Below are 115,343 nucleotides of genomic sequence, written 5' to 3' on the forward strand. Positions count from 1 at the left end.
CGAAGAAAATTGATGTCCGTGGTCTGGGCTTTAACCGTACTCTGGTGCTGATTAATGGTAAGCGTACAATTGGTGATGTGAATGGTGATGGCGCAGTTGACCTTAACCAGATCCCACTTGCCATGGTTAAGCGAATTGACGTTTTGCGTGATGGTGCATCAACCATTTATGGTACAGATGCTATCGCTGGCGTAATCAACATTGTGCTGCAGAATGATTTTGAAGGTATCCGTGTAAATGCTTCATATGGCGCGGGTATGAAAGAATGGGATTCTGAACAGAAAGTTCTTTCTATTCTTATGGGGGCTTCCAGTGAGCGTGGACGTATCAACGTCGCTATGGAATACAACTCTCAGGAAGAGCTGAAGCAAGGTGAGCGTGATTGGGCGCACGATGCTCTGTTTCCAAATGCAACTTATGATGACGACGGTAACGTAACAGGCTTCGTACCTGTTGCCAGTGGTAGCTCTAACTCTCGTACTATTCGTCTGAATCGTGCTCAGCGAGATGCTATTGTCGCTGCGGGTGGACCGGATACCGGTAACTGGATTGTTGACGCTCAATCAGGTCAAGTAAGACCATTTACCCCTGCAGATGTATATAACTACGCACCGGTAAACGCCTTGATCACGCCTAACGACAGATATCAATTTGCGCTCAATGGTTCGTACGATCTGTCCGACACCGTTACTGCATACATGGACGCTCTGTACACTCACCGTGAATCTCACCAGCGTTTGGCGCCAGATGCTTCATTTGGTCGTGACCCTGCCATCCAGTTAGTATTTGATAACGCTAACAACCCGTTTAATGATCCATCTTCCAACCCATACGGCGTAGATTTTTCTGCAGACAGCTATGAAGATGCGCAGGCTAATGACTTGCAGGGTATTTTCATTAACCGTCGTTTCACCGAATCAGGTGGCCGTCTGTTCAGCCAACGTGCCAACACTTTCCGTATGGTTTCCGGGTTGAAGGGTGATATTGGCGATAGCATGAGCTGGGATGTTTCTTACACTTATGCCTACAACGAACAGCTTGATAACACCAAGAATTATCACCGTCTGGATCGCTGGCAGACAATCGTTAATGACTCCCTGTGCCAGGCTGACAGCGCATGTTCTGCTGTAGGTACTTTGGATCCATTTTCTGATTTCGGTTCAATCACGCCAGAGCAAATGCAGTATCTGAGTGCTAACTCTCTGAAAGATTTCTACTACGGAGATCTTAAGCACTGGATCGCTACGCTCTCCGGTGATACTTACGAGTACTTTGAACTGCCAGGTGGTTCAGTAGGTTGGGCTTTGGGTTACGAATACCGTAAAGAGACCGGTGAATTTATTCCTGATGAGTTCTCTTCCGAAGGTCTGACTACGGGGGGCGCAAGCGATCCTCAGCAAGGTGGATTCTCTGTAGATGAGATCTATCTGGAAACCTATCTGCCAGTACTGGAAAGCCTGAGTATTGAAGCCGCTATTCGTTATTCTGACTATGATACGACTGCTGGCGTACAGTTTGATTCTACCAACTACAAGGTTGGTTTCGACTGGCGTCCATTGGAGTTCATGCGCTTCCGTGGCGGTTACTCAACCGGTTTCCGTGCTCCTAACATCTCCGAGTTGAATCAGGCTCAGTCTACTGGTTTCCCATTGGTTGATAACATTTGTGAGTTTGCTGATATTCGTGGTGATTTGACTGCAACTCAGCTGGCTAACTGTAATGCAGACGGTTACACCGGCGAGCTTGGTTTTGCGTGGCAGGCTGGTTATACCACTCTGGCCCCTGAGACTCCACTGAAGCCTGAAGAGTCCAAGTCTTACACTGTGGGTACAGTTATCAATGTCCCTGGTTTCGAAAACTTTAACGTAAGTATCGATTACTGGAATATTGAGGTTGATGACCTAATCGGTTCAACTGACTATCAGTTGCTGTTTAACTCCTGTATGGATTCTGTTGGTTACAGCGCACCAGCATGTTCTGCGTTTGATGGAAATAACCCACTGGACGGCGGTTTGCCAGCTGACGCAACATTCTCCTTTGGTAACGTTGGTAAGTTGGAAACTGACGGTATAGACCTTGAGGTTGATTACCTGACCGAAGTTGAATGGGGTGTGATTCAGAACTTTGGTGTGCGATTCAGTGGTACTTACAACATGTCTCGTAAAGAGACTTGGGCAGAGCTGGGTCTGACTCGTGAGATGGTGGGCAACGCTTATCCGTTTGAAGTCTATCCAGAGTATAAAGCGACTACGTCGTTTAATATCAGTGGTGCAGACTGGAACCTGTTCTGGGATGTTCGTTACATCAGCGAAACTGTTGATGCCCTGCGTCCAGCATCTATCACCGATGACAATATCGCAGATTCTGTCTTCTATAACGATATTAACGTTAGCTACAACTGGAACAACGTTGGCTTCAATGTAGGTGTTTACAACATCTTTGATGAAGATGCACCGCGTTACCACAGTGGCTTTAACGCAAACACTGCACCTGGTACTTACGATACTATCGGTCGCAGATTGTTCGCAGGTATTACTGTAGATTTTTAAGACAGCGTTCCTGAAAAAAGACCCGCATTTGCGGGTCTTTTTTTGTCTTTAAGTCCTGCATTTTAGTGAGTAATTATTCTTAAATGCTGCTGTTTCAGTCAGGTTTGGCTGGTGGTTTTAAAAGCGCTGGCGGCTTAATTTCAATAGAATCATATAGTAATAATATTTATAAAATGCCTTTTAAGGTAGTTAAATATTCCAATTTTGGGTGATTTTGGGGTTTCCCGAGTTGTTTGGTTTTTATTTGGCTGTATGTCTTGTTATTGCTGATTTTGCAGGGTAAAAATTCTGTTCAAATGTTGATCTATAGCTGATTGTGTGTTCTATTTTTGTTGTTGTGTTGGTGCTAAATGATGATTTTGCACCTCTAAGGAAAATAACACACTAATAAATATTATATAAACGGGAGATCAAGATGTTTGAACGTGATTATGCAGCTACAGCTGTAAGGGTTGCTCTGCTTGGTGCTGCAGCCAGCGCTGCGATGACAAGTTCTGCGGTGATTGCCGAGGAAGAAGGTGTTGAGCGAATTGAAGTGACAGGGTCTCGCATTTTGAGAGCAGAATTTGAGTCATCCAGCCCAATTTCCAGTTTTGACGCATCAGATATTGAAAAAACAGGTGTTACAAGTGTAGATGAATTTTTGAAGTTCATTCCGTCGACGTCCGGTTTCCAACTTGGTGCTACAACCAACAACGGAAATGATGGTGCGAAAAAAATTGATGTTCGTGGCTTAGGATTTAATCGTACTTTGGTTTTGATTAATGGTAAGCGAACAATTGGCGATGTTAATGGTGATGGTGCAGTTGACCTTAACCAAATTCCTTTGGCAATGGTTAAGCGAATTGACGTTTTGCGTGACGGTGCTTCGACTATTTACGGTACTGATGCGATTGCGGGTGTGGTTAACATCGTGCTACAGGATGATTTTGAAGGTATCCGCGTAAATGCTTCTTATGGGGCAGGTATGAAAGAGTGGGATGCCGAGCAGAAAGTGCTTTCTATTCTGATGGGGGCAGCCAGTGAGCGCGGTCGCATTACTGTAGCGATGGAATACAATTCTCAAGAGGAATTGAAGCAGGGTGAGCGTGATTGGGCGCATGATGCATTATATCCAAACGCAATCTATGATGACGATGGTAATGTTACTGGATTTAAAGCTGTTGCCAGTGGTAGTTCTAACTCACGTACTATCCGATTGAATCGAGCTCAGCGGGACGCTATTGTTGCAGCAGGTGGTCCTGATACCGGTAACTGGATAGTTGATGCACAGACGGGGCAGGTTAGACCTTTCACACCGTCCGATGTCTACAACTACGCACCAGTAAATGCTCTTATTACCCCAAACGACAGATACCAGTTCGCTCTTAATGGTAGTTATGATATCTCTGATTCAGTAACTGCATACATGGATGCTCTTTACACTCACCGTGAATCTCATCAGCGTTTGGCTCCAGATGCATCTTTTGGACGTGATCCTGCGTACCAGCTAGTGTTTGATAATGCTAAGAACCCATTTAACAATGCTGCATCGAACCCTTATGGTGTGGACTTTTCAGCTGATAGCTATGCTGATGCGCAAGCCAGTGGCTCTGACTTGCAGGGAATTTTTATTAACCGTCGATTTACAGAGTCAGGTGGGCGGTTGTTTAGTCAGCGCGCTAACACTTTCCGAATGGTATCAGGGTTGAAAGGCGATATCGGTGACAGCATGAGTTGGGATGTTTCCTATACCTATGCATACAACGAACAGCTTGACAACACCAAGAATTATCACCGAAAAGATCGTTGGCAGACTATCGTGAACGAATCTTTGTGTCAGGCTGATAGCGCCTGTGCTGCAGTGGGTACATTGGATCCATTCTCTGATTTTGGCGCAATTACTCCAGAACAGATGGCGTATCTCAGTGCTAATTCGCTGAAAGATTTTTCTTATGGTGATTTGCGTCATTGGATCGCAACATTGTCTGGTGACACATTTGAGTACTTTGAGTTGCCTGGTGGTAGTGTCGGGTGGGCCTTGGGTTATGAGTATCGTAAAGAAGAAGGTGAGTTTATACCTGATGAGTTTTCTTCAGAGGGATTGACTACTGGTGGTGCAAGCGACCCTCAGCAAGGTGGGTTCTCAGTTGATGAGATCTACTTTGAAACCTACTTACCTGTGCTAGATAGCTTGAGCTTTGAAGCTGCTGTTAGGTATTCAGATTACGATACCTCGGCCGGTGTTAAATTCGATTCTACAAACTATGAGATAGGCTTTGATTGGCGCCCACTCGACTTCATGCGCTTCCGCGGTGGTTACTCAACCGGTTTCAGGGCTCCCAATATTTCTGAGTTGAACCAAGCCCAATCAACAGGGTTCCCTCAGGTGGATAACATTTGTGAATTTGCAAGCATACGTGGTGATTTGACTGCAACTCAATTGGCTAACTGTAATGCTGATGGTTACACTGGAGAACTGGGCTTTGCTTGGCAGGCCGGTTACACCACTCTTGCTCCTGAGGTTCCTCTGAAGCCTGAAGAATCTAAGTCTTACACAGTTGGTACAGTGATTAATATTCCAGGCTTTGATAACTTGAATGTGAGTGTCGACTACTGGAACATCGAGATTGATGAATTGATAGGTTCGACTGATTATCAGTTGCTGTTTAATTCCTGTATGGATTCGGTTGGATACAGTGCTCCTTCTTGTGCTGCATTTGATGGTAATAATCCGCTCGATGGTGGTTTGCCGGCAGATGCTACTTTCTCCTTTGGTAATGTAGGTAAATTGGAGACAGACGGTATTGACCTTGATATTGACTATAAGACAGATGTTGAGTGGGGCATTATTGATACCTTCGGTGTGAGGTTTGCCGGTACTTACAATATGTCACGGAAAGAAACTTGGGTTGAGTTGGGCCTGACACGAGAGATGGTCGGTAATGCTTATTCCTTTAGTGTATTCCCTGAGTACAAGGCAACCACTTCATTTAATGTAGGTGGTGAGGATTGGAACGTATTCTGGGATGTACGTTATATCAGTGAAACTACAGATGCTCTGCGTCCAGCTTCAATCACTGACGATAATATTGCAGACTCTATCTTCTACAATGATATCAACGTTAGCTACAACTGGAAAAATGTTGGATTTAACGTAGGTGTGTATAACATCTTTGATGAAGATGCTCCTCGTTATCACAGCGGTTTCAATGCTAACACTGCTCCGGGAACATATGACACCATCGGTCGCAGATTGTTTGCTGGTATCACAGTTGACTTCTAAAGTTACGGCTGAGAAGGGGATATAGTGAGCGTGTTTCACTAAATTTTCTATCGTAAACCCTTGAACCCAATGGAAATTCCATTGGGTTCTTTTTTGGGTAACACAGTGCAGCTGTATCTTGATTTACCTAAATTTTCACTTAACTCAATAGTGAATGTGAGAAGATGTGATGAAACAGATTACAGTTATCAGCATGAATAACAGGCATTTTTCATTACTTGCTGGAACTGTTTAATGAGCTGGCTTTTAGACTCAAGCCTGCTCTGTCATTACTTCTCTTGAGAACACCTTCTCGCAGTATTTGCACTTGAGCTGGATATCCCCGTCTTTAACGAATACGCCGAAGTGGCTTTCAACTGCAGGCTCTACATGGGTGATGCAGTTGGTGTTGGCGCAGCCAAAAACGCCTTTGATGTACTCGGGTAGAACAACAGGTAGTTTGGCGACGACCTGGTAGTTTTCGATTTTGTTGACCGTGGCATTTGGAGCCAGCAGTGCCAGACGTTTTGCCCGCTGCTCGTCAAACAGCACGTTTTCAATCTTAATCAGATCTTTCTTGCCCAAAGCAGAAGAGGGTAGGTTCAGACCTATGGTGACACGTTCTGCAGTGTCATCCAGCTTGAATAGCTTCAAAACCTTAAAGCCCACGTTGGCTGGGATATGATCGATAACAGTACCATTTTTAATGGCTTCTACTTTCAGGTGGTTATCTTTGGTCATGTTATCGCTTCCTTAAATCTCTTCGTTCAGTACCAGTGCCAGCAGTGCCTGACGGGCATAGACCCCGTTCTCTGCCTGCTCAAAGTAGTAGGCATAGGGCGTGCTGTCGACGTCTACTGTGATCTCGTCAACCCGTGGCAGCGGGTGCAGGACTTTCAGGTTGTCTTTGGCACCTTCCAGAGTTTGACCGCTCAGGATGAAGGCTGACTTGATATGAGCGTACTCAGATTCGTCGAAGCGCTCTTTCTGAACCCGGGTCATATACAGAATATCCAATTCAGACATTACCTCTTCCATGGTGCTGTGGATGCTGTATTCCATACCGGCTTCTTTAACCTGATCCAGAATGTAGTCTGGCATGGCCAGTACGTCCGGAGCGATAAAGTAGAAGCGGTTGTTTTTGAACTTGGTCAGCGCCTGTGTCAATGAATGCACTGTGCGGCCATATTTCAGGTCACCCACCATGGCGATATGCAGGTTGTCCAGACGCCCCTGAGTTTCATAGATGGTGAACAGATCAAGCAGTGTCTGGGTAGGATGCTGGTTAGCACCGTCGCCACCGTTAATTACAGGCACGCTGCCAGAGAATTCTGAGGCCAGACGAGCAGCGCCTTCACGTGGGTGGCGCATGACAAAGGCATCTACATAGGAGGAGATAACACGTACAGAGTCCGCCAGTGTTTCTCCCTTTTTGCCTGCAGAAGTGTTGCCTGCATCGGGGAAACCAATGACCCGGCCACCCAGGCGCTGGATGGAAGTCTCAAAAGACAGGCGGGTACGGGTTGATGCTTCAAAGAAGCAACTGGCAATCACTTTATGTTGCAGCAGAGTGGGTCTCGGCTCGGCTTTGATTTGACCGGCAGTTTCAACCACCAATTCTAGTTCCTCGCGGGACAGTTCCGGAATGGACAATATGTGCTTTTTGTAGAGCGGATTAGGCATGTTTCTTATCCTTTGGCTTTTGACCCAAAAAAAAGCCCCCAATAAAGGAGGCTTAATTATGTATAGACTGGAGCAAATACCCGGTCGCACCGAAGTTACGGTGGCAAGTACGAAACTTGAAAGAGATGGCAAATACCATAGGGTTACTGTGCTCCAGACAAAATTCCCGTGACTATACGCTGTTTGTTGTATATTTCAAGCCCTGATGCATGAGCATAGGGGCTAACTCTCAGTTTAACATAGGCTTTGTTCGACTTTGTCGTGTGAGATTTGTGGCGTGAAATAAGGCCATCGTCCAAACCCGGATAACTAAAAGCAAAAGATAGCAGGGCTAACCCGCCGTTGCTGCTTGTGATGTCCAGGGGGCTGGCCAGTGTGGAATACTTTGATCACCTCTGAGTACAAAATTGAGTTTGCCACCCAGCAGGGTTCTGCGTCCCATCGCCATACCTGACAGATAGTCGTAACGCAGTGACTTATCTTCGCTGCCAATCAACCTACTGGACAGGGGAGTTGGAGGACACAGCTGAAGTATCTGCAGATCCTCCGGAGGATTATCCAGAAATGCCAAAGAGCGCTGGTATACCGCTTCATGATGAGCCAGATACTCCACCATAGGTACCTGTCTATGGTGTTGCTCCAGCCAGTCACTGAGTCTGTGTACCCAGGGTGTGGCGAATTCAGTATCAGACGGAGCGGTACGTATCACCACAATCCGGCGTGCGCCTCTATGATAGGCCTCTTCTATGGGTAGTGGTGCAGCCAGTCCCCCATCCAGATAGTGCTCACCATCAATCTCAACGCCATTACGGTAAAGAAATGGCAGGGCGCTTGAGGCTTTAAGAAGCTGCAACCAGTTATCTTGATTGGGACTGAAAAAGCTGGGTTGAATATCACTGATTCGGGTTGAGGTTATCAGGAACTCTCTGTCTGCCAATGCTTGCACGCCTTTATCGACATCCAGGCGGTATTCATTCTGGGTGGTTTTATGAAAATACCAATCCAGGTCCACAGTATTCCCACCCAGAAAAGCGCGACCGGGATTGAAGAACTGTTTATCTCTGGTCAGCTGCATAATCGAGCGCTGAGCGAAACCCTGTTGACCAGACAGAAAGCTGGAAAGATTCTGGGCGCCTGCTGAAGTGCCTATCATTAGCGAGAATGGATTGAAGCCCAGCTCCAGCCAACTATCGAGAACGCCTGCGGTGAATATGCCTTTCTGGCCACCTCCTTCGGCGATGAGTGCGGTTCCTTGTCTTACCCGGTTGAGACTGGCACTGTGCTGATACTTGAGGAATGAGCTCATGAGTCAGTTGTGCAGTTGGGGAATTCCCCCATGCTACTTGGGATGGTTAACGGGATAAAATTAAAGATTGTTCAAATAGTGGTGACCGATTGGCTGACTGTTCGCCAGAGTGAATTGATAATTACCGTAATTTCTTGATCCAGAGGTGAGAAGAGGGCCAGATCCTGCTAGAATCCCGCCCGTCTAAAACTACTCTTTCGGATGCCATTCTTTCATGGTTTGGATTGATTACGCCATTATCGGAATTGTCGGACTGTCAGCGCTTATCAGCCTGGTCCGGGGCTTTGCCAAGGAAGCCATGTCTCTTGTTGTCTGGTTTGTTGCTTTCTTTATTGCCAGTCAGTTCTATCAGGATCTCGCCGTCCACCTAACCCAGATTGGGGATGAAATGGTGCGAAATGGCGTGGCCATAGCCATACTCTTTGTAACGACTCTTATACTCGGTGCCCTGGTGAATTACTTGCTGGGGCAGCTGGTTGCCAAGACAGGATTGTCGGGAACCGATCGTGTGTTGGGCCTGGTGTTTGGAGGCATTAGAGGTGCCCTAATCGTCAGTGCTCTGCTGTTCTTTTTGGATGCCTTTACCGGTGCACCCAACACCCAATGGTGGAAGGATTCTGTGCTGGTGCCCGAGTTCGGTGTGGTTATCCAGTGGTTTTTCCATTATTTGGAAGATACCTCAAGCTTTGTACCCCAAATATAAGGGAAGGGCAGTTTTGCACCTTCCCACCAAGGAAGGGCAACAGACCCTTCCTGATAATGACATAGAACATCTTACAATGAGGAAGTTTTCCCATGTGTGGTATCGTCGGAATTGTTGGCCGCTCGTCGGTTAATCAGACCATCTATGATGCACTGACAGTGCTTCAGCACCGCGGCCAGGACGCTGCGGGCATAGTGACCATTGACGAAGGCGCCTTCCGCCTGCGCAAAGCCAATGGCATGGTGAAGGATGTGTTCGAAGTGAAGCATATGCAACGGCTTCAGGGTAATTCGGGCATAGGTCATGTTCGTTACCCCACCGCCGGCAGCTCCAGTTCTTCGGAAGCCCAACCTTTCTACGTCAACTCTCCCTTCGGTATCTCCCTCGCCCACAATGGCAACCTCACCAACACTGTCGATTTGATGGAGCGTCTGGCTGAGCAACGTCGTCATGTAAACACCACCTCTGATTCAGAAGTGCTGCTGAACCTGCTGGCTGACGAACTGCAACACACCAGTTGCCGTAACCTGACCGAAGAGCATGTGTTCGATGCTGTTGCGGCAGTACACAAGATGACCCGTGGCGCTTACGCTGTGGTGGCCATGATTATTGGGCAGGGCTTGGTGGCTTTTCGCGATCCTCACGGTATTCGCCCTCTGGTGTTGGGTAAGCATGAAACCGAACAGGGTACCGAATACATGGTGGCCTCTGAGAGCGTGGCGCTGGATGCAGTCGGCTTCGAGGTGATGCGCGATGTGGCGCCGGGCGAGGCTGTCTACATTACGCTGGATGGTCAGCTGTACACACGTCAGTGTGCTCAGGATCCAAGCCATGTGCCATGTATCTTTGAGTACGTTTACTTTGCTCGCCCTGACTCCACCATAGACAAGGCCTCTGTTTACGCGTCCCGCGTGAATATGGGAACCCGTCTGGGAGACAAGATTAAACGGGAATGGTATGACCTGGATATTGATGTAGTGATTCCAATTCCGGAAACCTCCTGCGATATCGCGCTGGAAATAGCCCGTTGTATGGACCTGCCATACCGCCAGGGTTTTGTGAAAAACCGCTATATCGGCCGTACCTTTATTATGCCGGGTCAGCAGGAGCGTAAGAAGTCAGTACGTCGTAAGCTCAATGCCATTGGTGCTGAATTCAAAGGTAAAAATGTGCTGCTGGTGGATGACTCTATCGTGCGCGGTACCACCTCAGAGCAGATCATCGAGATGGCCCGTGAAGCCGGTGCCAAGAAGGTGTACTTCGCCTCTGCTGCCCCTGAAATCCGCTTCCCCAATGTGTACGGTATCGATATGCCGACCTCCAATGAGTTGATTGCCCATGGCCGTGACTCGGAAGAGATCGCCCGTATCATTGGCGCCGATGGGATTATCTTCCAGGATTTGGCTGATCTGGTGGAAGCTGTACGTCAGGAAAATCCGGATATTCAGCGCTTTGAAACTTCAGTATTCGACGGCGAGTATATTACCAAGGATGTGGATCAGGCCTATTTGGATTACCTGACCGCACTGCGTAACGACGATGCCAAGGCGAACCGTAATATGGAGCTGGGGACCAACCTGGAGCTACATAACGTTTGCCACCCATAAGCGGATAAGCTGCTGAAATAAAGCCGGGGCCAAGCTGAACTTACCGCTCGGTTAACCGGTCAATCGGTGAAGAATTAAAAAGCCCTGCGCATTAATGCAGGGCTTTTTATCTTTAAAAGCTGCGACCACGAAGCGTTCGCTTCTCTCACTACACTGAGGACACGAAGAAGAGGAAAAAGAATGCTGCTTTTCTTCGTGCCCTTCGTATTCTTCGTGGTTCAAGGTTTTAGTGTGCGTCCTTGGAGGAGCGCTTAAACGAACTGCGTTGGGGTCATGCCCTGGCTTTTTGCAGCGCGGCGTTTAACAGACTGTTAGATAGGTAGTATTTACAGCAATCAGTGGCTGTTTTCTTGCTTTGGGTTTACAGCGCCTGTTTGCTTGGTTAAATTGTACTGTAAACTTATCCAGTGGTTACTTGTCCCGTCATATGATCCTTTATATCGCCGAAAAGCCCAGTTTGGGGCGCGCCATTGCCGATGTACTGCCCAAGCCACATAAAAAGCATGATGGCTACATTGAGGTGGGGAATGGCGATATGGTGTCCTGGTGTATTGGCCATCTGCTTGAGCAGGCACCACCGGATGCCTATGACGAGAAGTATAAATCCTGGAAAATGGAAGACCTGCCTGTTGTACCCGAGCAGTGGCAACTGATGCCGAAATCCTCCAGTCGCAGTCAGCTGTCTGTACTGCGCAAATTGGTGAAGCAGGCCGACAGTCTTGTACATGCCGGCGATCCCGACAGGGAAGGGCAACTCTTGGTGGATGAGGTACTCTCTTACCTTAAAGTGAGTCAGACCAAATTGGGTCAGACTCAACGTCTTCTGATCAGTGACCTTAACCCACAGGCGGTAAAGCGGGCACTGAATCAATTACGCTCCAACCGCGAATTTGTGCCCTTATCCACCTCTGCCCTGGCCCGCAGTCGTGCCGACTGGCTTTATGGTATGAATATGACCCGCGCTTTTACCCTGCAGGGGCGCAAAGTTGGCTACCAGGGAGTGCTTTCAGTGGGTCGGGTGCAAACTCCACTGCTGGGGCTGGTGGTGCGCCGGGATGAAACCATTGAAGCCTTTGAGCCCAAACCTTTTTATCAGGTGGATGCCCACCTGCTGACACAGGCCGGAGAGCGTTTTACCGCCCGTTGGCAACCCAGTGAAGCCTGCCAGAAATTTATGGATGAAGAGGGGCGGGTGCTGTCGCCAAGGTTGGCTGACAATGTGGTCGAGCGGATCACGGGTCAGCCCGGGCATATCACAACACTTGAGCAGAAGGATAAGCGCCAGGCGCCACCTTTGCTTTACTCTCTCTCATCACTGCAAATTGATGCCGCAAAGCGTTTTGGCTTATCGGCCAAAGCAGTGCTGGATACCTGTCAGAGCCTGTATGAAAGACACAAGCTGATCACTTACCCCAGATCAGACTCCCGCCATTTGCCCAAAGAGCAGTTAAAGCTTGCTCCCGGGGTGGTGGATGCTGTGCTGAATAATGCCCCTGGACTGGTTCAGGGGGCGGATAAACCTGACTTGTCGATTAAGTCAGCCGCCTGGAATGACAGTAAGGTGGATGCTCACCATGCGATTGTGCCCACAGATCGCAACGCGGATCTGTCTAAGCTCAGCCGGGATGAAGCCCGTTTGTATGAGCATATTGCCCGTCAGTATCTGGCCCAGTTCTATCCTCACCACTTATATCAGGACACTAAAGTGGAGATCACCATAGCCGGTGGCCTGTTCAGTGCCAAAGCCAAGGTGACCCGCTCGCCGGGCTGGAAGCAGCTGTTTGCCAGTAACAAGGCATCAGCGAATGAGAGTAATGCTGTTGCATCTCAGGGGGACGATAAAGAGGAGGAGCCGCTGCAAAGCCATCTGCCCGTGCTGAAAAAGGGTGAGGAGCTGTTTTGCGAGCGCGGTCAGCGGCTGGATAAAATGACCCAGCCGCCAAAGCACTTTACCGATGCTACCCTGCTCAGTGCCATGACTGGGATTGGTCGCTACGTTAAAGATGATGCGATTCGTAAGACCCTGAAAGACACCGACGGTCTGGGTACCGAAGCCACCCGGGCCGGTATTATTGAGCTTTTGTTTAAGCGCGGATTTTTAGTGCGTCAGGGCAAGAGTATTCAGGCTACGCCAGCTGGCAGAGGTTTGATTAACAGCTTGCCTGAGGCAGCGACCACACCGGATATGACAGCATTATGGGAGCAAAGTCTGGAGGCTATCAGCCAAAAGAGCATGCGCTATCAAAGTTTTATGGATCCACTGCTGGCCAATATTCATCATCTGCTGGAGGTCGCGGCGCAAACCACGCCCAATGCTCTGGCCGGTGTGCAGGCCAAGCCAGCCTGGAAAGGTAAAGGCAAAGGACGTGGCGGCTGGAAGAAGAAAAGTACCGGCAGCTCTGCTGGCACCAAGTCTTCAGCTGCCAAAAGTGCAGCAGGCAGCAAAAGCGGTGCGCGCAAACCCAGAGCCAAAGCTGGCTGATGACTCTTCCCCTGTCTGTAGCGTGCTTGCCAAACAAGGAGCCTGCAGGCACAGGTACTGACGAGTGCAGTCAGTGCCAGATTCAGTGCCGATGAGCCTCAATTGCCAGACAAATCAGTGCATAAGGCCCATCGATGTTGGTGACCTCATCATTGCCCGGATTACATTGGGCGGCGATGGCGACGCCGTGAAGGTAGTCTGCCAGCAAGGCAATAACCTGCATGAGTTGGGTGTCAGTCAGCGCTAATGGCTTAAGTGCAATGCCGACTTTGTCACTGAATACCTGTGCCGGTCCGTAGCTGGTCATGGACAGCATGGTTTCCAGCAGGCCTTGCTGACGACTCAGCAGGGCCAGATAGCTTTGGCACAACTGCTTTAACTCGGCTTGCCAATCTCCTGTGCCTGACGGGGTATAAATTTCCTCAATCAATGAAACCGTCAGAGCCTCAAGCAGGGCAGCCTTGTTGGCGTAATAGTGATAGATGGCCATAGCATCGATATCAAGCTCATTAGCTAACTGGCGAATACTGGGCACTTTGCCGTTTTCTCTCATCAGCTGACGCGCCATGTTCAGGATGAGCTCAGCACTGAGCTGACTTTTGTCTGCCCCCGGACGTCCCCGTTTTTTGAGCTTGACTGACATCAACAAGGTCTCTTAAACTTCAAATTCTACAGTGTAGAATTGTATTGGGTTACAGGTCCCTGTTCAAGGTTTTACCTGCTCCTTTGTTCATCCAAAGCAGGGATGAAAAGACTCGGTGAGTTTATTGAGGTTGTTATGACAAATATCGTGTACATCGCCACCAGTCTGGATGGTTACATTGCTGATAGTCAGGGCGGGCTGGACTGGCTGCATGCTATCCCAAATCCGGACCATGATGATTTGGGCTGGGCTGGGCTGAGTTTATCTCCGGTATAGATGCGCTGGTGATGGGACGAACTACCTTTGAAACGGTTTGTAGTTTCGATGTGCCCTGGCCTTATCCCAAGCCGGTTTTTGTATTAAGTAACAGCCTGAAGGAAATACCTGAAGCGTACAGGGATAAAGCGCAGTTGGTGACAGCACAACAAGCGGCGTCGTTGGAATCATTGGTGAAATCACTGAATGATAAAGGCTATCAGCGTCTGTACATAGATGGCGGCAAGACCATACAGAGCTTTATGGCCGAGGATTTGGTGTATGAACTTATCATCACCCAAATCCCGGTATTGCTGGGTGGCGGCAGTTCGCTGTTTGGCGCCGTGCCGCAAATGCAGAACTTCAGTTTGGTATCGTCAAAAGTGCTGCTGGGCGCTATGGTGAAAAATCACTGGCGTCGCCAAAGGTAACCATAATCGCAGCGAACAGCAAAAAGGGCCTGACAAGGCCCTTTTGTGTTTTGCATCGATCTTCTGTGTTTTGTATAGCTCGGTATTGGAAGTGAGTCGGGGTTACACAGGCTTATATTGGTTACTGGCAGCATCATAATGGTAACCAAGTGCATCCAGCTTGCTGTCCAGTTGGTCGACTGGCATATCCATCTCATAGTAGAGAGCCTGCCTGTCCGGGCACTTCAGTCTCAGCTTTTCATTGACTATGCCCAGTAATATGGCCGCTTCCAGTCTTTCCGGATGATTGATTTCCATAAATCCCCCTCATATACAAAAAGCGTTTTGATTGGCTTTAAACAAGTTACACCTGTCGACCCTTGGTCGCCAGGTGTATAGAAGTTTTTAGAACGCTGACATGGGTTATGCCTGGATACCCAGCTTCTTCATTTTGCTTCGCAGGGTATTGGGGTTGATAGCCAGCATTTCGGCTGCGCCGCCGCTGCCGTAAACTTTGCCGCCGCATACCTTGAGGGCATGGCTGATATATTTCTGCATCATCATCTCTAATGGCACCAGTTTATCGCCGGCGCGGCTGGGGTCGATAATGACCTGCTGGTTATCACAGGTGACGACTTCCGGCTCTGATGGCATCAAGAAGCTGAAATCCAAAGGGCCTTCAGGGTGCTGGATCACCGCTCGTTCAATGACGTTCATCATCTCCCGCACATTACCCGGCCAGGGGTAGCGACTGAGCAGGCTCAATTGCTCTGAAGGGATGCGGGGTAGCCTGGGCAGATTAAACTTGGCGGTCATTTTCTCCACGGCAAACTGTGCCAGCAGCGGAATGTCGGAAGTGCGCTGCCTAAGTGGCGGTATTTGGATGGGGAAGATAGCCAGGCGATACCAAAGATCCTGACGAAACTCGCCATCCTGTACCATATGCTGCAGTTCCCTGTGGGTGGCGGCAATCACCCGGATATTCAGCTCAATGGATTCATAGCCGCCCACACGGGTAATAGTGGAGTTCTGCAATACCCGCAACAATCGCACCTGAGCACTTAATGGCAATTCACCTATTTCATCCAGAAAGATGGTGCCACCATCGGCCTGCTCAAAATAACCCTGCTTACGTTGCTCGGCGCCGGTAAAGGCACCTTTCTCATAACCGAACAGCTCAGAGTCCAGCAATGAGTCGGGGATGGCGCCGCAGTTCACCTTAATAAAAGGTTTGTCCGCACGGGTAGAGTACTCATGCACGGCATTGGCTATCACCTCTTTACCTACCCCTGTTTCCCCCAAAATCAGTACGCTGGTGTCCAGATGAGCAATGGCCTGGACCTGCTCCATTACCCGCTTAAGGCCGGCATCAGCGCCGATAACGCCGTTTTTCACTTCCAGTGAACGCTTAAGCGTGTCGTTTTGCTCTGCCAATTGTTGATTCTGCGCCAGCAGGTTGCGGCCCTGCAGGTTAAAAGCTGTAATCAGCGCCAAAGGATGCATATGACTCTCAATCAGATCTGCATGAATGGCGCGGAAACTGTTGGGTGTCCTGCTGTAGTAGCCAACCACGCCCAGATGAGTGTCGTCGCAGATCATTCGCATCAATATAAGAGACTGGATATCGGGAAATACCCGCGGTGCCACATGGAAGGTCACCCCGTCCGTCTCAATATGGTTGATGATGCGAATAACCGGTCTGTCGGGTTGACTCAGCACCCGACACATCTCTTCGGTGAGTGGTACGCACTGATCCAGTGCCTCGGCAGAGTCATTGTTGGCATGAGCAATAAACTGGATTTGCTGCTGCTCCGGCTGGAACAGATTCATAAAGATGCCATCAATGGGAAGCTTCTGCTTCATATAGTGAAAATAGTGCTCCAGCGATTTTTCCAGCTGCAGGCTGGCACAAAGTCGCTGAGTCGCTTCGAAATAGCAGGTTTTTTCCATTGATATATCACGCTGACCACGAAATATCGTGATTGTAATTCGTTGTATTTCGCGCTTGTGTGCCCGTCATCAAAAAATTCCTTTTCTTTACCTCTTTTTAGGTGGTTGGCACGCCAAATGCTCTATCTGGGCATAGATTATCTCCTCTGGAACCAACTTGAAGGAATGTTCCAAATGTCAGAAAAACAAGAACTTAATCACAGTCGTCGCGCAATTTTGAAGGGTGGTATGGCGATGGCCGCCACAGGTTTGGGTGTGGCTGTGACAGGGTCCGCAATTGCTGCACCTAATACGCCGGAATCTTTTGACGAAGTGGTTGACGTTATCGTAGTGGGCAGTGGTTTTGCCGGTATGTCTGCTGCGTTGCAGGCTCGTGAAGGCGGTGCCAGGGTAATGGTTATCGACAAGATGCCGGTATTTGGTGGTAACTCCACCATCAATGGTGGCGCCATGGCGGTAGCCGGCAGTTCACTGCAAAAAGAAGCCGGTATTCAGGACGATGTTAACGTCATGGTTGACGACATGCTGAAAGCTGGTCGTGGTATGAACGACGTTGAGATGCTCAAGCTGGTCTGTGATGGCACCGCCGAATCCTGTGAGTGGCTAATTGGTCACGGCGTTAAGTGGAAGCCATTTGTTCAGCACTTTGGTGGTCACTCTATTCAGCGTGTTCTGCAGACTGTAGAAAGTTCCGGTGCTGGCATTATTCGTCCAATGATTAAAGTTGCCCGCGAGCAGGGTGTAGACATGCGTAACCAGGTTCGCATGGAGAGCTTTATCCAGGATGACAAGGGTCGTGTGATCGGCCTCGAAGTTCGCGAAGGTTATTATTTCCCGAAAGAAAAAACCGGTAAAATCCGCCGCTTCGGTGCACGCAAGGGTGTAATCATGGCGACCGGTGGCTTCGGTAACGATGTGAAATACCGCATGATGCAGATGCCGGAACTGAACAGCGAGCTGGATTCTACCAACCATGCCGGTGCTACCTCTGAAGCCCTGAAGCAGATGATGCTGATCGGTGCCAACCCAATTCACCTTGACCAGATCCAGTTGGGTCCCTGGTCTTCCCCTGACGAAAAAGGTTTCGGTACTGCCTCTCAGTTCGCCACTATCGCCACCTACCCACACGGCATCGTAGTCGATGTGCGTACCGGCGAGCGTTTCTTCAACGAACTGGCAGACCGTAAGGCTCGCGCAGATGCCATCATGACCCGTCGTGATGACAAGCATCAGCCTGTGTATCCGGTTGGCTTTACCAACGCGGCAGGCGCAGCCAAGGCTCAGACGCTGGCCTGGGGTATGAAGTACAACGTGATCAAGAAAGCTGACACGCTGGAAGAGCTGGCTGAGATCTACGGTATGCCTGCTGACAAGCTGAAAGCTCAGGTTGCGCGCTGGAACGAAGCGGTGAAAAACCGTGACGACAAAGAGTTCGGCCGTCCAATGCAGGAAGCGATTCTGCTGGAAGAGGGCCCATGGTATGCCGCTCGTATGTGGCCGAAAGTTCATTACTGCATGGGTGGCGTGCGCGTAAACACCCGCAGTGAAGTGCTGCACCTGATCACTGATAAGCCAATTCCTGGTCTGTTTGCTGCCGGTGAAGCGACTGGTGGTATTCACGGTGCCAGCCGTCTGGGTGCGTGCGCTGTGGCAGAAGGAGTGGTGACAGGTCGCAACGCCGGTCGCATCTGTGCTGCCGAGAAAGGTATCAACCTGCAATTATCCTGATAAATCCGTCCCCCAACTAAAAATGGGAAGTGAGGAGTGGAGAGAATGATGAACAAGAATACAAAAGCAATGTTGGCAACTCTGGCACTGGCGATGATCTCCGGCAGTGCAATGGCAAAAGACGCGGTAATGCTGACCGGTAAAGATATGACTCAGGCGCAGGCCTGGGCTATCGCCGATGGCGCCGAAGTGGAAATTGCCCCTGATGCTCTGGTGCGTCTGGAAAAGGCCTATGACCTGCTGATGGAATCTGCCCGTCAGGGTAAACCGGTATACGGTCTGACCGTGGGTGTGGGTCTGAACAAGGACCACAAACTGTTCGACGCTAATGGTCAGCTGAGCAAGGCGGTTATGGAAGCATCCAGCCAGTTCAACATCAGCACCCTGCGTGCTCACAGCGCCGGTGTCGGTGAGCCTATGCCGGTTCGCCTGACCCGTCTGGCGCTGGCTGTTCGCTTGAACACCATTCTCTCCGGTCAAACCGGTGTACAGCCAGTAGTGGCTGAGATCTATCAGGCATACCTGAACGAAGGCCTGACCCCAATCATTCCTTCTCAGGGCACTGTGGGCGAAGCAGACATTCTGCTGTCTTCTCACGTAGGTCTGGCAATGATCGGTGAGTGGGACGTGATGTACAAGGGCAAGCGCATGAGCGCTGCCAGGGCGATGGACAAGGCGGATATCGAGCCGCTGAGGCCTATCGGTAAAGATGCCCTGTCTATCCTGTCCAACAACTCAGTGGCTGTGGCTTACGCCATGGAAGGTTACCGCGCTGCCAAACAGCTGGTAGAGGTATCGCCAACTGTGTTTGGTTTGAGTCTGGAAGGTCTGAACGGTAACGTGGCGCCATTCCTGCCACAAACCAACGATATCCGTCCTTTCCCATACATTGGTGAAGTGGCTGGTGATATCCGTAACGTACTGACCGGCAGCTATCTGTGGGATGCCAACAAGGACCGTCCATTGCAGGATCCGCTGAGCTATCGCACTACTGGCTATACCCTGGCTGGTGCCGAGAAAGCCCTGGTTGATCTGGGTCAGATGATCGACATTCAGATCAACCACTCAGATGACAACCCAGCTGTAGTACTGGATGCGTCTGACGATTACAGCCAGTTCACTCAGGTGTCTCAGTACCTGGTAGAAGGCAAGGGCGGTGTATTCCCGACCACCAACTTTGAACCTCTGCCGGTTGCACTGGCAGTGCAGGGTCTGAACATTGCTCTGACTCAGGTTTCTCACAATGCGGTGCAGCGTACCATTCACCTGTCTGACAGCCACTTTACCAAGCTGTCCCGCTTCCTGGCGGCCCCTGGTAACAATGGTCACGCGTTCGGTGCAATTCAGAAAGCCTTTGTGGATATGCAAGTACGCAACAAGATGTTGGCCAGCCCGGTATCTTTCGACGGTATTGCCATCGCGGGTAACATCGAAGACACCTTCACCAACCTGAAGCTGGCGTCTGAGAACCTGATCCAGATCGTTGATAACACCAACACCATCTATGGTCTGGAGCTGATGCACTCGACTCAGGCTATCGACCTGCGTAAGCAAGCCAATGCCTCACTTAAGCTGGGTGATGACACCAAAGCTATGTATGAAGCTTTCCGAAAGCAGGTGCCATTTGTTGAGCAGGACCGTCCATACACGCCTGATATCAAAGCCGCCGGCGAATTTATCAAGAACTACTGATTATAAGAAAGGCGGGGCCGGTAAGCCCCGCAGCAGGAAACAACATGTTTAAGAAATTATCTGCTCTGATGTTAATGCTGGCTCTGGCGCCGGCAGCTGCCAACGCCTTCGGTGTGAAGGATTATCACAAAGAAGTGATGACAGGCGATGACGGCAAAGTTGAGTGTGCCGCCTGTCATGGCGATGCCAAGCGCAAAACCATTCCGGATGCGACTGCCTGTGAGGCCTGCCATGGCACCCCGGCTGACGTTGCAGAGATGACCAAGCGTGCCGATCCGCACGACATCAAAGTTGAGCCTAATCCACACGACAGCCTGCACTATGGCACTGACCTGCCATGTACTTACTGTCACATGGAGCACAAAGAGAGCAAAGTGTACTGTAACCAGTGCCACGAGTTCACTTACCCGGATATGAAGCGCTAATTCCCCGCTTCGGGAAAGACAATTAAGCCGCAGACACCTGCGGCTTTTTTTTCATTCGAAAATACCCACAACAATGGAATGAAAGCATGGAAAAACACAGCTTGTGGCTGGCACTGCTGGCCGCCTCCTGTTCCCTCAATGCGCAGGCCAGGCCCAATGCCGAACAGGGTTTGACCGGGCAGGAGCGCTTCTTTGGTGAGTTACGTCTGTTTGATTTCACCCGTGAGTTCAATGATGGTAAGCCTCATTGGCACGATACCAGTCTAGGTGGCCTGTTTGGTTATCGCAGTGGTCAGTGGCAGGGACTCTCCTTCGGTGGCACCTTTGCTTCCGCCAATCCACTCAACTGGCATGGTGGCGAGATTTACGGGCTTGTTGGTAATGATAGTGACAATAAAAATGGCGAGCGCAAAGCCGTCAACCGTGCTCAGGAATACTTTGTGCGCGCGGAGCGCTGGGATACTGCACTGACGGTAGGAGCGCACCAGCTTAGTTCGCCCATGATGAATACCCATGAAATTCGCGCCTTGCCCCGCAGTTTCCGTGGCGCCTTTGTCGAAAACCAGAGCTTAGATGGTATTAAGCTGCAGGCTCATTATGTGACTGATTCTATCGATTTTACCCGTAATACGTTTATTCCTGTCTCCCAGGCTGTCGAGGAGGAACTGGCAAAACGGGGCGTGGAGATTACAGTCGCGGATAATCCTGTGTACGCTTTCGGGGCCAGCTATGAGTCAGGCCCATCAATGAGCCGCGCTATTCAGGCCAAAGTTGACGCCTGGGTTTATCATATGCCGGACGTGCTGAGTCAGTACTATGGCAAACTCACCCTGACCAAATCGTTCGGTGACACGAAAGGCTATTTTTCGCCGTCCTGGCTACGTCAGCAGTCATCCCATACCCTGGGCGAGGAGGTGCTGGATACCTATCAGTACGGCGCCCACCTGGGGTTTGAACGTCAGGGGCTTAATACCGCACTTATTTATGCCCATACCGGTGAAGATGCCATGTTTACTCCCTGGGGGGATAGCAATGTGATTCAGCAGCAGGTATATGGCACAGGAAGGGGCAATGATAATGCCTATGGGGTTAAGCTGGCTTATGATTTGACCCGGTTTGGGCTGCAGGGGTTGAGTGCCAGTGCTCTGTACGCCAGCTATCGGTCTATCGATGAGCAAACCGAGGATTTTTACGAGCTGGATATGATGCTGGGTTATGAACTAAGCCATTGGCTGCAAGGGGCATCAGCCAAGGTGCGTTACGCCATCGCCGAGTTTGACCAGGGCTTTCGCGTAGATGATCTCAGGGTGCAGCTTTACTACAAGTTCACCCTGTAAGCCTTTTCAGGAAAAGGTATTAGCTGATGGCGCTGGCAAAGAAACAGGCCTTTCCACCTGACTTCTTAGCCTTATACATGGCGTCGTCAGCATTCAGGATCAGCTCTTGCGCAGTCACTCCATCATGGGGGTATACACTGATGCCGACACTGACCCCCAACTCCAGTGTTACCCCCTGATAGTGAATCGGATGACTCAAGCTTGTCTGTAGTTTATTCGCCAGATTCATCAGTTCATCATGATGTCTTACCGGCTCGACCAAAATGACAAACTCATCGCCGCCGAATCTGGCAATAACGTCTGACTTGCGTAGCAACTCCTTCATTCTATCGCTAATCTCAACTAAAGCCGTATCGCCGGCGGCGTGTCCATAGGTGTCGTTGACGGGCTTGAACTTATCCAAATCCACAAACAGCAGGCCAGCTTTATCGCCATACCTTTGGCACCTGAGTAAACATACTTCAAGCAGGTTGTTGAATGCACTGCGACTGAAAAGGCCTGTCAAATCGTCGTGGTCTGCGAGGTATCTGAGCTTTTCCTGTTGTCTTTGCAGCTGTTGAGTTTGCTTGGCGACCTCGTTTGACAATTCATCCTTTTGTATCGTTGTTTGCTCAAGGCTTGCCTTCATCTGGTTGAACTCTCTCCCGAGCCTGGCCAGTTCATCATTATGGGGAAGGTGTATCTGGCTTTTCATATCACCTTTGGCGAGCGCTGCTATTCCTTTATTGAGCTGGGTGAGGTTTTGGCTGAACTGGCTGTATGTGCGTGTTGCTACCGCAACCAAGGTCAGAGTGAACAGCAACATGGCAGCACCATTTATATATAAGTAGGTTTGCTGTTGAGCTGCGGAAAAGATAATGACAGATCTCTGATACTGAAAAATCGCTTCTGTCATCGACTGGAACGCCAACCCGTATCGTGCCATCAACATTCCATCCGGCGACAGCTGTAGCAACTGAGTAGAGGAGAGGGCTTGTTCCGAAAGATTAAGCAGGCTGCCAATCCCCTCATTGATTGAAATCATGGTGTTAACCAACAGCTCTTGCTCTGGTACGTCTATCTGGGTGTTGCTCAGCAGTGAAGTAAGGGTTTGTTGTTCGATGCGGATGGCAGCAATCGACTTCTGGTCTGCATGTATACTCATTTGCCACAGACGACTGCGGACCAACTCAAGTTGTTGTTCAATTTTGGCTACGTGTTCAAACTGAGTTTGGCTGTGGACCTGAATCTCCTTTTGCCGCGTCAGGGAATAGAGCAGCAACTGAGTCATTACCAGACTGAGCACGACCAAAATCAGGAGTCTGTGGGAGATTTTCATGATTGGAACATCCCATCAGAGCCTTGGGGAGAGACCTGGATAGGCGGTGTCTGCCGTGTCTGTGAACGGCTATGGCGTTGGCAGTTCATGCCAACACCAGCAAAGTTTGCGCTGTCCCTAATCATAAAGTGTCCGAAATTCACAATTCCTTGTTATGCTTTAAGAGTAGATAAGCATATGGGATTAAGCGAATTTCCTTTGACTTTAGGTGCTTAACCCCAAAAAACTGCCTAAAAGCCGGAATGGACTCGTTAATCATCAGGATTGTGATATTTGATATGGCGAAACAGGCGCGATCTGACGTAGTCTGATGACCATAGCCGTTCAAGAGTGATGAGTTGATGAAATACCTGATTATTCCAGTCACCCCTTTCCAGCAGAACTGCACCCTTATATGGTGCGAAAAAACCAATAAAGCCGCAGTGGTCGATCCGGGCGGCAACCCGGAACGAATCAAAGCTGAAATTGAAAAGCAGGGAGTGACGCTCGATAAGATCCTGCTGACCCATGGCCATATAGATCATGTTGGCGCAGCCGGGTTAATGGCTGAAGAGTTTGATGTGAAGGTGTATGGCCCTCATATTGGTGACAAGTTTCTGTTTGAACAGTTACCCCACCAAAGCCAAACATTCGGCTTTCCTCCCTGTGGCAGCTTTGAGCCAGATACCTACCTTGAAGATGGTGACAGGATTGAGCTGGGTGAGCTAACGCTCAACACACTGCATTGTCCGGGGCACACACCTGGACATGTGGTTTTTCATCATGCTGACTCGTCAATGGCAATGGTGGGGGATGTTCTTTTCCGTGGTTCTATTGGCCGTACTGACTTTCCGGGCTCCAATCACGGGCAATTGCTGCAGTCAATCACCGGGAAGTTGTGGCCATTGGGTGAGCAGGTCGCATTTATTCCCGGCCATGGCCCCAACTCTACTTTTGGAGAGGAGCGTCGCTCTAATCCGTTTGTTGCCGATCAGCTGTTTGCCTAGTTTGGTCCTTGTTCACCATGGCGGGTGATGTCTGGTTCTTTGAAAAGGGTGCCTCAAGAGTAGGCACCCTTTTTGTGTCATTTAGCCTGGTTAAAGGTGCCTCTATCTAAAGTGCATCACCAACAAGGGCTGGTATTGGCTTCACTTGCCCCGGCCAGTCATCCCTGTTGTGCTTCTTTCCAATTTGCCGCATTACAACGCAGCCCCCGGGTAATCGGACTTGATAGCCAGTTGTAAAGCAGCAAATATGCGAGCGTCTGAGCTTACTCCTGCATTACACCTTTCCGCCGATGGCCGAGTTCTACCCTCATCTCTTGTTCTAATCGAACAAGCACTTTTCTTCGTTATGAACAAGAGCTTGAGCTGTGCGCCTTATCACTGATTCGGAAATGATAATGATTTACAATAACTCTGGTTAATTTGATTGTTTGCAGGATTAATAAACTCAATTGCATATCCAAAAATTAACAACCCCTGATTTTGCTGATTTAACAAAACCCAGGGAGAAAAATCAGCGGGCACTGGATGTTCTTTTCAAATACGCAACCTGGTATATCAGTGTAATCACAGCAACTGATGTAAAAGTGATTGGTTTTTGATGTTTTGATGTTCGTAAATTAGAACGATTGTTAGAGTGGTAAAAGTAATTTTCGCTCAGTTTAAGTGTTGCGGTGAAAATATTAATTGCTTATAAAACAATGTCTTTTTGATTTTAAATTAAGTATTCCGACTTTCGAAATTATTTGCTTTGAAAACCGTTAAGTTCAAAAAAACATCGTTTTGTGAAGATCCCGCTTCAAAGGCATTTTTACCGCAGTTTTACTGCTGCCGCATTGTTGACACAGGTCAACATTTTGTGAAATGATGCCACCGGGTCTATGCCCGGCAGGGCATGGGATAGGAAACAAAAAACAAACAATCACAATATAAAGACATACTCACTGGCGTGGTTAGCAGTGGCATTGTTTGCCAAATTGCACATGACCTATGAGTTTAACCTTTTTAATTCACATCAAATTGGTTGGGAACTATGTCCAAGGTAAGTAATAGAACAAAAATCGCTACTGCACTGGTTGGTGCTCTGGCGCTTGCCAGCAGCAACTTAGTCGTTGCAGACCCTCTTACCGACGTGCAAAAGGCCGACAGCAAAATTCATGCTGCAGCTGCGTCATCTCAAAAGAAGGTCGATAAGTATTTTGACCAGGCTCAGGACATGCTGTTCGAATACAGTTCAGTTGCTGATGAGCGTGAGTCCCTGAAAGCCTATAACGATTATCTGGCAGGCCTGGTTGCTGACCAGGAAGCCACAATGAAGTCTATTCAAGACGACATCAACGGTGTTGATCGTCTGCGTCAGGGCGTTGTGCCTCTGATGTTTAAAATGGTAGATGCACTGGATCAATTCGTGGCTCTGGATCTGCCTTTCAACACTGAGACTCGTCAAGAGCGTGTTGAGAACCTGAAAAGCCTGCTGAACACTGCTGAAGTTACTCTGGCCGAGAAGTATCGTCTTATTCTGGACGCATACAACATCGAGCGTGAGTATGGTCGCTTCCTGGGCATTGAGACAGGTAAGCTGAACATCGATGGTAAAGAAGTACTGGTTGATTTCCTGAACCTGGGTCGTGTTGCTGTATACGCACAGAGCCTGGATCAAAGGTCTGCGTGGATGTACGACGCTGAAACCAAATCCTGGGAGCCACTGGATCAGGCGTACCTGCGTGAACTGACTAAAGGTATCCGCATTGCCCGTAAACAGGCTGCACCAGATCTCTTCTCCTTACCAATCCCAGCTGCGGAGGCTGCACAATAATGAAGAAGTTTATTTCTACTGCCATCGTAGCAGCGACTTTCGCACTGACCTCTGGTAGCGCAATCGCTGCTGACGCACCACAGTCTATTGAACAGCTGCTGCAGCAGGTTCAATCTGACCGTGCTTCTCAGTCTAAAGACAATGCCAAGCGTGAAGCTGAGTTCCGTGCTGAGCGCGGTGACAAGGCTGCTCTGCTGAAGCGTGAAAAAGACGCTCTGGCTGCAGAACGCCAGCGCGGTGTTGACCTGAACCAGGCCTTCCTGGACAACGAGCGTAAGATTGCTCAGTTGGAAGAAGACCTGAAAACTGCACAGGGTGACCTGGGTGAAATGTTCGGTGTTGTTAAAGGTGAAGCCGGTGATTTCGCTGGTAAGCTGGTTGGCTCCAACATCTCTGCTCAGTATCCAGACCGTGATACCTTCATCGCTGAACTGGGTGCCCGTAAGCAACTGCCTAAGATCGAAGAGCTGGAAAAGTTCTGGGAAGAGCAGCTGCTGGAAATGGTTGAAAGCGGTAAAGTTGTGAAGTTCCAGGGCCAGGTAACTGGTATCGATGGTAACGTTCGCGACACCACCATTACCCGTGTGGGTGCGTTTAACCTGCTGGCTGACGGCGAATATGTTGTATTTAACTCTGACCTGGGCCTGATTCAGGAACTGTCTCAGCAGCCTGACGGCTACGTAGTCAGCACTGTTGCTCCATTTGAATCTGCTTCTACCGGTGCAGAAAACCTGTACATCGATACCACTGGTGGTGTTCTGCTGAACATCTTCACCCAGAAAGCGTCTATCGAAGACCGTATCGAAGCGGGTGGTCCAATTGGTTACATCATTATTGGTCTGTTGGCTCTGGGTGCACTGATTGCGCTTGAGCGTCTGATCACTCTGTCTATCATCTCTGGCAAAGTTAAAGCACAGCGTAAGAATCTGGACAACCCAGGTAACAACCCACTGGGTCGTATCCTGAAAGTTTACCAGGACAACAAAGACGTTGATGTTGAAACTCTGGAACTGAAACTGGATGAAGCCATCCTGAAAGAAACTCCAGCGCTGGAAACTCGTATCTCTATCATCAAAGTGTTTGCGGCTATCGCTCCTATGATGGGTCTGCTGGGTACCGTAACCGGTATGATTGCAACCTTCCAGAGCATCCAGCTGTTCGGTACCGGTGATCCTAAGCTGATGGCTGGCGGTATCTCCATGGCTCTGGTAACTACCGTACAGGGTCTGATTGCTGCACTGCCTCTGATGTTGCTGCACGCTATCGTAGTGGCACGCTCCAAGTCTGTTGTACAGATTCTGGAAGAGCAGAGCGCAGGTATTGTTGCTGAGCACGCTGAGAAGAGGGCTGACTAATGATGCTATTCCTGATGGACATTTGGGATTCCGTCAGGGGCTTCATGGCCTCCGGAGGCGACGTCCTCTGGCTGGTTGCGGCAGTGCTGTTCTTAATGTGGGTGTTAATGCTGGAGCGTTTTTGGTATCTGACCTTTGTCACGCCAAAACAGCACAAGGCAATTATCGCTGCATGGGAATCCAGAGAGGATAGCACCTCCTGGTATGCACACCGCATCCGTGAAGCTTGGGTATCCCAAGCGAAGCAAGACTTAACTGCACGCATGCTGCTCATTAAAACTCTGGTTGCCATCTGTCCTATGATAGGTCTGCTGGGAACAGTAACCGGTATGATTAGCGTGTTCGATGTAATGGCGGTTCATGGTACGAGTAACGCTCGTATGATGGCGGCTGGTATTTCGATGGCCACTATGCCTACTATGGCTGGGATGGTCGCGGCGCTCTCAGGGGTATTTTTCAGTGCCCGTCTGGACGCCAAGATGAAGATCAGTCTTGAGAAGCTGAAAGACAGCATGCCGCATCATTAGAGAGAGAATAAATATGGCACGTAAAAAGCACTCAACGATGGATGAAGAAGCGCAAATCGATATGACGCCGATGCTCGACATCGTGTTCATCATGTTGATCTTCTTCATCGTAACGACATCTTTTGTGAAGCCATCAGGTTTGGATTACAACAAGCCTGAAGCCAACACTGCAACCAAGAAGCCATCAGCGAACATCTTTATCGGTGTGAGCAAGACCGGCATCATCATGATGGAAAACCGTCAGGTTGATGTTGAGCGTGTAACTGCTAACGTAGAGCGTATGTTGGCCGAAGCACCTGAAGCTGCGGTTCTTATCCAGGCGGATAAAGAAGCTCAGCACGGTCTGGTGATTAAGATCATGGATCAGGTGAAAGCTGCCGGCATTAGCAAGATATCGGTATCAGCGGGGAACGAATAATATGATTAGAGCAATAGTATCAATACTCATTGGTGCTGCTATCACATTTGCTCTGTTTGTATTTATGGCATTCTTGATCGGCGGAGGCGCCAAGCGCGCCGAAGTCGGAGAAGAAAGCCCTGTTATTCAGATAACCATGGATAAACAGGATGCAACGGCGCAGAAGAAACCGAGGGTAGCACCTAAGCCACCACCACCACCGGAGCAACCGCCAAAGCCTGATACGACTCCACCGGATGCTTCATCCGACATTGACACCTCTATGTCGTTTAATATGGGTGCAGTGGATGCAGGGTCAGCAAACACCGGGTTTAAGCTGGGTAACATGATGACCCGTGATGGTGATGCAACACCTATCGTACGTATCGAGCCTCAATACCCTGTGGCTGCGGCACGTGATGGCAAGGAAGGCTGGGTACAGCTGAGCTTTACCATTAACGAAATTGGTGGTGTGGAAGATATTAAGGTCATCAAGGCTGAGCCAAAGCGTATCTTCGACCGTGAGGCGAAGCGCGCACTGAAAAAGTGGAAGTACAAGCCAAAGATTGTTGATGGTAAAGCTATCAAACAGCCTGGCATGACTGTCCAGTTGGACTTTAAACTCAATAAAGACTAAGGAGATTGTGAATGCGTAAAGTAAACAAACTTGCCGCTGCGATGTTGCTCTCCTTGTCAGGTGGCGCTCTTGTAGCGTCACCGGCTGCCCTGGCAGCTAAAGGTGACTGTCCAATCGACAAGCGTAAATCTCAGGCAGTGGGTCAGTCCAGTGCCAAGAAGGTACAAAGATCTTTCCAGGCTTATCAGGAAGGTAATCTGGACGAAGCGATTGCGATTCTTCTGGAAGCTAACCCAAAGGATAAGTTTGACAAGGCTTATATCGCTCGTATGCTGGGTAACTTCTACGCCGAGAAAGGCCAGATGGATACCTCGCTGAAATATCTGAAACAGGCTGTTGACGCCAACGTACTGGGTGGCGGCGACCATGGCCAAACCATGCGCCTGTATGCAGATATTTTGGTTGGTGAGAAGCAGTTCAAGGAAGCCGTTGGCTACTATTACAAGTGGATGGAATTCACCTGTAAAACTGAAGATGCCCAGGTTTACCGCAGAATTTCTGTATCTCACAGCCAGCTGAAAGAGTGGGATGACTCGCTGAAAACAGCCGACAAAGCGATTGAGTACTCTGACAAGCCTGATAAAGGCCTGTATCAGTTGAAGTTGACTGCATACTTCAACAAGAAGCAGTACAAGAACGCTATTGGCGTGCTGGAAACCATGGTGAAACTGTTCCCTGCGGACAAGACACTTTGGGTACAGCTGGCTCAGTTCTATCTGCTGGTGGAAGATTATAAGAACGCTATGGTGACTTATGATCTGGCGTACAAGATGCAAGCTTTGACTACTGAAGCAAACCTCAAGCGTTTGCCTCAGTTGATGGCTCAGCAGGGTACTCCATACCAGGCGGCTAAGATCTTTGAGAAGCACATGAAGTCTGGTCAGATTGAGAAGAATAAAGCCAACGTTGAACAGCTGGCTCGTTTCTTCCATCAGGCTAAAGAGATGAAGACTGCCGCCAACCTGTATGGCGAAGCGGCTGACTTTGACAACGATGGCGATATGTATCTCAAGCAAGGCCGTTTGTTGGCGCTGGAGCAGGATTTCAGACCAGCGATTGCTGCACTGAAGAAGGCATTGGATGCGGGCGTGAAGAACAAGGGCGAAGTCGACTTCGAACTTGGTCTGGCTTACATCGGCCTGAAGCAGTACAAGTCTGCGCACACCTACATGAAGCGTGCAGCCAACGACAGCAAGACAGCGCGTAATGCCAAGAGTTACATTAGCTATCTCAAAGAGAAAGCACGTATCAACAACATTACGCTGTGATAGCAAAGCATGAAAAAAGGCCACCCCAGGTGGCCTTTTTTGTTTCTGCCGTAAGCCCGGTTTACATTGAACTCAGCAGGTGCTGATTGGCGTTATGTTCAAGCTCATCACTGAGTTGGTCAACCTTCTCAAACAGGGCTTCAAGGGACTTTTCCCGGGTGGGTCGACAGCCGATTGCTGCTATCTTGTATCCCAGGCTAAAGCTGTGATCTCTCTCATATTCCTGGACAAATGTGTCCATACATTGTTCTATACGTTCTACGACAATTTCGATACCGTGATCGCTGATATTGAACAGGCCAATGGCAAACAGATCGTCATCCAGCCTGGCTATCATATCAGTCGCCCTGAGGAGGCACTTTTCAATATTGTTGGTGAGCGATTCGAGCAATCCCGGGTGGTGATAGGTCTCATGGAGGTGCGGACGCAGAAACACCAGTGTTAACTGCTCTTTCTCTCTCAGGTGTCTGTGCCATTCACGGTTGAACACCTCAAGGAAATAGGTTTGATTGTAGACACCGGTTTCCGGGTCTCTGAATCCAGAATTACGAAACGAAAATATCATCGGGCGCCTCCCTCTGACCTGATACAGAAAGTATAGATAGATATCCGGCAAAAAAGGAAAAATAACAATGAATAAAACAATCGTGGGGATGAAGTCGGTATTATCCGTTGCTGTGGCATTGGCGCTGACTGCCTGTGGTCAACCAGAGTCACAAACACCATCACAGCCATCTCAGGAGACGGCTTCCAGTCAGGCTGAGCAGTCCGTTCAAACTGCTGAGCAGGTTTATCAAGCATTGGTTGATCAGTATTTTAAAGATTACCTGGCGCTTAACCCCATTATGGCTACTTATGTGGGAGTGTCAGATTACAACGACCAGTTTGGTGATTACCTGACTGATGAGTATCTGAAACAGCGTCATGATTTTAACAAGGGCTATCTGGAGAAGCTTAAGCAGATAGACAGAGAGGCATTGCCAGCTTCGCTACAGCTCAGCTATGACCTGTTTGAATATGACCGCAATCTGGAACTGGTGGCAGAAACCTTCCCAGAGCGCTTTATTCCCATGAATCAGTTTTACAGTGTGGTCATCACCATGATCCAACTGGGAACCGGTGAGAGTGCACAGCCATTCAATACTGTTGAGGATTATCGCAACTGGGAAAGCCGGGTGAACGGCTTTATCAGCTGGATTGATATGGCTAAGTCCCGTATGAACGATGGTATTGAAAGCAATGTGGTGCTGCCACGTGTGCTGGTCGAGCGTATTTTGCCTCAGTTGGATGCGCAACAGGGTAAGGCACCGGAAGACAGTATCTTTTATAGCCCTATCGCCAAGATGCCAGATAGTTTCAGTGACGAACAAAAAGCTCAGCTGACGGCTGAGTACAAGGCCATGATAGGTGAGCGCTTGCTGCCGGCGCTCAGCGGCTTGCGACAGTACTTTGCTGAGGTTTATCTACCCAAGTCCCGTGGCACTGATGGCTGGTGGGATCTTCCCAACGGCAAGCTGTGGTATCAACATCTTGCTAATCGTCATACCACGACTTCCATGCCGGTCGATGATATTCATCAGGTTGGTTTGAACGAGGTTGGCAGGATTCTCGATGAGATGGACAAGGTGCGCCAGAAGGTGGGTTTCCAGGGCGACCTGAGCGAATTTTTCGCTTCACTTTCCAGTGAGGATAAGTACTTCTTTACTGAACGTCAGGATCTGGTTGATGGCTATATGGCATTGAAAGATAAAATCAATGTGGTACTGCCTGAATATTTTAATGTGATGCCGAAAGCCGATTATGTGGTTAAGCCGGTAGAAGCATTCCGTGAGCGCAGCGCGGCAGGCGCTTCATACCAGTCTCCGGCGGTAGATGGCAGCCGCCCCGGTATCTTCTATATCAACACCTTTAACCTTAAGGCTCAGCCCAAGTGGGGTATGACCACATTGTCCTTGCATGAGGCGGCTCCTGGTCACCATTTCCAGATTGCCATTAAGCAAGAACTGACCGGTGTGCCTGAATTCCAGCGTTTCAGCGGCTACACCGCGTTCGAAGAGGGATGGGGTCTGTATGCGGAATATCTGGGCATGGAAATGGGTTTGTTTGAAGACCCTTACCAGTACTTTGGCAAGTTGTCAGATGAGATGTTGCGTGCCATGCGCCTGGTGGTGGATACCGGCCTGCACGCCAAAGGCTGGACCCGTGAACAGGCGATACAGTATATGAAGGACAATTCGCCAATGGCAGAGTCCGACATAGTTGCCGAAGTAGAGCGTTATATGGCTATTCCAGGCCAGGCGCTGTCTTATAAGGTCGGCCAGCTGAAGATTCTTGAGCTGAGAGCTCATGCAGAAGCTGAGTTGGGCGATAAGTTCGACATTAAGGCATTCCACGACCAAATCCTCACTTCCGGCTCATTGCCTATGGCTGTGATGGAGCAAAAAATTAATCGTTGGATTGCGTCACAGAAGGCATGATGTCGGTTTAATCGACAAATCATGAAAGGCTCTGCATTGCAGAGCCTTTTTTCTGTGCAAATGTTCATGTTAGCGTTATTAAGTGATTGAATTCTGAGCTTTGCTTGTCTATTGTTGCCAGCCTTTATGTGCCTGCCAACCCAGAGGCAGGTCTCTGATGTTAAAGCCGGAACCTTGCAATAACGACTATGGAATTCGCCCATCTTTGTCGCAACCTGCGACCAGTAGTAACCCTTCCTTTGATTGCTTCAGTACTTCTACTTGCTGGTTGTAAATCGACACCGGAACAACCGGAAGTGACATGGAAAACTTCCCCTGCGCTATCCGCCTTACCGGCAAATGCCATGAAGTATGCCAGCACGCCAGAGCGTTTGGCGGAACTGGAAGCAGAACAGGTGGCGTTATCTAAACGGAATCTGTTTATGACAGGTGCCGGCACTCTGAGCCTGATCAGTGTTCCCTCGTCTTTCCCGGACGTCGTGGCCCACCGGGGGCATTTCAACTGGCCGGAAAACACCCCCTATGCAGTGCAAATGTCTGTTCCCGCTGACTTTGACGGCGCAGAGATTGACGTCATGCTGACCGATGATGGTTACTGGGTCGCCCACCATGATGCTAAAACCGGTCGCTCTGTAGGCCGACATGACGGCAAACGTTTTGATATGGATGATATCAGTGGCAAAGAGTGGAACAGCCTGAGGATCCGGGATAAGAGTGGACAGTTAACCAATTATCCAGCGCCCTATGCCGTTGACCTGTTTCAACATTGGGCCATGCATCTGGGATCTGGCAAACCCCTGAATATCGAAATCAAATCCGAGGCGGATGCGCCTGATCTGTATAACCTTGATCGTATGGCCAGGCAGTATATGGGGCAGGGGAATTTCTTCTATTCAGCGATGAAGATGGAGACACTGGAGACCTTGCGGGAAATCAACCCTCAGGTGTATCTGGGTTATGTATGGGAAGCTGACGGCGAGTCAATTGAGATAGCCAAGCGTGACTATCGCAAGGCGGTGAAATCTGACGCAGCTTATGCAGCCTACTCAAACTGGATTGAATCCGCCGGACGCTATGAAACCCGCCGTCGCCATCGCAACGGCAGTAACAAGCTATCGGCAATCGAAGTGCGGAATAAACTGGGTCGTAATGCCGGTCTGCACGTGGATATTCGCAACATAGTCCGGGCCCCAACCATTGCCAGTCGGGTTAAGTCTGCAGGACTAAGCCGTCTTGCAAGTTACAGCATCAATGGAACCGAGTATCACCAGAGTCAGTTGGCCTGGCTTGAGCGTAACGGTCGTACACTGCCGGATGAAGTGATTGCTGATACTGACAAATACCATATGTACACCCGTATGCAGCCCTCGCTGATTAAACCCGCATTTCTTAAACTGTCCCGTGAACAGGTAATAGGTCAGCAACTTACACAGGCTCAAATTATAGGTTTATTACCTGCGGATGCGGATTTCTCCCGCCTGGATGAGCAGGGTGATTATGTGACCAATGGTTTTTATCTGACGCTGGCGGGCAAAGTGCGAGCACTGTTTCAGGCTCAGGCTGCGGTCAGCACTAAAGCCAAAGTCGTTAATGATGGTCCCAAACGTATCCGTGATGATGAGTCACTGGAAGTGATGGGCGCTGCCATTGAGATCTCCCTGCCGGTTAAGGGAGGTCAATAATGTCCAGTTCTGCTTTTGAGCAAGTTGCTGCCGATGGTCAGCCCGGTTCTATGCCTGAAATTTCTGAGCCAGCTGCCAACGGGGTTAAGCCTAAAAAGAGTAAACAACAGGATAAACCCAGATGGCTGATGATCCTGCTGTTTATCCTGTCAGCCCTTTATCTGTTACCTGAGGCGATCTTTAACGCCCGCCTGGTTCAGGTTGCAGGTGGTGGCAGTATGGACAGTAACGAACTGCATCTGGTGGAACTCTTTGGGCGAACCATATCCGGGATAGGTGTCAGTCTGCTGTTAGCCGACTGGTTGCTGAAAGGTTGGTTGGTACGCACTGTTCCCAGAGTGATCATGGGTTTTGTGGTGATAACCGCTTTGGCATGGCCGACAGTGTTTTTCGGTCAGAAGTTGCTGATTGATAAGTTGCTGGTTGACCCAAGTACCTCGCAGCAGCGGCAAGAGGCATTTTTTGCTTCAATTCTGCGCTCGGGATTGGCCACCAATGCTGTCAATATTAGCGGACTGCCATACGACCCAGAGCACGCCACCAAGCCGGAGGAGATGACCTTTCTGGCGCTGATGGGCGGCCTGGTATATGCCAACTCTGAGTTTCTCGGCCATGTCGACCAGCAGAAACATGCCATTGTGGAGCGTTATATCACCAACAGAGCCGGGACTGACTTCGATAACTATTACGCCAGATACAAAGGGATGCGTGAGCGTCTGATTGGTGGCTGGGAGGAGTACCAGTCCGGAGTTAAACGCTATAACGCAGCGATTGCTTCCTCACCGGCCAGAGCTGATAAAGCCTGGGAACAGGTAGAGTCAGAAGTGGCGACAGGCTGGAACAAATATCAAAAAGCGCAGCAGGCTTACTGGGGGCGGGCAGAGGTTCGTGCGCAGGAGATGGCGCCCAAAATCGCCAGGCTGTTTGATGAGCGCAACGATTGTATCGAGCGCTATCAGACGAAACGCAAAAACCCGGAACGTTTGAACTCCTGCATTCGCAGCATCGACAAAGATCACGAACGCTTACTGGATAAATATCACCTTAGCTATCAACCGTTGGATTATTGGTTAATCCGTAAAGAGGGGCGCATTAAAGGTGAAACCACCATAGGTCAGTCTGTGATGACTTTAGGGCTGTCTGCACTGGTGGCAGGGCTTGAACACCTTACCGGTGATGCCGGTGAGCAAGTGATTCACTGGGTCTACAGCCGCGACGTTTCAGACTATACGCCCAAAATTATGGGACTGTGGCAGGAAAAGTTTGAGAAAGAGACAGGCTATCCTATGGGAATCGCCGATCTGCAAACCTTCAGGCAACACGCAGTGACAGCCCGCAAAGTTCGTGCCCGACTGGCTAAAGAAGGTATTCAGCTGGCGTCAACCTGGCAGATTAACCAGATTGGCAGTTTCCAGAATGCGGTTGCCAAAAGGGTAAAACAGGAAGCTGATGGCAAATGGAACCGGGAAATGCGGAAGCAGGGCTGGCAACTTACGCCGAACCTGAGTTGGGGCCAGTTCCAGCGCAGTGAGACGATTCAGGCGCGTATTAAGCGGGAAATGGGTGAGCGCTATTATGTTTCCCCTATGCTGGCAGACTGGAATAACAAAGAGTTTTATCGCTTTGCCATAGTGCCAAACATCAAACGCGAGACCGAGCACTGGATTGGGTATCTGGATGCTTCATTAAGCCAGTTTGCAGATGGTGGACCGCTCGCAGAAGAGGGCAAGAATGCACTGCGCTCTGTGCTGGTGCCACCGATTTCCATGGGACTGTCGTTGCTGCTGGTTATTCTGACCGCGCTTAAACTGCCGCTGAAGTTCTGGCAACTTGTGCGTCCTGGACAGGTGCCAAACACCTTGCGTGATACAGCTATCAGCATGGGACTTATTCTGGCTGTTGTTATCGTGCCACTTGCTATGCTTGAGTCCAAGTTTACGGCGGGAGAGTCAACCGCGGGTTATTTCTTCGATCAGGTTGAACAGCAAAGCTCCCCGGTAACCGCCATGGCGCTGCGTTGGGTGGTGCATACCCAGCCTGTGGTGCAGCCACTGGGATACGGACTTGATGAGGTGTTTGGGGTTACGGATTGGTTCAGCGACAACCTGGAGCACAGTATTGGCCTGTTGGATGCCAGTGTGATGCCGGTTTTGGCAGCGGGCACAGGCGCTAAAACTCAGGTAAGCGAAGTGATTGATGATAAAGGCATGCTGAGATTAATCCCGTTGACGGTCAAGAGTAACGCCCCTGGCGCAAGGATTCGGATTATGAATATCAAACCTAAATACAAGGCGGGTATGCAGCTGCCGGTGAGCAACTATGATATTCAGGTATCTGCCCCGGGTTACCAGACTGAACGCCGTTGGGTGCAACATAACCAGCACCAGGATGTGCACGAATTTAACCTGAAGTCAGAATAATTGGCTTTGGGACGTGTCAGTCATATACTGACGAACTGCGGCGGAAAGGTGACTTATTCCCAACGCCGTGGATACTATGCCTGCGGGCGATTCACAGGAGTTAATTTATGGTACAGGCAACAGCAAGACACCTGCTGGTAGACACAGAAGAGCAGTGTCTGGAGCTGAAACAACAGATCGAAAACGGTGCAGACTTTGCTGATTTGGCAAAAGCCCACTCCAGCTGTCCATCCGGTGCTCAGGGTGGTGAACTGGGCTCTTTCGGTCCTGGCATGATGGTGCCTGAATTTGACCGAGTGGTGTTTTCTGCGCCACTGAACGAAGTACAGGGTCCGGTAAAAACAGCATTTGGTTACCACTTGCTGGAAGTAACCAGCCGCGGCTGATACTCTGACACTATTGAGAAAAACGGCGAATATTCGCCGTTTTTTTATGCCTCTTTACTAAGGGAATTTATGGATCAGGTTTTGCTGTACAGCGACAGGTTAATCATTCGAACGCTGGAAGAGAGAGACTGGCCTGAGTTTCGGGCGCTGCATCAGGATGCTGAAGTCAGCCGCTTCATTCGCGAGGTCGAAAGTGATAGTGAGATTAAAGCCAGATTCGATGACAGATTGGCATCCTGGTCGTTTGAAAGCGAGCGTTGGCTGACCCTGGTGATAGAGACTCTGGATGGCGAATTTGTTGGTTTGACTGGCTTTTGTTGTGTGGATGCTTTCAGCCGCCGGGCAGAGGTTGGCTATATAATCAAGCCATCTATGCAGAAGCAGGGTTATGGTACCGAGAGTTTACAGGCTGTAATTGACTGGGGTTGCCTGCAGCATCAGGTTCATAAATACATAGGACACTGCGCCGTAGCTAATATAGGTTCAATCAGAACTATGCAGAAGTGTGGCTTTCAGCAAGAGGGGCTACTGCGTCGCAACTATCGTATCGGCGACACCTGGGTTGATGAGTACCTGATGGGGTTGCTTGCCGACGAGCGCTAGCCTCAGCCTGCGTGCGGATGAAAGCAGATTCTCCCTGCGACATCCGCCATTTGCCCTGGGAACACTTACTCTCTCCGGGCCAGTTAAAGAGAATCACAATCATGGGGAGAGTGTAAATTCCTATGTGGACTGATATAGGTTTCGGTTATACTGCGCCGATTGAAATCGAGTAAGGCAAAATTCTGTGAGCAATCAAGTCCTGTTCCCCCTGCGCGCCGGGGATGAATTTATTGAACTGTACAAGCTGCTGAAGGCTGAAGGCCTGGTTGAAGGTGGCGGTGAAGCCAAGCATGTTATTGGTGAAGGTATGGTGCAGGTTAACGGTGAAGTTGAGACCCGTAAGCGTAAAAAGCTGGTGATTGGCGACAAAGTCGAATTTCAGGGCACAGTTCTGGAAGTTGTGGCTGAATAGAACCCTTTGGTTCTCCTAAATTGATAGTGGAGCAAAACATGCAATATCCTGATGATGACAATGGCAAAATGCTGCAGGCAATGGCCGAGTCAGGTATCGATCTGACCAAGTCTCTGGATGTGGATTTTTTCCTGGTATTTGAAGATAAGCGTGATGCTGAATCTGCGCTGGAAGATCTGGTTGCCCGTGAAGAAGAGGGTGAACTGGAGATCAACTTCAACGAAGAACTGGAAAAGTGGGAACTGATAGTCACCCTCAACATGGTGCCTGAGTATGAGGCTATTGTTGCCCGTGAAGTTGAGTTGAACGAATTCGCTTCTGAATATGACGGGATGACAGATGGTTGGGGTGTAATGCAGCATCAGGAAGGTGACGCTGAGTTTGCCGATGACGATCATGAGTGCGGCGATCACTGCCACCATTGATTGATAATGATTTTCAAAAACCACCCAAGCGGGTGGTTTTTTTTTGCCCGAATACAGGTAGGCTCATTGGCTGTTTTGTGTAAGTTGTAAAGGCGGTACTGAATGGACGATGAGTCAAGGTTGAAAGGAATGGAAGCCGAGCCCCAGTTGTTACCTGAAGATCTCTTACCTGAGGCGCAAGCCGGTGATCCCCTGGCTCAGTATCAGCTTGGCAGTATGTATGAGGCGGGAGAGGATACCCGACAGGATTATGACGCCGCTATTCAGTGGTATAGCCTTGCAGCAGAGCAGGAGTTTTCGCGAGCTCAGTACGCATTGGGATTGTTGTATCACGAAGGCCGGGGAGTCGAACCGAATCCGGCGACCAGCTTGTTGTGGGTGCGCAAAGCCGCGGCTCAGGAGCTTCCCGAGGCAATGGGGCTGTTGGGATATCTTTATGTCAGCGGCCAGGGCGTTGACAGAGATGAGCAGGAAGCAGCGCGGTGGTTCAGTAAGGGTGCGCTGAAGGGTAACGCTTATGCTCAACATTCCCTGGGCGCATGCTACCAGCATGGTGTTGGGTGCGAAAGCAACATAGAGGAAGCTATCTACTGGTATCAGGCGGCGGCACAAAATGAATACTGCCCCTCACATATGAGGCTGGCCGACATCTATAGTCGGGGATTGGGTGTTGACAGCTCGCCGGAGCAAGCGTTCTTTTGGTATCAGCAAGCAGCAAAACTGGGGTTTGACGAGGGACTGCTGGCTGTTGCTGACTGTTACGCTTATGGGCAGGGCGTGGAAGAAGATGAGCCCAAGGCGCTTGCCATTGTCCGGCAAGTAGCAAAATCAGAGTTAAACGAAGCCATCATGCAGTTGGCTTTCTACCACAGGCAGGGTATTGGAACTGAAGCCGACACCCACAAAGCACTGGAACTGTTCCATAAACTTGCAGCCAGAGATGATGCCAATGCTGTCTTCCAAATTGGATACACCCATAGTCAGGGGATCGGTATTGAAGCCGATCCTGAACTGGCTGTTGAATGGTATCTGAAAGCGGCTGAAATGGACCATGACTGGGGACAATACAATCTCGGCATACAGTATGAGTTCGGTAAAGGCGTTGCTCAGGATCAACAGCAGGCGCTCCACTGGTATCGACTGTCAGCCAATCAGGGAAACAGTTGGGCGCAAAATAAACTGGGACAAGCTTATCTGAAAGGCAAGGGCCTGGAGACCAATAGCTATCTGGCAGAGCTCTGGATGCGGCGCTCGGCTGAGCAGGGTTACGACACAGGACAACACAATCTGGCTGAGTTTTATGACTCACTGCCTCAAATCGAAGGTCACTTCGAGGCTGCTCTCTACTGGTGGGAGCAGGCTGCCCGTAATGGTAATGATGACAGCCAATATGCACTGGGCTTTCGTTTAGACAAAGGCGATGGGGTCGAGCAGGACTATGAGAAAGCCGCGGCATGGTACCAGCTGGCTGCGGAGCAGGGACACGACCTGGCTCAGAACAACCTTGCAGTGCTTTATCAGGAAGGGAAAGGTGTCAGTTGTGATGAGGTCAAAGCCTTCGAGCTTTTCCAGCAGTCGGCAGAGCAGGGAAATCCCAGAGCACAGAGCAATCTCGGTTTATGTTATGAGTTTGGCCGTGGCTGTGAAAAAGATCTTCAGCAAGCCCTTAACTGGTATCTCAGCGCCTATGAAAGGGGTGACCGGGATGCGCCTGCTCGGATGGCCAAGCTGTATTTTTACGAGCTTGAAGATGAGGCTGAATCAATCTCCTGGCTGCCTTTGGCGGTTGAGTCCGGCGATCTCTGGTCCATAAATCAGCTTGGGGTCAAGCAGCTCAATGGTGAAGGCGTGGAGCAGGATATTGATGCCGCTCTTGACCTGATAGCAAAAGCAGCAGAATTGGGGCTGGCCAGCGCTCAGCGAAATCTGGGGCACTGTTACTTTAATGGTGATGTGCTGGAGCGGAATATGGGATTAGCTCTGCACTGGTATAACAAGGGGGCAGAGCTGAACGACCTCAAGAGTCAATTGATGTTGGTACAAATCTATGGCGAGGCGGGAGAGTTCTGCGATATTGAACGTGAGCTTTACTGGTCTCACCTCGCCGCAGAGCAGGGGGATCTTGATACCCAATACAATCTGGCGGTGGCATACCGACGAGGCAATGGTGTGGAGCAGGATGCCAGTCAGGCCGTTTATTGGTATGGCAAGGCCGCCAAACAGGGTGATATCGAAGCCATGTATGAAATGGGGTGTATGTATCTGGATGCTCCTGAAGTTGTCGATGCCGGGCAGGCTATGGTTTGTTTAAAGCGCGCTGCTGACGCCGGATTTACCAAAGCACTGTTCCGCCATGCTATAGAGTATCTTGATGGTGGCTGTCAGCCCCTTGATACAGGCTTCGCCTGCAACCAGTTATTGGCATTGGCCGAGCAAGGTTACTTACCCGCACAGGTGACGCTGGGGGAATTGATGCTGGAGCCTGATACAGAGGAGTTTGAACCTGAGACCGGACTGCACTGGATAACTCAGGCTGCACAGAGTGGCCATAGTCGCGCTCAGTTCCTGCTTGGCTGCTTTTACTTTCATGGAGAAGTGTGTGAGCAGGATATCTGTTTGAGTTTCCACTGGCTGTTGACCAGCGCCCACAATGGCTTTGATGATGCGCAGGTGGCTCTGATCCGCTACTACCTTGTGGGAGAAGGCACAGAGATTGATCATGCTCTGGCGTTCTCATGGGCCAGAGAGGCTGCACTGAAAGGTCATTCTGTAGCCCAGTACATGATGGGCCGCTTCTATTACGAAGGGGTGGGCATAGGTGAAGATGAAGAGCATGCCAACTATTGGTTTGAGCTGTCTGCTGGTCAGGGCAATGAAGACGCTATCAAGTGGCTGGGTAAAGAGGCTTGAATCGTCAGATAGGACGTGACGGCATCTTAATGAATATACTTGGTAAGGTGCCTGTATGCCTGCTCTATATCCTCTTTGGAAAATAGCTTTGACGGAATAAATATGGGTTCTCCACATGACGAGGATAGATATAAACCTCTTTTGTCCATAAAACATTCCTCTACACAAATATCTTCATAGTCGATCTGTTTCACCCCGCCAAACCGGGTCACTTCAAATACATGTTTTTCTGTGAAGGTTATTTTAGCAAGCCAGGGTGCTAAAAGAGCCTTCAGGAACAGTGTTGCCATAATAATGCAGAGTAAAAACATGAGTCCTGTTAATTCACCACCTGAGAGCTCTGGCTGGTAATAAATATTGAGTACGAGAAAAAATATCAGACAGGGAACTGCGGTGTAGAAAGCGACTCTATTCACCCTGGGTTTGATTATCAGCTGTTCTGAATTCATATTACTCAGTTTTCTTTTGTAGGTAGGGTTATCAGTATTTGATGTAGAGTTGCAGGGTACACTGACGGCTGCCGCTTAGAACCCTGCAGGTTCGAGTTCATGCTCGTCAGGTTGATGCGTTATTTCTCACCATTCAGCGCTTTAATCTATATGCTCAGGTCATGTAGTCGGCCTGATCACCACTCAATCTGTATTTTTGTGCCCACCTCAACCAGCGCCATAAACTCATCCATTTCAGCATTGGTTAAGGCGATGCAGCCATCTGTCCAATTGAAGTTTTGCATAATGGGAGATAACCAACCAAACCAGTTTTTCTGGCCGTGGACCATAATCATGCCACCGGGAGAAACACCCTGTTGCCGGGCATTTTCCTTGTCCGCAGCATTGGGGTAAGTGATATGCATGGAGCGATAAAATGAAGAGCTTTCGTTTTTGTAATCCAGAGTATAAGTACCTTCAGGGGTTTTCTGATCTCCCTCCTGCTGCTTGTGACCTTTAGGCTCACCACCAAAAACCACATGGTACTCACGGACCAATTCATCGCCATCGTACAGGTACATTTTGTGCTCTGATTTATCCACTTTAACCAGATCAACGCCAGCCCATGAAATATTGGTGAACAAAAGCAGCAGGGGCATGAGAAATTTCATTATTTGGTTCCTGATATCTGTTAACGCCAAGGTCAAAGAAATCGAATGATATTGCTAAGCATCAAGAATGATCCTACGGCTATGATCATATACTTAGTCTTGTTGGCCAGTTTAAATAACTCACCCTGATGCTTGCCGTAAATATTTCCGGTCAGACCTATCACCAGAGTCGCCGGGATAAACAGCAACAGGGTGACGACAAAGAACCAGCGCATTCGGTACCAGGGGATGTGATCTGCGAGAATGTCGAGGGGTTCCATAATGCCATTGCTGTTTGCTTCGCTCATTCTGTCTCCATACCTTGCTTAACAAGTTTAGTTATTGTTTTCAAAAATGATTCAATAGCCTTGTCGATAGTCACTTTAGTGTCGGTAATGGAGGGACACAATCCCTCTTATGGCTAGAGTTAGATTGCCTGATTACCACTTTGGTTTCTTGTATATCTGGCTCTATTCATCAGGGGCGAGCAAATTCTGGCTATCAGTATGGCCAGTAATATCAGCATGATATGGCCATCACTACTTCCTCCTGATGTGACATAGAGAGGCTTGATGACTTTGACCGTTAACCCGGCTTTTGCTTTCCCGCCTTTGGAGTCTACTGCTAAATAGCTGACCGATATGGTCCCGATAAAGTCCAGTTCCGGGACGATATACAGCTTGCCGTTCCTTACCCAGGTATGGCCAGAGTCAGATGTGACCTGCTCTATGCTCAGTGGCGTGTTATCCGGATCTGAATCATTGGCAAGTACATCTGCAACCCCGTAGGAGTTAACGAAGATGGTCAGTCGATCGTCCTGTGCAACAGGAAGAGTATTACCGCTGGTGACTTCAATCGTTGCAAGGGCGCTGGCAAAACCTCCCTGCTGATCGGAAATCAGATACTTAATTGTGTCCTGTCCCAGAAAATCCTCCGCAGGGAGAATGTACCTGATATCGTCTCCGACAATTTCCACTGCCCCCAACTCTGCATCAGCTTCTACAAGTATCAGTTGATCGCCGTCTTCATCTGAATCATTGACGAGCACCTGCAGCTGAGTGTCCTGAGTCGCAGTAATCTCAAAGAGGTCATTCTGTGCAACAGGTGCTTTGTTGCTTCCATCCTTGTAAGCACTGTCTGTCAGGGCTGTTGTGGCTGACACTATTGCATCTGGGGCTGAATCAGTATCGTTTGGCCCACCATCCTCAATGGTGAGGCGAACGCACCAATCTCCCGCGGTTAAGCCCGGACGCCAGTGATTGGCACCTATCTCAGGGCAGAGGCCCTCGGAGGATGGTGCGCTGAAGAGACTGTTTTCAGCGTCGGTTTGAAACTCCCGCCAATCTCCCGATTCTGTAGAGTAAATCAGGTAGGTCGCCTGTTCAGGAATTGGTTTTCGTTGGGGCAGAACCACTTGATAGGAATCACCCGCGGATTTACCAAACAGAGTGAAGTCGAACACCCCTTTATCCAACGGAAGCTCAGTCCCAAGCAGTTGCTTCTGCTCTTCAGAGAGAATTTGGATGCCACCTGAGTGGCTGTTTAATGCCGTATTTCCTCTCATGATGCAGGCTCTGGGCTCTGTTTCAGCAAGGAACCAGAAACCGTCATCAATTTGCTCGTTGATGATGGAGCAGGACTTTGATGGCTGTATGACGTCAGCCTTCTCGCTCAATGCCAGGTTTATTGAGGTAGTGGTTTGAGTGGCGTTGATGGCGTTTACAGTCAAAGTGATGTGAAGATTACCCGGGTCAAGCTCCTGAGGGGCAAATTTAAACAATCTGGGGTCGTTTGACAGGTTAACCACCTGCTGGCTGGTTTCCCATCTGAGTTGTGCGTTTTCAGTATTTCCCGAAATATTAACGGACTTAACGGTAACGACTCCCTGTGACTGGTTGATCTCCAGAGTCTCGATTCCGTCCTGATAGGATTTCAGACTGACGCCTGGGGCGCCTGGCATTTCAGAAATCGTCAGGGTATATGAAGCTTGCCGCGCAAGGTTCATGGTTTCATCAAGTTGGATGATGAGAGTTTCGTCCTCCTCTGTGACGTTATCCGGCAAAGTGCTGAAGTTGATTTGAGAGTTCCAGCCTTCGGCAACAGTAATATTTTCTTCATCCAAATCATGATCATCTTCGTCGGCTGTACCAGCAATTGAATAGGGGATCCTTACCGGATATTGGGGCGCATCACCGTTAAGATAGACTTCAACGCTTGTGCTTTCCCCTTCCTGAACCCGGGAGCCGGGCGCAATAGAAATTAAAGGATGAACAATCACCTGTTGAACAAGGCTGGTTTTACGTCCCTGTGAGTCTTCTGCTGTCCATAACACCTGATGAACTCCCGGACGGAAGACTGTACCTGATGAGCGAGTTACGCTAAGTGGGTTCCCCAGATAATCGATAGCGGTGGCATAGCCCAATGTGACCCTGGTCAGCAAGCCCGTGGCATTTACTTCGACATCGGCTGGCGGTGATATTTGGGGGGCTCCTCCCAGCGAGTCATCATGAACCACAGAAATCGAGACCTTGGCACTGGCAGTTAAGCCGCTGCTGTCTGAGATGGTATAGTCAATGATGTCCATCCCGGTGAAGTTGGTGGGGCTTTGGTACATCAGGTTATCCCCATCAAGAGTGACGCTTCCCGACAGTGCAGTCGCGTTCGTAATGGTTAAGGTGTCACCTTCGTCCGGATCCCAGTCATTGTCCAGCACAGCTACAGAGATTGTTCCGCCTATAAATGTGAGGGTATCGTCCTGAGCAACTGGAGGGCTGTTAACTGCCACCACCCTTATCTCAAATGGCTGACTGCTTGCTACACGCCCCTCTGAGTCACTGACCTGAAACACTATGCCTGCGTAGGAACCAACATCCTCCTGGACCGGACTGACTGTAAGTTGACCTGAGCCCGTGTCCTGTTGTATCCAGCCTGGCAGGTTTTCAGCCGAGAAGATAAACGGTGACTTTCCTCCGGTTAACCTTGGCTCGATGATGAGCTCTTCGTTTTGCAAAACCTCGGAGGGCAAGTTGATCTCAAGTCCCAACAGCAAAGTGTCCACGGTGAATTCGGTCACATTGAGTGGTGGTGAGACATTTCCTGAAATATCTGTCAGCCTCAATGCGCAATCTGAGTAGGTACCATTGGCCAACCCATTAAATTCCAGCGTATTCACACCAACAACTGCTGACGTTGTTGGAGAGCTGCAGCTACCGCTGTAGCTGATAGTCCCGGCTTCAGTGGTGCTGAAACTGTAGGAGGGCGTGTTGTCCGACGTGGGCGAACTGACTGCCGTGACCTCTGCCAGCGTGGCCGCAGCTGTGTCCACTTCAAAGGCGGTGATGCTGAGCTGAACTGACGTATTGCCCGCCTGATCAGTGAGCTTAAGCTGACAATCATTGTAAAGACCGTCAGCGAGAGCATTGAAGGTGACGGTATTGGTGCCCACGACCGCAGACGTAGTGGGAGAGCTGCAGCTACCGCTGTAGCTGATAGTCCCGGCTTCCGTGCTGCTGAAGCTGTAGGAGGGAGTGTTGTTCGACGTGGGCGAACTGACCGACGTGATTTCTGCCAGGGTTGCGGCAGTTGTGTCCACTTCAAAGGCGGTGATGCTTAATCGAGTTGATGTATTGCCCGCCTGATCAGTGAGCTGAAGTTGACAGTTGCTATAAAGGCCGTCAGCCAGGGCATTGAAGGTGACGGTATTGGTGCCCACGACCGCAGACGTTGTAGGTGCACTGCAGCTACCGCTGTAGCTGATAGTCCCGGCTTCAGTGCTGCTGAAACTGTAGGAGGGCGTGTTGTCCGACGTGGGCGAACTGACCGGCGTTACCTCTGCCAGCGTGGCAGCAGCTGTGTCCACTTCAAAGGCGGTGATGCTGAATTGAGTTGATGTATTGCCCGCCTGATCAGTGACCTGAAGTTGACAGTTACTATAAAGACCGTCAGCCAGGGCGTTGAAGGTGACGGTATTGGTGCCCACGACAGCAGACGTTGTGGGAGAGCTGCAGCTGCCGCTGTAGCTGATAGTCCCGGCTTCAGTGCTGCTGAAACTGTAGGAGGGCGTGTTGTCGGATGTGGGTGAGCTGACTGCAGCGACCTCAGCCAGCGTGGCGGCTGAAGTATCGACTTCCACTTGCAACGATGAGGATGCAGACGATTCATCACCGGATTTAGTGTCGGTGTAACTGATGTTGTGGACACCATCCGCCAGGGTTGAGGAGGTTATCTGTACGGTACCTGTCGCGGAGCAAACCAGAGTAGCAATACTGGTATTGGTTGCCGGTGAGTCCGAATACAGTGTGATGGTATTGCCGGATTCACTGCACTGCAGGTTAAACGTGGGAGTATTGTCGGACGTAATGTTATCCACTGCAGAGCTTCCAGAGTCAGAAGAGGCCAACATATCCGGCGCAGTGGAGGGCGTGTCCGGGGTGCAATCCTGACCTCCATCACTGATGCTCCAGCTGTATGTGGAAATGATATTGGATCTTGCTCCCCCGGATTCGCAGTAGGTTGAGTTTCCTCCGTTGAAAGACACACCACTTTGCAGGCTCTGTGCATTCCAGGCACTCAAAATAGCGTCATAAGCATCGGTCGTCAGAGTTACGCCATTAAACATATTGCTCATTTGGGTAACACTGGTGACTGTCCAGTTGCCGACCAGCGGGTTGGCAGACGTTGCACCGGAAAACATCGAAGACATATTGGTGACTGCAGAGGTATCCCAGGAGGTGACATTCGGCGCAGCAGATGAAGCATTGTAAAACATGAGCTCCATGGAGTTTACCGAGGAGGTATTCCAATTGCTGACATCCGGGTTGGCCGCAGTGGCGCCGCTGAACATGGAGCGCATGGTGGTAACGCTGGAAGTATCCCAATTAGCTGTGTTCGGGGTGGCTGAGGTCGCGTTGAAAAACATGGCATACATGCTGGTTGCAGATGAGGTATCCCAATTGCTGACATCCGGGTTGGCCGCAGTGGCGCCGCTGAACATGGAGCGCATGGTGGTAACGCTGGAAGTATCCCAGTTAGCTGTGTTCGGGGTGGCTGAGGTCGCGTTGAAAAACATGGCATACATGCTGGTTGCAGATGAGGTATCCCAATTGCTGACATCCGGGTTGGCAGAGGTGGCACCATTAAAAAGGGATCGCATATTGGTGACCGCAGACGTATCCCAGTTGCTCACATCCGGTGTTGCCGAAGTCGCATTCAGGAACAGGGATTTCATATTGGTTACAGAGGAGGTATTCCAATTACTGACATCGGGGTTCGCAGCACTGGCACCAAAGAACATATCGCTCATGGATGAAACATTGGCCACATTCCAGTTGCTGGTATTTGGTGTGGCGATGGTTGCTCCGGCAAACATAAAGCTCATGGTGGTAACGTTGGAGACGTCCCAGCTACTGACATCCGGATTGGCAGATGTTGCATCCCTGAACAGTGCACTCATTTGCTGAATATTCGTGACGTTCCAGCTGCTTACATCCGGGTTGGCAAGGCTTGCACCCGAAAACATATTACTCATATCAGTAGCGCCAGACAGATCAGGAACATCAGTTGCCGGTACAGTCATATTGGCGGCGCCATAAAAAGCATTTGCCATGCTTTGCCAGGAGCCTGAGCCCCATTGCTCGACAGAGAGAATCTTCAGCTTATCTCCGGTGTTGTTGAAATAAACTCTTGGAAACCCAGTTCCGGAACCTGAGTTATCCTTTACCCTCACAGTATAAGTTCCTGCGCCCCCCAGGCCGGTGTAATCACAGGTATAACTTCCGGTTTGAGCCGTGGCTTCATCACTGCCGTCGTTGTCGCAATCTATGTTGTAGTTATAACCTCCCCCTGTTGTGGGCAGTGTGAATTGAACATTTGATGATACCCCTGCATTATCTGTTTTTACGGTAATGACAAAGTCATCCTGAGCAGCGGCGAAACCAGCCGGATTATAGAGAAAGAGGGGAAGTGAAAAGAGTAAATAGCAAAGAGAGGGGGTAGTTGTCGTTTTCGATTTCATTACTCTCATAGTTATATTTATTCATAAGTTAGCGACCCAGTGATTAAAGTTTAGATGGGCATATTTGCTTTTGTTGAATTTTGTTCTACCTGATATTTCCCGCCAGTTCTGAATTCATTTTGCGTAACCCTGCCAGCTTTTCCCTCCAAATACCGATAGCATGTCGATTCAGACCCAAGCTTGTTCCTTTATCAATTATGCCCTAGTGCCAAAGCGGAACCTGAGAGTAGGTTGGAACCCTGACCTAAAAATTGAGTCTGAACTCAAAGGTTTGTTGGCGGAGTGAGTTCACCGTAAAAAGTGAAGGGAATCAGTGTCGATATATTGCTATGTTGAGGCTGGCTCAGAACGCAAATAATCTCTGTTTGATGACTTTTCTATTTACAGAGCCTGCCATAAACTATGTCAAACATTACAGGGAGTTAAGTTAATGGCGAAGCACATCAGTTTCGGTACACCGGTCAATGACGCCGAGCGCTGGGCGTTCAGTATGCTCAGTGAAGAACTGCCGGAACATTACCTGTTGCTGACCAATGTCGAGATCCCCACCAAAACCGGTCAGGCGATGGAAGTAGATGCTCTGGTCGTTGGCGAGTGGGGGGTATATGTGGTCGACGTCAAAGGCTATATGGGCAGGCTTAATGCCGGCTTGCACGCCTGGTCTTTGGATGGACGCGGTATCGACAACAGCTTGTCCAAAGCCAACTATGTGGCCAGAGTGCTGGCGGGCAAACTCAAGCACAGAATCCCCGTGGGTGTATATGCCCCCTGGTGTCAGGGCATGGTGTTTGTGACCGGCCGTAAGGGAGAAGAGATTGAACTGGAAAAAGATGACGGCTCTCTCAGTATTTACACTCCCAGACAAATTGTTTCTGCGCTGACCAGTGAGTGGGGGCTGACGGCGCCCCGTGCCCATCAGGTTACCGCGGAGCAACGTGAAATGGTGCTCGACACCATAGGTCAGGTTGCCGTGGTCGAGAGCCGCAACAACCGTATTCAGGACTTTATCAAGCTCAAGTGTTTGTTCCTGCATGCCGGGCTGGAAATATGGCAGGCAGAATACAGTCCGGGCGGCTGGACTGCACCCTGGCTGTTGAAGATATTACTGCCGGTGCAGTTTGATGATGATTATGACGCCGAGCGTCATGAGCAGCAGCTCAGGGAAGAGTTTCAGCGATTGCAGGCACTTTCCGGCTGTACCGGCGTTCCAGCCTGTGCGCCTCTTATTCAGGACGGAGAGCAGCTTATTCTGCCTATTCGTATGCCCCGCGGCGTCCCGATGAATGTATTTGAAGCCGAACGTAAGACCACCTATCAATTGCTGGAAATATTGCGTCGTTCAGTAACGGGCCTGCAGCAGATCCATCGCCGTGGCTTCAGTGTCAGTGGTTGGGCGGAAAACTGCGTATTTATCTCAGATGGTGGTGATGTCGAATATATCGATATCAAAGACAGTCTGGATGCTGCTGACGACATTCAGGCCTATGCAGAACGATTTGCGCAATTGGCGGAACTGACCAACCAACCCAGGGTTTATCAGTGGTATCGTCAGGCAATTAAAGGGGCGACCACAGATCTGGATGCCCTGCGCTGTGACCTCAGTGCGCTGATCGACCAGGGGGTATGTGACACTATCCCGGAGAAAGTGGAGGTGAAAGTCGGGGCTGTGCTTGAGCACCATTACCGACTGGAACGGTTTATCACTTCAACCGAGCAAAGCCAGTTCTGGCAGGGGACTCACATTCAGGGACGCTATCCAGTGGGGATCAGTTTGTATAAACAGGTGGATAAAGTCTGGCCCTGTTTGAGTGCCCTCTATCGCTCCCTGTCACGCATCTATCATCCCAATATTGAGCGGGTACTGACATTTGGTCAGCTGCCTCAAAGCCAGACCCTGTTTATTGTGCGGGCGTGGGAAGAGGGCTGCTCCCTGGATGAGCTCAGTGCTTTCGAACCCGGCGACGGTACCCGTTGGTTTGCCGAGTTACTCAGTGCGCTGCAATACCTTCACCAACTGGATATACACCACGGTGCTATTTGCCCCAAGAATATTATCATCAGCCGTGAACGGGCGTATTTGATGAACTTTGGTGTTGGACTGGATATTGCGGCAAGCCACTATGCCAGCCAGTATGCCGATCCGCTGATTTGGGAGGAGGAGAGTGACGAGCTGAAAGACATCTATGGTCTGGTCGCCAGCTTTGTTGATGCCTTTACCCCATCAACCATTACCGGCAGTAAGGATGCCAACGCCATGTTGAATGCGCTGGCGGCATTTGACCCTGGGTGGTTGGGCAGAGATTTTTACCAGGCTTGCGAGAAGGTGCTGAAGCATGAGTTTCAGCCTGAGCCGGGCCAATGTTATCTGCAATTGTTCGGCTTGGGTAACTGCAATGATTAACCGAGTCGGTATGGCGCAAACAGCTCCAGTATCCAGTCGGTAAACGCAGTAATTCGGCCCTCCGGGTCACCTGGCTGCAGGTGTCCCGGAGTCAGCAGATAGTAGCTGTACTGACTGTGATAGGGGATATCAAAGGGGATCACCAGGCTGCCATCCGCCAACTGAGGTTCTATAAAAAAGCGGGGGATAAGGGCAACTCCCATGCCGCTGGCAACAGCCTGAGCCAACATATAAAAATGCTCCACGCCGAACTTTTCTTCCACCGTTAGCTTTACCCCGGCCTGTTTAGCCCAGTCACGCCAGTTACTGGGACGGCTGGTGTGTTTCAGCAGAGTCATGCGGTTAAGGTCATCCAATGTGTGCAGCTCCTTTGCCAGAGCTGGTGCACACACGAGACACATCTCCTCGTCCATCAGCTTGATATGCCTGCAATCCTCCGGTGGATTGATGCCGGAGCGGATAGCAATGTCATAGTGCTGGCGGCGAAAATCCACCTCAAAATCACCAATGGACAGGTCTACAAACAGCCTGGGATTGCGGTTTCTGAACTCTTCAAGTCGGGGGATCAGCCACTGGATACTCAGGCTGGGAAGCACATTAATGCTCAGATTACCGCTGCGGGCATTGTGCTGCTTGAGGTCAGCAGTTGCGACATTAAGGGTTTGCAAGGCCGACTGGACATGGGGCAGGTATTGGCTCCCCTCCCGGGTGAGGGTGATTTTCCTGTGCTCCCGGGTGAACAGTTCACAACCGAGAAATGACTCCAGCGCTTTGATCTGTTTGCTGATGGCACCATGGGTCACATACAGCTCGTTGGCGGCCAGGCTGATGCTTGAAAGTCGGGCGGCAGCTTCAAAGGCAACCACAGCATTTAACGGGGGCAGAGATGCAGGCAAGTCTGTCTACCTATGTGTGAGTTATTCTCACATTTTAATGAAAATAACTCCTTTGTCATCAGGCATAAAACTCAGTTTAATACTTACCAATCCTGACCAATAACAAGATCTGCTTAAGTACCCATGGAATTCGAACTGACACTACAAATTGCCGCTTTGCTGTTTGCTACTGCTGCCCTTGCGGGCTTTATCGATGCGATTGCCGGTGGCGGGGGACTGCTGACTATTCCCGCGCTGATGTGGGCAGGCCTTACGCCCACGGCTGCCCTGGCCACCAATAAGCTGCAGGCCTGTGGCGGCAGTTTCTTTGCCAGTCTGTATTTTGTGCGCAAGGGACTGGTCAAGCTGGCGGATCTAAAGTTACCCCTTGCCTGCGCCTTTATTGGCTCCGCTCTTGGTACTCTGGCGGTGCAGCAGATAGACACCAGTATTCTGGAGGTGCTGTTACCCTTCCTGATCCTGGGGATTGGCGGCTACTTTTTGTTTTCTCCAAAGGTGACCGACGATGACAGGCACAGGGTACTGACACCTACTGTATTTTCTTTTACCGCTGCACTGGGCGTAGGCTTCTACGATGGCTTTTTCGGTCCCGGTACCGGCAGCTTCTTCGCGCTGGCGTTTGTGATGCTGGCGGGTTTTGGTCTGGCTAAAGCCACAGCACATGCCAAGCTGCTGAACTTCTCTACCAATATTTCATCTCTGATCTTTTTTGCTCTGGGCGGCAAAGTGGTTTGGCTGCTTGGGTTGTTGATGCTGGTGGGCCAGGCACTGGGTGCCACCCTGGGTTCACGCATGGTGGTGACCAAGGGCAGTAAAATCATTAAGCCTCTGGTGGTGACCATGTCATTGCTGATGAGTCTTAAGTTGCTCCATGGTCAATACTTTTAATGACGTTTTTGAATGGCTTAGCGACATCCTGACCTCTGATTGAGCAGAGTTAAGCCTTGCCTGCGAATTCCTTCAGGCAAGGCTTTGTATTAAATGGGTTTCACTTCATACTAGGGGCAGTTTTTACGCCTCAGTACTGAAACAAGCATGCGCATACTCCACACCTCCGATTGGCACCTGGGTCAGTCCTTCTACGGCAAATCCCGGGCGGCTGAACACAGAGCTTTCCTTGACTGGTTACTTGAGCAGATCCAGCTGCATCAAATTGATGCTCTGATTGTGGCCGGTGACATTTTCGATACCAGCTCGCCACCAAGCTATGCCCGAACCCTGTATAACCAGTTTGTGGTGCAGATGCAGGCCAGCGGCTGCCAGTTGTTTATTCTGGGCGGTAATCATGACTCTGTGGCCATGTTGAGTGAATCCCGGGAGCTGCTGGCTTGTCTGGGCACTCAGGTTATTCCCGGCGCTCTGGCTGAGATTGAGCAGCAGGTGTTTGTGATTAATGACAGACAGGGACATGCGGCGGGAGTACTGGGGGCAGTGCCATTTCTCAGACCCAGAGACCTTATCACCAGTGAAGCCGGTGAGGATGGCAGTCAGAAGCAACTCAAACTGGGTGAAGCGATTAAGGCTCACTATGAAGCGATTTTTGAGGCTGCCAAACAGGCAACTGACCATCCACTACCTGTGCTCCTGACCGGCCACCTGACCACAGTCGGTGCCAGCAGCAGTGAGTCGGTACGGGATATCTATATCGGTACCCTGGATGCCTTCAATGCCAATGCTTTCCCCAAGGCGGATTATATCGCTCTGGGTCATATTCACAGGCCGCAAAAGGTCGCCAGGAGTGAGCATATTCGCTACTCAGGTTCTCCCATCTGTTTGAGTTTCGACGAGCTCGGCAGCCGCAAGCTGGTGTTGATGGCGGAGTTCGATAGCGGCTTGTCCTCTGTGACAGAGCTGGAGGTTCCCTTGTTTCAACCCATGCAGGTGATCAAGGGAGACCTGGAAGAGATTGCCGGTCAGATAGAGGCAATCACACTGCCGGGCGAGGGCAGTGTATGGCTTTCGGTGGAAGTACAGACTCAGGAGTACCTGTCTGATCTACAGGCCAGAGTGCAAAAAATGGTGGAAGGTAAGCCGCTGGAAGTGTTGCAGCTCAAGCGGGTACGTCAACGTCAGGCCTCTTTAGAGGCCGGTGAGCAGGAAACCCTGAGCGAACTCAGTGTTGATGAGGTATTTGAGCGCAGGTTGACACTGGAGCACTTTGATACCCAGGCGGAACAGGCAAGATTGGAGCGTATGAAGCAGATGTATCGTCAGGTGGTAGAAGCCGTCACCCATGAGGAAGCGGGTGAGAGTAAGGAGCTGAATGCGTGAAAATCCTGAGCCTCAGATTTAAGAATATCAATTCGCTCAAAGGTGAGTGGAAGATTGATTTTACCCGGCAGCCATTTCGCGATACCGGCCTGTTTGCCATTACCGGTCCCACGGGGGCGGGCAAGACCACAATTCTGGATGCCATTTGTCTGGCGCTGTATCACCAGACCCCGCGATTATCGACTATCTCCAAAAGCTCAAATGAGCTGATGACCCGGGGAACTGCCGAGTCACTGGCTGAAGTTGAGTTTGAAGTCAAAGGTGTTGGATACCGGGCATTCTGGAGCCAGAGACGAAGCCGGGGCAAGGTGGATGGTAATCTGCAGGATGCTCAGGTCGAGCTGGCGAAGCTGACCGATGACGGTGATGAGATCCTGGCGTCTCAGGTGAAGCGCAAAAATGAGCTGGTGGATGGCATCACAGGCCTTAACTTTGCCCGCTTCACCAAATCCATGATGCTGTCCCAGGGGCAGTTTGCTGCTTTCCTGAACGCAGATGCCGGAGACAGGGCAGATCTGCTGGAAGAGCTTACCGGCACCGAGATTTACGGTCTGATTTCCGAGCAGGTCTATGAAAAGTTCAGCCTGAGCAAGCAGCATCTGACCAATCTGAAAGCCCGGGCCGAAGGAGTTGAGCTTAAGTCTGAGCAGGAGTTGCAAACACTGACTGAGCAGCAACTGGCCATAGAGCAGGAATTGACTGAGCTTGAGCACAAGGTGCAGCAGGCTCAGGATTGCCACAATTGGTTGCAGCAGCTGATCCAGCTTCATGAGCGGGCAGCCAACCTTGAGCAGGCGCTCAGCAAGGCACAGGCAGCGCGCGAGCAGAATAAACCTGAGCTGGATAAACTGGCGCGGGCAGAGCCGGCAGCCAGGCTCAATGGCTATTTCCAACCACTTTGCCAGTTAACTCAGCGGTTGGAGCAGGATAAAGCTCAACATCTTCAGCTGCAGGAACAGGGCCAGCAGTTGCAGGCTGAACTGCTGCGTCAGCAGGAAGTTATCTCAGGTGCCCAGACCAGGCAGACCGACGCTAAAGCGGTGTTACAGCAAATGCGCACCCTTGTGGATGACAAGTTGGCGCCTCTGGATGAGCAGTTCAGAAATCTGGCTGAGCGTCAGCAGGAGTTGAGCCAGAGTCAGAGTCATGAACAAGAGTTACTGCAAGCTGCCAAGACTGAGCTGACAGACAAACAGCAGGGGATTACCAATTTAAAAACGTCTGCGCAGCAGTTGCGGGCGCAGCTGGATGCCTATCCCCATGGCGACTTGATTGAAGCCAATATCAGCGGCTGGCAGCATCAGCTGCAGCAGTTGGCAGGTACAGGCAAAGAGTTGGAGCAGTTGAACCGTCAACTGGCTGACAGACAAAACGCATTGCAAACCTTGCCGGAAAGATTCAATGAATTACAGCGGCAGCAGCAACAGGCTGAGTTGACCCTGACGTCGGCCAATCAGGCAAGTGTTCCACTGACTGATGTCATGAGCCGTGCTCTCGGGGAATTTGATGAAGCTGGGCTGACCCGTGAGCTTGGCAGACTGCAGCAGCGCCAACCTTTGCTCATTAAAATGCAGGCGCCGATCAAAGATTACCGCCAGTTGCTGGCTGAGGATGACCGGCTGCAGCAAACCCTGACGGGATCTGCGGCTGAAGTCGCTCGTTGGCAGCGAGAGCGTGAACAGCTGAGGCAGGACTTTAAACAGCAATCCGCCCATCTTGAGGATGTGAACAAACTGATTGAGCAGGAACAAAAAATTGCCAACCTCAGTCAGTTGCGGGCGTCACTGGAATTGGATCAGGCCTGCCCTCTATGTGGCTCAACCCAGCATCCTTTGGTGGATGACTATCAGGCGCTGGATGTGAATGAGACTGACCTGCGCAGGCAGCAACTGCAGCAACAGGTCAACGAGATCATGGTTCAGGGCAAGGCGCTGGCCAGGATGATAGAGCAGCGTCAACTGCAGGATCAGACCTCACTGGAGCGTCGTAACGATATCCAGAAAGAGATGCAGCAAGCTGTTTCCGACTTTGAACAGTTGAAGCAGCAGCTTATTGCGCTGGGTGATAACTGTGAGTATCAGCTGGACAGGCCTGAGCTGGTGGAGGCGGCGCTCTGTGAGTCAGACACTCAGCTTGCCAGCCTTAATGAACGCCTGTCTGAATTCAGACAGGCGCAAGCTCAGTGGCAACAAAGGCAGCAGGAGCTGGTGCGCCTGCAAACGTCACTGCGCGAAGTCGAGCACAACAGGGCGCAACTGCTGAGTGAACAGGAGTTTGTGCAGCAGGGAATTGCTGAGCTGGATGCCCGGGCATCTCAGCTGTCTAATCAAAACCAGCAGCAAAGTGATGCGCTCAGCAACACATTGTCCTCAGTAGGACTCAGCTTACCGGCTGCGGCGGAAATAACCGCCTGGGCCGATAAACTCACCGCCGAACAGGCCAATTGGAAGCGGGTGACGGCAGAGCTTGTTGAAAACGAAAAGCAGCTGCTGGCTGAAGAGCGCGCATTGCCACAGCTTGAAAAGCAGGCCGCGCAGCTTGAGGAGAGTGCGGCGCAAAAGGTTGCGGCACTTGCAAAAGTCGGCGCTGAGATTCAGGCCAACCGGGATGAACGTCTTGGCCTGGCCGGAGAGCAAACTCAAAGCGAACTGATTGGCGGTAAACAGTTGCTTGTGGACACAGCCACTGCTGAGCTGGATTCTGCCAAAAACGCTGCTGATGAGTTGAGTCGCAACCTGGCCAGCACTCAGGGGCAGCAGCAAACATTGAGCGGTAATATCCAGCAACTGGAAGCCGAGCAGGCCGAGCTTAGTCACAACTGGCAGCAGAAACTGGCTGACAGTGAATTTGCCGATGAAGCTGACTTTACCGCAGCGCTGCTGGATGACATCGAAACAGACCGTTTGATTGCGCTGCGCAAGCAGATTGAAACTTCTGTTGAAACGGCGCAAACCGAAACCCGGGTGGTGCAGGAGCAGCTGCAGCAACTACTGCAGAAAGGTGAGCAGCAAGGCTATCTTGACAGCGAACAGCGAACTGAACAGGAATATCTGGCAGAGCTGAGCCAAAAGCTGACAGAGGCAAAATCCAGCAGGGATGAGGGACGTATGCGCCTTGGTGAGGTTAAAGCGATCATCGCTGAAGATGGCCGCAGACGGGAAGGGCAGCAGCAGTTGTTTACGCAAATTGAAGCCGCCACAGCCGAGTATGAAGACTGGGATGCGCTCAATGGCCTTATCGGCGCCCGGGATGGTAAGAAGTTCAGGGTATTTGCCCAGGGCCTGACGCTGGATCATCTGGTGGCGCTGGCCAACCGCCAATTGACAAGGCTTCACGGTCGTTATGAACTCAAGCGTAAGTCTGCAGGTGTTCTTGAACTTGAGGTACTGGATACCTGGCAAGGGGATGCGTCCAGAGATACCAGAACCCTGTCCGGGGGGGAGAGCTTTTTGGTGAGTCTGGCACTGGCGCTGGCACTGTCGGATCTGGTGAGCCACAAGACCAGTATCGACTCACTCTTCCTTGATGAAGGCTTTGGTACTCTTGATGCCGATACTCTGGATATGGCACTGGATGCTCTGGATAACCTTAATGCTTCCGGCAAGATGATAGGTGTGATTAGCCACGTCGAGGCGATGAAGGAACGTATTCCGGTACAGATTAAGGTGCGTAAAATGACAGGGCTGGGATACAGCCAACTGGATCCCCGTTTCAAGGTCACTGCTGTCGAGGAGAGCCTGGTCTGAGGTTACATAAATGTGACTCAGGTCGGTCGGTAGAGGGAACCCTTGGAGTTTCCTTTTGTCGAATGGAATAATTTTGCTATAAAACGGGCTGTTGCCCGTTTTTTTCAGGGATTTGATAACTCCTTTGGTTAGTGGTGAGAAACGAATTGCAAAAGCGTAAAGATATAAGCCGGATCATGTCTTCAGTCCGTTTGAACTCTGTTCAGAAAAAGTTGGTGCTGGCATCCGGTCTGCTCGTTGGGGCGGCACTCCTGTGGCCAGGCCAGCAGGATAAGGTCAATCCGCCTGTTGCTGTGCCGCTTGAGCTTAATTCGGTTGCAGGAGATACCGCCAGGCTTATTGAGGCCATCAGTGGTAAACCAGATTTTGAGTTTGTAGTGGAAAAAGGGGACACCCTGAGTTCTCTGTTTCAGCGCGCGGGTGTGGATCAGCAAACCATGTACCGGGTGTTGGAAGCGGATTTGAATATTCTGGCACTGGATACTCTCCAGCCCGGCAACAAGCTTGAGTTTTATCTGGATGATCACAAGCAGCTCACCAGAATGGAGCTTTACTTCAGTCCGGCACGCCAGGTGGAATTTATTGTTGAGTCTGACGGCAGTTACCGTCACAGAGAAATCATTCACGAGGGGTACTGGCGTAATCGTGAGATCAGTGGTGATATCCAGGGCTCTTTCTATGTTTCTGCCCAGCGAAAAGGCTTAACTGCCGCTGAAATTCAGCGGGTTGAAGAGCTGCTGCAGGACAAATTGAACTTTGCCAGGGAGTTGCGCGCCGGTGATACCTTTAATGTGCTGTTGAGTGATCAATTTGTAGACGCCGACCCGACAGGTAACACCAGGGTGCTGGCGGTGCAGATTGGCAATGGCAGCCGCCAAATCAACGCATTTATGGCAGATGATGGTCAATTTTATGATGAGCAGGGCCACAGTCTCGCCCGGGCATTCCAACGTTATCCTCTGGAGCGTAAATACCGTATCAGCTCCAGCTTCAACCCTACCCGCAAGCACCCGGTGACCGGCCGGATTTCACCCCATAACGGCACTGACTTTGCCGTCTCCACAGGCACCAAAGTGCTGTCTCCGGGCGACGGTGTGGTCAGTCTGGTAACCAACCACAGATATGCGGGCAAATATATCGTGATTGATCACGGCAGTAAGTACCGTACCCGCTATTTGCACCTGTCCAAAACACTGGTGAAGAAGGGGCAAAAGGTGAGTCGGGGTCAGTTGATCGGCTTGTCGGGCAATACCGGCAGAACAACCGGCCCACACCTGCACTATGAGTTTATGATCAATGGTCGTCCGGTGAATGCCATGACTGCCAAAATTCCTATGGCACAGAGCTTAACCAAAGCAGAAATGGATACCTTCGCTGCCAGAGTGTACAGCTACAAGATGCAGATGGGGTTGGTCTAAGAGAATGACGCCGCGAAGAACACGAAGTGAGTGAAGAAAAGCCTTATCTTCGTGTCCTCAGTGCAGAGAACGAAGTGAGCGCTTCGTGGTCGACCGCTTTTATAGTTTAAAAGAGCACTTGCAGTGCTCTTTTTTGTTTTAAATGGAATTAATTGCCTTTGGCTTAGCCGGCTTTTTGTTGTCTTAACTGACGTGCTTCCACTTTCAATGCGCATTTACACAAGCTGCCCTTAAGTGCCGGGCAACCGCTGCAGGGCTTGCGTTTAAAGGGTTTCATGGCGAAATGCATGCTGGGTTGTTGTGGAGCCGGGTGTATATGAGTGACCGGCGCCAGCACCTGATAATCATTAGCTGCATACTCATTGGCCAGCGACTTAAGCCGTGTTTTCAGTTTTTTCTTATTGCTCACCTTGCCGGTCAGCAGTTCTTTCAATACAGAGCTTTTGAGACTGGATATCAACAGCTTACGGTTGCGCTTAAGTGACTTTTTCAGTGACTTGGTTTTTGCCGGGGCTTGTTTGAGTTGCTGCTTAAACCATTTTTTAGCCTGTTTTTTACAGGCTTTCTTCAGCGATTTGCCGACAGACTTCTTGACTGATGAAGCTTTGCTTTTTGACATACCACACCACCAAAACGGAGCTACTGATGACAGCTGATTCAGAGAACTGTCTGAAACGCTAAGCTGAAGTCTAAATAAAAATTATTATCAGTCAATATATTTTGGTGGCTGCCGCTCTCATATCATGACTTAAGCCTGATTTTCGAGCAGCGTCAGATAGAGGCGGAGGTCAAACTCCAGCTGAAAGTAGTCCGGTTCCATGTGTTGGCACAGTTGATAAAAGGCTTTGTTGTGCTCTTTCTCTTTCAAATGCGCCAGTTCATGAACCAGTACCATACGCACCAGCGGCTCAGGCAGCTGCTTGAGTTTGGAGGCAATCCGGATTTCATTTTTGGCTTTGAGTTTGCTGCCCTGAATACGGCTGGCGTAGGTGTGCAGCCCCAGAGCCTGGTGTTTCAGGCTGATCTTGTCGTCAAACACTACCTTGGAAAGGGGAGAGGACTTTTTAAGATACCTTTGTTTCAGCTCCATGGCGCATTGATACAGACCCCTGTCATTTTTAAGCTGCTGATTGGCCTGAGGGTAGCGTTTATCCAGCACTGTGCCCAGTTTGCCTGCAGCCAGCAGGGCGGCGACTTTATCCTGTACTTCCTGAGGGTATCCAGCGAGGTATTGCATGTTAAAACCTAAAGCAGAGGTGAATAGGGGATAAATAAAAGCCCGCGCTCTGTGTTTAACAGAAGGGCGGGCTGTTAAATCCTGGCGGACACTCAGTCCTTGCCAAAGACTTTCTTCATCTGCAGGGCATAGGCCACTTCAAAAGCAGGCTGTTGGAACTTCTTCAGTTCAAGACCAACAAAATCTACCTGAGGAGGATTACGCTTTAACTGAGCCTTGACGTCGTGAGGCGCAATCAGGGTCACAGGCAGATCACACAGCTGGATCGCGGCTTCCAGCTTGAAGCTGACAGCACTGCCGGCAAACTTGCCTTTCTGCTCACGGGCAATCAAAGCAATCTCATCGACCTTGTAATCTTCCACCAGTTTTTTGAACGCGAAGTGAAAGTCCACCATGGATTCGGTGGTTTCAGCGTGGGATACCTGGAATGATTGCTTACGGCAATCAGGGATATTAAAGGTATCGCCATCCTGACTCAGCAAACAAATAACGGCTTCACCGCCTTTTAATTCAACACCGCAAATTCGCATGTAACACCTGTCTATCAATTTCAAGGCGGCTATTGTAACGATATTCCGGGTTGCGGTCAGTGTTTCTTTTAGCGACAGCTATAAAAAAGTCCGCTCATAGGCGGACTCTTTGATACTTAATGCTATCTGGACTGAACAGGCGGTTACTGGGCGCTGAACTGACCGCCGTTCTCTGCGCTTGAGTCGTCGCTCATCAGATACAGGTAGACTGGCAGGATCTCTTCCGGCGTTTTCAGGTCCATTGGATTTTCAGCCGGGTAGGCGTTGGCACGCATCCCGGTGCGGGTGGCGCCCGGGTTGATACTGTTAACCCTGACCTGACTGCCTTCACATTCGTGGGCCAGTACCTGCATCATGCCTTCTGTGGCGAATTTGGAAATGGCATAAGCATTCCAGTAAGCCCGACCTTTGCGGCCGACGCCAGAAGAGGTGAAAACGATAGAGGCTTTTGGTGCCTGACGCAGCACTGGCAGCAGGGCCTTGGTCATCATGGCCTGAGCGGTGACATTGACCTGCATAACATCATTGAAGCTACCAAAGTCAGTGTGCTCGAATGGGCCAAGTACGCCCAGCAGACTGGCGTTGTGCAGCAAGCCATCAAGGTGGCCAAACTGCTCGGCAATGGTCTCTGCCATATCTTTATAGTTTTGCTCGGTAGCGCCCTTCATATCCAATGGCACTATGGCTGGCTGGGGATAACCAGCTTCCACAATAGCGTCGTATACCGCTTCCAGTTTCTTGACTGTTCTGCCCAGCAGGATAACGGTTGCACCGTGCGCGGCATAAGCCATGGCTGCAGCTTTTCCAATACCATCACCGGCGCCCGTGACCAGGATGGTTTTTCCCTTCAATGCATCTGCAGCTACTTGATATTCAGACATAGATTACGACTTCCTTTTAATCGGTAAAGCACCCAAAACGGCGCTCTCCATAGGGGCTTAACACATGTTTTAAACAAATGACTGATTATCAACCCGGTTGAACCGGTTTGAATGTAACAAAAATGTGGCTAACTCTATATTTTTACGTTAACTTTGTGGTTAGCTCAGGGCTGAAAATCAGCTCTGTTGGTCATATTGGCTGCCTATTGTGACCAATTTCTTGGGGAAAACAAAATTATTACAACAAGATTTGGGGTAAAACGATGAAAAGACTCTTTCTGGGTGTAGCAATAGCTTCTGCACTGGGGCTCACAGGATGTGGCGGAGATACTTATAACGATATCAAAGCAGAGACAACGCCGCTGATCCCCGAGTCTCAGATGATATTTGATCCGGCCAATGGCGCCGTCCCAATTCCCAACGATCTTCTGTTCAACGGTACCCTGGACGGTACCTTGGCTATTCCGGGCGAAGAGTCCGGTGATTACCTTAATCCTGAAATCGCCCTGGGGGCCCTGGATGGATGGTCTACGACTTCTCCGATTTCTATCGATTTGGCGCCTGCCACAGCTCAGGATGGTACCAAGCTGACTGTAGATGCCGCGTCAGCCGCACAGCCCGGAGCCGTGCGCGTATTCGAGGCGACTGTTGGTGGAGCATTATCCAGCGACCCTGAGTGTGCCGATGCACTTTCTGTATCTGCCTGTAAAGTGGGGGATGAGCTGCAATTTGGTGTCGACTTTGTCACCCAGGCTTCCGGTAACTCAATCGTCGTGGTGCCGCTTAAGCCGCTCAAGTTCAACCAGTCTTATATCTATGCTTTAACTGATGTGGTCAAAGATTCTGAAGGACGCAGCTTTACTGCTTCACCTACCTATCGCTCTTTGGAAGAAGATATCGATACCCTGCCTTTGGAAACGCCTGATCAGTTGTTCCTGCAGGGGCTGGTGAACAGCTATGAAAAAGGGATTGCCGCTGCCCATGGTGTGGATCCTGAATCCGTTATCTATTCAGGCCTGTTTACCACTCAGTCTATCCCGAATGTCTATGAGACAGTGAAACTCCTGATGGCAGACCCAACTGATGGGAATCCTTATCAGCCTCAGCTGGTTACGCCACCAACGCCTCTGGGCTACAGCGCTGCAGTCGCTGCTGGTTTGACGCCTGAAGCAGGTGCTACCTATGCGATGGCGGATATCGCTGATATGTATGCCGCTCAGATTAAACTGCCTATTTACGGTGATTGCTCGTCCACTGCCTGTCTTTCAGACGCCGGTGAGCCGCTGATTAACGGTCGCTGGATGGCCCAGGGTGACAGCCCTGTAGGCGTGTTGCTGGCGCTTCAGGCAGGTACCCTGAGTCAGGCCAAGTTTGGTGAGCAAGCGATTGCTCAAGGTGTAGATCCTCAGGCGGCACTGGCTAATCCTGCTTTGTTGGCGGGTAAAACCTGGTTACTGGATGATGGTACTCCGGTCGATGCCACCAAGCACCTGACCAAGTTCAACCCAATTCCTAAAATCAAAGGTTATGAAACCGTTGATGTCATGATGGCGATTCCCAACGGCGCCAAGCTGGCTGGGTTCCTGCAGGCTCAGGGACTGCCATTTGAAGCCCCAACTGCTGGTTGGCCTGCTGTGATGGCCATGCATGGCCTTGGCGGCGGTAAAGAGATGGCGCTGGCTTATACCGGAGCCTATGCGGCGCAGGGTATTGCGGTAATCGCTATCGACATGCCGCTGCATGGCGGCCGTAGCTATGATGCGAATAACGACGGTGTTTATGAGGTTTCTGCAACTGATCCAGCTTTCGGCGCAGTCATTGGTCAGCCAAATGCGTTCGCTGCAGGCAATCCGCTGGTATTCGTTAATATCGCGTCGACACTGAGTGTTCGTGACAACTTCCGTCAGGCAGTCGCAGACCACCTGGGTGTTCGTCTGGTGCTGTCTGGTCTTGCTCAGCAATTGGCCGCACTGCAACAGCCACAGATATTTGATGTGAGCAAAATCAGTGTTCAGGGCCTGAGTCTGGGCGGTATTGTAGGCACCAACTTCTCTACCTATGCCAACACCGGCATGGTGAACCCGGCTACCGGTGAGGCCGTGGTTCCAAACCCGTATGGCATCAATGCCAGCTCGTTAGTTGCCCCAAGTGGCGGCCTGGCAGGCTCCTTCGCTGGCAGTGCAACCTTTGGTCCTGTTCTGTTTGACACTATTGTGGCAACAGAAGATTTCCAGGCTCTGGTAGACGAAGCCAACACCAGCGGTTTTGAGCCAGGCACGCCTGAGTACGCTGCTTTGGTACAGGCTGTATATGAAGGCTTTATTCCTGCCTTTGCGCTGGCCGTACAAACTGCAGTAGACAGTGCTGATCCGGTCAACCATGGTGGTATGCTGGCGGCAACGAATACGCCGGTTCATCTGATTGAGGTGACTGGTGATGGCGCGGGCAACCTGCCGGACCAGGTTCTGCCTAATGCAGTAGAGGGCTTCCCGGTATCAGGTACCGAGCCACTTATCCGTGCCATTGGCCTGGATTGTGTGGATAGCACGACTCAAGGCTCAGGTGCTGTTCGCTTTGCCAAAGGTCATCACAGCTCAGTTGTTGACCCAAGTGAGATTGATGGCGTAACCGATGGCAGTGCACTGGCTGCAACTGCTGAAATGCAGTTCCAGGTGAGCAGCTTTGCCAGGTCTGCAGGTCTGGGTCAGGCCACCATTTTGGTGAATGATGACTCTGTGCTTAAGTCCTGTGGTGACTAAATAAGCATTTTGAAACGAAAACCCGGCATATGCCGGGTTTTTTGTGCCTTATCACTTCTGATAGAATACTGCACCTTATGTCGGCCTGCTGCGTGATGCGACAAAGCGGGGGACGGCAAACCTGAATGGAGCTGACGTTGGAATTTCTATATGAATATGGCCTGTTTTTGGCCAAGGCCGTGACACTGGTGGCGGCAATTCTGGCTGTAGTGCTGGTGATACTGGGCACTGCGGTCAGACAGAAAAGCGAAAAAGGAGAGTTGGTGATAACCAACCTGACTGAAGAGCTGAAGGATCTGACTCACTATCTCAAGCATGAACTGCTGAATAAGAAAGAGTTCAAGGCCTATGAAAAGGCCTTGAAGGCACAGGAAAAAGCGGAAGAGAAAGCGGCAGAAAAGGGCGAGCAGGAAGAGAAGGCCCGGGTTTTCGTTATCGACTTTAAAGGCAGTATTGATGCCTCTGAAGTCGCCAGTCTGCGTGAAGAGATTAACGCTGTGCTGACCATCGCTGATAAAAGCCGTGACCAGGTATTGGTTAATGTAGAAAGTGGCGGTGGTATGGTGCACGGTTATGGTCTGGCAGCCAGTCAGCTGGATCGTCTGCGCCAATCTGAAATCCCATTGACAGTATGTGTCGATAAAGTCGCTGCCAGCGGCGGCTATATGATGGCCTGTGTAGCTAACAAAATTGTGGCGGCTCCCTTTGCTATTGTGGGCTCTATCGGTGTAATTGCTCAGCTGCCTAACTTCCACAAGCTGCTTAAGAAGCATGATATCGATTATGAACAGCACACTGCCGGTGATTTCAAACGCACGCTGACGGTTTTTGGTGAGAATACCGATGCCGGTCGCGAGAAGTTCCGGGAAGAGCTGGAAGAGACCCATACCCTGTTTAAGTCCTTTGTTGGCAAGTACCGCCCGGAGCTGGATTTAGCGAAAGTCGCCACCGGTGAACACTGGTATGGTCAGCAGGCTGTTGAGTTTGGCCTGGTGGATGAGATTGCCACCAGTGACGATATTATTCTGAAGCATTGTCAGGATGCTGAGGTCATTAAAATCAGCTATCGCCAGAAGAAGAAACTGTCTGACAAGCTGGCCCATGGAGCCAGTGCCATGGTGGGTTCTTTGATGAACAAAGTGGCTGAGAAAAACCAAAACCTGGGTTGATCTACTGCTGACAATACTGAGTTTAAAAGCCTGCTTTTGCAGGCTTTTTTGTTTTTGTAATCCCTGAGTCAGGCTTTTCATTCCGGTGCCAATAGGGTAAAACTGTTAACTGCGTCACATTCGGTGATCGGGCAACACAGCCTCAGGGGGAAAGGGATGGATTCGGCGGCTTATCAGGCCAATAGAATGATAGGGGATCAGGGATATCCCGCGTTTGAGCTGAGAAATATTCTTGGGTTCGTGGCTGAGCATTTTGGTCCTGCCAGGGCCAACACTTTGCTCAAAGAGGTTGGGTTGGATGAAAACACTGTCATTCACAGCCAGTTTGTGGCGGTCTGGCAGGTAGATTACGCTCTCAACTTTGTATTTGAGTTGGCCCATGACCCTGAAGTCGGCGCCAGAATTGGTGCCGGGTATCAATTGTCTGAGCTTGATATCCTGTTACCACACTTTGCCAGCTGCAAAACTCTGGGAGACTGCCTCGACGTGGTCATGCAGTTGCCACGTCTGGTAGGCAGCTTGTCTGACACTCTGGTGATGCAGGAGGGGAATGAGCTGGTGATGCGCTGGATGAACACGGGTAAACAGCAAGTCGAGCGCTATCACAATGTGTTCCTGCACAGTATTGGTGTGTTGTTGACTCTGGCCCGGGAGCTGACCGGAGTTCAGATAGAATATACACAGCTGGCTTTTCAGCGTGCCGGGTTTGCCGCCCATTATATTAAATCCCTGACGACAGCAGAGCTGACGTTCGCTCAGCCCTATTGTGAGTGGCGGGTGAGCGCTGAGTATCTCAGCTTGCCGGTGGTGTATGATTTCAGCGATGCCGCCGGTCAGATGCCTCCCCCGTTAGAGCCGTCACTTATTGACCTGGTTCTGGAAGAGATCCGCAGCGAGTTCCCGCAGATCCCCAAACTTGAATCCCTGGCTGCCAGTTTGAATATGAGTGACCGCAGTTTGCGCCGTAAGTTGTCATCTATGGATACCGGCTATCAGTCACTGATTGATATGGTAAGAGCCCAGGCGGCTATCGCCAGATTGCTCAAGGGTGAATTGAGTATCACTGAAATTGCTGAAACTCTGGGTTATGTGGATGTCAGCCACTTCCGCCAGAGTTTCAAACATTGGACCGGGCACGCTCCCGGTCACTTTGTCAGGCTTAATTGCAGCTCCCCAGAGAAGGGGGAAGCGAGTCTATCCACTCACTGACCAGTTCGACCCCTTCAGTATGGCTGATAGCCCGTCCCAGAGGCGGCATTCTGTCTTTGGGTTCATTCAGCTGCTGACGGTAAACCACAATGGAGTGCTCAGCATTTCCCGGCACTATGTCATAGTCCAGTCCTCTTGCGCCGCCGTCCCAACCCGGAGGCTGCTTGCAGATACCATATTTGAAGCTGGTATGGTCCACAAAAAAGCCCAACCTCAAGCCAGATACACTGGCGTAGCCGGTATCACTGTGACAATGGGCACAATTGACGGCCAGATAGCCTTTTGCCCTTTCCTGCAAAGGGGCAGAAGTATCTGCGATGGCACCACTGCTTGAGATATCTGCCAGTTCGGGCAAGCCTGTTATCAGGCCACTGGATTGCCACTGCGCCAGCTGATTTTGACCACTTTCATTGTTGGTATTCAGCAGCCAGGGTTGCACGCCAATGGGAGCGATTATGCTGGTACCTGCTTCATTGGTTTGTTGGTGACAGACCTTGCACTCGGCCCGACTGGGGATGGCATAGTCAAAGGTCAGTGACTCTCCCTGACGGTTCAGTGTATGGGATACGCTGCCACCAGCCACGGCCAGTGTCGCTTTGCCGTCCTGCCAGCGATAGGGCAGGCTGGTCCAGCCGCTTGCTCTCTTAATCAGCAGCCGGGTTTCAATCAGGGTCTCATTTTCTGGCTCCTGCACCTGAGTATCGGCAGGCAGTGCGAAGGTTTTGACCAGCACAGTACCAGTGGGGAAACTGAGCGTCTCCTGATCCCGGTAACTGATACTGCTGCCTTCCGGCAGAAAGATAAATCGGTACTTACTGGCATAGTTGCTGAAAAGCTCTGTAGCCAATTGGTAGGCAAAACCCGGGGCGTGGGCATCACTGCTGGGGTCCTGCTCGTTGCGAAACAGGCCATATTGGGACAGGTCTTCACAGTCCGCCTCTGCCAGTGCCGTCCAGTTTACCCCGCCATCACCGCTATCACAGGGTGAGCTTGAGGCCGGAGGGGGCGCGGGAGGCACTGGAGGGGGCGTTGGCGCAGGTGTTTCATTGGCTGAAGCATTATCGTCTCCACCGCCGCCACAGGCGCTGAGCAACAGCAATGCGGCTGCTGTCAGGATACTTTCCTTGTTCATATGAACTCTCCAACATGGAATCGAAATAGAAAGGGTCGGCGATAGCCGACCCTTTTGTCTCTTTGGGGAAGGGAGCCCCCTTAGTTGGAGCAGCTGGCTGCCGGCAGGCGCTTAATCCATTCGCGGATCAACGCTACACCTTCGTCGTGTGACAGGCTGCGGCCAATTTCAGGCATACGGTCACCCGGCTCAGTAGAGACCATACGGAAATGAGTGATGGACTCATCCGGGCTGCCGGGCACGACATCGAAGCCCAGGTTGCCGCCACCATAAGCGATAGGTGACTTACAGGTTCCGTGAGAGAAGCCGCCATCCTCGTGATACGGACGCCAGTACTCCAGCTTCAGGCCAGTGTTGGAGGCGTTACCTTCCGGACGGTGACAGTGGGCACAGTTGATATCCAGATAGCCCTTGGCGGCTTGCATCAACTGCTCGTCCGTCATGGAGGGAATATCCGACACATTGGCATCGTCATAGATAGGCTGTGCATCGACTTCAGACAGATCCGGCAGACCTTGCAAAATACCGTGCTCAGTCCATTTGCTCAGCTGATTCATGGCGCCATCAGAGTAGGTGTAGCTCTTGTTCAGATGACGGGCTTTTGGACCTATCGGCATAAATACCGCATTGCTGTCGTCATCGGCCTTGAACTGGTGACACTGCTTACACTGGTTGATGCTGGGCACCACATAGTCGAAGGTCAGTTCGGTTCCTTTATGATTCACTGTTTTACCCTGAATCGAACCTGCTTTCGCCAGCACTGCGTCTGACTTGTCTGCTGTCCACACATAGGGCAGTGCAGTCCAACCTGTTTCACGGCGGATAAGCAGTCGGGTTTCAATCAGATCTTCATTTTCCAGACCGCGATTGGCGGTATCTGCTGGCAGTGCGAAGGTTTTGGAGATCACAGTGCCCACTGGGAAGTCGAATGACTCTGTCGCGTGGTAGCTGGCTTTCTCGCCTTCAGGTACAAACACATAGCGATACTTGGTCGCATAGTCGGTAAACAGTGGCGTGTTCAGATCATAAGGGACACCGCCGGAGTTGGCTTCACCGGCCGGGTTGGTGGCATCAGCAAACAGATTGTAGTCAGATAAATCCGGGCAGTTGGCACCGGTCAGAGCTTCCCAGTTAACGCCCTGGGTAGAAACTTCACACAGGCTCAGATCACCGTCTCCGACCAGGCCACCTTCACCATCGCCTATGCTGCCACCGCCGCCGACAATATTGCCGCCGTCACAGCCTTCAGTGTCATCATCGACACCACAGCCGAAGATCTCGTCGCCGAAGGTGACTGTGTGAACCGGCAAGCTCAGCTGAGCACAGTTCATCAGTTCGTTTTGCTCATCCTCATACAGGAAGTCGAATGGGTTCATGGCAACGTTGCCGTTGGCAATCAGGCGTCCCAGAGTGACATCGCCATTGTTCTGAGCACAGATATTATCGCTGCCATCTTCGGCAAAGGGCACTTCTCTCAGGCCCAGTTGTTGAGCTGCGCCTGAGTTGGCCAGCATTTCACCGATACCATCATACAGAATGCCGGGCATGGCGCCCCGGGTCAGCACATAGCCCTGGATCAGATCTTCAATGAGGTAACCATTGGGCTTGGTGCCGTAGTTTGTGATGGTGTTGTTGTGCATATACACATTGCGCGGCGTGGCGCGCCAGCCATCTTCAATAGCCTGGCCCGGCATGGCGTAGTTACCCACAAAGGTGCTGACATCCGGCTCGGCAATGTGGAAGCTGGAAATCGTAATACCCAGGGTGTCGTGGTTGGTGATCTCATTGTTGAAGATCTCCACATCCCGGGTAGAGAGAATAATGACGCCTGTTCCCGGCGGTACAATATGAACCCCGGCAGGGTTGGCAGAGGCATTAGCGAAGTTATGGGTGTTATTGTCGTACACCTTGTTGTTGAACACCCGCACGCTGGAGCCGTATCTGTCGTTATTGATGGGCAGGTCGAATACCAGAATACCACCCGTGTTGCCGAAAGCCTCGTTGTCGTAGACATCGGCATACTTGGAGTTTTCAATTTCGATACCGGCCACGTTCTCTTTGGCGATGTTGCGGCGTACCACAATATATTCAGACTGACCCACATAGATACCGGCGTCGGCGCTGCCGCGTACATAGGTGTCCTCAATCAGAATGTTTTCACACTCTACCGGATACAGACCGTAAGCACCGTTGTCCTGGTCCAGCACGCCGTCCCAGATGGTCGCAACTCTACGCAGAATAATACCGTTGGTGTTTTTCAGCTTGATACCGTTGGCTTTGGCTTCATTAACGGCCATATCTTCAATAATGATGTTCACTGCGTTCTGAACAAAGATACCGTCACCTGAGTTGGCCTCAGAGAAGTCCAGCACAGTCTCTTCCATGCCGTAACCCTTGATGGTGATGTTTTTGGCAAACACACCATCGCCATCCACGTCGCCGTCAAACAGCAGGGTAGATTCAATTTTGAAGTTACCTTTTGGCAGTACGATCACGTCGCCGCTCTGGGCGTTGATCAGCGCTTCCTGAATACGTGTGGTGAGGTTCTCGCCCGCTTCAATCATGATGGCGCCTTCAGGGAAAGTTGGCCCTGTTGTCGGCGGTGGCGTTACCGGTGCTGTGGGTTCTGTGACTGTCGTTTCATTGTCGTCCGAGCCGCAGCCGCTTATCCCTAATGCGACCGCGGAAGCAACCATGGTTGGCAGCAACCAGTGAGGTTTCTTGTTGAACATAGCATCTCCTGCTTATTGTTATGGTTTTGTAACAACACAAGATTGAACACTCGTTTGAAATAGGCAATGTGAAATCCGGCCAAAATTAAGTTTGGGTTAATATTCAGTGCGCTTGTGATCCCCGTCGCGGCAGGGTGCGACACCTTGTCGCAGATGCGCACTTATCTTTTGTCATCTCACCTTTGGATTAACAGAATGCTGGGCAACAAGCCGGGAGTCGGCTGAAGTCAAAGCAAAAAATTGCATGAATTAATCAAGGTGAGAATGGATGAAACGGAATAAATTGCTGCTGGCATTGCTGATGAGCGGGGGATTGGGGCAGGTGATGGCAGACGAAGCGCCAACCTGTGACAAGGCTGAAGGCTGTGATGAGCGTATCGTGGTCACCGGTGAGCTGATGCGTAAGCCACTGAGTGTGGTGACAGATCCTAAAAAGCCAAGACTGCCGTTGCCCGCTTATGATGGTGCAGGTTTTCTAAAGACGATTCCCGGCTTTAGCATCAGTCGCAAAGGTGGTGCAGGCGGCGACCCATCACTGCGAGGGCTGGGCGGCTCACGCATCAATATCGTTAATGATGGTCAACATGTCTATGGCACCTGTGGTGGCCGTATGGACCCGCCTACCGCTTATATCTACCCTGAATCCTACGACAGCATTGAGGTGATTAAAGGCCCGCAGACAGTGCGCCACGGCCCTGTGGGCAGTGCAGGAACTGTGCTGTTTGAAAAAGACAGACAGAGTTTTGTCGACCAGAGTGCCACTGGCCGCGCCAGCGTGACGGCTGGCAGCTTTGAGCGCCTGGATTATATCGTCGAGCTGTCAGCCGGGGACGAAAATCACTATCTGGAGCTGGATGCTAATCAATCCTCCAGTGACCACTATGAAGATGGTGATGGCAACCCGATCCAGTCCAGCTATGACAGACGCAATATGGACTTTGCACTGGGTTGGACGCCAGGTGATGACTCTGTGCTGGAGCTCAGCTATGGCAAGTCTGATGGCGAAGCCGAATATGCAGATCGCGCCAATAAAGCCCGTGTTATCGAAAACGAGAACTTTACCCTGATGGGAGAGCATGACTTCAATGGTGACTATCTGCAGTCCATGGAGTTTCAGGCTTACCACAATGAAAATGACCATGTGATGGATCAGTTTGACCAGGGCGTGAACTCAGGCACCAATGTTCGTCGCCGGACTCAAGGGGGCCATATCTGGGCCGAGTGGAGCATAGGCAAGTTGTCCATGGTCTCCGGGGCAGATTTTCAGGACTCTGTACATAAAGGCCGGAGCATTAACCCGGCGATGGATAACGGCCTGGATGACCTGCTGGCCAAGCCCTTTAAAGACAATATGAGTTACACCCAGTTTGGGGTATTCGGTGAGTTTGAGTACGACTTTGAGCCTGTGATGCTGGTAACCGGTATTCGCTATGACCATTGGGATACTGAGCTGCATGTGGCTCAGCAGGGGGAGCGTCGGGATGATTTGGTCTCCGGCTTTGCCCGTATCGAGCATGAATTTGGTGGCAACCAGTACTATCTGGGCGTGGGTCATGCCCAGCGTATTCCTGATTACTGGGAAATCATGAAAGCCAATGCCGACGATAACAGCCAAAAGGCATTTGACCTGGAGCCGGAAAAGACGACTCAGCTGGATGTCGGCTGGATTTATGAAGTCGAGACAGTCACGCTCTCCAGCGCCCTGTACTATGGCGAGATCAAAGATTACATCCTGATTGATAACCGCAATGGCTTCAGCAAATCCCGCAATATTGACGCCACCATCTGGGGCGGTGAGCTGGGTGCCGAGTGGCGCATTACCGAGTCACTGCAAACCCAGTTAAGTCTGGTATACGCCCATGGTGAAAATGATACCGACAATGAAGCGCTGGGCCAGGTATCGCCGCTGGAAGGCCGCCTGACGGTGGATTACAGCATTGGTGACTGGACCTTTGGTGTGCTGTGGCGTGTGGTGGACGACCAGGACAGGGTCGCTGTGGGACAGGGCAATATCTCAGGACAGGATTTGGGTGAAAGCGCAGGCTTTGGCACTGTGGCCCTTAATGGCGGCTGGAAACATGGTGAGCATCTGCGTCTGAGCTTTGGGGTTGAGAACCTGTTTGACCGCACTTATGCCGAACATATCAGCCGTAGCGGTGCAGGAAATGATATTCCCGGCAGTGTGCCGACCTTCAAGGTCAACGAGCCCAGCCGCAATGCCTGGGTGAAGCTGGAATATCTGTTCTAACCCCGACTTTTCGTTTGATTCACTCCAACCTGCCTAGACGACATGGATGTCATCGAAGCAGGTTTTTTTAGCTGTGTCCTGGCGGCAAGTTATTTTTGACGGGAATTGAAGAAGCGCTCGGCATTGGCAAACAGCATGTCACACTGCTTTTTCTGCTTGTCGTACTCAACGGTATCTTCAGCGAGAGTATCCAGGATAGCTTTGGCTTTGTGATACTCTCCAACCAACAGCTCGAATTTTTCATCAAAGTTGTCTTTACGTACTTTTTTGCTGACTTTACGGGTTGGTTTACGCATAGATCTCTCCTGTTATAACTCCAGCTTATTTTCTGTTCGCGTGCTATCAAGCTATGTTCAATTCGTTGCTTGATTTGATGACAGTTTCCCTGTGTTGGGCTGGGGTGAATGATTCAATCCCTGGCTTGTCATAGCCAACTTGGTGTTGCTGATACAGCCTGACTCACAAAGTGGAAATGTCAGGTCGAAACACGGGGTGTTAATCTCGTCAAATCAGGACGCTTAACAGTCCTTCCCATTGAGAAACAGATGTCGGCCAATGTCTTGATTGGCACAGATATAACTCGCGATGAACGGGTTGTGTTTGAAGCTTTACAACCAGTGTTTTCGCTGGGTGGTGACGCCAAAAGGCGGTATCTGGAGTGCAGATGTTGGGTTGCAGTGTGGCAAACCGTCACATTATTAAGGTGCCTGACTCGCGGGGTTGCAGGCACCTTAGTTCAATCAGTTACGCCAGAGTGACGTTAGCTGCTTGCAGGCCTTTGTTGCCTTGCTCTACGTTGAACTCAACGCGCTGGCCTTCAGCCAGAGTTTTGAAACCGTCTACAGCAATGGCTCGGAAGTGTACAAACACATCGGCGCCACCATTGTCCTGGGCAATAAAACCAAAGCCCTTTGTTTCATCAAACCATTTTACAGAACCAGTTGTTTTAACAGACATAAGTATCTCGAATAAATAAAAAGTGAAGCTACTAAATTGGAAATGAAGAAAAAGGCATCGCAGGATAATTATGACAAACTGATTCAGTTTGAAACTGAGAAAATCTTGAACTAAATACATCAATAGTAACTATGCTCGATGAGCAAGCGGCCACTATACACCTCGCCGGTAGAATAGATAGTTATTTCTGATTTTATTTTGAATGCAACGAACAATATCGTCCGAATAAAGCAATTATTTAACGGTCTGCCGTTAGTTGTTAATTGACTGATTTTAATTGGTATTATCGTGTGCTGGCGGTGTTGCTGACTATGGGGTATGACTTGTATTCAGGATGTCTTGCAAAGAGCAATAACTGCACTTCTCAAGTGCAATAAAACATGCTTTCCAGGAAATTCGGTCGTCCAGAAATTAAACCGCATTACCATGATCTTGACCTGTCTACAGCTTCATAGTTTATGCTGGGCGCCATATTCAGATCAGAGAAATCACCATGGCACTTCCTTCTTTAATTGATTTGGGCATGCGCCCGTTTTTTCAGCAGCAGCTTTCATTGGAAGAGTTGGAGTCTTGTGCTTTGGGTCGTGTTGTTGAGCAGCATAAATCAGAAGTGGTTTTGCTGGCGGGGGGCGAGGTACAACGCTACAAACTGCCACCAAAGCTGGAGGCTATTTGCGTTGGTGATTGGGTTGTCTTTAATGGAGAGCGTTTGATTCGGGTGCTGGACCGGCAGTCGCTATTTCAGCGCAAAGCGGCCGGAACAGCGCGTGAGCGTCAGTTAATTGCCGCCAATATTGATACTGTGTTTATTGTCAGCTCATTGAATGATGATTTCAGTCTCAACCGAATTGAGCGCTATCTGGCGCTGGCGAAAGAGGCGGGCGTTGAGCCGGTTATCGTGCTCACGAAAGGAGACTTATGTGTAGACGCTGACAGTATCCGCGCTCAGGTGCAAAAGCTGGACCCTCTGCTGAGTGTTCACTGCGTCAATGGCCTGGACAATGATGAGGTTGCAGCCTTGAAACCGTATTGCCAAAAAGGCAAAACCCTTACCTTTCTCGGTTCATCCGGTGTAGGTAAATCCACTCTGGTCAATGGCTTGCTAGGTACAACTGAAATGGCCACCGGCAGTATTAGGGAGCAGGACAGTAAAGGGCGGCACACCACCACCTACCGCGCCATTAAGTGGCTGCCTGAAGGTGGGTTGTTGATGGACACCCCGGGGATGCGCGAGCTGCAACTCAGCGACGCCAAAGAGGGTATTAAAGCCACCTTTGCCGATGTTGAAGCCCTGGCAAGCCAATGCCGCTTTGCCGATTGTAGGCACGAGAGTGAACCTGGCTGCGCCGTCAGAGCCGCCATCGAAACCGGCGAGTTGTCGTTAAGGCGATTGGAGAACTATCAAAAACTGCTGCGGGAAGAGTCCCACAACAGTGCCACACTTGCACAAAAGCGCGCCAAAGACCGCGCCTTATCCAATATGGTTAACACAGTGCAATCCCAGGCCCGCAGTGCGAAAAAGTTTAAATAGCCAAACTTTTCCTGGTTTAGAGCCAGGGCTTTCAAGTCATCAGATAAAATTTCACCTCAGGACCATCAGCCCTGAGGTGAGTGATTTTGGGACAGAAGTTACTTTGGGCTCGTGGGGATGTAACGCCTCGCTAACGGGCGCACAAATAATTGGCTAAGTTTAGCGAAGAATGAGCGCAAGCCAGCTGTTTAGCGTCCACTTTGAGCGACTTATTATATGCAAATTACTCACCGCCACCGCCTGAGTCACCGAAACTGTCACTTGAACTGCCGCTGTTTGAATCTGGTGCATGAGTAACATAACCTACATTGCCAGTGCCAGAAGAATTTTTTATGGGTATAAAGCCTATGTTGTATTTTACAAATGCTGGCCCAATAAATGGGATAAATACTGTTATACAAAATAATAAAAACTTAGTACCTGCTTGCCTAAATGGACATTCAATTACCAATGCCGAAACATAAAATGCAAATAAAGCGTGGATGCAGCCTAAAATGAGATAGATCGTAAATGCTTCCATGATTCACCTTTGCATGTAACGCCCGTAGTTGCGACTGATTTGGAGCGCAGCGTAAAACCAGTCCGGCAACCTGCGCTTGTTAGTAGCCTTGCTTGCGACATTAATATTTATTGGGAAATTCCTCAATGACAGGATCGATATCGATTCTTTTAACAACATCGTTTTTCAAGAAGAATACAATTTCAGCATTAGGGTAACTGTACTCTTTAAATTTTCCGTCGTGAATACTCAACTTAAGGTTAGGGAAAGCTTTCTTAAGCTCACTATCAGTCAAGCCTATGGGGTTAACACCTTCGAAACTCACATTTTCAGAGCTGGTTAAAATGCTCCAGAGTTTAAATTCAGAATCAGGATCAAAGTAAAGTTCCAAACCAAGATTTTTGTACCTCCAGATCTCAGAGGCCCCTCCATCACCCCCTTCTCTGTTGCTCACTTCATCCGGCAAGCCAAAACGTGACTTGGTTTGGCACCTCGTATCACCAAATCGTATTTCACCTAAACCTATAAAAGGGTAAATTTCCATAACTACTAACGCTTACAGCAGGGGAAAATTTGGAGCGCGAAGCGCGGAGAATTTTTCCCTTGCCTGTGATTGTTATGAGCTTGTTGGTTTCGGAGTGGATTCATACGGATATGCCACCGGAACAACGACTTTAAACTCACGATCAATGAAGCCACACTGCCCACCCTTTAGTTGATAATGCTCACCATGGCTATCATATTCCTTTGTTAACTCCCCCTTACAAACCTTGGAGTAACCCTCGTAGAAATTACTAGCCCACGTATACTCTGTGGCTTTGACAACATCCATGACTTGGTTGAAATAGACAACCTGCCCATTTGTGACACCAACAGCTAAGCCAGATTGAAACCAATTGCAGTCGTTATCATGGGTGAACGGTGAACCCCGGCCAAGGCCGTTTTGGTTGATATAGAACCACCCTTTATCTGTTGGGTAGTTCATATAAATACATTGCATCCCGTATTTAGACCACATCATCTTTTTCAAGAGGGAAGAATCAACAGTTAGTAGCCCATCCTTTATGGGGCCACAGTTCTTAGCCTGCTCAAGTTCGTGAGTATCGCTGTCCGGGTACATGCAGAGCATTTCTTCAGATGAAACTGAAGAAGAGGCAAGTACAGCTATTAAAATATAGATGAATTTCATTTCTTGCTTTTACTCATAACGCCTTGTTAATGAGCAAAATTTAGTTGGCTATAATTTTGAGCGGAGCGAAATCAGCCAACTGAATTTTGTCCACCATTCAACAGCTTGTTATATGCCTAGCTGCACCATTCCGCTAAAGCATCGCTTGAAGAGCAACCATGCATTTTCAAGTCTAAAGGATTCACACCAAATGCAAGCGCAAACTCCGACTCACCTTCAATTGTTATCAACCAATTAATGCCTATTTTAGCTATTCCCCAAACGGTCGCGGATTTATATGATTCAAAATCACCACCTTCGATTATTGTCGACGTAACTTCAACTAAAACTGGGTCAATGACAGATTCAACCAACTGTTCCGAAAGCTGTTTAACATACTCCTCATAGCTCGTTCCTTTAGGAGTAATAACTTGAGGTTCACAACTTTTCAAAGAGGCCTCAATCTTCGTGATGGCGTCGATTCTGTTCATGGCATATAACGCCGCGGTTAGCTAGCGGACTGAAAACGTTGGCTAAAATTTGGGGAGCAAAGCGGAACCCTGCCAACGTTTGAAGTTCCCGCTAGACCGCCTGGTTAGGTGTTGTCTTGTATTCGGATTACTGGCTCGGCAAATGCTAAGACACTAACGCATTCGTTTAACCCAGCAACCAAGTATTCCTTCAATTTACCACCTTCTTCGAGAAACGGTGCTCCATCACGCTTTGCTTCTTGCTCAAGCCAGCCGCCGCTTATCACCTCAAAGACCCAATATGGTGCAGATTCTTGCGACCAAAATTCAAGTAGCTGCCCCTCGTCTAGGACTCTAAACCCTTCAACACTCTCAAAATCCAGGTAAATGGCTTGGTTGTTGTCTTTCGTTAGCGTCAGTCGAAGTGTCCAAAGATCATAATTTACTGACAACAGCTCTGGGGTAACGCCACTTTCCTTCGAGATAATGGGGATTAACTTAGGGTTGTGCATCAGACACCTAACGCCGTAAGCAAAGGCGCGCGTTAGCGCGTCCAGCCCGCCGGGCGATTTTGCCTTGCCTTGTTATATGCTTACGCACGAGTGCCACCAGAATAGAGATGGTTAACACAGTAAGCACTGCCTTTTACTTGCTTAATTTCACAGCCTGACCACATGCATGATTCGTTGGTGAGACCACCGCGATTTTTAACCATTTGTTCTTTTATGAGTGACTCACTATCAAATGCTTCCCAGTTTTCGGATGAGGGAATTTTTACTGCATAGCAGGTTTGATATTTATCCCACTCATCGACTTTGTAGAGTTGCCGGCAATCGGGACACTGCATTAACAAAACCCAATTACCAACATCCAGTTGGTTTAGCTTTGATTTGAAATCAGAGAGGTTGTTGCTGATATCAATTAAAGCGGGGTGTTCTTTGCAATTGCACATAGCTTCCCTTGGCATTAACGATTTGTATCGTGCGTATGCGCGTTTTCTCACCTCCGACCACTTGGTAGAATCTCGCGCAACCCGCTGGTTTTTTGTTTGATTTTTAACCTAGCAAAAATCATCTTGGGTGGAAAGTGCGCATGCGCATGATTTGCGCTCGCTTTGTTTTGTGCACTGCTTTTAACCTTTTGAAATTGTTGATGTTATAAAAAGTGTTTCAGAAATAGTGCGCACAACGTATCAAAAATCTGGTGCAAATTTAGCCTAGATTCAAATATGACTGTATATCCATCTATGAATCGGTCAAACCAGCATTGGGGCACTTCTGAGTTTCGACGTGCCATCTGTGAAGGTTTGGGGCAACTGTGAGTTTGAGGAATACACCATTCCCCGTCCGACACTGCCGAAGGTGGTTGAGAAAATGGCGTAGTGAGGCATGGATGCCGAAGCAGCGACGTCGAATCATGGACGAGCGTTTGTCGCGTTAGCCAATTTTCGAAATAAGACTGAGGAGTTGTCAGTGTTGGTTGGGGCGGCAGGGGAGATCCAAGAGGGCGAATGGCCATTACGTGGCCAGCCATGAGCGCGAGAAAGGGATTTCGAGCTGGCAGTTAAACATGGATGTTGTTAGCCGCTGTTGATCCCCTCTTGCCCCGTGTTGGTGGAACCCACGACTTTAGCCGCTGATAAGCGGCATGCCCCGTAAGGGCAAAGTAACGTTATAGCTAACGGCACCTTGGCCACCCCAAGCCAAACTGCGGCAACTGAGCACAATTACAAATCTACACCAAAGCCAATAATAAACTGATAGTCGTTCTTGTCCGGCATAATGCCATTGGCACCAGCCTGAGGTTTACCCGTGTGGTCCCACACGAAAGACAGGTCCAAATCGAAGATATCGGTCAGCTCTACAGCCAGCGAGGCGATAGCGTGGTGGCTATAACCACCGGCTTCTTCACTGGAGTATTGCAGCTGATACTTGGTGGTGAAATCCACGCTGCTGGTCAGCTCGGTGTCGTAAACGGTTTCCAGCACCAGGGAGCTGCTGCCATCGCTGTCGCGGGCGCCGGTTTCCACCTGGTCAAAACGGGTGTAGGTGTATGCAGGACCACCACTCACACTCCATTCGGTTTTCTTGCTGTCGATAAGGTTGTAACCCACACCGGCACCGACTGTGGCTTTATAGTCGATATTCAGGAAAGGGTCTTTGTACAGCTCAGCAAAGATTGGGCGCAGATAAAACTGCTTGGAGATAAACCAGTCGAAGTTGGAGTTAACCCTGTGGTTGTTGACCGTGGATTCGCCATCATTCTTGGTGTAATTGCCCAGATAGTCCGCGTTGAAACGTGACTCAGTGGTACGGCGCGTCGTTTTGGCGCGGGCACTGTAGTCGATTTGATCTGTGTTACCGGAACGGATATTGGCACCAAGGCTGATTTTGCCTGACCAATAGTTAGCTTCTTCCTGATCGCCGGCAATGATGGTCATAATCTCAGCCGGATTGAATTCAACACCATCCAGATAACTGCGACCATCCTCAATCAGGAGTTTGCCCGTGCGGGTGGACAGATCGGTAAAGCCGATGCTGACAATCCCGGCGCTTTGCAGGAGTTTGATGTCATCCCAGTCGATCATCACTGTGTCCAGCTCATCACTGTCAAACTCCAGCTCATCATCGTACAGGGCTTTGATTTCGCCACGCAGCAACTCATTGGACTTCAGCTGTAGCCAGTCTTTCTGGCTTTCAACCGGTGGACGAAGTGCATCACCGGCAACGGCCTGAGGCGCTGCTAAAAGGCTAAACAGGGTTAACGCCAGCGCTGAAGACAGCCTGGAGGATGAGGAATGAACTGACATGGGAAAGTGGAATCTCCTGAACTGCTGGAAACCACCAATGGCTGGATGCAATTGGTATAAAACGAAGCCGGATATTGTAATGAAAAAGCGCCCGGCTTCAAGGTGAAGTCCGGACGCTATGTTACTGATTCAATTAGTGCACAACTTAAGTCATGTGCAACTGCTGAATATTTAGACTGTTAATCCAGGTTATCAGTGGCTTCAATGATCCAGGGTTTCATCCACTGCGTAATTTTTGGCTGTGCGGCTTCATTGGGGTGAATGCCGTCTCTTTGCATTAAATCGGCCTGTGGGGCTATCTCTGTCATAAAGAAAGGGATAAGCGCGACATCGTAGTCATCGGCCAGATCGTGGAACACCTGATTGAACATCTGGCTGTATCTTGGCCCATAGTTGGGGGGGACCATGATTTCAGTCAGCAGTACAGTTGCGCCGTTGGACTGTCCTAACTCAATCATTTTTGTAAGATTTGATTTCAGTTGTTTGGGTGAGAAGCCACGCAGGCCGTCATTGCCACCGAGTTCAATAACCAGTACATCCGGGGTGGCAGAATCCAGCAAAGACGGGAGTCTGCGCAGGCCTCCTGCAGTAGTTTCACCACTGACTGAACCATTGATTATCTCCACAGAGGGCATTTCATCCCGTAACAGTTGCACCCAGCCTTTGGATTCCTGCATGCCATAAGCCGCACTTAGACTGTCACCCAGGATAAGAACGGATGCAGCCCACGCTGGATTATGTAACATAAGAGACACAAGCAGGAGCTGCACTCCGGTGCGAATGCGATTTCCGAGAACCAGTTTGCGAAAAAAGGAAGAGAACCCAGTGAACAGTGCCATTAAAGTCAGTCGCCTCTGTAAATCCGTTACCACCCAGGAGGGAGAGCTCTCTATCCTCAATGGCATCGAGCTTGATGTCAAGCAGGGCCAAAGTGTTGCTATTACAGGGCCTTCCGGTTCTGGTAAGTCTACCTTACTGGGGCTTTTGGCCGCTCTGGATACGCCAACTGATGGAGAGATCTGGCTGGATGGTGCAGCCTTGAGTGGGCTGGATGAAGAGCAAAAAGCTGCGCTGCGTAAAGACAAGCTCAGCTTTATTTTTCAGTCCTTTATGCTGGTGGATACGCTGACCGCACTGGAAAACGTCATGTTGCCGGCTGAGTTGGCCGGGGTAAAAGATGCCAGACAAAAAGCCGAAGCCATGTTGGAGCGGGTTGGCTTATCCCATCGTCTGGGACACTTGCCCAAGCAACTGTCGGGCGGTGAGCAGCAAAGAGTAGCTATTGCCCGGGCCTTTATCAGTGAGCCGAAGGTACTGTTTGCCGATGAGCCAACGGGTAATTTGGATCCGGTCAATGGCACCAAAGTTGCTGACATGCTGTTTGAGATGAACCGGGAGTCGGACACTACATTGGTGCTGGTCACCCACGACTTAACGCTGGCCAGCCGCTGTTCAAGGCAGCTGATTATGGAAGATGGTCACCTGTCTGAATCCGGCGTGGGAGCAGAAGAGAGCGCTTCCCGGATTGAGCAGCCGCTCAAGGAGGCTCAGGCATGAGCTGGACCCTGGCACTTCGCCTGTTCAGGCGCGAATTGCAGCAGGGACAGCTGCTGCTGATTATTCTGGCCATTATGCTGGCGGTACTGTCGGTTAGTGGTCTTGCTGGCGTCAGCGAGCGTTTGCAGGTGGCGATTAATGGTCAGGCCGCCAAATTTATTGCTGCAGACAGAATTATTAATTCACCTGAGCCTATTGCCACAGAGATACTGGAGCAGGCTCAGGAGCTGGGCCTTTCTCAGGTGTCCAGTATGCGTTTTAACTCCATGCTGTTTGGTGATGAAGGTTTCCAGCTGGTAACGGTAAGGGCTGTCGGGCAGGGGTATCCTCTCAAGGGAGAGATTGAACTCTCTTCAGGCCCAACTGCAAAACTGCCGGGAGAGGGGGAGCTCTGGTACGAAAACCGATTGGCTCGCCTGCTGGGTGTGCAGGATAACCCACAGGACGCCAGTATTGAGCTTGGAGTGGCCAATTTTGCATTGGCTGAAGAGATACGCCGTCTGCCCGATGCTGGCTTCAACCCATTTGCGTCCTCGCCTGTGGTGCTGATGCGTTTGGAAGATGTGGGTAAAACCCAGATTATTCAGCCCGGCAGTCGCGTCACTTATCTTTATCAGTTTGCTGGAGATAGCGGTGCACTCGACGAGTTTGAAGAGTATGTCAAACCCTTGCTGTCCACCTCACAGCGTTGGGTTGATGTGCAGTCCGGTGACTCTCCCATAGCCGGGGCTGTTCAACGGGCAGAGCGGTTCCTGCTATTGGCCAGTTTGCTGGGGATTGCGCTGGCCTGCGCCGCCATTGGTATTGCTGCTCAAAGATACTGTCAGCGCCACTATGATGTGGTGGCCATGCTGAAAACCTTCGGTGCATCAGGTAAGCAGATCCGTAATCTGTTTGCGCTGCATTTGATGCTGGTGACACTCACAGGTATTGCCCTGGGTTTGGTTGGCGGCCGCTTGCTGGATATAGGTATCAGCAGCATGTTGCCGGAGGAGATCGCCTCCTACGATACCTCCTGGTGGCGTCCAGGATTACTGGGTGTCACTACAGGTATTATCAGCGCGTTTATGTTCTCAGCCTATCCACTGCTGCGGCTGCTGGCGATACCACCCCTCAGGGTATTGCAGCGTCAGCTGGAAGGGATCTCCATGGGAGCCTGGCTGCATCTGCTGATGAGCCTGGCAGCGATGGCGTTGCTGGGCTATCTCTACTCGGGTTCGGTTCCGCTGACCATGACGGTAGTGGTTGCGGTATGTGCGCTGGCGGTGCTTCTGGGGGCGCTTGGGTTTGTGATGGTGCGACTTGGCCACAGTGTGGGGATGAAAACCACCAACCCATTGCAGTTGGCACTGGCTGGTCTCAGACGCCGTGCCCGCCAAAATGCGGTGCAGCTGGTAGGTTTCTCCAGTGCCCTGTTACTGCTGCTGGTGATTATGGCGCTCAGACAGGACCTGCTGGATGAGTGGCAAAAGCAGTTGCCTGAAAATTCGCCCAACTATTTTCTGGTGAATATTGCCCCGGAAGATGAAGCGCCCATGGCGCAGTTTTTCGCAAATAACGGCATCCAAACTACAGATATTTACCCTGTGGTGCGCGGCCGTATGAGTGCCATTAACGGCGAGCAGTTAATTACCTACAGCCAGCAGGAAGAAGGAGTAGAAGGCCGGGTCGGAATAGGGCGCGAGCTCAACCTGACATGGCGGGATACCCTGCCGCCCAATAATGATCTGCTTGAAGGGGAGTTCAACACCGGGCCCGGTGAGGTGTCCATTGAAACCAAGGTGATGGAACGATTGGGTCTTAAGCTGGGAGATGAACTCACCTTTACCATAGATAACCGGGACTTTAGCGTGAAAGTGACCAGTGTGCGCGCTGTACACTGGGAAACCCTGCAACCCAACTTCTTTATGATTATGCGTCAGGAAGATCTGGGGCAGTTTGCCCATACCTCCATGGTATCTTTCCATCTGGATGACAGTCGCCGTGAATTGGTGGTGGATTTAATCAAATCCTTCCCGACCGTGTCTGTTATCGATGTGGGCGCCATGGTCAACCAGCTGAGGGAAATTGTCGAGCAGGTGTCTTTGTCGTTAACTCTGGTATTGATACTGGTACTGGCAGCCAGTGCGCTGGTGCTGTTTGCCCAGACTGAAGCCGGGATGGCGACCCGCCAGCGGGAGTTGGCGGTGCTCAGAACCTTTGGCGGCAGCGGCTGGCTGCTGCGTAGCGCAACCGGACTGGAGTTTGCTCTGCTGGGTATGATTGCCGGATTTCTGGCTGTGGTGGTGGCTGAGCTGACCCTTTATTTGCTCAAGACTCAGGTGTTTGAGCTTAATGTTTATATGCACTGGGACTGGTGGCTGATGGCGCCTCTTGCCGGCGGCTTGATTGTTGCCACTCTGGGGTTGTGGCGTTGTCGCAACTTGCTGAGACAGAGCTGCTCGCAGCTACTGCAATCCTGATAGTTTAAAGGGCGGCCAGTTGGTCGCCCTTGTTTTTGATTGAGGGGAGGTTGCCGTTAACAGCGAGCCGCGGGTATCAACTGGCGGTGGACCCTGGCTGCAGCAGTTGTTGAGCGGTGAGCAGTTCACTGTCAAACAGCCCCTGCGCCACAGCATCAAGCAAGTGAGCTTTAACCGACTTCACTTTATTGAGCGGAACTTTCAAGCGGGAGCAGCCGGGTTGTATTCGGGTCAGGTCCAACACCTTTTTGCCCAGTTTAAGCGTTAGTATGCGTTCATTATCATCGTCACCCGGGCTTTCATGAATTTTGGCTCTGCTACGGCACTCCGGCAGGGTGAGTTCCCATATCCGCTTTCGCTGCTTGTTACCCGCTCTGTGATTGATAAAGGCATACTCTTTGACCGCCTCAAGTGGGGCCAGTCCATTGTCCTGACTCATACTGCTACCTCCGCAATCCGGGGACCCTTGTCTGTATTGGGACAAGCCGGTCCATGTTACCTCTCTGTGACTTTCGAATTCCGCCATTGAGAATTGCAAATACTCCTTTAGGGTTATTTAAATGTATTGTCCCGGAGGCTGTCATGTTTTTATGTTGTAAATGTGATCTGGATGAAAAAGGCGCCCGAAGGCGCCTTGGAATTGCAGGAAAAGTCCGGATTATCCTGCAACCCGGACGGGGTGCACATCAGTCAAGAGAATGACCGTGATGTTGCATCAGTTTCTGAGGCGAGTGACAGGTGGCACAGGCCTCTTTGGCGTTTTGAGCTTCAGTCTTTTCAGGACCAAAATATCCGCCGTTATTACGCATATGGGCAAACCCGGCTTCAGACATATACTTCTGGTGACAGCTCAAACAAGAGCCCACATCCGCGGAGGCAAACCAGGTATTGTTGGTGTAGATGTCTTCCGGGAAGGCCAGGGCTGCGCCGCCGTTGCGTCCCAACTCAAAGCCATAGTTCATACCACCCCATCCCTCTTCTGCAGAGTGACAGGTGGTACAGTCGGTTTTCAGCACAGTACCACTGCCGCCATGACCATTGTGATGGCCTTCAGCTTTGTGGGCTTTGTACATAAAGTTGGTGGGCTTGAACATCTCTTTACCCTTGTCGTCGGTGCCGGCAGACTTGAGGTTCTTGTCATTGACGTGACAGGAGATACAGTTCACGCCGTTTGAGTCGTGATAGAACTCAGCGCTGTGACAGTCGTGACACCTGGCGTTATCAACAATGCTTCTGCGCTGTGCTACCTGCTTGTCCGGGTCTCCGAGGAAAGCGCGGTAAGCGTCGGTTTGCACATAGGCAGGGTAGGCATCTTCTGCACTACAGTCGGTCAGTTGATCTGTCTTACCGGCGAAGCACACTTTCAGCACTGGCAGGATTTCCAGTGAGCGCTCGGCTATGTCCGCAGGCAGTGCCAGCGTATAAGTCTTGTCTCCCTTCATTTTCTCTGTGGTGACAGTGAATACTCTGGTTTGCTCATTGTATTGAGTTGAACCATCACCAATCAGGCTGAAGCGTCTGTGGTCATAGGTGGTTCCCAGAGTTTCACCGGAGCCGGTTGACTCAGGATAATCCTTCTCAACATCCCAGCTGACGACCATATAAGGGTTGCTGTATCCCTTTTGATAGACCTGCTCTTTCGGGACAGCATTGCCCTGTGCATCCATGATGGTGACATCAAATTGCAGCAGATTTGCAGGTGTTACAGTGACCTGGGTGACCGATACATCGAAGCCTTTGGCTGCATCGTATGGCGCGTTCATCTTGGTGTGGTCAGTACCGCCGTGACACTGAATACAGGTCATCTCTTCAGGAATAGTGACATTGCCGTGCTGAGCCGGAGAGTCAGTGTGACAGCCGGTGCAGGCGTTGGCGTTGGCATTCTCTTTCCACAGAGCCATATCGGCCAGCTGCTCATCCTCGACGTGGCAGGTCTGACAATCCATAAAAGGCTTGGTTGGGAACATTGGATAATCAAAGGCATGTGCACCACCATAGCCCTGCACCGTGTATGGCATGGGAACGATATCACCATTGGCATCTTTACCTTCCCGGTTTGGCCCCATATGAATTGCGTGGACCATATGACCAAGTTCGACAGACACGCCGTTGGGATCTGACACTATGCCATTGTGGCAGGACTGGCAGTTTTCCATATCCAGTCTGCGTCCACCATGGGCCTTCAGGCTGTCGGGCTGGTGGCAGGTGTAGCAGGTTTCCATAGTGACCAGTTGACGGGTTTCGATACCATCCTGACTGCCACTGGCGGGGATCCAGTCATAGTGGGCATTCTCGGCAAGTTCATGGCCTGAGTCGTATTCGAACTGCATTTCGATGGCAATTCTCTGGGTCAGGGCCGGGTCAAAGCTGATGCCTGCTGCGTCTACATAAGTGTTGAGGTTTGTCTGGAAGGTGTAGCTGTAGCTGCCATCCTTGTTATCTGTCAGGCAGTCCGGACAATCTTTAATTTTCTCAAAACCCTGTTCAAAGGTGGTGGCGTCGTCGTTGGTGGCATCGTTCAACAGGGATTGCCACTGCTTTAATTTTCCGTCCACTGCCATTTGGGCAATGGAAAAACGAAAGTCGTGGAATGGGTTGTCGCCGTCCAGACCAAACAGGCCAACTCCCTGATTGTTGGTTAACTCAAACTCAAGGGTAATAACACCATCGTTTATCACTGCCGATGTGATGTTGGCATTGGCCTCATTGGCCATATCAATATGAAGGCCTACTGCGCCCGGATCTCCGGGACCGCCTGGGATACCCGGGCTGCCGTCTTCACCGTCTTTTCCATCTTCACCATCGCAGGCGGCCAGAGCGAGTGCTCCGGCCATAACTACCCACAGATTACGTTTGCTCCATCTCATTGCTCATTCTCCCTTTAGGAATTGTAATTTTCATAAATGAACAATGAGACTTTATCTCATTGAAATAACAGGGTGTTTGATGGGCTTCAAAGAAAAATCCGGGCAAATATCCGGCGTTATTTTGGTAAACATGTTGAAAATTATCCGGCGAATTATCGCGGCAATGATTTGCATGATCCGGCTATCGACTTGGTTTATCTGAATATTGGATTGAACTAATCGGAAAATTGATCTGTATAAATTTTAATCATGGGTCTAGCTTTAAAAGAGCCATAGCTATCCACGCCACAGATGAGACGTTGATCTGTGACACTCACCAACCATCAATTCAGTGGGGGGAGAAACATGTCACTGAAAGGATCACAAACTGAGCAAAACCTCAAAGACGCCTTTGCGGGCGAATCACAAGCCAACCGCCGTTATCTCTACTTTGCATCAAAAGCCGATGTCGAAGGCTACAACGATGTTGCTGCAGTATTCCGCTCCACCGCTGAAGGTGAAACCGGTCACGCCCATGGGCATCTGGAATATCTGGAAGAGGTGGGGGATCCTGCGACCGGTCTGCCAATCGGCGGCACCTCAGATAACCTCAAATCTGCTATTGCCGGTGAAACCCATGAGTACACAGATATGTACCCAGGGATGGCAAAAACTGCCAGAGATGAAGGGTTCGATGAAATTGCTGACTGGTTTGAAACCCTGGCCAAAGCTGAGCGAAGTCACGCCAACCGCTTTCAAAAGGCGTTGGATCAATTGGACGCCTGATATCCCGTCATTATCTACAGGGAGTTTCGGCTCCCTGACTTTTTCTGCCGGAGATGGATATGAGTAAAAAAGAAGGTAGCCTGGAGGCCCCAACCCGACATCCCATAGCTTGGCAAACCCCGGAGTTTTACGATCGTGAGGCATTGAACAAGGAGTTGGAGCGGGTATACGACATCTGTCATGGTTGTCGCCGTTGTGTTTCCCTGTGCAATGCTTTTCCTGTGTTGTTTGACCTGGTTGATGAGTCAGAGACCATGGAGGTAGACGGGGTCGACAAGGCGGATTATCACAAGGTGGTGGATCAATGTTACCTGTGTGACATGTGCTACATGAGCAAGTGCCCCTATGTGCCCCCCCATGAGTGGCAGGTAGACTTTCCCCACCTGATGCTCAGAGCCAAAGCGGTGCATTTTCAGGAACAGGGTGCCCGCTTCCGGGACAAGCTGATCACCAGCACAGACACCATGGGAAAGATGGCCTCGACCCCGGTAATCAGCGCTGTGGTCAATGCCAGCAATAAGAATGGCCTGTTCCGCAAAGCGTTGGAATCATCTTTGGGGATTCATCATGAGGCGCCTTTGCCTGGATATGACTCCAACACCCTGAGAAAGCGTGCCCGCATACTCGCAAGACCAGAACAGGAGACTCAGGTTAATGCCATTGGCGAAACCACGGCCAAGGTTGCCCTGTATGCCACCTGTTACGGCAATTACAACAGTCCCTATCTGGCGGAAGATTTTTTTAAAGTATTTCAGCACAACGATATTCACCTTGAAGTGGTGCCGAAAGAGCAGTGCTGCGGTATGCCGAAACTGGAGTTGGGGGACTTTGAGTCAGTGGCCAAATTAAAACAGGCCAATATTCCGGTCCTGGCAAAGCTGGTGGATGAGGGGTTTGATATTATCGCACCCGTGCCATCCTGCGTGTTGATGTACAAGCAGGAGCTGCCCTTGATGTTCCCCGATGACCCGGATGTGCTCAAGGTACAAAGAGCCATGTATGACCCATTTGAGTATCTGTTTCTGCGTCACAAAGGCAGTGGTCTCAAGCTGGATTTCAAGCAGGGGCTGGGCGACATCAGCTACCATGTGGCCTGCCACTTGCGGGTTCAGAACATTGGCTTGAAAACCCGGGACGTGCTGGCACTGATCCCCGACACCAATGTTAATGCGATTGAGCGCTGCTCTGGCCACGACGGCACTTATGCCGTGAAGGTGGAAACCCGTGATGCTTCGGTCAAAATTGCGCGGCCAGTGGTTCGCAAGTTGGAGCAACTTAATTCGCCCCATGTCGCCAGTGATTGCCCCATGGCAGCGACTCATATTACCCATCTATCCAAATCCGGCCAGCAACCTGTGCATCCGATGACCTTGCTCAGGCAAGCCTATGGACTGTGAATTTAAGGAGGCAGAAATGCTCACCAGAGAAGACTTATGGTCGTTGGAAGAATATGCAGTCAGGCGCAATGACTTCAGAGCCAGGGTGATGGACCACAAACGTCACCGCCACATTACCATCGGTGACCATGTCAGGCTGTTGTTTGAAGATAAAATCACGATTCAATATCAGATCCAGGAGATGCTCAGAGTGGAGCGGATCTTCGAAGCTGAAGGTATTCAGGAGGAGCTGGATGCCTATAACCCTTTAATCCCCAACGGCAGTAACCTTAAGGCAACCCTGATGTTTGAGTACACAGATGTCGAGCAAAGAAAGCGTATGTTGGCGCTGCTTAAAGGGGCGGAACATAAGGTGTGGCTTAAAGTGGCCGAACATCCTCAGGTCTTTGCCATAGCCGACGAAGATCTGGAGCGGGAAAACGACGAGAAAACCTCAAGCGTACACTTTTTAAGGTTTGAGTTGTCTGATGCTGATATTCATGGGCTGAAATCCGGAGAGGAGTTAATGATAGGTATTGACACTCACCATGTGCAGCCCAATTTCACCCTGGTAGACAATGCCGGCAGGCAGGCATTAAGTGAAGATTTGGAAGCCAGACTCTTCCAATAGCAAATGGACACAGATAAGGCAGGATGCTCTATGTTGTTTGAACTTGTGTATATGTCCCGGGCCCAGAGCCCTATGGTGGAAAGGGATTTAAAAGCCCTGTTGGTCGAGGCCAGAGCTAACAATGAGCGTGTCGGCATTACCGGGATGCTGCTGTATCGTAATGGCTCTTTCCTGCAACTGCTGGAAGGCGAAGAGCAGCAGGTGCTTCAGCTCTATGAAAAGGTGCGACAAGACCCCAGGCATGGCCGGGTCACCCAACTTTATTCTCAGCATCTGTCCCAGCGGCATTTCACCGATTGGAGCATGGGCTTTGTGAATGCTGAGAGTGTGGATGAAGAGCAGTTGCCTGGCCTGTCCGATATTATGTCTGACAGGTTTGATGCCTCTGCATTGGAGCAGATGAAAGCGGCGTCGGTGGAGATACTGCTCTACTTCAAAGATCAGGCTTAAGCCAGAATATCTTCCAGGGCAGGTTCCAATTGGGAGAATTCGAATTCAAAACCTTCAATGGTGGCTTTGCTGGGCACCACGTACTGGCCTTCTGTCAGCAGCATGGCACTTTCCCCCAGAATACACTTGAGTGCAAATGCCGGAGCTGGCAGAAAAGCGGGGCGATGCAGCACCTTGCCCAGGGTCTGGGTGAAAATTCTGTTGCTGACCGGGACCGGGGCGGTGGCATTGTATACCCCCTGGGCAGAGTCAGTTTCCAGCATAAAGCGAATCATACCCAGCAGGTCATCGAGATGAATCCAGCTCATTCCCTGTTCGCCATGACCTATGGGACCCCCCAATCCCAGCTTGAAGGCGGGTAACATTTTCGCCAGTGCGCCGCCATCGGCTCCGAGGACAATACCTATTCGTGCGATACAAACCCGGGTCTGTTCGCCGTCAGCTTGCAGGGCCAGGTTTTCCCATTTGGCGCAAAGGTCATGGGCGAAATCCGGATTGGGCTTGGCGTTTTCTGTCAGGGGCGTGGTGTCGTGAATACCGTAAAAGCCGATGGCGGAAGCACTGATAAACACCTGAGGCGGGGTTTGCGAGGCTTTGATTAACCCGGCAAGTCTGGCGGTGAGATCCCAGCGGCTGTGGCACAGTCGATGCTTTTGGGCATCACTCCAGCGTTTACCTACAATGGGTTCACCGGCGAGGTTAATGACAGCCTGAAAGCCATCAAGGTTATCTATGTTATCGAGCGTCTCTATACATGCTGTCGAAGGAATAACGCGGCGAGCGTTATTGGCATTGCGTGTCAGCACCACTAACTCATGGCTGGGAGATAATAATTTGATCAGCGCCTGACCGATAAAGCCAGTTCCCCCGGTAAGTAAAATCTTCATGCCTGCCTCTGCTCCTGTTTTCATTTCACTACCTTCCAGCCGCGAATCCGGATCATATCTGTGCTGGCTAATTACCTGATTTATTGGCACTGTAGCAGTATATTCCAATTCTGCCGCTACCGGCTGTTAAATCAAAGGGGAAGAGAATGAATCGCTTGGAAGGCGCATCACTCGCCTATCGGGGCTTTGCCGTCATGGCCTTTTTGGTCATTATTCTGGCTGGTATCAAGGCAGCCAGCGCTATTGTTGTTCCTTTCGTGCTGTCAGCCTTTATCGCTGTGATCTGTAATCCGGTTATTCAGTTGATGGTACGTTACCGCTTTCCCAAATTGTTGGCTGTGTCCCTGCTGATGGTGTTCATCGTGTTGATGGGGCTTTGGCTGGCATCTGTGGTCGGTAGCAGTATCAATGATTTCTCCCGTCAGTTACCCCAATATCAAAGCCAGTTGGTTGAACAGTTTGCCTGGGTTCTGGATAAACTCAGAGAGTTCAATATTCAGATCTCCAAAGAGAAAGTGCTGGCGTTGTTTGACCCTGGAATGGCGCTGTCGATGACCACCAATATGCTCTCAGGTGTGGGCAATGTGATGGCCAACCTTTTCCTGATTATTCTGACCATAGTATTTATGTTGTTTGAGGCATCGGATCTGCCCAAAAAACTGCATTTTGCCCTGGATGACCCGGATATGCGTTTGCAGCAAATTGATAAGGTACTTCAGTCCATCAATCAGTATATGGTGATAAAGACCCTGGTGAGTGTCGCCACGGGTGTGATTGTGGGTATAGGCCTATGGATCATAGGGGTGGATTACGCGCTGCTGTGGGCCGTAGTGGCTTTCCTGTTTAATTATATTCCCAATATAGGTTCTATTATCGCGGCCGTGCCCGCAGTACTGCTGGCGTTTTTGCAATTGGGCCCGGCCCAGGCCGGTGTTGTGGCAGGTTTGTACCTTGGGGTGAATACCGTGATGGGCAATATTGTTGAGCCCAAATTTATGGGACGTGGCCTGGGTCTGTCTACTCTGGTGGTATTCCTGTCGTTAATCTTCTGGGGCTGGTTGCTGGGCAGTGTGGGTATGCTGTTGTCAGTGCCCTTAACCATGATTGTGAAAATTGCACTTGAGTCCAGCAACAGTGGTAAATGGCTGGCGATTTTGCTGTCTGATAAAGTCAGTGAGGATGAGAGTGACAAGGTAGAGCAGGCAGAACAAGCCCAATAGGGTGATTTGTGGTATCTTGCTGCCAGTTTCCGGCCATGGATTGTCCATGGCCTTTTTTATGATTGGACCTTATGCACGCATTTATTGAACAACTTGCGACGCTGGAGTTGCCCAGTGATTCCGGCCGTATTTTCCATGGTCGCGGCGGCAAGTATGCCGGCGCTGAACATCTGTGTCTGGACTGGTTTGCCCCTGTCTTGCTGCTGACCAGTTTCAGACCGCTTGAACAGGAACCGCTGCAACAGCTTATTTCCGCGCTTGAAACCTTCTGGCAAAGAGTAGGTCAGGGTCAGCCTTTGAACCTGGTGTATCAATATCGTGCCGGTGGCCAGACAGATACTCAGGTCATCGCCGGAGAGGTGCCCTGGCAGCATGTGGTTGAAGAAAATGGCAATCGCTTCAATATCCACCTGATGCGAGGTCAAAACCACGGTTTGTTCCTGGATATGCGTGAAGGGAGAGCCTGGGTACAGGCCAATGCCAAAGGCAAGCGGGTGTTGAATCTGTTCTCCTATACCTGTGGCTTTTCGGTTGCGGCGATGGCCGGAGGCGCTGAGGCCGTGGTGAATATAGATATGGCTAAAGGTGCACTGTCGACCGGTAAGCAGAATCACCATCTCAATGGCTTTGATAAAAACGTCAGCTATCTGGGCCATGATATCTTCAAGTCATGGGGTAAGCTGCGCAAGTATGGTCCTTATGATCTTGTGATTGCCGATCCGCCGAGTAACCAAAAGGGCAGTTTTGTAGCGACCAAGGACTATGTTCGCTTGCTGCGCAAACTGCCTGAACTGTTGAATGCTGATGCGGAGTTGCTGCTTTGCCTGAATGCGCCTGAGCTGAACACTGACTTCCTGAAAGATCAGGTGCAGGATGCCGCGCCATCACTTTCATTTGTCGAGCGTTTGCCCAACCCTGAGGTGTTTGCGGATATCGATGAGGAGAAGTCCCTCAAGGTGCTCAGATATAAATTGGCGGAAAGCTAGGATTTAAGCTGGCAGAACGCGAGCTTAACAAAGCCCCTTGCTATCCCGGACGTTGGGTAGCAGGGGGCTTTTGTTTATTAGTGCCTAACGCCTGATGTCTTGAAGGCTGAGTTGTTTCAACTTACTTAGTCAAATTTGACCTGTTAACCTGAAAGACTTTCATGGTTGCGGCTTCTTGCTGGGCATTTTTCAGTGGTTTATGTCGATTTGAGGCGTTTTTGTATACCGAAACTGAAAGTTTTCTGTAACTCTGTGCGGGTTGGTGTTAGACTTTGAAGTGCGCTAAAGGAGTTTTATGTGCACCCAACAAGGCAAAGTGTCACCAAAAATAGGCACGCCTCTGTTCCCGACGAAGTATGGAGTTGTGATGGAAATTCAAGAGTACGAAAACGCCTATTATCAGGTTCAGGACGAAGTGATCGAGTCTTTGCCTGTTGATATGGATGAAGAAGCTTTTCTGGATTAATTCCACAAACCTGACTTGGAACTGACCCACTCCAAGTCGCCTCTGTATCTGTGTAGACCCAGCAGAACAAGCAAAAAAAACAGCAGCCTCGGCTGCTGTTTTTTTATGTGTGATTCAAACGGGCTAATGTTAGCGCAGTTTCTCCGGGACGATCTCGGTAATAACCCAGATACCTTTACGCTTCTCCAGTCTCAGGGTTCTGTCGTCTTTCCACTTCTGGCCATTCTTGCGGCCGGTGAGTTTCACTACGACTGTGGTGGAATCACTGAACTTACGGAAGAAGTCCAGATCCACCTCCATAATCTCAATGGTGACGTCGGTCATCGACAGATTCAGCATATGACGCTGCACGGAAGAGGCAATACGATAGTGCTGCAGCAACTCCTTAATGGAGACATCGACATACTGTTCAGCCTGTTTCACATTACGGTCGACATAGATGGCTTCAAAAAAGCCTCTGGAAGTGAGTTCTGGTGTACTGGGGGGACCCTGGATATCGTCGGAACACCCTGTGGTTATAAAAGCGGCCAGCATCGCGGTAATAAGCAGAATAATACGCATAGTTTTCCATGTGTTATGTTGACTTCCCTGATAACAAGTATTGCGATATGGCGCTCATTGATCAAGTTTAGCTTCCGCCCGTTTACGCCTGCCGTAATCTGGCGGGATGAGTCAGAGATCGCAAAAAGATCATAAAGACTTGACAAAGACGTGCTACAGCAGGATTCTGAAAGGCCAAGGCAAGGATTGTTATCCACAAAATCTGTGGACAACTTTGTTGACGACTGTGACCAAACCTCTCAATGTGCTGAAAATAAAGGTTATTTTCGGCTGTCTATTTTTACTCCACCTTAACTTTTCAACAGTATCAAGCAGTTAGCCAGTTTAGTCTTTATACCGGGATCGCGTGAAATTTGTTCATGTGTCCGGTGCGGTACTGTCTGTCGAGGCCTGATTGGTGTCAGAGTTCGCAAGTGTTCCGGGCCGCAGCTCAATTTCTTAAAGGCATAAAAAAACCGGCCATAAGGCCGGTTTTTTGCGTCTGTCACTCAGATTACTGAGTGGCCTGAATCGCAGTCAGGGCGATGGTGTAGACGATATCGTCAACCAGAGCACCACGAGACAGATCGTTTACAGGCTTGCGCATACCCTGCAGCATTGGACCGATAGAGATCAGGTCTGCAGAACGCTGTACCGCTTTGTAAGTGGTGTTACCAGTGTTCAGATCCGGGAATACGAACACGGTAGCCTGACCGGCAACAGGGCTGTCAGGAGCCTTGGAGCGAGCAACGTTTGGCATAACCGCAGCGTCGTACTGCAGTGGGCCGTCGATAGCCAGATCCGGGCGCTTCTCTTTAGCGATGCGGGTTGCTTCACGTACCTTGTCTACGTCGCTGCCCTGACCAGAGTTACCGGTTGAGTAACTGATCATCGCAACGCGTGGCTCGATACCGAAAGCGATAGCTGATTCAGCAGACTGAATGGCGATATCAGCCAGCTGCTCAGCAGTTGGGTCTGGGTTAATGGCACAGTCACCGTAAACCAGAACCTGATCCGGCATCAGCATGAAGAAGATAGAAGACACCAGGCTTGAACCTGGAGCTGTCTTGATCAGCTGTAGCGGAGGACGAATAGTGTTGGCAGTGGTGTTAACCGCACCGGACACGATACCGTCTACTTCGTTTTGAGCCAGCATCATGGTACCCAGTACCATGTTGTCCTGCAGCTGTTCACGGGCAACCACTTCGGTCATACCCTTGTTGCGACGCAGCTCAACCAGAGGCTCAACATAACGCTCACGTACCAGCTCAGGATCAACCAGATCAACGCCTTCACCCAGAGTCACGTTCTGCTGCTCAGCAACACGACGGATCTCGTCAGGGTTACCCAGCAGTACACAGCGGGCAATGCCACGCTCAGCACAGATAGCGGCAGCCTTGATGGTACGCGGCTCGTCACCTTCAGGCAGAACGATGGTCTTCTTGGCCGCACGGGCCAGCTCGGTCAGCTTGTAACGGAAAGCTGGTGGAGACAGACGATGCTCGCGAGGCGAGTTCTGAGTCACGCTTTCAATCCAGTTCTGATCGATATGACCAGCCACATAGTCCTGGACCAGTTCGATACGTACTGCATCGTCTACAGGCACTTCGTGGTCGAAACGCTGGATATTCAGCGAGGTTTGCCAGGTGTTGCTGTCGATCAGGAACACAGGCAGACCAGTTTCGAACGCTTGCTCACACAGGGCCATGACTTCTGGCTCAGGCTCGTAAGAACCGGTCAGCAGCAGGGCGCCAATCTTCATGCCGTTCATGGCCGCCAGACAGGCAGACACGATAACGTCAGAGCGGTCACCAGAGGTCACCAGCAGAGAGTCAGGCTTGAAGTGAGAAATCATGTTCGGGATGCTGCGAGCGCAGAAAGTCACGTTACGCAGACGACGGGTGTTCATCTCACCGGCATTGATGATGCGGGCACGCAGGTGCTTGGCCAGATCAGATGCACGTGGAGAGATCATCTCCAGGTTGTATGGCACGCTACCCAGAATACGCAGCGGGCTTTGACCTGGCAGCTGGAACATCGCAGAAGAGTCCAGACGCGCTGGCGCTTCACGATCGAACATATCGGTCAGATCAGGACGGGTACGACCTTCGTCGTCAACCGGAGCACCAATCTTGTTGATGATGGCACCGATCAGACGCTTGTTCTCGCTACCACCCCAGGAGTTGTAAGCGATTTCCAGACGGTTCATCAGAGCAGTCGGAGAATCGTTTCCTGGAGTCGCAACAAAGATCACGTCGGCATCCAGCGCTTTGGCGATGGCGTAGTTCACGTCGTCGGCAAAAGGATGGCTGCGGGTCTGAACCAGAGCTTCAACAATCAGAGTCTCAGTGTTGTCAGCACACTCAGCAGCACGGGCGATGATCTCTTCCATCAGCACATCTTCCTGCTCAGAGCGGATCAGTGCTTCGGCGTGAACCATCTGGAACGGCTCGAGTGGGTTAACAGTAGGAGATTTGCTCAGGATAGTGGTTGAGCGCTCAGGACCTGTGTCGTGTGGACGCAGTTGGCTGATAGGCTTGAAGAACTGTACTTTTACGCCGTGACGTTCCAGCGCGCGTACCATCCCCAGGCTAACAGAAGTCAAGCCAACACCTGTGCCAATAGGGACTAACATAATCTTGCGGGGCATATAAAACCTCTTGGTTTCAATGGCGACAGCAGCCACTGGGCTGCTGTAACTATTTTAGCCTGCTCGAAAAGCCACCCGCAGGTGGCTTGGGCAGATTACTTGCTGATCAGACGGATAGAGTCTTCAGCAATCACCCACTCTTCGTTGGTTGGGATAACCATGGCAACTGGGCTGCCATCTTTGGTGATCACACCACCGTTACCGAAGCGGGCTGCAGCATTGCGCTCTGCGTCAACTTCAAACTTGAAGATTTCCAGCAGGTTCAATACTTTTGCACGGATCAGGTCAGAGTTTTCACCGATACCACCGGTGAAGATAACTGCATCCAGACGACCCAGAGCTACGGTGTAAGAAGCAACATACTTGGCCAGACGGTAGCAGAAGATGTCCAGAGCCAGAGTCGCGCCCTTGTGACCTTCAGCAACACCTTCTTCGATGCCACGACAGTCGTTGGTCAGCTCAGAAATACCCAGCAGACCAGACTGCTTGTTCATCAGGTTGTTTACTTCATCTGCAGTGTAGCCCAGCTGGTGTACCAGGTGGTAAACGATGGAAGGATCCATATCACCACAACGAGTACCCATTACCAGACCTTCCAGTGGGGTCAGACCCATAGAAGTATCAACTGACTTACCGCCTTTAACCGCAGTTACAGACGCACCGTTACCCAGGTGACAGGTAATGACGTTGGTGTCGTTCAGATCTTTGTTCAGAGCCTTGGCAGCTTCACGGCTTACGAACAGGTGGCTGGTACCGTGGGCACCGTAACGACGGATGCCGTGCTCGCGATACAGCTTGTATGGCAGAGCATAGATGTAAGCCTGCTCAGGCATGGTCTGGTGGAATGCAGTATCGAATACAGCAACCTGTGGCAGCTCTGGGAAAGAGGCCATAGCAGCACGGATACCGATCAGGTGAGCAGGGTTGTGCAGAGGTGCGAAGATTGCGCTTTCTTCGATACCTGCCAGTACAGATTCGTCAATAACAACAGATTGGGTGTACTTTTCGCCACCGTGTACGATACGGTGACCAACGGCTTGCAGCTTGCTGGCCAGTTCAGGATGGGCAGCCAGGATTTTATCTACGATGAACTCTACCGCTTCGCGGTGAGCAGTGAAAGCACCCAGGGCAGCTTCGCTCTTCTGACCATTAGCTTTCCATTTGATACGGGAGTCTTCCAAACCGAAGCACTCAGCCAGACCAGAGATATGGTCTTCGCCGGTGGCAGCATCCATGATTGCGAATTTCAGCGATGAACTACCGCAGTTAAGTACCAAAACCAGATTGTTGGACATGTTTAAACCTTTCGCCATTGTGTGAGTGTTACCACTCTTTAACTTGGCTCCCATCTCATGATGGAAGCGCCGTACAAAAGCCCTGAGGGCTGACGGACACTGAGGTTAACCTGTGCGTGAGGCTTGGGGCAGATCCCCTGCCTGTGCTATGTTAACGACAGCAGTCCAAATTTCTTGGTGTCTTTTCTTGAGCAAACAACTTCTCAATACCATCAAACAAGGTCGTCTTTATATGAAGACCTGGCCTATGGTCAGACAGTTGGGGTTTTATTTCCCCGAGTATCGCGTTATCCGCGCTACTCAACTGGCCACCCGAATGATGCCGGGATTAGCCGTTTTGGCCGCGGCAAGTCAGCTTTTCCTGCATGGATGGGCGTTTCTGCCCCAGGCGCTTACCTTGGCCTTATTCTTTATCAGTTTGCCGTTGCAGGGACTGATCTGGCTGGGATGGCGTGCAAACCATCCGTTGCCGTTGTCTTTGCTGGACTGGGGCAATCAACTGTCGACCAAACTTATGGCCATGGGAGTTAATTGCCATCCGCTGGGAGCCAAAGCCTGTTACCTTGATATGGCACTTTTGCTGAAGACGGCCTTCGAGCGGTTGGATGCCAGTTACTGGGAGGAGCTGTAGTGATTTATGCTCCCAGTTATATCAATAAATGGCGTTAATGCCCATATCGGTAAAGACGGCTTTAATCTGTTCCATGGTCTCGCGACTTGGTGGTGACACATGATCCAGCTGATAGGTGTCACCCAGAGTTTCCCACTTGTGCTTGCCCAGCTCATGGTAGGGCAGCAACTCAACTTTCTCGACATTCTTCATAGGCTTGATGAATTCTGCCAGCTTACGTGCTGACTCGATATCATCTGTGTGGCCGCCTACAACCACGTAGCGAATCCAGGTCTTCTGATTGCGTTTTGCCAGATACTCTGCAAATTGCAATGTTCTGTAATTGCTTACTTTTGTCAGAATTATATGCTTTTCATCATCCATTTGTTTGATGTCGAGCATAACCAGGTCGGTATTGTCGAGGAGTTCGTCAATAATCGGTGTATGTTTGCGCACCATGCCGTTGGTATCCAGACAGGTGTGAATACCTTCAGCGTGGCAGGCTTTAAACCACTCGGCCACAAACTCGGCCTGCAGCATAGCTTCACCACCGGAAGCTGTTACGCCGCCACCATTGGCATAGAAGCCACGGTAAGAGCGGATTTGGCCCATTAAATCTTCAACACTGGTCTCTTTGCCGTCGTGCAGATCCCAGGTGTCACGGTTATGACAGTACAAACAGCGCATCAGGCAGCCCTGCATAAAGGCAATAAAACGAATACCCGGACCGTCTACGGTTCCGAATGACTCGATGGAATGGATGCGACCTTTAATCGTCATAGTGACTCCTGAAAGAGACTGTTGTACTTAAAGGTATTGCTGACAGGCGCCCTGTGTACGAAAACCCTGGGCGATAAAGATGTGACTTGAACGCTTTCTGTCACGGTCAGCAATACCATAGGGCATAAGCCCCAACAATCGCCCAATACAGCATTAAACGGCTGAATCCCTCTGTGAGGGAAGGGCGGTAACCAATTGCATTAACCCTCTGTGGGTCAGAAAGCTGATGCAATGGGTTGATAACAGGTGGTATCGGCTGGGCCAATACCACCTGATTCAATCAGTGATTACAGAGACTTGGTGAAAGTACGGGTAATCACGTCACGCTGCTGGTCAGGAGTCAGCGAGTTAAAGCGTACTGCGTAGCCAGACACACGAATGGTCAGCTGTGGGTACTTCTCTGGGTGATTAACTGCATCTTCCAGAGTTTCGCGGTTCAGTACGTTAACGTTCAGGTGCTGACCACCTTCACGATTCTCTTCGTGGTGGAAGTAACCATCCATCAGAGCAGCCAGGTTGGTACGACGAGAACCGTCGTCTTTACCCAGAGCGTTAGGCACGATAGAGAAGGTGTAAGAGATACCGTCCTGAGCGTGGGCAAACGGCAGTTTAGCCACAGAAGTCAGAGACGCTACCGCACCGTTTTCGTCACGGCCGTGCATTGGGTTGGCACCTGGAGCAAATGGAGCGCCCGCTGGACGACCATCTGGAGTGGTACCAGTCTTCTTACCATATACCACGTTAGAGGTGATGGTCAGAATAGACTGAGTTGGGATTGCATCACGGTAAGTCTTCAGAGAACGGATCTTGTTCATGAAGGTCTCAACCAGTTCACAAGCGATGTCATCTACGCGAGCATCGTTGTTACCGAACTTCGGATATTCACCGGAGATTTCGAAGTCAACAGCAATACCTGCTTCGTTACGGATAGGCTTAACCTTGCCGTACTTGATTGCAGACAGAGAGTCAGCAGCGATAGACAGACCAGCGATACCACAAGCCATGGTACGACGTACGTCACGATCGTGCAGAGCCATCAGGGCTGCTTCGTAGCTGTACTTGTCGTGCATGTAGTGGATGCAGTTCAGTGCAGACACGTACTGAGTTGCCAGCCAATCCATCAGAGGATCCAGGCGAGCCATTACGTCGTCGTAGTCCAGGTACTCAGAAGTGATAGGGTCAGCTTTTGGACCTACCTGAGCGCCAGACTTCTCGTCAACACCGCCGTTGATTGCGTACAGCATGGTCTTGGCCAGGTTGGCACGAGCACCGAAGAACTGCATCTGCTTACCAACAACCATTGGGCTCACACAGCAAGCGATAGCATAGTCATCGCTTTCCAGGTCTGGGCGCATCAAGTCATCGTTTTCGTACTGGATAGAGCTGGTGTCGATAGATACCTTGGCACAGTACTCTTTAAAGCCCTGAGGCAGCTGCTCAGACCACAGTACAGTGATGTTTGGCTCTGGGCTTGGGCCCATGTTGTACAGAGTGCGCAGAACACGGAAAGAGTTCTTGGATACCAGAGTACGACCGTCCAGACCCATACCTGCGATAGACTCGGTAGCCCAGATTGGGTCACCAGAGAACAGCTCATCGTATTCTGGGGTACGCAGGAAGCGAACCATACGCAGCTTCATTACGAAGTGGTCCATCATCTCCTGAGCTTGCTGCTCGGTGATCACGCCATTCTTCAGATCACGCTCGATGAAGATGTCCAGGAAGGTCGCGGTACGACCCAGAGACATAGCAGCACCGTTCTGGCTCTTAATCGCAGCCAGGTAGCCGAAGTAAGTCCACTGGATAGCTTCTTGAGCGTTGGTAGCAGGACCAGAGATGTCATAGCCGTAGCTGGCAGCCATTTTCTTCATCTGGCTCAGGGCACGGTGCTGTTCAGCAATCTCTTCGCGCAGCTGCATGGTAGCAGACAGGTCTTCACCAGCTTCGAAACGAGGCTGCAGAGAAGCGAACTGAGCTTGCTTGTCCTTCATCAGGAAGTCGATACCGTACAGAGCAACACGACGGTAGTCACCAATGATACGACCACGGCCGTATGCATCAGGCAGACCAGTCAGTACGCCTGACTTACGGCAAGCCAGGATTTCTGGAGTGTAGATGTCGAACACACCGGCGTTGTGAGTCTTGCGCAGTTCAGAGTAGATGTACTTGATGTCTGCATCCAGCTCACGATCGTAGGCTTTACAAGAACCTTCGATCATGCGGATACCGCCGTTAGGGATCAGAGCGCGCTTCAGAGGAGCGTCAGTCTGCAGACCAACGATGGTCTCCAGATCTTTCTCGATGTAACCAGCAGCGTGAGAAGTAATGGTAGATACTACGTCAGTATCGAAGTCCAGCGGGGCGTGAGTGCTGTTTTCGATCTTGATGCCTTCCATTACCTTGTCCCACAGTTTTACTGTGGCTTCGGTAGCGTCAGCCAGGAAAGACTCGTCGCCTTCATAAGGAGTGTAGTTAGTCTGGATAAAGTCACGTACATTGACCTCAGTTTTCCAATCGCCGGAGGTGAAACCCTCCCAGGCACTTGCAAACAGATCAGTTTTGTCAGTCATCGTACTCATACCTTCTTGTTGAGATAAAGGTGATTGACCTTGGGGGAGGATCCTAACCGTGGGATTCGCGCCCTGGGTCAATATGGTGATCCTGCGTTGATACTGCCTTTCGGTATTGCCGAATCAGGTCAGGGCCACACGCAAAAATCGTTTAAAAAATCTTTTCCGCTGACAGTCGACCTTAATTTGGATTGCTCCTTCGGGACTGTCGCAAATTGGTAAGACCAATTAACCGTGAAATATATTAGCACAAGGCCTTAGGTGTCGCACCAGAAACACCATCCTCTGCAGTCAAATTCATCCGGTTTTGCTAGGTAAGTAGCAAAATTTTATTGTGCACCCGGTGAAAAGTGTGATCTATGCCCACTTTGGGTAAATCTGGCGAGATTATTGCTCACATGAAAATGGGAAAAATGCCGCACAAGAAGGTGTTAATTCAAGCAAGGTGATCAAACATTCATCATTTGACCATAAAAAAGCCCGCGACAGCATGCTGCAGCGGGCTTTACCAATTTGCTGATGGGATTACAGCAGAGCTGGAATACCTTTGATCATACCAACGGCCAACATAGCCACCAGACAGACCACAAACGCCAGACCTGGAATCACGATGCGATCCGCGAAAGACAGGGACTTGGGACGTTCTTTATCGCCGATCAGACCGTTGTTATCCAACAGCATGGTCAGTGCCCAGCCGAATACAGGGTTCACTACCATAGAGGCGAAGATACAAATACCGGCAGTCTGAGAAGATGCAGCAGATTTCACCATCTGCATACCTGCTTCAAGCAGCGGCAGGAACACACCCACCAAAAGTGCGACGCTCATCACAGGAGCCCATACCGCGATATCCATCGGATATCCCACAGTGGCCACGATGATACACAGAATACCCAGCAGAATGCCGCCGGCAGGAATAGGGCGCTTGGCAATCGCCGCAGGGATCATGTAAGTGCCCCAGCTGGAGGTCACGTTACCACCACCGAAGGCAGTACCCACAAACTGACGTACAGAGCAGCCAGCCATGGTGTCATCCACGTCCATCAGTACTTTGTCACTGCCTTTTGGATAGTTCAGTTCCTGGAAAATACGGTGACCCAGGAAGTCAGGCGACCACATGGCCACGGCCAGAATCGCGAACGGCAGAGAGGCAATAAAGTGGCTTACGGTAGGCATGCCCAGTTTCCAGCCAGTCTCGGTAGAACCCCACCAGTAAGCTGGGTTCAGGTTAGGCAGACCAGGCTCGGTGCTGAAGTGGAAAGGTGCGCCCATGGCCAAAGCCACAACCACAGCCAGTGCACTACATGCAGGAATCGCCAGCCAGCGCTTACCTACTTTGGCCAGGAAGGCATAAAGCACCACGTTCAGGAACAGAACCGTGAAGCCGATATAGCCCATGTTGAGTTCGGTAGACCAGTCCAGCAGATTGTTGATCTGACCCTGAGCACCCATGATACCCAGGTACACAAGCAGCCCCCCGGCAACCCCCTCACTGGTGAGGTTAACCAGCCGCGAGCCGCCTTTGACCAGACTCAGTGCCATACCGAAGATAAAGATAAGAATAGCCAGTGCCAGTGGGTGACCACCAGACAGCGCAATCATACCGATCATCGGGATCATAGGACCATGGTTACCCGCCAGGTTGGCGCGTGGGTTCATGAAACCGGATACGAAAATACAGAACAGCAGGGCAGATACCCACATCTCAACGCGTACGTTTTCGATGACGAAGTCAGGGCCCAGGCCGAATGCAGAAGCATAGGAAGACATTACCGCGCTGTACATCACGGTAATACCGATGGTTCCAGCCAGCGCAGGCACCAGATCTTCCCATTCGAAGCGGAAATCGCGACCGGGAAGGTTCAGACGCCAGCGGCGTGGCTTCATGATAGTCAGTTCATGATCCAGATAATCACTGCGGGATTTGAACTCTGATGCCGGGCGGTGAAGCTCCTGATAGGAGGCCTCATCGTTGACCGCTTCCGGCTTGTTTACTGAGTCAGACATAGTCTCTCATTACTCCGAAACAACAGCGTAATTGCTATGGTTAAAGTCGTTTTGATTTTTGTCCCTGAGAGTTATTCCGGTGGTGGACTTGCTAGATGTGAGCAGTATTAAGTTACCGGATAACACGGCTGCTTGAAGCGGGTTTGGCAGTATAAAAAACTGCAATCTAATATCCCGTTACGCCTTGCAGAAGAGTTCCATTTCACTTTGAATAAATTGGTAAGACCAATTTACCTGTCAAGATCTTACCATGTCTGATAACTCGACTCATCGACTATCAGTTTTATTGAAGTAGGTTAACAACGGAATTGAGATCTGGCTAGCAAGTATTGAAGTGTTTACTAAATAAGAGTTGACTGGGGTACGGGAATTGCAAACGTTGCGTTAATTCCATTTGCATCAATGACTTCCGCTTATTTTAAGACACATTTTATTAGTCCCCGGTGAATTTAAATGTGAACTTAATCAGTGGCTTGTTTTCTGTTGTTGTGACCTGGATGCAGGCTTTTCCATTGAATGACAGGCCCGTTGCCGTGATTCCAGCGGTGCAAGAGTTCATTCCAACTGAACCCCGGGTTCAAAACTTCCCATTATTTTTAGCTTAAGCAACTGGCTATCCTTGCGGCGTATTTTCAACCGCTTCAAGGATATTTTCACCCATGCTGTATCAGGCATACGCATATCGCCTCGCGGGAGGCTGTCAATGACAGGTCAACCTGTGACTCCTGTGCTTAACCTATGTCAACAGGCCGAATTATACGGTCACTCCAAGGTTATTAAGTCACCCTGGCAATCTTTCGGGCTGGCGATATTTGCCGGTGCCTTTATTGCGCTGGCATTCGTGTTCTACATCAATGTGACCACTGGAGCAGGCGATGCACCCTGGGGCATGGTGCGCCTTGTTGGGGGGCTGGCATTCAGTCTGGGGCTGATGTTGGTCGTGATTTGTGGTGCAGAGCTGTTTACCAGCACTGTACTGAGCACTCTGGCCAGAGCCCGCGGCATGATCACTACCAGACAGATGCTGGCATGCTGGGCCCGTGTCTATGTTGGCAACCTGATTGGCGCCCTGATTATGCTGACCCTGATTATGACCGCGGGTATGCATCAACTGGACGGCGGTAACTGGGGACTGAATGCCCTGAATATTGCCCAGCATAAGCTACACCACAACTGGCTGCAGGCCATGGTACTGGGTGTGCTGTGTAACATGCTGGTGTGTCTGGGGGTGTGGATGACCTTTGCCAGTAAAGAGGTAATGACCCGCGCCATGGTGCTGATGCTGCCGGTCGCCATGTTTGTGTCCAGCGGCTTTGAACACAGCATTGCCAATATGTTTATGGTGCCTTTGGGCATTGCCATCTCTCAGTTTGCTGACCCAGGTTTTTTCGCCGCGCTGGATCTCAGCCGCGAGCAGTTCAGTGATCTGACCATAACCAACTTTGTTTTCAACAATCTGATACCCGTCACTCTGGGGAATATCCTGGGTGGTGGTGTCATTGTGGGATTGGGCTACTGGCTGATTGAAAACAAGGCTGGAGATAAAGAAGCGGTTCAAACCCAAAGATCTTCCAACACAGTTTCACACCGATAAGAGAGGCCGACCCTATGCTGAATAAATTGAACAAAACCCTGGTGTCAGATCTGATGCAGGCCGACTATCTGACCCTGTCTCCTGATATGAGTCTGAGTCAGGCGCTTAAGCTGCTCTGTGAGTCCGGTGCCAGCCATGGCATGGTCAAAGATCAGAGCAGATTGATAGGTGTACTTAGCCATCAGGAGATCCTGCGTGGCTTGTGGTCTGCTGAATTTGACTCATCGAACCAGGCTTGTGTGCGTGACCTGATGCAAACCCAGTTAACCACAGTATCCTGCTGCCAGCCTTTGGCCCAGTTGCTCGAGACCTGGGTGGTGGACAGACAAAAGCTGTTCCCGGTGAATGATATGGCCAGCCTGATTTGCAGCGGCTATCAAAGCTATGAAGAGAGACTGCGCCTGGCAGGCAGCGAACTGCCTGAGTTACTGCCTGTGGTGGAAGAGGATAAGCTGCTTGGCGTGTTGACCCGTCAGCAATTAGGTAGCTGGGTGGCGACTCAGATGAGTTGACCCTTGGAATATGAACAATAAAAAAGGATAGCCGCGGCTATCCTTTTTTATATCTGTGTTCAGCATGATTGATGCTGACTCAGCGTGCCAGTCGTTTGGCTTCGTTCACCACCACATCGCGCAACGGATTATCCGGTGCGTCCTGACGCCACACAAAGCCCAGTCGGCGCTCCAGTTTCAATGAAGGGGTCGCCAACACCACAAGTTCACCAGCGGTCACCTCTTTTTCCACATCCAGCCAGGGCAGGGCAGACAGATAACCACCACGCTTCACCAGCGCTTTGAGCACATTGGTCTGGCTGTACTCTTTCCACACATTGACCTTGTCTATCACGCCGTGAATGGCGGCGTTGAATACTCTGCGGGTACCGGCACCATGTTCCCGCATCACCCACTGAGCCTGCTGCAGATGAATTGGTGTGACTTCAGCCTGGCTGCAATAGGCATGGTGTGGTGAGGCAACCACCACCAGACGGTCTTCTATCCAGGGAAGATAGTTCATGCGGCTGTCATCACAACGACCTTCAATAATGCCCAGATCATAATCATGGGACAGCAGTCCCTGAATCACCTGATCACTGTTCTCGACTGTTAATGACAACCTCAACTCAGGGAAGTGCTGATCCAGGCTGGCAATCAGGTTGGGCATAATATGTTCGGCCACGGTTTGACTGACACCCAGCCCAAGTTTGCCTGACAGCAGATGTTGGTCATGCAGACCCAGTTCAATCTGTTTGGCATCCTGCAACAGTTTTCTGGCGCGTGGTCTCAGCCAGTGACCCCAGTGGGATAGAACCAGACGGTTGCCCTGCCGGGTGAATAATGGACGGCCCAGCAAAGATTCCAGTTGTGAGAGCGACATACTCACAGCGGATTGGGTCATGGACAGCTTTCTTGCGGCTGCACTGACGCTTTGCTCTGAGGCGATAGCATCAAATACTGAGATTTGTTTTAGTGAATACTTCATATTTATTGAAGCTCGGCTGAAGTGTCAGGAAGGCATTGGCGGCTATCATAGGGACTCATAATTCAATAAACAAAAACAGCTTCAATAAATTAGACCGGTTTCATATTTATTCATTTGTTGAAAATTAGTGAGCTGTAAAATAGGTCTTACAAAACAACTGGATAGTGTTTATGTATCAGCGCGATTGATACGCGCATTAAGCTTTTTTTAGGCTATTTTGGCGGCCTTGGAGGTGGGTTTTTGAAAGCGTGGGATAAAAACTTGCAGCAGGACAAATTAATAGCGCGAGATAAAAGAAATTTGTGTTCTGAGCCTCAACGCTTGGGTTGTGGGCGAAATAGTGGTCGATGAATTGGGTTATCAGTGTTTTTTAAGGGTTGGGGGATCGCTTCCCAACCCCTTATCTGGAATTACTGAGTCGCTTGTTGGCTCCAGTTATCTTTAATGCCGGGCAGGTAGTGCATCAGATATCTCAGTGCAACATAGCCAACGACCAGAGTCGCGATAGCCAGTTCAATCACCGCCAGATTGTGCAGTAGTCCGGCGAATGAGGCCATGCCTGCAAAGTGGTCTGCCCATACTGCACTTTTAAACAGCGCAGTGGCACCAATTACCATAGGGAAGGTGAAAGCCGCATAGCCAGGTGAGAATGGCAGTTTCATCAGGTGGAAGAAAGCCAGATAAATCACCAGAGTCATGAGTACTGCCACTGACAGCAGCAGGCCAACAATCACTATGGAGGGGTTATGCACCACTGTCAGGTACCCGGCCAGAGACAGACTGGCCGGAGCTGCCAGAATCGCAATAGTTGGCTTGGCGGCTTGAGGTACTGGCTCACAGAAAATCAGTCGGTACAGCATCACAGGCAGCATAATCAGATAGGCCAGCATGCCGAAGATAAGAATACCGTTAGCCAGCCAACTGTAACCCTGTCCGGGGAAGCTCACTGCCGCAACAATGATGCCGATGGGAGGCACGAACCAGCTTGGCACCATATGGTCCAGTTTAAAATCAATGGCGCGGTAGTAAACAAACGCAGCCAGAAACGCGATGTGGATAGCGATTGCCAGCAGCCAGAGCGCCAGACCCACAGAGGGGACAAATATGTCCACGGCTTTGGAAATCACCATAAGTGCCATGGCAAATGTCGGGATCACGCTACCCACCACTGGGTGAGTCAGCTCTTGCCACAGGACTTTGGGATGAATCGCGAATTTGGCAACCAGTGCCAGCAGCATCACAGCTGCAATTGCGGCTCCTGTCAGCTGACCTGCTCCGTGTAGCCCGGTGGCGAGGTTTTCCCAGGTCCAGCCCAGGCTGCCAATGGCCAGTGCCAGTCCAGCCATTGGGCTGGGAATCGTGGCCAGTTTATCTTTCCAGGAAGAAGTGAGTGTTGTCATGGGGAAGCTCCTGAATTCTTGCTGTCATCGGACGCGACAGTCTTAATGCAGGCAGTCTAGGTATTCCCGTAGAATAAGAAAATATAAAATTAATTATTGTTAGATTAAGTATTGGTTAATCGTAAGCCAAGGCTTATGTACAGCAGTGTAGAAAACAAAAAGCCACCTGCTGAGCAGATGGCTTTTTATTGAATCGGATAAGTCAAAGAGGATTACTGAATATTCTCTTCATCACCGAACTGGCCCTGGAACAGGACAGAAGAGAGGTAGCGCTCTGCCGCTGATGGCAGGATAACCACAATGTTCTTATCTGCGAACTCAGGCAGGGCAGCGATGCGGTTGGCTGCTACCACGGCTGCACCGGAAGATATACCGACCAGAATACCTTCCTCTTTCATCAGGCGGTGAGCCATCTCGATGGATTCTTCATTGGTCACAGTTTCGACGCGGTCCAGCAGTTCCAAATCCAGATTACCCGGGATGAAACCGGCACCTATACCTTGAATTTTGTGTGGTCCAGGTTGAACGGTTTGGCCGTTCATGGTCTGGGTAATGACTGGAGAGTCAGCTGGCTCAACGGCGACAGAGGTGATCTGTTTACCCTTGGCATTTTTGATATAACGGCTGACACCGGTAATGGTACCGCCGGTACCCACGCCCGCTACCACCACATCGACTTCACCATCAGTGTCATTCCAGATCTCCGGACCTGTGGTCTGCTCGTGGATCTGTGGGTTGGCAGGGTTACTGAACTGCTGCAGCAGCACATACTTGTCCGGATCTGAAGAGCGGATCTCCTCAGCCTTGTCGATAGCGCCTTTCATCCCTTTGGCACCATCGGTCAGTACCAGGTTGGCACCTAATGCCTTCAGTAGTTTACGACGCTCCAGACTCATGGTGTTTGGCATGGTCAGAGTCAACTTGTAACCACGGGCGGCAGCTACATAGGCCAGTGCAATACCTGTGTTACCTGAAGTGGGCTCGATAAGCTCCTTGCCTTCGGTGAGCAAGCCTTGCTTTTCGGCATCCCAAATCATATTGGCACCGATACGACACTTAACGCTGAAACTCGGGTTGCGGGCTTCAACTTTCGCCAGTACCTTGCCGTTGCTGACACGGTTTAAACGAACCAGTGGGGTCTGGCCAATGGTCAGAGAGTTGTCTTCGAAAATCTTGCTCATGGAATCTCTACTCCTTTGATTGCGTATGTAGAGCATAATTGCTGGCAGGCGTTTTTGAAGTGATTGTTTGCTATGCGTTATTCCATTTGGTTATACCATTATTTGCTGTTATTAAATTTTAGATGGCATTAAGGAGTAAGCGAGCTGGGAAGCCTGTGGTTTGGTGGCGGAAAAAGAAGGGCAGCAGCCTAGTTGGTTTTGCACTGCTGCCCATAAACTTTAAGGTTGAACCTAGATCAGCCAGGCGTAGCTGATTTTCATAAACAGCGTTTGCTCATCCTGGGTCAGGCTTTTAATCTCATCATCCTGACGGAAGCCATCTGAGTAACCCAGATAAAACACGCTTTGTGGGTTCAGCTGATAGCCATACAGCACTTCGTTAAACATGCCTTTGTATTCGCTGTCCGGCGTGCTGTAGAGGTAGAGTGATGGATCTCGCTGGATATCGGTATAGACAGAGCTGACTCGCAAAAAGCTTTGCAGACTCAGCTGCCAGTTCAGGCGCAGATCACCCAGTGAGGCGTTAAACAGCTCTCCCTCAGCAACATCCAGGCTGCGATACTCCCAGGCGAAATCCAGTGCCAGGTTGTCCATCACATCCCATGAGATACCGGGGCGGAAGCGGGTATTGGTACCAGGACGGTTATTGGCAAAATCTATGGTGTCGCCGTAACTCATATTGAGACGGGTCTTGATGGTCTGGGCTGGCCAGAACTCACCATAAAACCAACCGAAGGTCTCGTGAAACAGCGTGGTGTTATCTTCGATATTGAGGATGGACTTATCTTCCCGTAAGCCAACCCGGCTACGATGTACCAGTCCCATTTCCATATAGCTCTGCAGCTTGCCCTGAAGCTCCAGCGAGGTTTCAATTTCCCGCTCAAGTTCTTCACCAGCGTCGTTGTGGGTGATATCCCAGTCTCCACCCCAGCGAATACGGTTGAAAGTGGCATCTTCCGGATACCAGATATACCCGCCACCGGCGACAAATTTATTAAAGTCGACTCTGTCTACAAAGCCTAAATCCGCGCGGTAGTCCGCTGACGTTGCCTGATAGTGGAGATTGGCATACCAGTTACGGGTTTCTCTTTGGTATCTCAGCCGCAGCAGATCACCGTCAAAGTCCTCCTGTTTGAGCAGACGCAGTACCCGCTCATTGATATCACAATCGCCGCGTTCACAGCCGCCTGGTGGAATTTCGCAGTTATCACTGTCGCCGCAGAATTCCTTGTAAAGACCTTCAGGATACTGGGTATTGCTGACGGAGTACTGGGCTGTAAAAGTGTCCTGATCTGTGGGTTGGTACTTAATATCAGTGGCGAATTGGTAGTTATGGTAATCCCCGGCTTTTCTCAGCGTCGTCAGGGCACCAATAGAGAGTCCGGATGACACATCATAGCGATAACGGCCCACCAGATTCTGGCTTTCTTTGTCTATGCTGGCGACAGAAGAGGAGAGGTTACCCGGCACCAGAAATCTGGTTTGAGTGTCGTTGGCTACCAGGGCGCCAAAGGTATGTTGTCCTTCTCGGCCGGTAAGTTTGGCGCCATAGTCTGGGTCGCCGATATTCCGCGTGTACACCAGGTTCATCTGGGTGTCGAAGTAGTCTTTATTATCCAGGAAGAAGGCGCGTTTTTCCGGAAAGAACAGGGCGAAGGTGTTGTTAACATCCAACTGTCCTGCATCGGCCTCTACCTGGGAAAAGTCGGGGTTAATCGTGGCACTGAGCAGCAGGTCAGGGGTGATGCCCCAGCGCACGTCAACTCCGACATCAACATCGGTTTCATCCTGCCAGTCACCATTTGGTAACTCCCTGTCACGGTTGTGCCCGGCGACTAACGATGGAGTAATTTGCAGGTCATTACCCTGTTCCAGGTTCTCAAGCCCGGTCACCACACCAAGCTGACACAGGGTACAGTTATTATCCCTGTCTCTGGCCTGGGTCGATAACCTGTGGACTTCATCTCTGGGCCAGAAACGGATCAGTTCAAATCCCCACTCCTGGGCACTGGCCTTGTCGAAGTTGAACATACGAAATGGCAGCTCAATTTCGACCTGATACCCTTTATCTGTCATCTCCCCTGCGGCATACCAGATACCGTCCCAGGCATCACTTTCGCGGCCGGTCAGCTCGTTTTCTATGGAGTCAGCCTGCACTCCGAAAGGATTGATAAAGAACTGGTAGGCGAGTCTTGCATCGTTATAGGTGTCGAGTTTAATCCCCACCAGATCGTCGCCCCAGTTTCTGTCTCTGGGGCTGAGATTGGCGCGGATTTTTGAGGGATCAGGATCATGGGCAACAAATGCCACAAACAGACTTTCCTGGGTGGCAAAGATTTTTGCATCGGTCATTACCGGTGCCGGCGTATTCTCACCAGGGCCAGTTTCAATGGTCAGTTGGGTGGTGGCGGCTTGTTGCCAGACAGCATCATCCAGTCTGCCGTCGATTTCAGCAGGTGCAGTGAGCATGGGGATGTCGAGATGAAAGTTACCGGCATCTCCGGCGGTGGCCCCAAAAGAACTGCCAAGCAAGAGTGCAAGGGCAAAATATTGGCGTGGCATGTTTTTATTTCCTGTTGTTAACGCCTTGTGATTCCATTGTTATTTTGCCCGTAATGGCAGTGGGGTTGAAGGTAAGTGAGTAATAAGTATGTTACAAAACATGAAAAACGCAGCCTGAGCTGCGTTTTATCTGGTTTAGCTGGAAAAGGCAGGATTAATCCGGGGCGATTGCCGGGTTGCGATAGGCCTCGCGATATTTATCAACCCACATGGCGGTCGCACCGCAAATTGCCACAGGCATGACGATAAAGTTCACAATAGGGATCATGGCGAACAGGGTCACGGTAGCCCCAAAGCTGAAGGAGCTGCCACGGGTTTGCTTAAGGGCAAACTTCATATCATCAAAGGGAACCCTGTGGTTATCAAAGGGGTAGTCGCAGTACTGCACAGCCATCATCCAGGCGCTGAACAGGAACCAAAGAACCGGCGCCACCATCTGACCCAGAACCGGCACCCAAAACAGCAGCAGGAATACAATGGCTCTGGGCAGGTAGTACTTCAGCTTGGTCCATTCCCGTCCCAGCATACGGGGTATATCTTTGACGGTATCGACGGCACCGCCGGTATTGACCGACTTGCCGGTGAGCATCTGTTCAACCTTCTCTGCCAGCAAGCCGTTAAATGGTGCTGCCAGCCAGTTCATCACGGATGAGAAGATAAAGGCCATCACGACCACCATGCTGATAACAGCCAGTGGCCACAGCAGGAAGTTAAACCACTGCAGATATTCAGGTAGCTGGCCTTCCAGCCAGGCAAACATGCGTTGCAGCTCGCCGAAGGCAAAGTAAAAGCCTGTGGCAAACAGCAATATATTTATTAATAAAGGAATCACCACAAAGGTGCGTAATCCGGGACGGCGAATAAGCTCGAACCCATCCATAAAATAATTGACGCCACTTTTGGCGGCTTTTGCTGTCTCTTTCATCTTCTATATCAGCATAAATCAACTCGTTAGCTCCGATTGTGGGCAAGGCTTGCGCGGAACACAAGCACAGGAGCGTTCAAGGGGGAGAAAAAGCGTTACAAAATGCTGCACCCTTTGATAAAGTTGCCTCCATAACTTCAGGGTTTTACTGATTATTTTTTAACGGCTTATTCCGGACCAACGTCGCCCACATGAGACTGAAACAGATAAAACTGGCTGGATTCAAGTCGTTTGTCGATCCCACCAAGATCCCTTTTCTTAAACCTTTGACCGGTATCATAGGTCCCAATGGTTGTGGTAAATCCAACACCATTGATGCCGTGCGCTGGGTACTGGGGGAAAGCAACGCCAAGCACCTGCGTGGCGATGCCATGACAGACGTTATTTTTAATGGCTCTTCTGCCCGTCGCCCCGTCTCTGTGGCCTCGGTTGAACTGGTGTTTGAAAATCTGGACGGTCGTTTGGGCGGCCAGTATGCCAGCTATCAGGAGATCTCCGTTAAGCGTCAGGTTAACCGTGATGCCGAGTCCAGCTACTTTCTTAATGGCCAGAAATGTCGTCGTAAGGATATTACCGATCTGTTTATGGGAACCGGCCTGGGTCCCCGCAGTTACGCCATTATTGAACAGGGCACCATCTCCCGTCTGATCGAGTCCAAACCCCAGGAACTGAGAGTCTTTATTGAAGAGGCTGCCGGTATCTCCCGCTATAAAGAGCGTCGCCGGGACACTGAGAACCGTATTCGCCATACCCGTGAAAACCTCGAGCGTTTGGGAGACATCCGGCTGGAGCTGGGCAAGCAGCTGGATAAGCTGGCGAGTCAATCCAAGGCGGCGCAGCGCTATCGAGAGTACAAGCAGGAAGAGCGGCAAACTCAGGCGCAGCTGTTGGTGATGCGTTATCGCGAGCTGATGCAAAGAGCCGACAGCCTGACTGATGAGATTAACAGTAATCAGCTTGAGCAGGAGAAACTGCTGGCCGTAAAGGCATCTGCTGAAGCCAACAGCACCCGGGAACGAATCAAGGTTGAAGAGCTTGAGCGACGCGAACAGGAGTTGGTTCAGGCCTTCTTTCAGGCCGGTACTCAGGTGGCAAGACTGGAACAGCAACTGGCTCACGAAGTTCAGAAGGATGCGGGTCTCAAATCCTCTCTCGATAAGCTGGCCAATCAAAGAGAAGCGCTGGTTAAAGAGCGTCAGGTATTGCTGGAAACCATTGCTAACCTGAGCAGCAGTCGTGAGCCTTTGGCTGAAGAAGCGCCGTTGCTGGAAGAGATGCTGGCTGAACTGCAGGAGCAGT

91 protein-coding genes (2 of these 91 only partly in view) are annotated in these 115,343 nt (G+C 50.5%); 48 read left to right on the plus strand and 43 right to left on the minus strand.

The annotated features are described in order from the left end of the window. A protein-coding gene (locus ACFOE0_RS07015; RefSeq protein ID WP_248934865.1) for a TonB-dependent receptor plug domain-containing protein crosses the window boundary here: on the plus strand, positions 1-2,549 show its 3' portion. It extends 301 nt beyond the left edge of the window; only the last 2,549 of its 2,850 coding nucleotides appear in the window; its start codon lies off the left edge, out of view; its stop codon occupies positions 2,547-2,549. 415 nt (positions 2,550-2,964) lie between these two features. Further along, complete coding sequence (locus ACFOE0_RS07020; protein ID WP_248934864.1) at positions 2,965-5,814, plus strand: TonB-dependent receptor plug domain-containing protein; 2,850 nt, start codon at positions 2,965-2,967, stop codon at positions 5,812-5,814. A gap of 252 nt (positions 5,815-6,066) precedes the next feature. Here the strand turns inward: ACFOE0_RS07020 and pyrI are convergent, their stop codons facing one another. From pyrI to ACFOE0_RS07035, 3 genes are all read right to left on the minus strand, one after another. Continuing rightward, positions 6,067-6,534 (minus strand): aspartate carbamoyltransferase regulatory subunit, encoded by a 468-nt coding sequence (gene pyrI, locus ACFOE0_RS07025; protein ID WP_115135578.1) that lies wholly within the window; start codon positions 6,532-6,534, stop codon positions 6,067-6,069. Between the two features lie 12 nt (positions 6,535-6,546). Continuing rightward, positions 6,547-7,476 carry an aspartate carbamoyltransferase gene (gene pyrB, locus ACFOE0_RS07030; protein ID WP_248934863.1) on the minus strand — a complete coding sequence of 310 codons (930 nt, stop codon included), beginning with the start codon at positions 7,474-7,476 and terminating at the stop codon, positions 6,547-6,549. Positions 7,477-7,807: 331 nt separating this feature from the next. Beyond that, a complete protein-coding gene (locus ACFOE0_RS07035) occupies positions 7,808-8,782 on the minus strand; it encodes a patatin-like phospholipase family protein (RefSeq protein ID WP_248934862.1) in 975 nt (324 codons plus the stop codon). A 214-nt stretch (positions 8,783-8,996) separates the two neighbouring features. On the opposite strand from ACFOE0_RS07035, the gene ACFOE0_RS07040 reads away from it, so the two are divergent. From ACFOE0_RS07040 to ACFOE0_RS07050, 3 genes are all read left to right on the plus strand, one after another. Further along, positions 8,997-9,485 (plus strand): CvpA family protein, encoded by a 489-nt coding sequence (locus tag ACFOE0_RS07040; protein ID WP_115135575.1) that lies wholly within the window; start codon positions 8,997-8,999, stop codon positions 9,483-9,485. A 92-nt stretch (positions 9,486-9,577) separates the two neighbouring features. Next, positions 9,578-11,092, plus strand: a complete 1,515-nt coding sequence (gene purF / locus ACFOE0_RS07045) for an amidophosphoribosyltransferase (RefSeq protein WP_248934861.1) — start codon at positions 9,578-9,580, stop codon at positions 11,090-11,092. A 427-nt stretch (positions 11,093-11,519) separates the two neighbouring features. Further along, on the plus strand, positions 11,520-13,574 hold the full coding sequence (locus tag ACFOE0_RS07050) for a DNA topoisomerase III (RefSeq protein ID WP_248935523.1): 2,055 nt from the start codon (positions 11,520-11,522) through the stop codon (positions 13,572-13,574). Between the two features lie 82 nt (positions 13,575-13,656). Here the strand turns inward: ACFOE0_RS07050 and ACFOE0_RS07055 are convergent, their stop codons facing one another. Further along, positions 13,657-14,217: a TetR/AcrR family transcriptional regulator gene (locus tag ACFOE0_RS07055; RefSeq protein ID WP_248934860.1), complete on the minus strand. Its 561-nt coding sequence runs from the start codon at positions 14,215-14,217 to the stop codon at positions 13,657-13,659. A 135-nt stretch (positions 14,218-14,352) separates the two neighbouring features. Between ACFOE0_RS07055 and ACFOE0_RS07060 the strand changes: the two genes are divergently transcribed. Together ACFOE0_RS07060 and ACFOE0_RS07065 are read left to right on the plus strand one after the other, a co-directional pair. Next, on the plus strand, positions 14,353-14,493 hold the full coding sequence (locus ACFOE0_RS07060) for a hypothetical protein (RefSeq protein WP_248934859.1): 141 nt from the start codon (positions 14,353-14,355) through the stop codon (positions 14,491-14,493). Between the two features lie 11 nt (positions 14,494-14,504). After that, positions 14,505-14,903, plus strand: coding sequence for a dihydrofolate reductase family protein (locus ACFOE0_RS07065; RefSeq protein WP_248935522.1), 399 nt, complete (start codon positions 14,505-14,507; stop codon positions 14,901-14,903). A 102-nt stretch (positions 14,904-15,005) separates the two neighbouring features. Here the strand turns inward: ACFOE0_RS07065 and ACFOE0_RS07070 are convergent, their stop codons facing one another. Both ACFOE0_RS07070 and ACFOE0_RS07075 read right to left on the minus strand, forming a co-directional pair. After that, entirely contained in the window at positions 15,006-15,200 is a 195-nt protein-coding gene (locus tag ACFOE0_RS07070; RefSeq protein ID WP_248934858.1) for a DUF4250 domain-containing protein, read from the minus strand. Between the two features lie 105 nt (positions 15,201-15,305). Next, complete coding sequence (locus ACFOE0_RS07075) at positions 15,306-16,832, minus strand: sigma-54 interaction domain-containing protein (RefSeq protein WP_248934857.1); 1,527 nt, start codon at positions 16,830-16,832, stop codon at positions 15,306-15,308. Positions 16,833-17,006: 174 nt separating this feature from the next. Between ACFOE0_RS07075 and ACFOE0_RS07080 the strand changes: the two genes are divergently transcribed. The 4 genes from ACFOE0_RS07080 to ACFOE0_RS07095 all read left to right on the plus strand — a co-directional run bounded on the left by ACFOE0_RS07080 (position 17,007) and on the right by ACFOE0_RS07095 (position 22,014). Continuing rightward, entirely contained in the window at positions 17,007-18,560 is a 1,554-nt protein-coding gene (locus tag ACFOE0_RS07080) for a flavocytochrome c (RefSeq protein WP_248934856.1), read from the plus strand. A gap of 48 nt (positions 18,561-18,608) precedes the next feature. Further along, positions 18,609-20,252, plus strand: a complete 1,644-nt coding sequence (locus ACFOE0_RS07085) for an HAL/PAL/TAL family ammonia-lyase (RefSeq protein WP_248934855.1) — start codon at positions 18,609-18,611, stop codon at positions 20,250-20,252. Between the two features lie 44 nt (positions 20,253-20,296). Next, entirely contained in the window at positions 20,297-20,677 is a 381-nt protein-coding gene (locus ACFOE0_RS07090; RefSeq protein ID WP_248934854.1) for a cytochrome c3 family protein, read from the plus strand. A gap of 86 nt (positions 20,678-20,763) precedes the next feature. Continuing rightward, complete coding sequence (locus ACFOE0_RS07095; protein ID WP_248934853.1) at positions 20,764-22,014, plus strand: OprD family outer membrane porin; 1,251 nt, start codon at positions 20,764-20,766, stop codon at positions 22,012-22,014. A gap of 19 nt (positions 22,015-22,033) precedes the next feature. On the opposite strand, the gene ACFOE0_RS07100 is transcribed toward ACFOE0_RS07095, so the two are convergent. Continuing rightward, positions 22,034-23,332 carry a diguanylate cyclase gene (locus ACFOE0_RS07100; protein ID WP_248934852.1) on the minus strand — a complete coding sequence of 433 codons (1,299 nt, stop codon included), beginning with the start codon at positions 23,330-23,332 and terminating at the stop codon, positions 22,034-22,036. 341 nt (positions 23,333-23,673) lie between these two features. On the opposite strand from ACFOE0_RS07100, the gene ACFOE0_RS07105 reads away from it, so the two are divergent. From ACFOE0_RS07105 to ACFOE0_RS07135, 7 genes are all read left to right on the plus strand, one after another. Then, positions 23,674-24,318, plus strand: coding sequence for an MBL fold metallo-hydrolase (locus ACFOE0_RS07105; RefSeq protein ID WP_248934851.1), 645 nt, complete (start codon positions 23,674-23,676; stop codon positions 24,316-24,318). Between the two features lie 1,030 nt (positions 24,319-25,348). Further along, positions 25,349-26,131: a DUF3450 domain-containing protein gene (locus ACFOE0_RS07110; RefSeq protein ID WP_248934850.1), complete on the plus strand. Its 783-nt coding sequence runs from the start codon at positions 25,349-25,351 to the stop codon at positions 26,129-26,131. After that, positions 26,131-27,486 (plus strand): MotA/TolQ/ExbB proton channel family protein, encoded by a 1,356-nt coding sequence (locus tag ACFOE0_RS07115; protein WP_115135564.1) that lies wholly within the window; start codon positions 26,131-26,133, stop codon positions 27,484-27,486. Before ACFOE0_RS07110 ends, ACFOE0_RS07115 begins: the two co-directional genes overlap by 1 nt. Continuing rightward, positions 27,486-28,013, plus strand: coding sequence for a MotA/TolQ/ExbB proton channel family protein (locus ACFOE0_RS07120; RefSeq protein WP_115135563.1), 528 nt, complete (start codon positions 27,486-27,488; stop codon positions 28,011-28,013). The genes ACFOE0_RS07115 and ACFOE0_RS07120 overlap by 1 nt, the downstream gene beginning before the upstream one ends. A gap of 13 nt (positions 28,014-28,026) precedes the next feature. Beyond that, positions 28,027-28,431, plus strand: a complete 405-nt coding sequence (locus ACFOE0_RS07125) for an ExbD/TolR family protein (protein WP_115135562.1) — start codon at positions 28,027-28,029, stop codon at positions 28,429-28,431. 1 nt (position 28,432) lies between these two features. Beyond that, the gene (locus ACFOE0_RS07130) at positions 28,433-29,047 is read left to right on the plus strand and encodes an energy transducer TonB (RefSeq protein WP_248934849.1); all 615 of its coding nucleotides are present in this window, start codon (positions 28,433-28,435) and stop codon (positions 29,045-29,047) included. An 11-nt stretch (positions 29,048-29,058) separates the two neighbouring features. After that, positions 29,059-30,315 (plus strand): hypothetical protein, encoded by a 1,257-nt coding sequence (locus ACFOE0_RS07135; RefSeq protein WP_248934848.1) that lies wholly within the window; start codon positions 29,059-29,061, stop codon positions 30,313-30,315. 61 nt (positions 30,316-30,376) lie between these two features. Here the strand turns inward: ACFOE0_RS07135 and ACFOE0_RS07140 are convergent, their stop codons facing one another. Continuing rightward, the gene (locus ACFOE0_RS07140) at positions 30,377-30,880 is read right to left on the minus strand and encodes a diguanylate cyclase domain-containing protein (protein WP_248934847.1); all 504 of its coding nucleotides are present in this window, start codon (positions 30,878-30,880) and stop codon (positions 30,377-30,379) included. Between the two features lie 67 nt (positions 30,881-30,947). Here ACFOE0_RS07140 and ACFOE0_RS07145 point away from each other — a divergent pair, with 67 nt between their 5' ends. From ACFOE0_RS07145 to ACFOE0_RS07180, 8 genes are all read left to right on the plus strand, one after another. Further along, on the plus strand, positions 30,948-32,792 hold the full coding sequence (locus tag ACFOE0_RS07145; protein WP_380711664.1) for a DUF885 domain-containing protein: 1,845 nt from the start codon (positions 30,948-30,950) through the stop codon (positions 32,790-32,792). Between the two features lie 296 nt (positions 32,793-33,088). Next, entirely contained in the window at positions 33,089-34,474 is a 1,386-nt protein-coding gene (locus ACFOE0_RS07150) for a glycerophosphodiester phosphodiesterase (protein WP_248934846.1), read from the plus strand. Beyond that, complete coding sequence (locus ACFOE0_RS07155; protein ID WP_248934845.1) at positions 34,474-36,894, plus strand: hypothetical protein; 2,421 nt, start codon at positions 34,474-34,476, stop codon at positions 36,892-36,894. The genes ACFOE0_RS07150 and ACFOE0_RS07155 overlap by 1 nt, the downstream gene beginning before the upstream one ends. 107 nt (positions 36,895-37,001) lie before the next feature. After that, a complete protein-coding gene (locus ACFOE0_RS07160) occupies positions 37,002-37,280 on the plus strand; it encodes a peptidylprolyl isomerase (protein WP_248934844.1) in 279 nt (92 codons plus the stop codon). A 69-nt stretch (positions 37,281-37,349) separates the two neighbouring features. Next, the gene (locus ACFOE0_RS07165; RefSeq protein WP_248934843.1) at positions 37,350-37,883 is read left to right on the plus strand and encodes a GNAT family N-acetyltransferase; all 534 of its coding nucleotides are present in this window, start codon (positions 37,350-37,352) and stop codon (positions 37,881-37,883) included. 184 nt (positions 37,884-38,067) lie between these two features. Then, a complete protein-coding gene (locus tag ACFOE0_RS07170; protein WP_115135555.1) occupies positions 38,068-38,295 on the plus strand; it encodes an RNA-binding S4 domain-containing protein in 228 nt (75 codons plus the stop codon). 38 nt (positions 38,296-38,333) lie between these two features. Further along, positions 38,334-38,720: a ribonuclease E inhibitor RraB gene (locus ACFOE0_RS07175; RefSeq protein WP_248934842.1), complete on the plus strand. Its 387-nt coding sequence runs from the start codon at positions 38,334-38,336 to the stop codon at positions 38,718-38,720. A gap of 102 nt (positions 38,721-38,822) precedes the next feature. Beyond that, a complete protein-coding gene (locus ACFOE0_RS07180) occupies positions 38,823-41,630 on the plus strand; it encodes a tetratricopeptide repeat protein (protein WP_248934841.1) in 2,808 nt (935 codons plus the stop codon). A 26-nt stretch (positions 41,631-41,656) separates the two neighbouring features. On the opposite strand, the gene ACFOE0_RS07185 is transcribed toward ACFOE0_RS07180, so the two are convergent. The 4 genes from ACFOE0_RS07185 to ACFOE0_RS07200 all read right to left on the minus strand — a co-directional run bounded on the left by ACFOE0_RS07185 (position 41,657) and on the right by ACFOE0_RS07200 (position 48,721). Further along, on the minus strand, positions 41,657-42,079 hold the full coding sequence (locus ACFOE0_RS07185) for a hypothetical protein (protein ID WP_248934840.1): 423 nt from the start codon (positions 42,077-42,079) through the stop codon (positions 41,657-41,659). A 176-nt stretch (positions 42,080-42,255) separates the two neighbouring features. Further along, positions 42,256-42,729: a L,D-transpeptidase family protein gene (locus tag ACFOE0_RS07190; RefSeq protein WP_115135551.1), complete on the minus strand. Its 474-nt coding sequence runs from the start codon at positions 42,727-42,729 to the stop codon at positions 42,256-42,258. Between the two features lie 32 nt (positions 42,730-42,761). Further along, entirely contained in the window at positions 42,762-43,016 is a 255-nt protein-coding gene (locus tag ACFOE0_RS07195; protein ID WP_248934839.1) for a hypothetical protein, read from the minus strand. Positions 43,017-43,135: 119 nt separating this feature from the next. Beyond that, on the minus strand, positions 43,136-48,721 hold the full coding sequence (locus ACFOE0_RS07200; RefSeq protein WP_248934838.1) for a BspA family leucine-rich repeat surface protein: 5,586 nt from the start codon (positions 48,719-48,721) through the stop codon (positions 43,136-43,138). Between the two features lie 430 nt (positions 48,722-49,151). Here ACFOE0_RS07200 and ACFOE0_RS07205 point away from each other — a divergent pair, with 430 nt between their 5' ends. Continuing rightward, positions 49,152-51,122: an NERD domain-containing protein kinase family protein gene (locus tag ACFOE0_RS07205; RefSeq protein WP_248934837.1), complete on the plus strand. Its 1,971-nt coding sequence runs from the start codon at positions 49,152-49,154 to the stop codon at positions 51,120-51,122. On the opposite strand, the gene ACFOE0_RS07210 is transcribed toward ACFOE0_RS07205, so the two are convergent. Then, on the minus strand, positions 51,119-52,018 hold the full coding sequence (locus ACFOE0_RS07210; RefSeq protein WP_248934836.1) for a LysR substrate-binding domain-containing protein: 900 nt from the start codon (positions 52,016-52,018) through the stop codon (positions 51,119-51,121). The two genes, ACFOE0_RS07205 and ACFOE0_RS07210, sit on opposite strands and share 4 nt — an antisense overlap. A gap of 123 nt (positions 52,019-52,141) precedes the next feature. Here ACFOE0_RS07210 and ACFOE0_RS07215 point away from each other — a divergent pair, with 123 nt between their 5' ends. The 4 genes from ACFOE0_RS07215 (at position 52,142) to ACFOE0_RS07230 (ending at position 59,453) form a co-directional block, all read left to right on the plus strand. Then, positions 52,142-52,906 carry a TSUP family transporter gene (locus ACFOE0_RS07215; RefSeq protein WP_248934835.1) on the plus strand — a complete coding sequence of 255 codons (765 nt, stop codon included), beginning with the start codon at positions 52,142-52,144 and terminating at the stop codon, positions 52,904-52,906. A gap of 147 nt (positions 52,907-53,053) precedes the next feature. Next, entirely contained in the window at positions 53,054-54,289 is a 1,236-nt protein-coding gene (gene sbcD / locus ACFOE0_RS07220) for an exonuclease subunit SbcD (RefSeq protein ID WP_248934834.1), read from the plus strand. Continuing rightward, a complete protein-coding gene (locus ACFOE0_RS07225; RefSeq protein WP_248934833.1) occupies positions 54,286-58,035 on the plus strand; it encodes an AAA family ATPase in 3,750 nt (1,249 codons plus the stop codon). The genes sbcD and ACFOE0_RS07225 overlap by 4 nt, the downstream gene beginning before the upstream one ends. 176 nt (positions 58,036-58,211) lie before the next feature. Continuing rightward, positions 58,212-59,453, plus strand: coding sequence for a peptidoglycan DD-metalloendopeptidase family protein (locus ACFOE0_RS07230; RefSeq protein WP_248934832.1), 1,242 nt, complete (start codon positions 58,212-58,214; stop codon positions 59,451-59,453). 163 nt (positions 59,454-59,616) lie between these two features. On the opposite strand, the gene ACFOE0_RS07235 is transcribed toward ACFOE0_RS07230, so the two are convergent. From ACFOE0_RS07235 to ACFOE0_RS07250, 4 genes are all read right to left on the minus strand, one after another. Next, positions 59,617-60,072, minus strand: coding sequence for a hypothetical protein (locus ACFOE0_RS07235; protein WP_248934831.1), 456 nt, complete (start codon positions 60,070-60,072; stop codon positions 59,617-59,619). Positions 60,073-60,201: 129 nt separating this feature from the next. Then, entirely contained in the window at positions 60,202-60,690 is a 489-nt protein-coding gene (locus tag ACFOE0_RS07240; protein ID WP_248934830.1) for a M48 metallopeptidase family protein, read from the minus strand. A gap of 92 nt (positions 60,691-60,782) precedes the next feature. Beyond that, complete coding sequence (locus tag ACFOE0_RS07245) at positions 60,783-61,220, minus strand: DUF3010 family protein (RefSeq protein WP_248934829.1); 438 nt, start codon at positions 61,218-61,220, stop codon at positions 60,783-60,785. 143 nt (positions 61,221-61,363) lie between these two features. Beyond that, positions 61,364-62,101 (minus strand): YciK family oxidoreductase, encoded by a 738-nt coding sequence (locus ACFOE0_RS07250; RefSeq protein WP_248934828.1) that lies wholly within the window; start codon positions 62,099-62,101, stop codon positions 61,364-61,366. A 263-nt stretch (positions 62,102-62,364) separates the two neighbouring features. On the opposite strand from ACFOE0_RS07250, the gene ACFOE0_RS07255 reads away from it, so the two are divergent. The 3 genes from ACFOE0_RS07255 to ACFOE0_RS07265 all read left to right on the plus strand — a co-directional run bounded on the left by ACFOE0_RS07255 (position 62,365) and on the right by ACFOE0_RS07265 (position 67,238). Beyond that, a complete protein-coding gene (locus ACFOE0_RS07255) occupies positions 62,365-64,860 on the plus strand; it encodes a VolA/Pla-1 family phospholipase (protein WP_248934827.1) in 2,496 nt (831 codons plus the stop codon). A gap of 137 nt (positions 64,861-64,997) precedes the next feature. Continuing rightward, positions 64,998-66,029, plus strand: a complete 1,032-nt coding sequence (sohB, locus tag ACFOE0_RS07260) for a protease SohB (RefSeq protein ID WP_248935520.1) — start codon at positions 64,998-65,000, stop codon at positions 66,027-66,029. A gap of 156 nt (positions 66,030-66,185) precedes the next feature. After that, on the plus strand, positions 66,186-67,238 hold the full coding sequence (locus ACFOE0_RS07265; protein ID WP_248934826.1) for an AraC family transcriptional regulator: 1,053 nt from the start codon (positions 66,186-66,188) through the stop codon (positions 67,236-67,238). Here ACFOE0_RS07265 and ACFOE0_RS07270 read toward each other — a convergent pair. Next, positions 67,189-68,370, minus strand: coding sequence for an SO2930 family diheme c-type cytochrome (locus tag ACFOE0_RS07270; RefSeq protein WP_248934825.1), 1,182 nt, complete (start codon positions 68,368-68,370; stop codon positions 67,189-67,191). The two genes, ACFOE0_RS07265 and ACFOE0_RS07270, sit on opposite strands and share 50 nt — an antisense overlap. A gap of 80 nt (positions 68,371-68,450) precedes the next feature. Beyond that, positions 68,451-71,102 carry a parallel beta-helix domain-containing protein gene (locus ACFOE0_RS07275; protein ID WP_248934824.1) on the minus strand — a complete coding sequence of 884 codons (2,652 nt, stop codon included), beginning with the start codon at positions 71,100-71,102 and terminating at the stop codon, positions 68,451-68,453. Positions 71,103-71,370: 268 nt separating this feature from the next. Here ACFOE0_RS07275 and ACFOE0_RS07280 point away from each other — a divergent pair, with 268 nt between their 5' ends. Continuing rightward, positions 71,371-73,350 (plus strand): TonB-dependent copper receptor, encoded by a 1,980-nt coding sequence (locus ACFOE0_RS07280; protein ID WP_248934823.1) that lies wholly within the window; start codon positions 71,371-71,373, stop codon positions 73,348-73,350. A gap of 89 nt (positions 73,351-73,439) precedes the next feature. Here the strand turns inward: ACFOE0_RS07280 and ACFOE0_RS07285 are convergent, their stop codons facing one another. After that, positions 73,440-73,646, minus strand: a complete 207-nt coding sequence (locus ACFOE0_RS07285; protein WP_248934822.1) for a hypothetical protein — start codon at positions 73,644-73,646, stop codon at positions 73,440-73,442. Between the two features lie 448 nt (positions 73,647-74,094). Beyond that, a complete protein-coding gene (locus ACFOE0_RS07290; RefSeq protein ID WP_115138122.1) occupies positions 74,095-74,307 on the minus strand; it encodes a cold-shock protein in 213 nt (70 codons plus the stop codon). Positions 74,308-74,800: 493 nt separating this feature from the next. On the opposite strand from ACFOE0_RS07290, the gene rsgA reads away from it, so the two are divergent. Continuing rightward, on the plus strand, positions 74,801-75,838 hold the full coding sequence (gene rsgA, locus ACFOE0_RS07295) for a ribosome small subunit-dependent GTPase A (RefSeq protein ID WP_248934821.1): 1,038 nt from the start codon (positions 74,801-74,803) through the stop codon (positions 75,836-75,838). Positions 75,839-76,061: 223 nt separating this feature from the next. Here the strand turns inward: rsgA and ACFOE0_RS07300 are convergent, their stop codons facing one another. The 8 genes from ACFOE0_RS07300 to ACFOE0_RS07335 all read right to left on the minus strand — a co-directional run bounded on the left by ACFOE0_RS07300 (position 76,062) and on the right by ACFOE0_RS07335 (position 81,530). Continuing rightward, entirely contained in the window at positions 76,062-76,358 is a 297-nt protein-coding gene (locus ACFOE0_RS07300; protein ID WP_248934820.1) for a hypothetical protein, read from the minus strand. A 100-nt stretch (positions 76,359-76,458) separates the two neighbouring features. Then, entirely contained in the window at positions 76,459-76,881 is a 423-nt protein-coding gene (locus tag ACFOE0_RS07305) for a hypothetical protein (protein WP_248934819.1), read from the minus strand. A 72-nt stretch (positions 76,882-76,953) separates the two neighbouring features. Beyond that, the gene (locus ACFOE0_RS07310) at positions 76,954-77,526 is read right to left on the minus strand and encodes a WG repeat-containing protein (protein WP_248934818.1); all 573 of its coding nucleotides are present in this window, start codon (positions 77,524-77,526) and stop codon (positions 76,954-76,956) included. Between the two features lie 116 nt (positions 77,527-77,642). After that, on the minus strand, positions 77,643-77,996 hold the full coding sequence (locus ACFOE0_RS07315; RefSeq protein ID WP_248934817.1) for a hypothetical protein: 354 nt from the start codon (positions 77,994-77,996) through the stop codon (positions 77,643-77,645). A gap of 104 nt (positions 77,997-78,100) precedes the next feature. Continuing rightward, positions 78,101-78,487: a hypothetical protein gene (locus ACFOE0_RS07320; protein ID WP_248934816.1), complete on the minus strand. Its 387-nt coding sequence runs from the start codon at positions 78,485-78,487 to the stop codon at positions 78,101-78,103. 80 nt (positions 78,488-78,567) lie between these two features. Further along, positions 78,568-78,927, minus strand: coding sequence for a metal-binding protein (locus ACFOE0_RS07325; protein ID WP_248934815.1), 360 nt, complete (start codon positions 78,925-78,927; stop codon positions 78,568-78,570). Between the two features lie 774 nt (positions 78,928-79,701). After that, positions 79,702-80,784: a DUF481 domain-containing protein gene (locus ACFOE0_RS07330; RefSeq protein ID WP_248934814.1), complete on the minus strand. Its 1,083-nt coding sequence runs from the start codon at positions 80,782-80,784 to the stop codon at positions 79,702-79,704. 179 nt (positions 80,785-80,963) lie between these two features. After that, positions 80,964-81,530: an arylesterase gene (locus ACFOE0_RS07335; protein WP_248934813.1), complete on the minus strand. Its 567-nt coding sequence runs from the start codon at positions 81,528-81,530 to the stop codon at positions 80,964-80,966. 79 nt (positions 81,531-81,609) lie between these two features. Between ACFOE0_RS07335 and ACFOE0_RS07340 the strand changes: the two genes are divergently transcribed. Together ACFOE0_RS07340 and ACFOE0_RS07345 are read left to right on the plus strand one after the other, a co-directional pair. After that, positions 81,610-82,341 carry an ABC transporter ATP-binding protein gene (locus tag ACFOE0_RS07340; protein ID WP_248934812.1) on the plus strand — a complete coding sequence of 244 codons (732 nt, stop codon included), beginning with the start codon at positions 81,610-81,612 and terminating at the stop codon, positions 82,339-82,341. After that, entirely contained in the window at positions 82,338-84,803 is a 2,466-nt protein-coding gene (locus ACFOE0_RS07345; RefSeq protein WP_248934811.1) for an ABC transporter permease, read from the plus strand. The genes ACFOE0_RS07340 and ACFOE0_RS07345 overlap by 4 nt, the downstream gene beginning before the upstream one ends. A gap of 76 nt (positions 84,804-84,879) precedes the next feature. On the opposite strand, the gene ACFOE0_RS07350 is transcribed toward ACFOE0_RS07345, so the two are convergent. Together ACFOE0_RS07350 and ACFOE0_RS07355 are read right to left on the minus strand one after the other, a co-directional pair. Further along, positions 84,880-85,242 carry a hypothetical protein gene (locus ACFOE0_RS07350; protein WP_248934810.1) on the minus strand — a complete coding sequence of 121 codons (363 nt, stop codon included), beginning with the start codon at positions 85,240-85,242 and terminating at the stop codon, positions 84,880-84,882. Positions 85,243-85,489: 247 nt separating this feature from the next. Then, positions 85,490-87,670 carry an OmcA/MtrC family decaheme c-type cytochrome gene (locus ACFOE0_RS07355; protein WP_248934809.1) on the minus strand — a complete coding sequence of 727 codons (2,181 nt, stop codon included), beginning with the start codon at positions 87,668-87,670 and terminating at the stop codon, positions 85,490-85,492. 345 nt (positions 87,671-88,015) lie between these two features. On the opposite strand from ACFOE0_RS07355, the gene ACFOE0_RS07360 reads away from it, so the two are divergent. The 4 genes from ACFOE0_RS07360 to ACFOE0_RS07375 are packed head-to-tail and all read left to right on the plus strand — an operon-like array spanning position 88,016 to position 90,892. Continuing rightward, positions 88,016-88,435 (plus strand): rubrerythrin family protein, encoded by a 420-nt coding sequence (locus tag ACFOE0_RS07360; protein ID WP_248934808.1) that lies wholly within the window; start codon positions 88,016-88,018, stop codon positions 88,433-88,435. A gap of 59 nt (positions 88,436-88,494) precedes the next feature. Next, the gene (locus ACFOE0_RS07365) at positions 88,495-89,832 is read left to right on the plus strand and encodes a heterodisulfide reductase-related iron-sulfur binding cluster (protein WP_248934807.1); all 1,338 of its coding nucleotides are present in this window, start codon (positions 88,495-88,497) and stop codon (positions 89,830-89,832) included. 16 nt (positions 89,833-89,848) lie between these two features. Then, positions 89,849-90,442, plus strand: coding sequence for a DUF3501 family protein (locus tag ACFOE0_RS07370; RefSeq protein WP_248934806.1), 594 nt, complete (start codon positions 89,849-89,851; stop codon positions 90,440-90,442). 30 nt (positions 90,443-90,472) lie between these two features. Beyond that, complete coding sequence (locus ACFOE0_RS07375; protein ID WP_248934805.1) at positions 90,473-90,892, plus strand: BLUF domain-containing protein; 420 nt, start codon at positions 90,473-90,475, stop codon at positions 90,890-90,892. Here ACFOE0_RS07375 and ACFOE0_RS07380 read toward each other — a convergent pair. After that, positions 90,889-91,779 (minus strand): TIGR01777 family oxidoreductase, encoded by an 891-nt coding sequence (locus ACFOE0_RS07380; RefSeq protein ID WP_248934804.1) that lies wholly within the window; start codon positions 91,777-91,779, stop codon positions 90,889-90,891. The genes ACFOE0_RS07375 and ACFOE0_RS07380 overlap by 4 nt on opposite strands. A 146-nt stretch (positions 91,780-91,925) precedes the next feature. On the opposite strand from ACFOE0_RS07380, the gene ACFOE0_RS07385 reads away from it, so the two are divergent. Beyond that, complete coding sequence (locus ACFOE0_RS07385; protein WP_248934803.1) at positions 91,926-92,999, plus strand: AI-2E family transporter; 1,074 nt, start codon at positions 91,926-91,928, stop codon at positions 92,997-92,999. A 71-nt stretch (positions 93,000-93,070) separates the two neighbouring features. Then, a complete protein-coding gene (locus tag ACFOE0_RS07390) occupies positions 93,071-93,985 on the plus strand; it encodes a class I SAM-dependent methyltransferase (RefSeq protein WP_248934802.1) in 915 nt (304 codons plus the stop codon). Between the two features lie 595 nt (positions 93,986-94,580). Here the strand turns inward: ACFOE0_RS07390 and ACFOE0_RS07395 are convergent. The 3 genes from ACFOE0_RS07395 to ackA all read right to left on the minus strand — a co-directional run bounded on the left by ACFOE0_RS07395 (position 94,581) and on the right by ackA (position 98,936). Next, positions 94,581-95,012 carry a hypothetical protein gene (locus ACFOE0_RS07395; protein WP_115138137.1) on the minus strand — a complete coding sequence of 144 codons (432 nt, stop codon included), beginning with the start codon at positions 95,010-95,012 and terminating at the stop codon, positions 94,581-94,583. 493 nt (positions 95,013-95,505) lie between these two features. Then, positions 95,506-97,641, minus strand: a complete 2,136-nt coding sequence (gene pta / locus ACFOE0_RS07400) for a phosphate acetyltransferase (protein WP_248934801.1) — start codon at positions 97,639-97,641, stop codon at positions 95,506-95,508. Between the two features lie 95 nt (positions 97,642-97,736). Beyond that, on the minus strand, positions 97,737-98,936 hold the full coding sequence (ackA, locus tag ACFOE0_RS07405) for an acetate kinase (protein WP_248934800.1): 1,200 nt from the start codon (positions 98,934-98,936) through the stop codon (positions 97,737-97,739). A gap of 187 nt (positions 98,937-99,123) precedes the next feature. Here ackA and yfbV point away from each other — a divergent pair, with 187 nt between their 5' ends. After that, the gene (yfbV, locus tag ACFOE0_RS07410; RefSeq protein ID WP_248934799.1) at positions 99,124-99,567 is read left to right on the plus strand and encodes a terminus macrodomain insulation protein YfbV; all 444 of its coding nucleotides are present in this window, start codon (positions 99,124-99,126) and stop codon (positions 99,565-99,567) included. 21 nt (positions 99,568-99,588) lie between these two features. On the opposite strand, the gene pflA is transcribed toward yfbV, so the two are convergent. From pflA to ACFOE0_RS07425, 3 genes are all read right to left on the minus strand, one after another. Then, a complete protein-coding gene (gene pflA, locus ACFOE0_RS07415) occupies positions 99,589-100,326 on the minus strand; it encodes a pyruvate formate lyase 1-activating protein (protein WP_248934798.1) in 738 nt (245 codons plus the stop codon). Positions 100,327-100,613: 287 nt separating this feature from the next. Then, positions 100,614-102,896, minus strand: a complete 2,283-nt coding sequence (gene pflB / locus ACFOE0_RS07420) for a formate C-acetyltransferase (protein ID WP_248934797.1) — start codon at positions 102,894-102,896, stop codon at positions 100,614-100,616. Positions 102,897-103,421: 525 nt separating this feature from the next. Further along, positions 103,422-104,903 carry a DUF3360 family protein gene (locus tag ACFOE0_RS07425; RefSeq protein WP_115138143.1) on the minus strand — a complete coding sequence of 494 codons (1,482 nt, stop codon included), beginning with the start codon at positions 104,901-104,903 and terminating at the stop codon, positions 103,422-103,424. Between the two features lie 703 nt (positions 104,904-105,606). On the opposite strand from ACFOE0_RS07425, the gene focA reads away from it, so the two are divergent. Further along, complete coding sequence (gene focA / locus ACFOE0_RS07430) at positions 105,607-106,497, plus strand: formate transporter FocA (RefSeq protein WP_248934796.1); 891 nt, start codon at positions 105,607-105,609, stop codon at positions 106,495-106,497. A 14-nt stretch (positions 106,498-106,511) separates the two neighbouring features. Continuing rightward, positions 106,512-107,009 carry a CBS domain-containing protein gene (locus tag ACFOE0_RS07435; protein WP_248934795.1) on the plus strand — a complete coding sequence of 166 codons (498 nt, stop codon included), beginning with the start codon at positions 106,512-106,514 and terminating at the stop codon, positions 107,007-107,009. Positions 107,010-107,088: 79 nt separating this feature from the next. Here ACFOE0_RS07435 and ACFOE0_RS07440 read toward each other — a convergent pair whose 3' ends face one another. The 5 genes from ACFOE0_RS07440 to cysZ form a co-directional block, all read right to left on the minus strand. Beyond that, positions 107,089-107,976, minus strand: coding sequence for a LysR family transcriptional regulator (locus tag ACFOE0_RS07440; protein WP_248934794.1), 888 nt, complete (start codon positions 107,974-107,976; stop codon positions 107,089-107,091). A 410-nt stretch (positions 107,977-108,386) separates the two neighbouring features. Continuing rightward, on the minus strand, positions 108,387-109,376 hold the full coding sequence (locus tag ACFOE0_RS07445) for a TDT family transporter (RefSeq protein WP_248934793.1): 990 nt from the start codon (positions 109,374-109,376) through the stop codon (positions 108,387-108,389). 212 nt (positions 109,377-109,588) lie between these two features. After that, positions 109,589-110,557 (minus strand): cysteine synthase A, encoded by a 969-nt coding sequence (gene cysK / locus ACFOE0_RS07450; RefSeq protein WP_248934792.1) that lies wholly within the window; start codon positions 110,555-110,557, stop codon positions 109,589-109,591. Positions 110,558-110,788: 231 nt separating this feature from the next. Further along, positions 110,789-113,119 (minus strand): carbohydrate binding family 9 domain-containing protein, encoded by a 2,331-nt coding sequence (locus ACFOE0_RS07455; RefSeq protein WP_248934791.1) that lies wholly within the window; start codon positions 113,117-113,119, stop codon positions 110,789-110,791. Between the two features lie 154 nt (positions 113,120-113,273). Then, complete coding sequence (cysZ, locus tag ACFOE0_RS07460) at positions 113,274-114,044, minus strand: sulfate transporter CysZ (protein ID WP_248934790.1); 771 nt, start codon at positions 114,042-114,044, stop codon at positions 113,274-113,276. Between the two features lie 191 nt (positions 114,045-114,235). On the opposite strand from cysZ, the gene ACFOE0_RS07465 reads away from it, so the two are divergent. Further along, positions 114,236-115,343: the 5' portion of a chromosome segregation protein SMC gene (locus tag ACFOE0_RS07465; protein ID WP_248934789.1), read on the plus strand. The gene runs 2,303 nt beyond the window's last position; only the first 1,108 of its 3,411 coding nucleotides appear in the window; its start codon is at positions 114,236-114,238; the stop codon falls past the right edge of the window.

The organism is Shewanella submarina (genome assembly GCF_042646185.1).
GTDB classification, from domain to species: domain Bacteria; phylum Pseudomonadota; class Gammaproteobacteria; order Enterobacterales; family Shewanellaceae; genus Shewanella; species Shewanella corallii.

Coding starts and splice junctions, on each gene's coding strand:
- ACFOE0_RS07305 (WP_248934819.1), bottom strand. CDS start 76,881: ATGGAAATTTACCCTTTTATAGGTTTAGGTGAAATACGATTTGGTGAT.
- ACFOE0_RS07275 (WP_248934824.1), bottom strand. CDS start 71,102: ATGTTCAACAAGAAACCTCACTGGTTGCTGCCAACCATGGTTGCTTCC.
- rsgA (WP_248934821.1), top strand. CDS start 74,801: ATGGCACTTCCTTCTTTAATTGATTTGGGCATGCGCCCGTTTTTTCAG.
- ACFOE0_RS07125 (WP_115135562.1), top strand. CDS start 28,027: ATGGCACGTAAAAAGCACTCAACGATGGATGAAGAAGCGCAAATCGAT.
- ACFOE0_RS07380 (WP_248934804.1), bottom strand. CDS start 91,779: ATGAAGATTTTACTTACCGGGGGAACTGGCTTTATCGGTCAGGCGCTG.
- ACFOE0_RS07270 (WP_248934825.1), bottom strand. CDS start 68,370: ATGAACAAGGAAAGTATCCTGACAGCAGCCGCATTGCTGTTGCTCAGC.
- ACFOE0_RS07310 (WP_248934818.1), bottom strand. CDS start 77,526: ATGAAATTCATCTATATTTTAATAGCTGTACTTGCCTCTTCTTCAGTT.
- ACFOE0_RS07285 (WP_248934822.1), bottom strand. CDS start 73,646: ATGCGTAAACCAACCCGTAAAGTCAGCAAAAAAGTACGTAAAGACAAC.
- ACFOE0_RS07050 (WP_248935523.1), top strand. CDS start 11,520: ATGATCCTTTATATCGCCGAAAAGCCCAGTTTGGGGCGCGCCATTGCC.
- ACFOE0_RS07355 (WP_248934809.1), bottom strand. CDS start 87,670: ATGAGATGGAGCAAACGTAATCTGTGGGTAGTTATGGCCGGAGCACTC.
- pyrI (WP_115135578.1), bottom strand. CDS start 6,534: ATGACCAAAGATAACCACCTGAAAGTAGAAGCCATTAAAAATGGTACT.
- ACFOE0_RS07140 (WP_248934847.1), bottom strand. CDS start 30,880: ATGATATTTTCGTTTCGTAATTCTGGATTCAGAGACCCGGAAACCGGT.
- ACFOE0_RS07435 (WP_248934795.1), top strand. CDS start 106,512: ATGCTGAATAAATTGAACAAAACCCTGGTGTCAGATCTGATGCAGGCC.
- ACFOE0_RS07085 (WP_248934855.1), top strand. CDS start 18,609: ATGAACAAGAATACAAAAGCAATGTTGGCAACTCTGGCACTGGCGATG.
- ACFOE0_RS07160 (WP_248934844.1), top strand. CDS start 37,002: ATGGTACAGGCAACAGCAAGACACCTGCTGGTAGACACAGAAGAGCAG.
- ACFOE0_RS07090 (WP_248934854.1), top strand. CDS start 20,297: ATGTTTAAGAAATTATCTGCTCTGATGTTAATGCTGGCTCTGGCGCCG.
- ACFOE0_RS07255 (WP_248934827.1), top strand. CDS start 62,365: ATGAAAAGACTCTTTCTGGGTGTAGCAATAGCTTCTGCACTGGGGCTC.
- sbcD (WP_248934834.1), top strand. CDS start 53,054: ATGCGCATACTCCACACCTCCGATTGGCACCTGGGTCAGTCCTTCTAC.
- ACFOE0_RS07330 (WP_248934814.1), bottom strand. CDS start 80,784: ATGTCAGTTCATTCCTCATCCTCCAGGCTGTCTTCAGCGCTGGCGTTA.
- ACFOE0_RS07155 (WP_248934845.1), top strand. CDS start 34,474: ATGTCCAGTTCTGCTTTTGAGCAAGTTGCTGCCGATGGTCAGCCCGGT.
- pta (WP_248934801.1), bottom strand. CDS start 97,641: ATGCCCCGCAAGATTATGTTAGTCCCTATTGGCACAGGTGTTGGCTTG.
- ACFOE0_RS07105 (WP_248934851.1), top strand. CDS start 23,674: ATGAAATACCTGATTATTCCAGTCACCCCTTTCCAGCAGAACTGCACC.
- ACFOE0_RS07290 (WP_115138122.1), bottom strand. CDS start 74,307: ATGTCTGTTAAAACAACTGGTTCTGTAAAATGGTTTGATGAAACAAAG.
- ACFOE0_RS07020 (WP_248934864.1), top strand. CDS start 2,965: ATGTTTGAACGTGATTATGCAGCTACAGCTGTAAGGGTTGCTCTGCTT.
- ACFOE0_RS07320 (WP_248934816.1), bottom strand. CDS start 78,487: ATGCACAACCCTAAGTTAATCCCCATTATCTCGAAGGAAAGTGGCGTT.
- ACFOE0_RS07425 (WP_115138143.1), bottom strand. CDS start 104,903: ATGTCTGACTCAGTAAACAAGCCGGAAGCGGTCAACGATGAGGCCTCC.
- ACFOE0_RS07365 (WP_248934807.1), top strand. CDS start 88,495: ATGAGTAAAAAAGAAGGTAGCCTGGAGGCCCCAACCCGACATCCCATA.
- ACFOE0_RS07395 (WP_115138137.1), bottom strand. CDS start 95,012: ATGCGTATTATTCTGCTTATTACCGCGATGCTGGCCGCTTTTATAACC.
- ACFOE0_RS07080 (WP_248934856.1), top strand. CDS start 17,007: ATGTCAGAAAAACAAGAACTTAATCACAGTCGTCGCGCAATTTTGAAG.
- ACFOE0_RS07110 (WP_248934850.1), top strand. CDS start 25,349: ATGTCCAAGGTAAGTAATAGAACAAAAATCGCTACTGCACTGGTTGGT.
- ACFOE0_RS07035 (WP_248934862.1), bottom strand. CDS start 8,782: ATGAGCTCATTCCTCAAGTATCAGCACAGTGCCAGTCTCAACCGGGTA.
- ACFOE0_RS07265 (WP_248934826.1), top strand. CDS start 66,186: ATGGATTCGGCGGCTTATCAGGCCAATAGAATGATAGGGGATCAGGGA.
- ACFOE0_RS07370 (WP_248934806.1), top strand. CDS start 89,849: ATGCTCACCAGAGAAGACTTATGGTCGTTGGAAGAATATGCAGTCAGG.
- ACFOE0_RS07245 (WP_248934829.1), bottom strand. CDS start 61,220: ATGCGAATTTGCGGTGTTGAATTAAAAGGCGGTGAAGCCGTTATTTGT.
- ACFOE0_RS07180 (WP_248934841.1), top strand. CDS start 38,823: ATGGACGATGAGTCAAGGTTGAAAGGAATGGAAGCCGAGCCCCAGTTG.
- pflA (WP_248934798.1), bottom strand. CDS start 100,326: ATGACGATTAAAGGTCGCATCCATTCCATCGAGTCATTCGGAACCGTA.
- ACFOE0_RS07440 (WP_248934794.1), bottom strand. CDS start 107,976: ATGAAGTATTCACTAAAACAAATCTCAGTATTTGATGCTATCGCCTCA.
- ACFOE0_RS07250 (WP_248934828.1), bottom strand. CDS start 62,101: ATGTCTGAATATCAAGTAGCTGCAGATGCATTGAAGGGAAAAACCATC.
- ACFOE0_RS07325 (WP_248934815.1), bottom strand. CDS start 78,927: ATGTGCAATTGCAAAGAACACCCCGCTTTAATTGATATCAGCAACAAC.
- cysZ (WP_248934790.1), bottom strand. CDS start 114,044: ATGAAAGAGACAGCAAAAGCCGCCAAAAGTGGCGTCAATTATTTTATG.
- pflB (WP_248934797.1), bottom strand. CDS start 102,896: ATGACTGACAAAACTGATCTGTTTGCAAGTGCCTGGGAGGGTTTCACC.
- ACFOE0_RS07075 (WP_248934857.1), bottom strand. CDS start 16,832: ATGGAAAAAACCTGCTATTTCGAAGCGACTCAGCGACTTTGTGCCAGC.
- ACFOE0_RS07335 (WP_248934813.1), bottom strand. CDS start 81,530: ATGTTACATAATCCAGCGTGGGCTGCATCCGTTCTTATCCTGGGTGAC.
- ACFOE0_RS07175 (WP_248934842.1), top strand. CDS start 38,334: ATGCAATATCCTGATGATGACAATGGCAAAATGCTGCAGGCAATGGCC.
- ACFOE0_RS07455 (WP_248934791.1), bottom strand. CDS start 113,119: ATGCCACGCCAATATTTTGCCCTTGCACTCTTGCTTGGCAGTTCTTTT.
- ACFOE0_RS07280 (WP_248934823.1), top strand. CDS start 71,371: ATGAAACGGAATAAATTGCTGCTGGCATTGCTGATGAGCGGGGGATTG.
- ACFOE0_RS07145 (WP_380711664.1), top strand. CDS start 30,948: ATGAATAAAACAATCGTGGGGATGAAGTCGGTATTATCCGTTGCTGTG.
- ACFOE0_RS07205 (WP_248934837.1), top strand. CDS start 49,152: ATGGCGAAGCACATCAGTTTCGGTACACCGGTCAATGACGCCGAGCGC.
- ACFOE0_RS07215 (WP_248934835.1), top strand. CDS start 52,142: ATGGAATTCGAACTGACACTACAAATTGCCGCTTTGCTGTTTGCTACT.
- ACFOE0_RS07040 (WP_115135575.1), top strand. CDS start 8,997: ATGGTTTGGATTGATTACGCCATTATCGGAATTGTCGGACTGTCAGCG.
- ACFOE0_RS07315 (WP_248934817.1), bottom strand. CDS start 77,996: ATGAACAGAATCGACGCCATCACGAAGATTGAGGCCTCTTTGAAAAGT.
- ACFOE0_RS07065 (WP_248935522.1), top strand. CDS start 14,505: ATGGGACGAACTACCTTTGAAACGGTTTGTAGTTTCGATGTGCCCTGG.
- ACFOE0_RS07385 (WP_248934803.1), top strand. CDS start 91,926: ATGAATCGCTTGGAAGGCGCATCACTCGCCTATCGGGGCTTTGCCGTC.
- ACFOE0_RS07445 (WP_248934793.1), bottom strand. CDS start 109,376: ATGACAACACTCACTTCTTCCTGGAAAGATAAACTGGCCACGATTCCC.
- focA (WP_248934796.1), top strand. CDS start 105,607: ATGACAGGTCAACCTGTGACTCCTGTGCTTAACCTATGTCAACAGGCC.
- cysK (WP_248934792.1), bottom strand. CDS start 110,557: ATGAGCAAGATTTTCGAAGACAACTCTCTGACCATTGGCCAGACCCCA.
- ACFOE0_RS07350 (WP_248934810.1), bottom strand. CDS start 85,242: ATGAGTCAGGACAATGGACTGGCCCCACTTGAGGCGGTCAAAGAGTAT.
- ACFOE0_RS07230 (WP_248934832.1), top strand. CDS start 58,212: ATGTCTTCAGTCCGTTTGAACTCTGTTCAGAAAAAGTTGGTGCTGGCA.
- ACFOE0_RS07190 (WP_115135551.1), bottom strand. CDS start 42,729: ATGAAATTTCTCATGCCCCTGCTGCTTTTGTTCACCAATATTTCATGG.
- ACFOE0_RS07130 (WP_248934849.1), top strand. CDS start 28,433: ATGATTAGAGCAATAGTATCAATACTCATTGGTGCTGCTATCACATTT.
- ACFOE0_RS07185 (WP_248934840.1), bottom strand. CDS start 42,079: ATGAATTCAGAACAGCTGATAATCAAACCCAGGGTGAATAGAGTCGCT.
- ACFOE0_RS07235 (WP_248934831.1), bottom strand. CDS start 60,072: ATGTCAAAAAGCAAAGCTTCATCAGTCAAGAAGTCTGTCGGCAAATCG.
- ACFOE0_RS07115 (WP_115135564.1), top strand. CDS start 26,131: ATGAAGAAGTTTATTTCTACTGCCATCGTAGCAGCGACTTTCGCACTG.
- ACFOE0_RS07390 (WP_248934802.1), top strand. CDS start 93,071: ATGCACGCATTTATTGAACAACTTGCGACGCTGGAGTTGCCCAGTGAT.
- ACFOE0_RS07360 (WP_248934808.1), top strand. CDS start 88,016: ATGTCACTGAAAGGATCACAAACTGAGCAAAACCTCAAAGACGCCTTT.
- ACFOE0_RS07240 (WP_248934830.1), bottom strand. CDS start 60,690: ATGCAATACCTCGCTGGATACCCTCAGGAAGTACAGGATAAAGTCGCC.
- ACFOE0_RS07100 (WP_248934852.1), bottom strand. CDS start 23,332: ATGAAAATCTCCCACAGACTCCTGATTTTGGTCGTGCTCAGTCTGGTA.
- ACFOE0_RS07300 (WP_248934820.1), bottom strand. CDS start 76,358: ATGGAAGCATTTACGATCTATCTCATTTTAGGCTGCATCCACGCTTTA.
- ACFOE0_RS07060 (WP_248934859.1), top strand. CDS start 14,353: ATGACAAATATCGTGTACATCGCCACCAGTCTGGATGGTTACATTGCT.
- ACFOE0_RS07135 (WP_248934848.1), top strand. CDS start 29,059: ATGCGTAAAGTAAACAAACTTGCCGCTGCGATGTTGCTCTCCTTGTCA.
- ACFOE0_RS07345 (WP_248934811.1), top strand. CDS start 82,338: ATGAGCTGGACCCTGGCACTTCGCCTGTTCAGGCGCGAATTGCAGCAG.
- ACFOE0_RS07375 (WP_248934805.1), top strand. CDS start 90,473: ATGTTGTTTGAACTTGTGTATATGTCCCGGGCCCAGAGCCCTATGGTG.
- ACFOE0_RS07120 (WP_115135563.1), top strand. CDS start 27,486: ATGATGCTATTCCTGATGGACATTTGGGATTCCGTCAGGGGCTTCATG.
- ACFOE0_RS07200 (WP_248934838.1), bottom strand. CDS start 48,721: ATGAAATCGAAAACGACAACTACCCCCTCTCTTTGCTATTTACTCTTT.
- ACFOE0_RS07055 (WP_248934860.1), bottom strand. CDS start 14,217: ATGTCAGTCAAGCTCAAAAAACGGGGACGTCCGGGGGCAGACAAAAGT.
- ACFOE0_RS07070 (WP_248934858.1), bottom strand. CDS start 15,200: ATGGAAATCAATCATCCGGAAAGACTGGAAGCGGCCATATTACTGGGC.
- ACFOE0_RS07095 (WP_248934853.1), top strand. CDS start 20,764: ATGGAAAAACACAGCTTGTGGCTGGCACTGCTGGCCGCCTCCTGTTCC.
- purF (WP_248934861.1), top strand. CDS start 9,578: ATGTGTGGTATCGTCGGAATTGTTGGCCGCTCGTCGGTTAATCAGACC.
- ACFOE0_RS07165 (WP_248934843.1), top strand. CDS start 37,350: ATGGATCAGGTTTTGCTGTACAGCGACAGGTTAATCATTCGAACGCTG.
- ackA (WP_248934800.1), bottom strand. CDS start 98,936: ATGTCCAACAATCTGGTTTTGGTACTTAACTGCGGTAGTTCATCGCTG.
- ACFOE0_RS07195 (WP_248934839.1), bottom strand. CDS start 43,016: ATGAGCGAAGCAAACAGCAATGGCATTATGGAACCCCTCGACATTCTC.
- pyrB (WP_248934863.1), bottom strand. CDS start 7,476: ATGCCTAATCCGCTCTACAAAAAGCACATATTGTCCATTCCGGAACTG.